Here is a 91,964-nt window from a genome sequence, read left to right as displayed (position 1 = left end):
GGTTCGCGTGATCGGGCTTGGCCTCATCCAGCATCCGCAACGCGCGCTCACGCATCTCCGCCGAGTACTTCTGATTCATCGTGTTCCATCCTTACTTCAAGAACGGAACGAAACCCAGGGCGATTCACCGGCCTGCTCGGCTCCGCTCCGGTCTGCTCGGCTCCAGCACGCCGATCCGAATATCGGACAATCGCACGTTCTCCGGATGCCTCGGGCCGAAGCATCCGGAAAACGTGCGATTATCCGAACTCCGGAGCCGCCGCGATGTGCTGCGGCGCAGACGGAGCCGTGTCAGACCGCGGCCTCGGGCTCGCGGACCTGGTGCGTCGTGGCCCAGTCGAGCGCGTCGTCGGCGATCTCTTCCCAGCCGTCCTGGCTGACCAGGCGGTGGGTGCGGCCGGCGTACTCCTTGTACTCCACGATCGCGGGGCTGCCGGTCGCGGTGTACTTCTTCACGATGGCCTTGCCGATCGCCGGCGGCACGACGTGGTCGATCTCGCCGGTGATGACGAGGAACGGCGCGCGGTCGGGGCGGGAGTAGTCGACGTGCGTGACGCCGTTCTTCTCGTTGAGCACCGAGGTGACGCCCTCGAAGAACACGCGGTTGTACGAGTTGACCGCGTACTCGTCCCACAGCTGGTCGGACTCCGCACGTGGCAGGTCGTTGCCGAAGGTGAAGTGGAAGTGGCGCTTGCTGAACGGCTTGGCGCCGTTGCGCCCGAACGGGTTGGAGAGGATCGGCGTGCCGGTCCACAGCGTCGACAGCGGCAGCGTCGTGACGCCTGCCGTCTGCCCCGGTGCGACGCCGACATACGCGACGCCGAGGCCCCGGTCGGCGAGCATCTGTGTGATCACGCCGCCGAACGAGTGGCCCATGATGATCGGCTTCTCGGGCAGGGCGCGGATGATGCGCTCGTAGTTGTCGGCGATCTGCTTCAGCCCCACTCCCTTGAGCGCCTCGGGGTTGCTGCGGATGTCTGCGACCGTGCGGTCGTCGATGCCAGGCCAGCCCGGGACGATGACCTCGTGGCCGGCGGCACGGAAGCGCTCCGCCCAGGTGTCCCAGCTCTTGGGGGTCATCCACAGTCCGTGGATCAGGACGATCGGGGTCTTGGTCGAGGTGGTCATGTCGTGCTCCTTGGGTGAGGTGGTGCTCGTGCGTGTGAGGGCTCCGGATCCGGTGCGGTTCGGCTGATGTATCCTGATGGTAGACCGAACGTTCTATCTACGCAAGAGTACTCCCACATGGCACGATGGAGAGGAAGAAAGGCTCATGACGATGACGACGGATGCCACGGCCACACGTCCCGGCTCGGCCCGGGAGCGCCTGCTCGGCGCGGCCACCGAGCTGTTCTACAACGAGGGCATCCACTCGGTGGGCGTCGACCGCATCATCGAAGAGGCCGGCGTCACGCGCGCCACGATGTACAAGCAGTTCGCCGGCAAGGAGGGGCTGGTCCTCGCCTACCTCGAGGGCGAGGACCAGGGGCTGCGCGGCCTGTTCGCGCAGGCGGCCCAGGTGTCGGACGACCCTGCCGTGCTGCTGGACCTCGTCGTCGACGGCATCGAGCGCGACATCCGCGACCGCCACACGCGCGGCTGCCCCTTCATCAACGCCGCCGCGGAGTACCCCGACGAGGGCCCCGTGCGCGAGCTCATCGCCGACCACCGCGAGTGGTTCCGCGAGACCCTGCGGCAGCTGGCCGAGCAGGCGGGGCTGCGCGATCCCGACGGGGTGGCGGCATCCCTCGTCCTGCTGCGCGACGCCGCACTCGTCGGCGGGTACCTCGACGGGCAGGACCGCGTCGGCCCCGCCTTCGCCCGCACCGCCCGCGATCTCATCGCCGCGCACCGGTCCTGACGCGCCGAGGGGCCGGAACCTCGTGGGTTCCGGCCCCTCGGGCGGGGAGTGGATGCCGCGTCTGCGGCATCCACTCCCCACAGGATCAGCGACGGGCGCCGGCCGTCCAGGGCTCGGCGCCGAACTGGAAGGCGCCGAGGCTCGGCACCGCGTCGGCCCCGCCGTCGGTGTACGGCGGCAGCGGCGTCGCGACGCCGCGCGCCGGCGAACCGGCCTGCAGACGGTAGTCGTGGTTCGCCGGGTCGACGAACAGCGGGTCGCCCTCGGTGAAGTTGTTCGACAGCACCAGCCCGCCGTCGGTCGCGCCGGCGAGACCCCGGATCGGGCCGATGTTGTTCGTCACGACGCTGCCCGTCGACTGCCCCGGCCCCTTGACGTAGAACAGCGTCATTCCTCCGGTGTTGTTGTAGACGAGGTTGTCGTGACTGCCCGAGCCGAGGCCGTTGAGCTCGACGGTGCCCTCGGGGTTGCCCCAGCCGACGTTGTTGTGGATGCGCAGGTCGCTCTGCCCGTTGTCGGCGTAGATGCCCGACATGCCGAACGGGTACACGCCGCCGGGGCGCGCGTTCGGGTCGTGCAGCACGTTGTGGTCGATCTGCGTCCCCTCCATGTGCGACGAGCAGCAGGTGTAGATCGCCGCCGTGTCGACACTGAGGCTCGCGTAGCCCGAGATGTCGTTGTAGGCGATGCGGTCGGGGCCCGGGACGGTGCCCTCGACGCCGTTCCACTGCAGGTTGACCCCGCTGCGGCCGACGCGGGCCATCGTGTTGTACATGACGGTCTGGCTGTGGCCCTGCACCGCGACGGGCGCGGCGTAGGTGCCGGCGTAGTCGACGTCGGTGATGACGTTGTCGATCGCGGTGTTGCCCCAGCCGCGCAGCGCGATGCCGTTGCCGGCGCTGTACTGGATGGTGCTGTTCTTCACCGTGTTGCCGGTGCCGTTCAGCACGATGCCGGTGTCGCCGACGCCGCGGGTGACGTTCTCGCCGCAGTTGGTGGCGCCGCGGGTGACATCCCAGTAGTGGCTGAGGTACTTCGCGTCGATGCCGTCGAGGACGACGCCCGTGCTCGAGGTGCCCGTCTGCACCGACGAGGCGAACAGCCCGAGACCTTCGAGATGGATGCCGGAGGCCGCGCTCAGATCGAATGCCAGCTGCCGCTTCTTCGCCTCGATGAAGTGGCTGTTGGGGTTGTCGTCGCTGTAGAGGTAGAGACGCTTCGTGGCGGGGTCGTAGAAGTGGGCGCCGTTGTAGCCGAGTTCGCCGATTTTGCCCGATAGGCGGTACCACGTGTCGGTCGGGACGACCTTGTGCACGCACAGCGGGGCGGTCTGCAGGGTGATCGAGCCGACGTCCGAGCTCGCGACGGCGCCTGTGGTCGTGATGTACCAGTACGCGGTGAGGGCGCGGGCGCCGTCCCAGTAGCCGGCGGGACGTGTCATCTGCGGGTCGACGATGGTCGCCTCCGCCGAGCCGGCTGCGGCGCGGCGGATCTCGGGGTCGAGCAGGTCGGCGCCCGGGTACGGGTACGACGCCTCGATCGACATGGAGCCGTCGATGAACACCTGCTCCTCGCCGCCCTTCGCGCCGAGGTCGACCGGGACGCTGTAGATCTTGCGCTGCGCGACGGCGGCGCTGAAGAGCGAGTCCGCCGCGAACGGGTCTGCAGCCGTGATGGCGGCGAGATCCTTCGGCAGTACCGGCGTGAAGCCGGTGAGCCGCTCGCTGCCGTTGACCACGACGTCCGCGCCGGGGGCTGCGCGATACGTGATCGGACGGTCCTCGGTGCCCGAGGCGGCGGGCGTGACGGTCTCGCGGTAGGTGCCCGAACCGATCTCGCAGGTGTCTCCGGCGTCGAGCACGTCGGCGCATTCCTGGATGCTGCGGAAGGCCGAGGCCGGCGAGGTGCCGTCCCCACCTCCGCTCGCGGCGGCCGACACGTAGAACGTGCGTGGCTCCGCGGTCGGGGCCGCCGCCGCAGCTCCGGCGACGGTGAGTGCGGCCGCGATTCCGAGGGCCGTTCCTGCCATGATCTTCCGCCGTGGGGACGGTTGAGGAGGAAGCATCTTTGCTCCAATCGATGGTGAGTAATCGATAATCTATCGCCAGGTCTCGAGCGATGTCCACGGTCTCTGGCGGGCTCAAGAGCCACTTTCGTCACTCTGAACACAGGACACGCGGCCTGAATCGGCAGAAATCCGCAGAAATACGCGGAACTGTCGGCCGTGTCGGGTACATTCGGTCCCGGTCGATCCGACCAGCCGGGGGGCGCCAGCCGTCCGGACCGAGCAATGACAGGACGGCAGTCGTCGTCTTTGGAGGACAACCACATGGCCGACAAGACCATCACCAAGACCGAGCTCGTCGCGAGCATCGCGAGCGCGACCGGCCAGAGCCAGTCCGCCGTCTCGGGCGTGCTCGACTCCCTCTTCTCGACCGTGTCCGACGCCGTCGCGGCCGGCAACAAGGTCTCGATCCCGGGCTGGCTCGCGTTCGAGCAGGTCGCCACCTCGGCTCGCACGGGCCGCAACCCGCAGACCGGCGAAGAGATCAAGATCCCCGCGGGCAAGCGCGTCAAGGTCACCGCGGGCTCGAAGCTCAAGGCTGCCGTCAAGTAATTCCGACGCAGTCCTCGAGAGAGGGGATGCCGCGATCCGCGGCATCCCCTCTCTCGCTGTCTGGGCGCGTTGGTCCGCGACGTAGGCTTGACCGTGTGAATCCCCGCGCGCTGCGGGCCGTCGGGCCCGCGCTCCTCGTCGTGACCGCGCTCGCGGCGATGGTGTGGGCGCTCGCCTTCGGCGGCGGGGCGGCGCCGCTCGCGATCGCCGATCCCGGACCGTTCGTCCGCTGGATGCTGCCGACCGTGACGCTGCTGGTCAATCTGTCGGCCGCGGGCATGGTCGGCGTCCTCGTGACGGCCCTCTTCGCGCTGCGCGCGGGCGAGCGCGAGTTCGACGTCGCGCTGGACGTGGCCTCGATCTCGGCGGCCGTGTTCACCCTCGCGGCCGCGGCTACCGGCATCCTGACCTTCGTCGACGCGTTCAATCCCGTCGTCAGCCTCGGCCCCGAGTTCGGCGCCCAACTCGGCCGGTACATCGTCGAGACCGAGCCCGGGCGCACCTGGCTCATCACGACGATCGCGGGCGCCGCGCTGACGGTGCTGACCTTCGCGGTCCGGTCGTGGACGGCCACGTTCTTCGTCGCGCTGCTGGCGGCGGCATCCCTCGTCCCGATGGGCACGCAGGGGCACTCGGGCGAAGAGGCCTTCCACCACGAGGCCATGACGGCCCTCATCCTGCACATGATCGGCGCCGCGGTGTGGGTGGGCGGGCTGCTGCTCATCGTGATCGTCCGGCCGCTGCAGTCGCGCGAGCGCAGCGCCGACACCGTCGGCAGGTACTCGAGCATCGCGATCGCCGCGTTCTGCGTCGTCGCGGTTTCGGGCGTCGCGCGCGCGGTCATCGGCCTGCAGACGTGGTCGGCGCTCATCTCGCCGTACGGCGCGATCCTCGCGGTCAAGGTGGTCGCCCTCATCGCGCTCGGCCTCTTCGGCGCCTGGTACCGCACGCGCCTCATCGGAAAGATGCGCGGTCAGGATGCTGCCACCCGCTCGTTCTGGACGCTCATCGGCTTCGAGATCGTGCTGATGGGCATCGCGAGCGGCGCGGCCACCGCCCTCGCCCGCACGCCCCCTCCGGTGGCGCCGCTGATCCCGGCGACCCCGACGCCCGCCGAGCGCCTCACGGATGCTCCGCTCCCGCCCGAACTGACGATCGACGCCTGGTTCACGGCGTGGAACATCGACCTGCTGTGGGCGGTCGTCGCGGGATTCGCGATCTTCTTCTACCTCGCCGGCGTGTGGCGGCTGCGCCGCCGCGGCGATGCCTGGCCGATCTACCGCACGATCATGTGGGTGCTCGGCTGGCTGCTGCTGGTGTGGGTCACCGGCGGCGTCATCAACGTCTACCAGGACTACCTGTTCAGCATGCACATGGTCGGCCACATGCTGCTCACCATGGCGATCCCGCTGCTGCTCGTCCCAGGGGCGCCGATCACGCTCGCCGCCCGCGCGATCCACAAGCGCGACGACGGCACGCGCGGCGGTCGTGAGTGGATCCTGTGGGCCGTGCATTCCCCGGTCGCCCGCATCCTCACGAATCCCTTCGTCGCGGCGGGGCTCTTCGTCGGATCGCTGTGGGTGTTCTACTTCACCGACCTGTTCCGCTGGTCGCTGTACGACCACCTCGGCCACGAGTGGATGATCGCGCACTTCCTCATCACGGGCTACCTGTTCGTGATGACGCTCATCGGCATCGACCCGGTGCCCTACCGGCTGCCGTACCCGGGCCGGCTGCTGCTGCTCATCGGCGTCATGGCGATGCACGCGTTCTTCGGCATCGCGATCATGATGCAGGAGGGGCTCATGGTGGCCGAGTGGTTCGGCTCGATGGGGCGCACGTGGGGCGCCACCCCCATGGAGGACCAGTACACCGGCGGCGGCATCGCCTGGTCGATCGGCGAGATCCCGACGCTCATCGTCGCCATCACCGTGGCGATCCAGTGGAGCCGCAGCGACGACCGCGAGACGAAGCGCCGCGACCGTCACGCGGATCGTACGGGGGACGCCGAGCTCGAGGAGTACAACGCCCGCCTGGCGGCTCTCGCCGAGCGCGACGCGCGGGCAGAGCGCAACGCGCGCACCGGCGTCTGACGCTACTGCGTGTCGGGCCCCGAGACGACGATCGAAGCCGACCCGTCGGGCTGCACGGTGATCGTGCCCTTCACGATGAACGGCACGTCCTCGCTGAGCGGGCGCACGCGGCCGTCGAAGATCGAGCGGATGTCGACGTCGATGTGCGCCATCGCCTCGGCGGGGAGGATGCGCCACCCGGCGCCGTCGGGCTCGACCGCGACCGTGGGCTGCGTCACGATCGACCACGTGGGCAGGTCGCTGATGCGGTCCTGAACGAAGTAGCCGAACGGGCACGACGTCGGCTGCAGCACCTGCTGCGTCGCGCACTCGGTGAGGAACTCCTCGACCTTGTGCTGCACGACGTTCACGAACTCGTCGGTGGCGCGCGCCTGGACCTCGACCGGGATCGCGTGGAAGGGGCTGTCCGACAGCACCGCGACGCCCGGCGTCGCCGAGATCGCCGTGTCGACCGACACCGAGTACAGGCCGGGCGAGAACACCAGCAGCGCCACAGGGGCGAGGGGGTCGGCATCCATCCCGTCGGGCGAGACCTGACGCTTGTCGACCTGGAAGCCGTTGACGTCGAAGCTCATCGACCCGGTGACCGCGAGGTTCATGACCGCGAGGGGGCTCTTGGCGAAGCGCCATGTCGGGGCGAGGCCCACCGAGCCGTCGCGCTCGACGGAGAACGTCGTGGTGCCCTCGTAGCCGCGGGCCGTGTAGGCGACGGTGACGCGGGTGATGTCGCCCTCGGTCACGGCCGACGTGACCTGCACATCGCCGAGCGGGGCCAGCGCGTCGTTGCGCAGCAGCGCGTCGGATGCCGTCGCGGGCAGGCCGGCGGCCTCGAGTTCGGACGAGTTCACCGCCACGCCCGGCATCGCGAGGGCCTCTGAGGCACGGCCGTCCGCGAGCAGCCCGACGTAGCGTTCGACGAACGCCGAGGGACTGTAGAACTCGCGCTCGATCACACCCCACGCCGCGAACACCGCGGCGACGAGCACCGCGCCCACGACGCCGAGCAGCGTGAGGTCGAGCGCGAGACTTCGGCGCCGCCGCCGTCTGGCGGGCGGCTGCACGAGCTGGGGCGCAGCCTGCGTCGGGGACGGGGCGTCCTGCGCCGTGGACGGCGCGGCGCCAGGGGTCGCCTCGGGGGCCGGGGCGCCCGCACCTCCGGATGCCGCGTCCACGTCCGCCCGATCCACCCGACCAGTCTAGAAACCCCAGGCCGGGAGGCCACTGTGTGTCGCGTTGCGAGTCAGCGGAGCCCATCGGGGCCGTACGAGCGGACCACCGTTGCGACACGCACCTGATAGTCGTCGTACCAGACGTCGCGCCCGCGCTTCTGCGCGATGACGTGCTGCGTGACCTGTTTCCATGCCGCGGCGGCCGACTCGTCCGCCCAGTACGACACAGTGATTCCGAGGCCGTCTCGCGCCGACTCCACACCTAGGAAGCCCGGCTGCTGTGCGGCCAGCTCGACCATTCGCGCCGACATCACTTCGTACCCGTTGTCGCCGGCCGAGCGCGTAGACGTGAAGATGACGGCGGTGTACGGGGGCGGCGGCGTCTGCGCGAAAGTCACGGCTCGAGCGTAAACGCCGCGGGGATGCCGTCACGCCCCTGAGACGCCATCCACAGCTCGACGGCTGCTGCGGTGTTGTGCACAGACCGCACCGGACCGGCCGGGTGACGGCATCCGGTCGTTAGCATGAATCGGTGACCACCACGCCTCCTTCGTCTGCCGGCCTCGCGCTGTCGGCCGAGCAGGAGGCGCTGTTCCGGCTCATCGAAGACACGCGCGAGCACGTGTTCGTGACGGGCCGCGCGGGCACCGGCAAGTCGACGCTGCTGCAGCATCTGGCCTGGAACACGAACAAGCAGATCGCGGTGTGCGCGCCGACGGGCGTGGCGGCGCTCAACGTCGAGGGGCAGACGATCCACTCGCTGTTCAAGCTGCCGCTGGGCATCATCGGCGGCCATGACGAGCCGCAGTCCGACGCGACGCGCAAGCTGCTGAACGCGATCGACACCCTCGTGATCGACGAGATCTCGATGGTCAACGCCGACCTCATGGACGCGATCGACCGCGCCCTGCGGCAGGCTCGCGGGCGGCGCTCCGAGCCGTTCGGCGGCACGCAGATCGTGATGTTCGGCGACCCGTACCAGCTCGCACCGGTGCCGCCCCGCGGCGACGAGCTGCGCTACGTGCAGGACCACTACCGCTCGTTCTGGTTCTTCGACGCCAAGGTGTGGGTCGGCGAGGCCGCGACAGACGGCATCCTCGACGTCGGCACGTACGGCACCGAGCTCAACATCCGCGAGCTCATCGACATCCACCGCCAGAACGATCCGGCGTTCAAGGCGATGCTCAACGCCGTCCGGTACGGACGCGTGACCGCCGACATCGCACAGGTGCTCAACGACACCGGTGCGCGGCGGCCGCCGGACCCGTCCGACGGCGAGCACCCGATCATCACGCTCGCCACGCGCAACGACATCGTCAACAACATCAACCGCCGTCACCTGAACGAGCTGATCGGCCGCGAGCAGACCGCGGTCGCCGAGGTGAACGGCGACTTCGGACGAGGGGATGCCGCCTACCCGGCCGACCTCGAGCTCAAGCTGAAGGTCGGCGCCCAGGTGATGTTCCTGCGCAACGACACGGCATCGTTCGGCGAGCCGCCGCGCTGGGTGAACGGGACGATCGGCACAGTGACCCGCATCGCCGGCGAATCGGTGCGCGTCGAGGTCGAGGGCGAGGAGTTCGACGTGGAGCCCTCGGTGTGGGAGAAGTACCGCTACTCGTACAACCCCGGTTCGAAGACCCTCACACGCGACATCGTGGCCGAGTTCACGCAGTTCCCGCTGCGCCTGGCGTGGGCGGTCACGATCCACAAGTCACAGGGCAAGACGTACGACCGGGCGATCATCGACCTCGGCTCGGGGGCGTTCGCGCCGGGCCAGACGTATGTGGCGCTGTCACGGCTGACGTCGCTGGACGGTCTGTACCTGTCGCGCCCGCTGCGCCCGCGCGACATCCAGGTCGACCCCGACGTCCAGCGGTTCATGCGCGACGCGGTGCGCGGCCCCGCGCCGTCCGGTCGTTGAGCGGAGCGAGGAACGAGCGAAGACGAAACGTCGCGAGCCGCTCTCGAGAACCCGACTCCCATCGCGTCGATCGCGGGCGTGGTCGGGTCCGACAGGCGGCGTGCGGCGTTTCGACTCGCTCCGCTCGCTCAACGACCAGAGATGGGTCTCAGGCGACCTGCGTCGCCTTGGCGGCGGCGAGATCCTCGAAGAGCTCGGTGTTGAAGCGGTAGGCGAGCAGCACCTCGTCGATCACGCGTTCCTGCTCGGCGGCATCCCACGGGGCGGCGTCGAGCTGCTCACGGTAGACGTCCTTGAACGCCTTGGGGTCGGCGATGTCGTCGAAGACGTAGAAGCCGATGCCGTTGGTCTCGAAGCCGAAGCGGCGGGCCATGAGCCGCCCGATGAACTGCCCGCCCGACAGGTCGCCGAGGTAGCGCGTGTAGTGGTGGGCGACGAAGCCGCCCGCCCACGTCGCACCGACCTCGTTGATACGGTCGACGTAGCGCCGCGTCGTCGGCAGCGGCTCGATGCGCTCGCGCCAGTCGGGTCCGACGAGGAATTCGAGGTCTGCCTCGAGCGCGGGCAGGCGCGTCAGCTTGTCGGAGATGAAGACGGCGGCGATCGGGTCGTTGCGCATCTGACCCGCGGTGCGCTCGAGCGCCTCGTAGATGAACCAGTGCTGCACGACGAGTGCGACGTAGTCCTCGCGCGTGCCCTCCCCCTTCATGAGGTCGGCCATGAATCCGGCGTGCTCGCTCGATGAGTGAGAACGGCTGGAGCGCTCACGCAGCGCGGTCGAGAACGGGATCGGGTCGCTCATACCTTCATACTAACTGAAGATAAGGCGAACCTAACAAGATCTCGACGGATGCCGCCGTCAGGCGTGGGGGCGGGGCTCGATCCCGAGGCGGGCGCAGGCCGCGTCGTAGAGCGCGACGATCTCGCGACGCACCTCGGGACGCTCGGAGATCGGCCCGGACGGCCACGGCACCACGACGTCCACCGTCGAGCCGTCGGCGAGCGTCGCCTGCCACACGCCCCCGGCGCCGTCGAAGCCTGTCATCGTCGAACCGGTGACGACAGCATCCACCGATCCGCTCTCGGGGAGGAAAGCGCGGGCGATCAGCAGGTTGTCGTCGCCGTGGTCGCCGTTCATGTGGTCGAGCACACCGGCGAGCGCCGCGTCGTCGAATCGGTGGATCATACTCACACCCTACGGACCGCCGTGCGACGCCGATGACTCTGGTGTGTTTGAATGCATTGCACGATCATCGGGGGGTGAGCATGCGGACCCGCTCCAACCGTCGCCGCGTCATCGCGGTGGTCGCGGGCGCCGTCATGTCGGCACTGATGCTGTCGGGCTGCTCGTTCGGCGAAGCCGCCACCGACCCCGACATCCCCGCTCAGGTCGACAACGCGTTCCCCGACGACACCGTCGCGGCGCTCAAGAGCGCGGTGACGGCGACGATGGGATCGTCGGGCTCGTCCGGCGCGATCGTCGGCGTGTGGGCGCCGTGGAGCGGCACCTGGGTCGCCGGCCTCGGCACCCAGACGCCCGACGGCGGCGGCGATGTCACGGCCGATCAGGTCTTCCGCGCCGGCAAGGTGACGCGTCCCATGACGTGCGACGCGCTGTTCCAGGCGGCTGACGCCGGCAAGGTGAAGCTCGACGACCCCGTCTCGGACTATGTGTCGGGCGTCCCCGATCTCGAATCGGTCACGCTGCTGGAGCTGTGCGACGGCACCTCGGGCATCGGCTCGTACGCCGACCAGCTGTACGGCTCGTGGCTGTCGAACCCGACGCGCACATGGGATCCGCGATACCTCGCGAGCTTCGGCCTGGGCGAGCCGCGCACCACGACCCCGGGCGACGCGTACAAGGACTCCGACGCCGGCTACGTGCTGCTCGGTCTGGCGCTCGAACGAGCCACCGGTCTGTCGGCGGCCGACCTGCTGCGCACCTACGTGACCGATCCGCTCGGACTCGCCGCCACGTCGCTGAGCGATCTGCCCTCGTCGGCCGTGCTGCACGGCGGGCAGTCGATGCCGAATGCCGAGGGCGCCCTCGACTGCGCCAAGCCGGTGGACCTCACCGGGGCCTCATCGAGCGGCGGGTTCACGGATTCGGGCGTGGTCACCGACATCCGCGACCTCGGGCGCTACGTCCAGGCGCTCGCGAGCGGGTCTCTCGTCGACGATGAGCAGCGGTTCGCCCACGGCCTGCCCGTCGCGGCCGACGCGCCGTCCTGGTACACCGCCGACGGCGGAGCGCTGCTCGCCGGGTCGCTGATCGGGCAGTACGGCAAGGTGCCGGGGTATCTGACGGCGGCCTTCGCCGACCCGAAGACCGGGCTGACCGTGGCTGTCGTGCTCAACAACTCCGCCGGGGACGGCGTGGTCGCCGAGTACCTGGCCTGGCAGCTGGCCGCGATCGCGTCGAAGGCGCCCGCGGCCAAGGGCGAGACGGCCCCCGAGGCGGGCCTGCCGTGGACGGCCGAGCAGTTCGGCGAGGCCATCGCGTCTCTCGCGGTGTGCACGCCGCCGGCCTCCGAGTGACGACCGGCGCGGGCAGCGCGCCGAAGAGCGCGCGAGGCGGCTCGGCGCCCGCCATCCTGCTCGTGATCGCGGGCCTCGCATGTCAGGAGGTCGGCGCCTCGCTCGCGGTGCTGCTGTTCCCCGCTGTCGGGCCGCTGGGCATGGTGATGCTGCGCCTGGTGTTCTCGGCCATCGTGCTGCTGCTCATCGCGCGACCGCGGGTGCGCGGGCACACCGGGCGCGACTGGACCGCGGTGGCGCTGTTCGGGCTGGTGCTCGTGCTGATGAACAGCCTGTTCTACCTCGCGCTGGAGCGCCTGCCGCTCGGCGTGACGGTGACGATCGAGGTGCTCGGACCGCTCGTGCTGTCGATCGTGGCGGCTCGTCGTGCGTCGGCGTGGCTGTGGGCGCTGCTGGCTCTGGCCGGCGTCGTTGCTCTGGGCGGCGGCGGATGGGACCGCCTCGACCCGCTCGGCGTGGTCTTCGCCCTCGGCGCCGCCGGCAGCTGGGCGTTCTACATCCTCGCCTCGGCGCGTGTCGGGCGGGCGTTCCCCAAGCTGGACGGACTGGCACTGGCGATGACGGTCGGTGCGCTGGTCTCGCTGCCGCTGGGGATCGTGGATGCCGGCACCGCCCTGCTGCGGGTCGAGATCGTCGCTCTCGGCGCGGCGGTCGCGGTGCTGTCGTCGACGATCCCGTACGCCTTCGAACTGATCGCGCTCCGACGGCTGCCGGCCGCCGCGTTCGCCATCCTGATGAGCCTCGCGCCCGCCACGGCGTCGCTGGCCGGCTTCATATTCCTCGGCCAACATATGACGTGGCTGGAGCTTGCCGGCATCGCGCTGGTGATCGCCGCGAGCATCGGCGCCGTGCGCTCGTCGGCCCGCGCCGCGCGTGAGGCGGCTGAGCCGCTCGCGTGACACGCGACCGGACGCCGTGCGGAGCGGCGGGCTCTTCCGGCTGGATAGCATCAGGCTCATGACACGGACGAGATGGGCCGTGCTCGGGCCCGGAGCGATCAGCCGGGACTTCGTCGTGGGACTGGCTGCGTCCGAGCGCGGAGTCCTCCACGCGGTCGGCAGCTCGTCGGCGGAGCGCGCGGACGCGTTCGCCCGCGAACACGGCGCCGAGGCGGCCGGGACGTACGACGAGATCCTCTCGCGCGACGACGTCGACGCGGTCTACGTGGCCACGGTGCACACCACGCATGCCGATCTCGCGATCCGGGCGCTCGAGGCGGGGAAGGCCGTGCTGTGCGAGAAGCCCGCGAGCCCGACCCTCGGCGAGGTGGAACGGATCCTCGCCGCCGCCGCGGCGACGCAGCGGCCGTTCCTCGAAGCGTTCAAGACGCGATTCGGGCCGTTCGCCCAGGCGCTGCGCGACCTCGCTGCCGGCGGTGAGCTCGGCACGCTCGAACGGATCGAGGCGGCGCGGGGCTCGGCCGCGGCCTCGCGCACGGGACGCGTGTTCGACCCTGCGCTCGCCGGCGGAGCGATCCTCGACGTCGGCTGCTACCCCGTCGCGCTCGCGATCGACCTCGCCGCCGCCGCGGGCCAGCCGATCGATGCGCCGGAATACCACCGGTTCGAGTCCGAGCTCGTCGCCGGGGTCGACGGCACCGCGTCGGTCGACCTCGGGTTCGGTGCGGTCGGTGCGACGATCGCGACCTCGGTCATCCAGAGGCTCTCCGACACTGTCGTACTGCGGTTCACGGACGCTGACGTGGTGCTTCCGAAGGCCTGGGGCAACCGGGTTCAGAGCCCGTCGACGCTGATCGTGCGGCGCGGGACCGGGGAGCGCACGATCGAGGTCGGCACGGTGCAGCCGATGGCGGCCGAGGCCGATGCGCTCTCGCTCGCCCTGGCCGAGGGGCGGCTCGAGGTGCCGCAGATGCCGTGGGCCCACACGCGCGCGACGGCACGCGTGCTCACGGACTGGCGCGCCGCCGCGCTCGCAGACTAGCCGGTCAGGCGCTGCGCGGCGGCGCGGTCGAGCCGCGCACGTTGAGCGTGGGGTTCAGCACGACCCGGTGTACGGGACGCGTCGGGTCTTCGAGTCGGCGGACGACGAGGTCGACCGCAGCCCTGCCGACCGCCACGCGAGGCGGGCAGACCGCCGTGAGCGGCGGCGTGAAGATCTCGGCCACCTCGTCGTCGTAGGCGACGACCGACAGATCGCGGGGAACCGAGAGACCGCGGTTGAGCGCGAGATCGACGAACGCCATCGCCTCGGGATCGGAGTGCACGAGAATCGCGGTCACGCCGTTGGCCAGCGCGGCATCGAGCGTGGAATCGACGACATCCGAGAAATCCGGGCTCGTGCGCGGCGGCAGGCTGGTCTCGAACTGGTCGGCCGGAGTCAGCCCCAGCTCGGCGCACGCGGCGTGCCACCCCGCGGCGATCTTGCGCGAGGTCGGAGAGTCGCGGGCGATGATGAGCCCGACCCGGCGGTGGCCGAGCGCGGCGAGGTGGCGTGCGGCGAGCATGGCGCCGAGGGCGTGGTCGGTGGTGACGTTCTCGACCGGGCTCCCCTCGGGCTGCACGACGGCGTCCCGCTCGACCAGCACGTTCGGCACGCCGCACTCGGCGAGCCACTGCACCACGTCCTGCGCGTGCGGAGTGTCCGTGTTGGGCGCCAGGACGAGACCGCGGACCCCCTCGGTGTCGACGAGGCGCTCCAGCACCGGGCGCTCGTCCTGCAGCTCGTACGAGGCGCCGCGCACGACCACGCGCATGCCGTGACGTGCTGCCTCGGTCTCTGCGCCGCGCACGACGGTCGGGTAGTAGAACGTCAGGGACGGCACGAGCATCGCGATCGAGCCGGCGCGGGTGCCGGGGGCGGAGACGGCGGCATCGAGTTCGTCCAGCGAGCCCGCCGTCGGCACGGCGCCGCCGTGCACGCGCACCAGCAGTCCCTCTCGCTCCATCTGGGCAAGGTCGCGCCGCAGCGTCACGGGGGCGACGCCGAGCTCGTCCATGAGCTGGGCGACCCGCACCGCGCCGTCGCGCTCGAGCGAGGCCAGCACATGCGCCCGCCGCTCGGCGGCCAGCAGTGCCGGTGTCTGATCGGTCATCAGGCGTCCTCCGCGTTCGTCTGGTCCAGTTCTACCGTGACCTCGATCCCGTCGCGCGCCGTCACGTCGAGATCGAGGCGGGTGAGCCGGTCGCCCCACACGCTCGACAGCACAGGGTCGTCGAGCTCGCGCACGACGAACGACGCCTCGACGCCCGCGGGCCACGAGATGCGCACCGGCGCCGCGTCCTCCAGCGGCGTCACGACGACGGCATCCCCGTCTCTGCGCACCTCGCCCGCGAGCAGCAGGCGCACCTCGGTGCGGCGCGGATGCACAACATCGGATCCGCTGGTACGGAGGTCCGACGCGACACGCCGGGTCGCGGCATCCCCTTCCCGGCGTGTCGCCTCGTCGGTCCGCACGTGCGGATCCGATTCTGCGAGGGAGGGCGTCCACGCGTCGGACACGACCACGCACCGCGCCGCCCGGTCGAGCCGCACCGTGCGGTGCCACGGGCCGACGCCGGGGTAGGCGCCCGACAGCTCGGCCGAGAACTCGGCGTCCTCGGCCAGCGAGACCGAGATTCCGGATGCCGCGAACTCGGCGCCCGGGGGCTGCTCCAGGCCGTCGATCACCGGCACGTTGTGCCAGCCGCTCTGCATGGTCCAGATGTCGTAGCGGTCGGGTCCGAAGGTCTGCAGGGTGTACGTCGGGCGCCCGGCATCCACCACCACGGGCACCCCGTCGGACGCGACGATGAACGACCCGACGTCGTTGTGGTTGTGGTGCTCGCCGTTGTGGCCGCCCTTGGCGGCGACAGTCAGGCCGCGGGCCGTGCCCGACTGGGTCCGCGCGAGCATCACCTCGGTCGACGGCAGCCACACGTCGCGCGGGAACGGTGAAGCGGTGGGCTCGGCGGCGATCCAGTCCCGATCGGTGATCCCACGCAGCAGACGCCCGAACCCGGGGTGCTCGATCGCGGCCGGCGTGCCGCCGAACTCGGGCGATTCGGCCCAGCGGTGCGAGGCGGCGTGGGCCGCGGCATCCCGATCTCCCGCGGCCAGCGCAGCGCGGTGCAGCGCGTGCCAGGGCTGGGCGGCCGAGACTCTCGCCTGGCCGTCGGCGAGGTTCAGGTACCAGTCGGCGCCGAGATGCATGCGGTGGGGGAACGCGACGGTCTCGCGCAGGGCGGTGATGCCCGAGGCGTCGAGCACTCCCCCGGTGGCGTGGCGCACGACGTCGAGGGCCTCCAGAGCGCGGCAGGCGCCGTTCCACCAGTAGGCGTAGCCCTCGTCGATCGCACCGTCCTCGGGCAGCACCGAGACGTAACGGTCGATGCCCTCCAGCGCGAGCGCCACGATCGCGGCCCGCTCGTCCGCCTCGGCCGGATCGTCCAGCAGCCGGAGCGCCGCCACGATCACGTTGCCGTGGATCCACGGGTTCCAGTTGTGCACGTCGCCGTCGAGCCCCAGCCAGTGCCAGTCGCGGCGCTGCGTGAACGGCTCGAAGATGCGCACGCGGGCTTCGTGACGGATGCGCGACCGGATGCCGGGGTACCGGGCCTCGAGCCGGTCGCCGATCAGCTGGTCGAGCCACGCCAGCAGGCTCACCACTTCGCCGGCGCCGAGGTCGAGGTACGGCGAGGTGACGACGGGGAGCACCGAGCCGTGGACGCGGAAGGCGTCGTCGTGCGCGGGCCAGCACCACGAGCTCTGCTCGCAGAACAGCCACACGCCGTCGAGCACCTCGGCGAGGAAGCGCTCGCCCAGCACCGGGGGTTCATCCGTCACAGATGTACGCGAAACCGCCGGATCCGCGTACATCTGTGACGAACGAACAAGGGGGTAGTCGGCATAGTGGGCGGCGGCGACGGCGGCGCGCGACAGGCGGCGCTGGCGCTCGTAGAGCACGGACTCCCAGCCGTCGCGGTTGCCGTCGTCGTGGAGACGCGCTGCAGCGGAGGCGAGCGGCACCGGCCACGGCTGGTCGAGATCGGCCCGGGCCCGATCGAGGATGCCGCGGACCGAGGCGGGATCGGCCGAGCCGCCCGGCCCCCAGACCCCACGGTCAGCGGACGACGGCACCGGCAGTGCCTGCGCGGGATCGGCGAGCAGACCGGCGAGGACCGAGGCGAATCCGTCCGCGTCCGTGCTCGCCTGCTGATGGTAGGTCTCGGCCAGGCGGCCGGCGAACGGCCGGGCTGCGGCATCCACGTCGGACAAAGGGTTCCTCCTCATCGATTCACCGTACTCGCAAAGCGATCATAAACGATCATAACGAATCCAAAACAGTCTTGCAATGAACGAAATGGGTTGATACAGTCCCAAACGTTCGCCATTACGGACGGCGGACGGCGACAAATCGATCAAGGGAGATCCCAGTGACGGTCCAGCACGACGGCACATCCGCACGCACTGCGCTGGATGCCGACGGGATCGCATCCGACTGGACCCGGGACGAATGGGTCGCCTTCGCGGACCGCCTGCTCGACACCGCCCGCTCGTACGCGTCGCCCGGGCACGGCCGCATCCACTTCCCCGGAGCCGAGGGCGGCTACGGCCACGATGTCGACGGCCTCGAAGGGTTCGCCCGCACCTTCCTGCTCGCCGGCTTCCGCATCGCGGGCGCACGCGGCGAGGGCACCGAGGAGCTCGCCGACTTCTACCGGCAGGGCATCGTCACGGGTGTCGACCCGGATGCCGCCGACCGCTGGGTGCGGCTCGACGAGCACGCGCAGGCCAAGGTCGAGGCCGCATCGCTCGCGCTCGTGCTCGACATGACGCGCCCCTGGATCTGGGACCGCCTGGACGCGCTCACGCAGCAGCGGGTCATCGACTACCTCGCTCCCGTCGTGGGCGACACCACCTACCCGAAGACCAACTGGCTGTGGTTCCGCGTCGTCGTCCAGACGTTCCTGCGCTCGGTCGGCGGGCCGTGGTCGGCGAGCGACATCGCCGACGACCTCGCCCTGCACGACTCTCTGGTGCGTGAGGACGGCTGGATCTCGGACGGCTTCGAGCGCTCGTACGACCACTACGTCGGCTGGGCGCTGCACACCTACCCCGTGCTGTGGTCGCGCATGCAGGGCGCCGACGAACTCGCCGGTGGCCGCACCGCCGGCGACATCGTTCGTCTGGACCGCTTCCTGCAGGACGCGGTGGCCCTCGTCGGCGCCGACGGCTCGCCCCTCATCCAGGGCCGCAGCCTCATCTACCGCTTCGCCGCGGCCGCCCCGTTCTGGGTCGGCGCGATCGCGCAGGTGCCCTCGGTGCCGCTCGGGCAGCTGCGCCGCGCGGCGAACGCCGTCGTGGCGCACTTCGTCGACCACGCCGCGCCGGGCGACGACGGCGTGCTCACGATGGGCTGGCACCACGAGTGGCGCGAGCTCGCCCAGTCGTACTCGGGACCCGGTTCGCCGTACTGGGCCGTCAAGGGCCTGCTCGGCATCTCTCTGCCCGCCGATCACCCGGTGTGGGCCGCCGCGTCCGAGCCGCTCCCTGTCGAGGCGGCAGACGACGTGCGTGTCGTCCGCTCCGCCGGCTGGGCCGTCTCGGGCACCGCGGCCGACGGCATCGTGCGCATCGCGAACCACGGCAGCGACCACGCCGCCGACGGCGCGCTCGTCGGCGACTCGCCGCTGTACGCCCGCATCGGCTACTCGACCGCGACGAGCCCGCTCGCGAACCAGGCGGCGTGGCACGAGCCGCTGGAGCAGTCCGTCGCGCTCGTGGACGAGGCCGGCCGCGCCACGCACCGCGCCGCCATGGAGCTCATCGACGTGCGCGTCGACGGCGAAGGGGACGCACGGGTCGCGATCGCGGCATCCCGCTCCCGCGCCCACTGGCTCACCCCGCGCCCGGCCGCGCACCGTCACGGCTCGGGCCTCGACGGCGACGTCGAGCTCGCCGGCGTCGTGACCGTCCATTCGCTGCTGCGCGGCCCGTGGGAGGTCCGCCTCACGCGTGTCGACTCCCTCGAGCCCTGCGTCGACGCCGGTGCGCTGCGCCTCCGCGTCGGCGGCTGGGCGCTCGCCGCGTCCGAGACCCCGCGGTCCTCAATTGAGGCGCTGCGCCCGTCTGAGGAGCGAAACGCCGACTCCTCCTCCTCATCTCGGCTCTCGTCCTCAGTTGAGGACGAGGTGGAGGGAAGGGATGCCGCGGCCTCGGTCGCCGCGGAGGGCCTCTGCAGCAGCATCCGTCCGCTCCTGGGCGCGGGCGCGCCCTCATTCGAGGAGCGCTTCGACGCCAGCCCGCTCGGGCCCGTCGCGATCGTGCCGGTCGTGACCTACCCGGTCGAGCCCGGAGCGTGGATCGCCACGCTCGTCGAGCTCACCGCCGCAGACCTCGCATCGTCCGGCGATGCGACCGTCGACGTCCGCACGGACGCCGGCGACACCACCGTCACGGTCTCCTGGCCGGACGGGACGGCGACCACCAGTCGCCTCGCGAACCCCGGAGAAGCGTCCGACGCGGACCGGTGAACCCGATGGGCCCGAGGAAGGGTCCGCAATCACAAAGGAGTACCCCCAGTATGAAGCGCTCATACGCTGCCGCGGCCGGCATCGCCGTGGTCGCCACGCTCGCCCTCGCCGGCTGCAGCAGCGGCGACGACGCCGCCGCGCCCGAGGAGTCGTCGGGTCCGGTCACGCTCACGATGTCGGGCTGGAGCCTCGACACGACGCCCGAGTTCCAGAAGCTCGCGGACGCGTACCACGAGAAGAACCCCGACGTCACGATCGAGCTCAAGGGCTACGACGCGGCCGAGTACAACACGCTCGTGACCGCCGACCTCGCCGCAGGCTCGGCCCCCGACATCATCACGCAGAAGGAGGTCAAGTACGTCCCGACCTTCGTGAACGGCGGCCAGCTGCTCGACGTGTCGGATGTCGAGCTGCCCGACGGCATCAGCGGCGCGAAGTCGTACGAGGTCGACGGCACCGCTTACGCGGTTCCCTACCGCAACGACTCGTGGGTGCTCTACTACAACAAGGCGCTGTTCGACCAGGCGGGCGTCGAGTACCCCGACGGCAGCTGGACGTGGGACGACTACGCCGACGCCGCCGACGCGCTGACCAAGGGCCTGACGGCCGCGGGCAGCGCCGCCAAGGGCGCGTACCTGCACAACTGGCAGTCGACCGTCCAGGGCTTCGCCAACGCGCAGACCGACAGCGACATCCTCAAGGGCGAGTACGACTACATGGAGCCCTTCTACGAGCGCCAGCTCGCCATGCAGGACGCCGGCGACCAGGTCGACTACAACACCGCCAAGGCCAACCAGCTCACCTACCAGGGCGAGTTCGGCAAGCAGAACGCGGCCATGCTGCCCATGGGCACGTGGTTCGTCGCGACGCTGATCGCCCAGCAGGCCTCGGGCGACGCCGACACGTTCGACTGGGGCATCGCGCCGATCCCGCAGGAGTCGTCCAAGACCACCGGTCTCGACAACACCCCGGTCACCTTCGGCGACCCGACCGGCCTCGGCATCAACGCCGCGATCGACAAGTCCAAGATCGCCGCCGCGAAGGACTTCCTCGCCTTCGCCGCCGGTGAAGAAGGCGCCCAGGTGCTCGCGGGCATCGGCATCACTCCGGCGCTGCTGACCGATGCGGTCGTCGACACGTACTTCTCGGTCGACGGCGCTCCGAGCGACGACCTGTCGAAGTTCGCGTACTCGACGCACGAGGTCCACCCTGAGAACCCGACCTCCGACAAGACGGCCGCGATCCAGGGCATCCTCGGCGACATGCACACCGCGATCATGTCGGGCTCGCAGTCGCCGGCCGACGCCATCAAGGAGGCGCAGGACCGCGTCGCCAACGAGGTCGGCACCGACTGATCCCCGCTTCGACGGGCCCGGAACCCCGAGCTCCGCTCCGGCCCCGAGCCCGTCGAAGACCTGAACCCGGTGCCCGGTCCGCTCCCCGCGGGCGGGCCGGGCACCGCACCAGCACCCACTCCCGACAGGCCCCTCTGGAGGTCCGCCATGGCGACCATCACCGCCACCGAGGCCGGCACCGCGCCGCCGCCCGCGCGCCGCCGGCGCTCGAAGCTGCGCCTGCGCAACACCCTCATCGGGTGGAGCTTCATCCTCCCCAACTTCATCGGCTTCGGCGTCCTCACACTCGTGCCGATCGTGATCCTCTTCTACATGGCGTTCACGAACTGGAACGTCTTCGGCAAGGCCGATTTCATCGGGCTCGCCAACTTCACGCGCCTCATGGGCGACGGCAGCTTCCGCATCTCGGTCGTCAACACCCTCTACTACTCGGTGATGCACATCCCGCTGACGATCGTCGTCTCGCTGGGCCTGGCGCTGCTGCTGAACAACAAGCTCCGCGGTGTCGCGTTCTTCCGCACCGCCGCCTTCTTCCCCTACATCACCTCGATCGTCGCGATCGCCGTCGTGTGGAACCTGCTCTTCAGCCCCGAGTACGGCCCGATCAACGAGTTCCTGAAGTTCATCGGCATCCAGAACCCTCCCGGCTGGCTCACCTCGCCCGAGTGGGCGATGCCCGCCGTCGTGATCGTGTCGACGTGGCGCGACATGGGCTACTACATGATCCTGTTCCTCGCGGGCCTGCAGACCGTGCCGCGCGAACTGCACGAGGCCGCCCGCATGGACGGTGCGAACACGTGGCAGCGGTTCACGAACGTGACACTGCCGAGCCTGCGCCCGACGATGTTCTTCGTCACCGTGATGCTGACGATCAACTCGTTCAAGATCTTCGATCTGATCCTCGTCATGACCGACGGCGGTCCCGGTCAGTCGACCCTCGTGATGTCGCAGTTCATCTACCGCAAGGGCTTCGAAGAGAGCCAGTTCGGCTACGCGTCGGCGGCCGCGGTGGCGCTGTTCTTCATGTGCATCATCGTGACGATCATCCAGTTCCTGTGGAACAAGAGGGGGAACAAGTGATGGCCGAGCAGCAGCTGGAGAAAGATGCCGCCGACCGTCTGGTCTCGGACTTCACGCCGCCCACGGCCGCCGTGCGCAGCCTGCGCAAGCTCGCCGACGGCAAGCCCGTCAAGCGCGACGCCGACGGCGAGAAGCTGACCCCGGGACGCCGGATCGCCCGCATCCTGATGTACATCGCCCTGATCATCTTCGCGATCGGCCTGCTGACCCCGTTCGTGTGGATGGTGCTCAGCTCGTTCAAGTCGTCGAACGAGGTGTTCTCGGTGCCGATCAAGTGGCTGCCCGAGACGTGGGTCTGGCAGAACTACGTCGACATCTGGACGCAGTCGAACATGCTGGTCTGGATCCGCAACACGCTGTTCCTGGCCGTGGTGGTCACCTTCCTGCAGGTGCTCACCGGCTCGTTCGCGGCGTACGGGTTCGCGCGCATGAAGTTCCGCGGCCGCGACGTGCTGTTCCTGCTCTACGTCGGCACGATCGCCGTGCCGTGGCAGTCCTACATGATCCCGCAGTTCATCATGCTCTCGAACTTCAAGGTGTCGAACACCCTGTGGTCGATCATCCTGCTGCAGGCGTTCGGCGCGTTCGGCGTCTTCCTGATGAAGCAGTTCTACGAGACGATCCCCGAAGAGCTGTCGGAGGCCGCGCGCCTGGACGGCCTCAGCGAGTACGCCATCTGGCGCAAGATCATGCTGCCGCTGTCGATCCCGGCGCTGGCGAGCCTCACCCTGCTGACCTTCGTCAACACCTGGAACGACTACCTCGGACCGCTCATCTATCTGCGCAACCCCGACCTGTGGACGATCCAGCTGGGTCTCAAGGGCTTCGTCTCGAACCTGTTCGACACGAACTACGCGCTGCTGTTCGCAGGCCTGACGATCTCGGTGATCCCGATCGCGGTCATCTTCCTGCTCGGTCAGAAGTACTTCGTCGAGGGCATCGCGACGAGCGGGCTGAAGGGCTGATGCCATGAGCAAGAACGGCTTCCTGTCCAAGCTCAACGGCCTGGTCTCGCACGACACGTGGGCGTCCCTCATCGGGATGATCTACCTCGGCCTGATCGTGAACCTGCTGCTCGTCGTCTCGTGCCTGCCGCTCGTGGCGCTGCTCGTGACGACCGACCCCGCCTACTCGTGGCCGCTGCTCGCGCTCGCCGCGCCGCTGGCCGCGCCGGGTGTGGCCGCCGCGTTCCGCGCGTTCCGCGAGCACGGCGAAGGCGGTCTCGGCCCGATCCGCGCTTTCGTCGCGGGCCTGCGCGACACGTGGTGGCGCGCGCTCGTCATCGGTGTGGCCGCCACTGCGGTGATCGTCGTGCTGCTGGCGGATGTGCGGATGCTGGCGGCCTCGCCCGCGGCCGTGTTCACGGTGCCGCTGCTCGGCGTCCTCGGCCTGCTCACGATCGGCGTCGGCCTGCTGTCGCTGGTCGCGTTCGCGGAGGTGCCGCAGGCCAGATTCCGCGACGTGCTGCGCGCGAGCCTGCACCTCGGCCTGCGCCGCTGGTACCTGACCGCGGTGTCGCTCGTCGCGTTCGGCGTGCAGGCCGCGGTGTTCGCCACCGCGCCGGCGCTCGGCCTCGGGCTGACGGCATCCGCGGCGCTCTACCTCGCGTGGACCAACTCCCGGTTCACCCTCCGACCTGTGCTCGACCTCGACGAGACGGCCGCCGCACGCGCCTGAGGCCGCGGCATCCACTCCTCCTCCAACTCCGAAGGATTCCCTCCATGACGTCCACCTCGCCTGCTCCGGGCACGAAAGCCCCCCAGGTCGACGACGCCATCGCCGACGCCCTGTCGACGATCCGCCGCAACATCGCGAAGTTCGGCCCCGCGTACCCCGACGACACCACGGTCGACGACCGGTACGAGCAGCGTCCCGCGGAAGGCGGCATCCCGCTCGGCGGCAACCGCGGCTGGACCACGAGCTTCCGCACCGGCATGCTGTGGCTCGCGTGGGAGCTCACCGGCGCCGAGGACTACCGCGAGGCGGCCCTTGTCGACGTCGCCGACTTCGAGCGCCGCGTGCGTGCCGAAGAGGATCTCGACACCCACGACCTCGGCTTCCTGTACACGCTGTCGACCGTCGCCTCCTGGCGGCTGGGCGCGGACGAGGCGGCCCGCCAGGCGTCGCTGCTCGCGGCCGACCACCTGATGCGCCGCTTCCTGGAGCCCGCCGGCATCATCCAGGCGTGGGGCGATCTGTCGGACCCCGCGCAGCGCGGCCGCACCATCATCGACAGCCTCATGAACATGCCGCTGCTCACCTGGGCGGGCGAGCAGACCGGCGAGCCTCGCTTCGACGATGTCGTCCGCCGCCACACCGCACAGCTGCGCGAGCACATCCTGCGCGCGGACGACTCGACGTTCCACACGTTCTACTGGGATGCCGAGACCGGCGAGCCGCTGCGCGGCGGCACCGAGCAGGGCGCGGCCGACGAGTCGTGCTGGGCACGCGGCCAGGCGTGGGGCATCTATGGCTTCGCCATGAACTACGCCGTGACCGGCGACGAGCGCCTGCTGGAGGCATCCCGTCGCTGCGCGGAGTACTTCCTGCGGCACCTGCCCGCCGACGACGTGCCCTTCTGGGACCTCGTCTACACCGACGGCAGCGACGCGCCGCGCGACAGCTCGGCTGCCGCGATCGCGGTGTGCGGCCTGCTCGAGCTCGCCTCGGTGGAGGTGGATGCCGCACGTGCCGCCGAATGGACCGCCCGGGCCCACGCGATCCTGGCCTCGCTCATCGCGAACTACACGCCCGCCGCCGCAGAGGACTCGGACGCCCTCATCCTGCACTCCGTCTACGACCTGCCGAAGGGGAACGGCGTGGACGAGGGGACCCTCTGGGGCGACTACTTCTACCTCGAGGCGCTCATGCGGGTCGCGAACCCCGACTGGAAGAAGTACTGGTGAGACTCGTCACGTACGCCGGCGCGTCCGGGCCACGGCCCGGCGCCGTCGTCGGCGACCGGCTGCTCGACCTCGGCGGGTTCGCCGGATCGGTCGCCGCACTGCTGGCGGATGCCGTCGCCCCGGGCGCCGCGTCGGCCGCGGTGGCGGCATCCGATCCCGCTGCGCTCCCGGCGCTCGACGCGGGTGCGCTGCTCGCGCCGGTGACGCCGGGAAAGATCCTGTGCCTCGGGTACAACTACCGCGGACACGTGCCGGACGGCGTGGACCCCACCGCGAACGACCCCGAGTACCCGGACGTGTTCGTCAAGACCCCGAACACCCTCGCCGGCCCTGCCGATCCGGTGGTCATCCCGCCGGGTGCGACCGACGTGGACTACGAGGGCGAGGTCGCGGTCGTGATCGGCCGCCGCGCGCAGCGCGTGTCGCTGGAAGACGCCCTCGGTCACGTCGGCGGATACACGATCCTCAACGACGTGTCGGACCGCGCCTGGCAGCGGCGGCAGAGCCAGTGGGCGCTCGGCAAGTGCTCCGACGGGTTCGCACCGCTCGGACCCTGGATCGTCACCCCCGACGAGCTCGGCGACCCGGAGGACCTGCTGGTCGAGGTCGTGCGCGACGGCGTCGTGACGGTGTCGCAGTCGACCTCGACCACGATCTTCAGCGTCGCGTACGTCATCCACCACCTGAGCCAGGTGCTCACCCTCGAGCCGGGCGACATCGTCTCGACCGGCACCCCGCAGAAGCTCCCCGACGCGCAGGACGCGCACCGGCCGCTCGCCCCCGGCGACGCCGTGACCATCCGCATCTCGCGCATCGGCGAGCTCACCACCACCTTCGTCGCCGCACCCGACGCCAGCCAGGAGGCCACCGCATGATCCTCGACTCGTTCCGACTCGACGGCAAGGTGGCCCTCGTCACCGGCTCCAGCCGTGGGCTCGGTCAGGGCGCGGCCCTGGCCCTCGCCGAAGCCGGCGCCGACGTCGCGCTGCTGGACCGCGGCGACGCGTCGGCGACCGCCGCGCTCATCGAGCAGACCGGGCGACGCGTGCACCGCGTGCAGCGCGACCTGGTGTCGGCGACGCCCGACGAGCTGACCTCGGCTGTCGACGAGGTCATCGCCGAGCTCGGCGGGCTCGACATCCTCGTCAACAACGCCGGCACCATCCGCCGCTCCCCCGCCGTCGACTATCCCGCCTCGGACTGGGACGACGTCCTGTCGATCAACCTCGACGCCGTGTTCCACCTCTCGCAGTCCGCGGGTCGCCACATGCTCGCCCAGGGCGGCGGACGCATCATCAACGTCGCCTCGATGCTGTCGTTCCAGGGCGGCATCCTCGTCCCGGCCTACACCGCCTCCAAGCACGCCGTCGCCGGGCTCACCAAGGCGCTCGCGAACGAATGGGCCGCCGCCGGAGTCACCGTCAACGCGGTCGCGCCGGGCTACATGGCCACAGACAACACCGCACCGCTGCGCGCCGACGAGGACCGCGCGGCCTCGATCCTCTCGCGCATCCCGGCCGGCCGCTGGGGCGACGCGTCCGACCTGCAGGGCGTCTTCGTCTTCCTCGCGTCCGACGCCGCCGCCTACGTCACCGGGGCCGTGATCCCCGTCGACGGCGGCTGGCTGGTCCGCTAGGCCGCCGGCATCCACTCACCCGAACCGAACACACGCAGAACCAGGAGAGAACTCGTGACCGAGCAGCACATCCCGCAGCGCTACGCGACCAACCCCGCCCAGATCCCGGGCATGACCACGCAGGACCTGCGCGACACCTACCTGATCCCCGACGTGTTCGTGCCGGGCGAGATCCGCCTGACCTACACCCACCACGACCGCATCGTGCTGGGTGGTGCCGTGCCCGCCGGTGGCGTGCTCGAGCTCGGCGGCTACCCCGAGATCCGCAGCGACTACTTCCTCGAGCACCGCGAGGTCGGCATCGTCAACGTCGGCGGCACCGGCACGGTCACCGCCGACGGCGAGGTCTACACGCTCGTCAAGGGCGCATGCCTGTACCTGGGTCGCGGCATCCGTTCCGTCGCATTCGCGGACGCCGCCGACGGTGAGACCGGTGCGCAGTTCTACCTGTTCTCGGCGCCGGCGCACACCGCGTACCCGGCCGCGCTCGTCTCTCCCGGCGAGGGCACCGTGCGCGAGCTCGGCGACCAGGTCACCTCGAACCGCCGCACGCTCAACCAGTACATCCACGAGAACGGCGTGCGCTCGTGCCAGATCGTGATGGGCGTGACCCAGCTGCACCCCGGCTCGATGTGGAACACCATGCCGGCGCACACGCACGATCGCCGCACCGAGTGCTACCTGTACTTCGACCTTCCCGAGGACGCCCGCGTCATCCACCTCATGGGCGAGCGCGAAGAGACCCGTCACCTCGTGATCGCCGACCGCCAGGCCGTCATCTCGCCCTCGTGGTCGCTGCACTCGGGCGTCGGCACCTCGGCGTACACGTTCATCTGGGCGATGGCCGGCGAGAACCAGGCCTTCGACGACATGGACGCCGCCCCCGTCACCGACCTCCGGTGACCGGGCCGGCTGGATACGCTGGGTCGATGCCCCGCACTCTGCTCGCCATCGGCGAGACGATGGCCATGGTCGCGCCCGTCATCGCGGCACCCGTCGCCGACGCCGAGGACTTCCTGCTGGATGCCGGCGGTGCCGAGTCGAACGTCGCCGCACATGCCGCCGCGCTCGGTCATCGGGCGGTGTGGTTCAGCCGTCTCGGTGACGACGCGCTCGGCCGCCGCATCGCGCGGCAGCTCGCCGCGCGCGGCGTGGACGTGTCGCGTGTCGTCTACGACGGCACCCGCCGCACGGGCCTGTACGTGAAGGACCCGGGCAACGGCGTGCTCTACTACCGTGACCGGTCCGCCGCGTCGGCATTGTGCGAGCTCGATGCGGACTCGGTGGCCTTCGACGGCGTCGACCTGCTGCACGTGTCGGGCATCACCGCCGCGATCTCTTCGACCGCGCGGGCGTTCCTCGTCAGGGTGATCGCCCGGGCGCGAGAGCAGGGCGTGCGAGTGTCGTTCGACGTCAACCACCGCGCTCCCCTGTGGGATGCCGCCACCGCCGCCCCTGTGCTGCTCGAGCTCGCCCGCAGCGCTGACATCGTGCTCGTCGGTCGCGACGAGGCCGAGACGCTGTGGGGCACCGTCGAAGCCGGGGACGTGCGGGCGCTGCTGCCGGACGTCGACGAGCTCGTCGTCAAGGACGGCTCGACCGGCGCCACCGTGTACACCGACGGAGAGGTCGTCTTCGAACCGGCGCTGGTCGTCGAGGTCGTCGAGGCCGTGGGCGCCGGCGACGCCTTCGCCGGCGGCTACCTCGCCGGTCGCCTCTCGGGCGACTCGCTCGCCGACAGCCTGCGCGCCGGCCACGCCCGCGCCGCACGCACCCTGCAGACCACGACGGACTCGATCGACGAGCCGTCCGCACACTGACCGGCATGCCGCCCGTGGTGGCGCATGCCGGATCTTCGCCGTCATGAGAGGAAGACCGATGACCGACACCACCGCCGACTGGTTCGAGAGCGCCTTCGCGGGCGCACCGCTGATGGCGATCCTGCGCGGAATGGGCGTGGAACGCTCCGTGCGGCTGTCGCAGACGGCGTGGGACCTCGGGATCGACTCTGTCGAGGTGCCGCTGCAGACCGACGAGGACGAGCAGGCGCTGCGCGCGGTCGTGGCCGCAGCCGATGAGCGCGGCAAGATCGTCGGCGCCGGCACGATCATCACGCCCGCGCAGGTCGCGCAGGCCGCCGACGCCGGCGCGAAGTATCTCGTCTCGCCGGGCCTGGACCCGGTGGTGGTCCGCGCGGCACAGGCCGCCGGCATCCCGATCCTTCCCGGCGTCGCGACGCCGAGCGAGGTGCAGCTGGCGGTGTCGCTCGGGCTGACCTGGCTCAAGGCGTTCCCCGCCACGTGGCTCGGCAGCGGCTGGTTCACGCACATCCGCGGCCCCTTCCCGCAGGTGCGGTTCGTCGCCACCGGCGGCCTCGACGCGTCGAACGTCGAGGAGTATCTCGCGGCCGGCGTGCGAGTCGCCGCCGTCGGTTCGGCGCTCGAAGACGCATCGCAGCTGGAGCGACTCGCCGCGGTGCTGCAGGCACGCCAGGGCGCAGCGCAGTGACCGACTCCCCCGCACCGCGCTCGTTCGCGATCGGTGAGACCGACTTCCTGCTCGACGGCGAGCCGTTCCGGGTCCTGTCAGGTGCACTGCACTACTTCCGCGTCCATCCCGGGCAGTGGGCGGATCGCATCCGCAAAGCACGGCTCATGGGCCTCAACACCATCGAGACATATGTCGCGTGGAACGCCCACGAGCCCGTCCGCGGCGAGTGGGACGCGACCGGCTGGAACGACCTCGGTGCCTTCCTCGACCTCGTCGCCGCTGAAGGGATGCATGCCATCGTGCGCCCGGGGCCCTACATATGCGCGGAATGGCATAACGGAGGTCTGCCGGTGTGGCTGACCGGGATGCCGGGCATCGGACTCCGTCGTTCCGAGCCGGCGTACCTCGCCGAGGTCACGACGTACCTGCAGCGCGTCTACGACATCGTCGCGCCGCGCCAGATCGACCGCGGCGGTCCGGTCGTGCTCGTGCAGATCGAGAACGAGTACGGCGCGTATGGCTCCGACACCGCCTACCTCGAGCACCTCGTGCGGGTGACGAGGGATGCCGGCATCACCGTGCCGCTGACCACGATCGATCAGCCCACCGACCAGATGCTCAGCGACGGACGCGTCGAGGGTGCGCACCTGACGGGCTCGTTCGGCTCCCGCGCGCCGGAACGGCTGGCGACGCTGCGCCGCCACCAGCCCACGGGGCCGCTCATGTGCGCCGAGTTCTGGGACGGCTGGTTCGACTGGTGGGGCGCCGCGCACCACACCACGTCGGCCGCTGACTCCGCGGCCGAACTCGACGCACTGCTGGCGGCCGGGGCATCGGTGAACTTCTACATGTTCCATGGCGGCACCAACTTCGGCCTGACCAACGGTGCGAACCACAAGGGTCGCTACCTGCCGATCGTCACGTCGTACGACTACGACGCGCCGCTCGACGAAGCCGGCCGGCCGACTGACAAGTTCTTCGCCTTCCGCGACGTGATCGCGAAGTACGCCCCGGTGCCCGACGAGGTTCCGGCCGCCGGCGATCCGGCTCCTGTGTTCCAGGTCGAGGTGCGGGCGGTCGAGGTCGCGGTCGCGGCATCCCCTGCACGTCATGACATGCCGCCGACCTTCGAACAGCTCGAGCACCTCAGCGCGCTCGTGGCATACGAGACCGATCTGCCGGCCGCGGGCGTGCTGCGCTTCGGCGAGGTGCGCGACCACGCCTGGGTGTCGGTCGACGGCGCCGCGGTCGGCACGCTGTCGCGCACGCGCGGCGAGGATGCGATCGTCGTCCCGGCCGGGCGGTTGCGCGTGCTGGTCGAAGAGCAGGGCCGCGTCAACTACGACGTGCGGCTCGGCGAGGTGAAAGGCCTGGTCGGAGGAGTATTTCTCGACGGTGCGCCGCTCGCGGGATGGACAGCGACGCCTCTCGATGTGGCCGCGCTGGGACGCGACGCGGCCATGGCGCCGACCGGGGGGTCCGCCGACATCGGGCCGTTCGTGCTGCGCGGCTCGTTCGACCTCGACGAGGTGACCGATCTGTTCCTCGACACCGGCGGATGGGGCAAGGGGTACGCGATCGTCAACGGCTTCGTGCTCGGACGCTACTGGTCGAACGGGCCACAGCGCACGCTGTACGTGCCCGCCGCGGCGCTGCGCGCCGGTGAGAACACGCTCGTGGTCATCGAACTCGACCGCGTCGTCGAGCCGGTCGTCCGTTTCGTCGCCGCGCCCGAGCTGGGCCCGCGCGAGGAGTAGACCGCCGCGAGGTCAGAGATCGGAGTAGTCGTTCGCGGGGGCGGTGATCGCCGTGACGACCCCGTCCACCGTGGTGATGTCGACGTACGCCTGCCCGAGCTCGCCCGGTCGACTCTCGCTTCACGAGGTCACACCTAAGCCCGTCACGACCACGGCAGACATCACGATCCTGCATCAGGCACGTCAGCTCCTGCAAGCGCTTACACAAGCGATGGAAAACCTGGTTAACTGAGCGGATGCCGTCCGCATCTGTCTCTGCCCAGCCGCACACGGCCCGGGTCGCCGTGTGCGGCCCGGCCTCGTGGAACCATCTGATCGTGCTCGACCGACTGCCCGAACCGGTGCCGCACATGCAGTTCGCGCTCGGCGACCAGCACACCCTCGGCGGCACGTCAGCGGGCAAGGTGCTGCACCTCGCAGACCTCGGTGTCGACGTGGCGCTGCACGCCTTGATCGGCGAGGACGAGGAGGGTGAGCAGGTCGCTCGCACGTTGGCCACCGGGAATGTTCCGCTACAGGCATACGACTCGCAGCGCACGGAGCGGCACGCAAACCTCATGACGCACGCGGGGGAGCGGGTGAGCCTCTATCTGTCGACGCCGTCGTCGCCGACGGCGTCGGACCTCGACCGCATCGAGACCGCGCTCGACCGGTCGGAGATCGCCGTGGTCGACCTGAGCGAGATGGGTGCGGCGCTCGTGGAGCGCCGGCAGGCAGGAGCAGTCGGGACGCCGATCTGGACCGACCTGCACGATTACGACGGAGCGTCGGCGTTCCACGAGCCGTTCCTGCGTGCGGCCGATGTCGTGTTCATGAACGACGACGGCACCGATGACCCGTGGGCGCTCATGCAGAGCTGTCTCGACCGAGGTCCGCGGCTCGCGGTGTGCACGCTGGGTGCGCAGGGAGCGATCGCGTTGTCGGCGGCGGGGGAGCGGTCCGAGGTGCCTGCCGTCCCGGTCGAGGTGGTCGACACGAACGGCGCGGGCGACGCCTTCTTCGCCGGCTTCCTCGCGGCGTCGCTCGCCGGCGTCGACCTGACCGGCTGCCTCGCCGCCGGCGCCCGCCAGGCGACGGTCGCCCTCGTGAGCGAGCACCTGCACCCCGTGATCGCATCCGCCGCTCCCGCTCGTTGAGCGAGCCCAACCCCCTGACAGCTCCGCGCAGCGTCGTCGGATGACTGCGCCCGCCACGCGGCTTACGACGTTTCGTCTCGCTCCGCTCGCTCAACGACCAGAACCTCCTCACCGGCGCTCCTCGCTCCATGACCGACTCCCTAGGTCGCCACCGCCCCTGTCAGGCCCCGGTGTTCAACCGGAAGATCGCATCCTTCTCGTCCTCGGTGAGGTCGGACTCGGCCAGCACGTCCTGCAGCACGGGCGACTTGCCGGCGAGATACGCGTCGATGTCAAGCTCGGGATCCTGCGCGAGCGCGGTCTTGACCGCTGCGTAGCGGTCCCGCAGGTCGGGTCGTCGGCGCAGGATGTCGCGCACCGCGAGATGATTGCGCACGTGCAGGGTGCCCGCGACGCACACGTACACGTTGCGGCGCGGGGTGTCCGGCTCAGCCATGGACTCGCGGTCGGTGACGCCCAGATCGCCCCGGTGCGTGTATCCCGCCCTGACGAGTGCCGCGATGGCCGCCCTGACGTCTTCACGCTCCACGATCACGTCGATGTCGATGACGGGCTTCGCCGCGAGGCCGGGCACCGACGTCGAGCCGACGTGCTCGACCGCCACGACCGGAACCCCGCGCAGCGCCCGCGTCAGGTCGTCGGCGACGCCGGCGAACAGCTTCGGCCACTCGGGGGAGTACGGGACGACGGTTATGGCCACGCCCGTAAGCATCTCATCGCCACATCCACGGAGAGCCTATCCACGGAGCACGCACGTCGCCCGTGCGCCCGCTCACGCCGCCTCGAATCGACGGGGTGATCTCGACACGAGTCGCCTCGGCTCATCGACCTCACCCGTGAGCGGACCCGGTGGAGGATAGAGCCAATAGCTGTCGGCACCCGTCGCGGGATCTCTCGACCGGCCGACGCGCCAGCGCTGATTGTGCAGGCGCAGATGGCAGTTGCGGCACAGTGGAATGCCGTCGTCGACGTCGGTCCGACCGTGGTCCTCCCACCAATGGTCGAGGTGGTGGTATTCGCACTGCGAGATCGGCGCGGTGCACGACGGCCACATGCAGCCCCCATCGCGCGCCGCGATGGCGATGCGCTGCTTTCGAGAGAACAACCGCAGCTTGCGTCCGACGTCGAGGGGCCGTTCATCGGTGCCCCACAGGACGGGGATGGCCCCGGAATCGCACAATCGCGCCTCGACGACTCCAGGGGCGACGGCGAGACCGCCGTCTTCGAGATGGCCGACGCCCGTCACCGTCATCCCGCCCCGTTCGGCCGCGCCCGCGATGGCGGAGGCTTCGACGATGATGCGAACACCCGGCTGACGATCACCGAACGCCTGGTGCGGATCGGCCGCTGCGCCGGTCCGCAGCACCGCGAGAACCGTGTCGTACTGGAGCTGCTCGTTCGTGCGTTCATCGGAATCGATCGGGCGTGTCTGATCGGCGGCATCCGCCCCGACGAAACGTGGCCCGCGGCGAGGCCGCAGCGCTGCTTGCAGCAGTGCGTCGACCCAGGCGCCTGCTTCGTCGTCGAACACGAAGTGCCCGTGACGCTGCCCCTGCGCATCGGTCCAGGTGCGGAAGGACCGCGCGGCGAACCGCTCCTCGAACCGCAGCGTCACACCCACGGGATCGAGGCGGTCGCGTGCGACACGGGCTTGATTGCGAAGCTCTTCGACAGGCTGCGTCGTGGCCTCTTCGAGCAGCAGCACCACTGCCCGTGCCCACGCCTGGGGCAGGAAATCCGGATCGAGCTGGGGATACCGCTCGACAGGTGGATCGCCCAGACCCGCGCGGATGGCCTGGAACTGCGCCTGCGACAGCTCCCCGTCCGCGAGCGCGCGCCGCAGCAGCTGCAGCCACTCGGCGACGGCCGGCGCCAGTCCGGGTGCGGCATGCCCTTCCGCCGCGGTCGGGAGGACAGGGAAGAGCTCGGCTCCCGTGTCGACGGCACGGGTCACGTCGGCGCGGCCGAGGCCCGTGATCTGCTGCACAAGTGCGGTTCCGGTGCGCAGTCCCTTGCGCTGCGCGAGCCCCCGATAACCGAGCTCGCGCGCCGACCGCCGCGACACCTCGGATGACGCCGCCGCCACGATCAGCTCGAGCGCCTTGCGGGTGTCCGCCGCGTCAGCGAGCAGTCTCAGCAGGTCGTCATCGTCGAGGTCTGCGACGCCGGCAGCAGGAATCAGGCGCGCCGCGACGCGCGCCGCGGCATCGGTCAGCCGCGCTGCGGGTGACTCCGGCGCCGAGAAGTTCATAGAACAAAGATGCGGAGGGCCTCCGACATTCCACGCGGCGCTAGCGTGGGCGGATGGATCTGGACGCCCTCACCCTGGTCGCAGAGAAGACGGCGGCTGAGGCATCCCATCCCATCGTCGTCGGGGTGTCGGGCTTCGCCGGCGCAGGAAAGTCGACGCTCGCCCGCGCACTGGTCGCGCGGCTCGACGGTGCCGTGCGGATGCGGGGCGACGACTTCCTCGATCCGACGCGGTCGCATCGGCGGTCCTCGGACTGGGACGGCGTCGAACGCGAGCGCCTGGTCGCCGAGGTGCTCGCGCCGTTCCGGTCCGGCCGGCCGGGGGAGTTCCGGCGGTACGACTGGGCGATGCGCGCCCTCGGCCCTCTCGAGCCGGTGCCCGCCGGTCGCATCCTCGTGGTCGATCAGATCGGGCTGTTCCATCCGGATGCACTGCACGCCCTCGATCTCGCGGTGTGGTGCGATGTCGACCCGGCGACCGCTCAGCGTCGGGGAATGGCTCGGGATGCCGCACTCGGCCGCCCTCATGTCTCACTGTGGAACGAAGTCTGGGTTCCCAACGACCGCGACTTCGCGGCACGCTTCTCGCCGCGCGAGCGCGCGGACGTGCTGTTCACGCCGTAGGGTCGCGGCCGGCGGTCGAGGTATCCGTCACTCCACCTCAGCGAACGCGGCTACGGCAGCGTGAGTGCGGGCTCGGGGCGGTGCACGCCGCGCGGGCGGTAGCCGAGTGCGTCCGAGACGCCGGCGAGGTCGGCGAGGTACCAGACGATGGCGAGCCACATCTCGGTGCCCTGCAGGCCGGGCTCGGTCTCGGCGAGGCCGCGGGCGGCGGGCGAGGGCTCGCGAAAAGAGAAGCCGGCACCCGGCGCCCAGGTCTGCAGCGCGTCCGACAGCAGCCGGGCGGCGAGGTCGCGCACCTCGTCGCCGCGGTACCCGGTGCCGCGCGTGAGCCAGAGCGGGTGGGCGACGTCCAGCACGTTGCACGCGCTGCGCGCGCCGGGCGCGAACCACCGCGGAGTTCGCGCGTGGCGCAGCACGGTGTCGATGATGCGCTCGGGGCGGGGCAGAGGCACGCCGAACTGCGCGAACGTGCCGCGCGAGGCGCGGTAGAAGCCGTTGACGACCGGCAGCAGGTCGCCGTCCGGCGCGGGTGCGCCCCACATGCCGGTGTGCGGGTCGGTGTGCAGCAGCAGCCACCCGAACAGCGCTTCCTCCACACCCGGCGCGATCGCGTGGCCGGCACGCCGTGTCCACAGGATCGCCGTGCCGAAGCCGTCCACGTGGTGTCCGGCGCCCCACGTGTCGGTAGCCCACGGCAGACTCTCGCAGAACGCGACCGCCCGCTCGGGAGTGGCCGCCGTCACCCATGTGAGAGGAGCCGGGAACGACGAGCCCAGCAGATCCAGCGCGTACCCGACGCTCAGCACGTGGTACGCCACATCGGGGTGCGAGTACCCGAGCCCCTCCTGGGCTCGACCGTCCGCGTCAAGCGGTGCGACGGCACCGGTCGTGGCGTCCTGCCACTCCTTCAGCCGACGGATCTGCGCGGCCGCCGACGCCTGCGTGGGCGCCGTGCCGAGCAGCAGGTCGGCGATCTCGATCGCGTCGCACTGCGCGCGCACCGTGGGCGCCGCGCCCGGCCGGTCGGCGAAGAGGTCGAGGTCTTCGCGCCACGCGCGTTCAAGGACGGTGGATGCTTCACCCCGCACCCGCGCGGCGAACGAGGCGACGCGCTCGCCGAGGCCGTCGTACGCGTCGGGCGTCGTCAGAGCCGCGCCGGTGGCCAGGGTGAAGGCAGTCGACGGAGCGGGGGTGCGGTCGAGGACCGGTTCGGGCGCGGCGGAGATCGTGCCGGCAACGACGTCCGCGGGCGCGGTCGGGCTTTCGTCCGCAGTCGGGGCGGTCTCGGGGTCGGAGTCCGCCTCGTCGACGACGGTGTCGCGCCCGCCATCGGGTGCGTAGGGCGAGGCCGTTCCGTGCCCTGTGTCGCCGGTGACGACGGGGGAGTCGGGGTCGACGTCGGAGTCCTCGTCGACGGCCGCCAGCGCGCGCCCCGGGTGCCTCCCGGCGAGGGCGGGCATGAGGCCGAGGGCCGGAGCATCCACCTCTTCAGGTTCAGGTGCGACGGCTTCTTGCTCTGCCCGGGCAGCGGCGTCTGCGGCAGCGGCGGGGTCGATGCCGGTGTCGTCGGGCTCGACGCGCCAGCGGATGAACCGGGCGGGGTTGCCCCCGACCACCGCGCCTTCGGGCACATCCTTCGTGACGACGGCGCTCGCCGCGAGCACCGAGTGCGATCCGACGCGCACGCCGTCGAGGATCACCACGTGCGAGCCGATCCACACGTCCTCGCCGATCACGATGCCCTTCGAGGTGAGCGGCTGGCGGAAGACGGGGGTGCCAGACTCCATCGAGTGGTTGAACCCGAGGATCGAGGTGTGCGCACCGATGCGCACGGCGTCGCCCATCGTGACCTTGCCGCGGATGACGGTGTACGGGTTGATGCTGCAGTCCGCGCCGGTGACGAGATCGCCGGTCAGATACGCGCCGGCCGCGACGTAGGTGCGGTCGCCGAGTCGGAGCGCGTCGTTGTCGATCGACGCGAGCCCCGAGATGAAGCACTCGTCGCCGAGCTCATGGTCGGAGCGCCCCTCGGTCAGCGTGCGCTGCAGCGCGAGCTGCGCCTCGCGGTCGTCGACGGAGGCTTCGCGCCAGAAGTCCCAGGGCGAGTATTCGTGGGCGGCGATGGCGGGCATATGTCCCAGTATGGTTCGGCCCGGCCGCCGTGCAGCGGGTGGATCCCCGGCGTGGGCGGGAATCGGCGCCGTGTCGCCCGCTGACGAACCGCGCCGGGTGGTAGGTTCGGCGCGTGGCATCCTCCCCGCGATTCGAGTCCCTGTTCGGCGAGTGGAACGGCGAGGAGGAACTCTTCGCGACCGCGTGGACGGCGGCCGGGGCTGCGCAGGGCTCGATCGTCGTGAGACCAGGGCCCGACGGCATCCATTTCGACTACGTCGAGGTCCGTGACGGCGGGCGGCTCGACGCGCACGGTGTCGTCGCGGGCGCGGGATTCTGGTGGTTCGACTCCTACGGCTTCGTGCCGCAGGCTCCCGGTTCAGCAGCGTGGGACGGCGACACTCTCGTCCTCGACCGCAGCTCAGACCGCGGCCGCACGGTGATGCGCCTCCGCCGCGACGGGGAGGGCCTCGCCGTCGAGCTCGACACCGCCGTGCCCGCTGACGCGGACCTTGCGCCGCTGGTGCGCGGCACGTACACCCGGGTCGGCTGACCGCCGACGCCTCAGGCCGGCGCGCGGTCAGGGTGCGGAGTTCATGCCTCATCGGCGCGCTGAGGAAGAGCCTGGTCGGCGTCCCGCTCCTTCTGAACGCTCTCGGCGATGGCCTTGATCCGGTGCAGTCGCCGGTCCCACGCCTGCCCGACGGCCGAGAGCTGGTCGACGGCCCGCGCGAACTGCTCAGGATCCACTCCGAACCTCACCTCCCTGCTCGACGCCGTGGCGACGACGAGCCCCGCCCGCTCCAGTACCGCCAGCTGCTTGGCGACGGCCTGGCGCGAGACGGGCAGCTCGCGGCTGAGCCCGCTCGCCGTGCCCGGCCCGTTCGAGAGGAGCAGGTCGAGCAGACGTCGGCGCGTGGGGTCGCCGATCGCGGTCCAGAGCTCGTCGTCGATCTCGGCGGGCATCAGCCGTCGACCCGTTCGACCACCGCCGGCGCGTAGCGCGCGAGATCCGCGAGGTGACGCATCCACCCGTCGACGTGCTCGAGGTAGTACGCCTCGAGCTTCGCGGCCTCCCACCCCTGCTCGCGCATGCCCTCTTCGGTGACCGTCAGTCGGGTGCCGCCGCTGTCCGGCACCAGCGAGAACGTCACGAGCATCGAGTTCTCCGGCGTGGGCGTCTCACCGCGCGGATAGATCCACCGGAACGAGAACCGCTCGCCCGGCACGGCTTCGACGACGGTCAGCGTGACCTCGGTCGGCCGCGTCGTCGCCCGATCGCCCCACGCGAGGTAGCCCGAACCGCCCGGCACCGGCTGGTAGACCGCCTCGTCGGTCCACCATCGGTTGAGGTGCTCGGGCCGGCTCACCACGTCGTACACGACCTCGGGCGAGGCGGCGATGAAGATCGACTGCTCGATGCTTCCGTACTCGTTCGGATTGCTCATCTCTCGACTCCCATCTGCAATGAGTGGTTGCAGGTTAGCGCGCCTTCACTCAATGCGCAACCATTGATTGCGGGTCGACGTTGGCGCGGCATCGGTTCGCGTGGCGTGGATGGTCGCTTCGGGGGGTGGGATGCCGCAACCTGCGCCACCCGAACCGAGGGGGCCGCGCTCAGCGACGATTCGGGTGGCGTGAATAGTCGTGTCGGGCGAGTGGATGCCGCCACCTGCGCCACCTGAAGCGCGAGCCCGGCCCGCACACGAAGAAACCCCCTCAGGGAGGGGGTTTCTGTGGAGGGGCTGACGGGAATCGAACCCGCGCTGTCTGCTTGGGAAGCAGAAGTTCTGCCATTGAACTACAGCCCCGATGCGCACTGAACGGCATGTGCGCACCCATACTACCCAGGACTCGGCCGAGATCCGCTCAACCCGGGTGCCGTCGTCGGGCGATCCCCGGCTCGGGCCGGGCGCGATCTCCTGCGTGATCGGTGTGTCGTGGCTAGCATCGACGGGTGGCCAAGAACGCGATCATCTTCCATGGCACCGGTGGGAATCCTGACGTGGCGTGGTATCCCTGGCTCGATCGCAGGCTGACCGCGCGCGGCTATCGGGTCGCGAGACCGTACTATCCGGGGATCAACGTCGAGCCGATCGCCGACTTCTTGCCGATGGTGCTCGCCGCGCACGCCTTCGATGCCGAGACCGTGCTGGTCGGCCACTCCGCCGGTGCGGCTCTGCTGCTGGCGTTGCTGGAGCACCTCGACGCGCCTGTCTCGCAGGCGATTCTGGTGGCCGGGTACGCCACCCGCCCCAACGAGTCCGACGAGCCCGTCCTGCAGGCGAGCTACGACTGGGATCGCATCCGGTCGCGTGTCGACGACATCTGCTTCATCAACTCGGTCCACGATCCGTACGGCTGCGATGCCGCCCAGGGCCGGATGATGTTCGACCACCTCGGCGGCACGCAGATCGTCCGCGACGAGGGGCACTTCGGGGACTACGACCAGGTCTACGACAGTTTCGAACTGGTGGACCGACTGATCGCGTGACGGTCGGGGCGCGCGTCTCGGACGCCGGCACTTCCGTCCGCCCCGATAGGCTGGCCCCGTGCTGCTCAGTGACCGCGACATCCGGCTCGAGATCGACGCGGGGCGCATCGGGCTCGACCCGTGGGATCCCGCGATGGTGCAGCCGTCGAGTGTCGACGTGCGACTCGACCGCTACTTCCGGCTGTTCGACAACCACAAGTACCCGTTCATCGACCCGGCCGAGGACCAGCCCGAGCTGACGCGCCTGATCGAGGTCGACCCGGACGAGCCGTTCATCCTGCATCCCGGCGAGTTCGCGCTCGGCTCGACGTTCGAGCAGATCACGCTGCCCGACGACGTCGCCGCCCGCCTCGAGGGCAAGTCCTCGCTCGGGCGCCTGGGCCTGCTGACACACTCCACCGCCGGCTTCATCGACCCCGGCTTCACCGGGCACGTCACGCTCGAGCTGTCGAACGTCGCGACGCTGCCGATCAAGCTGTGGCCGGGCATGAAGATCGGCCAGGTCTGCTACTTCCGCCTCTCTTCGCCGGCCGAGAACCCGTACGGCTCGGGCCCCTACGGCAACCGGTATCAGGGTCAGCGCGGGCCGACGGCATCCCGTTCGTTCCAGAATTTCCACCGCACCGACGTGGGGATCCTGGATGCCGGCAGCCGAGGCAACTGAAAGCCCCGACGACCACCGACATACGCAGCGTCGCCACCGCGCCGCGGTCCGCGAGCGTCTCCCGGCCGACCTCCGATGGTCGCCTCGTGCTCGCATAGCGTTCACATAGCGCCTCCACAGTCGACGGTGGGCGTGCCTCCCCACTCACCTGCGCGCCCTCCTATCGAAGACGAGGAAGGACGCCACCCATGTGGTCGATCTGTCGACCACTTCACCGACACGCAGTACCTGTCGGAGGGGGCGACCGAGCAGGAGACGGAGGCCGAGCGCGCCATCTGGGAGAAGGCGTACGGCGACATCACCCGGTGGATCGCGTCGAACGCCGACGACCGCAGGATCGAGTACGTCGCGCACACCGGCGACATCATCGAGAACAACATCCGCACACCCGCCGACGACGCGATGATGCGCGAGGTGACCGGCGAGTTCGAGGTGTCGTCGCGTCAGCAGCAGATCCTGGATGCCGCCGGCGTGCCCAACCAGGTGATCGCGGGCAACCACGACAACCGGTCGGGCACCGAGGACGGCCCGGGCGCGCTGTACAACCAGTACTTCGGCCCGGACCGCTACGAGGCGCTCGACGAGCAGTGGGTGAACGCCGAGTACGGCGGGCCGTGGCGCGAGGGGGACAACCAGAACAACTACACGCTGTTCTCGGCGGGCGGCCTCGACTTCGTGTCCGTCGGGCTCTCGTACGGTGTCACACGGGAAGAAGCCGCCTGGGCCGACTCGATCTTCAAGCGGTACCCGGAGCGCAACGGCATCCTGCTGTCGCACGACTACCTCGCCGCCAGCGCGCAGCGCGACGGTCGCAATGCGCAGTATGCCGCGATCGACGGATCGATGCTGTTCAAGACGGTCGTCGAGGGCAACCCGAACGTGTTCCTGGTGCTCGCCGGGCACGTCCACGGCGTGGGCACGAACGTGAAGCCGGAAGTGGGCCAGGTCGCGCACGGGGTGGTCGAGCTGCTCGCCGACTATCAGAACTACACGGTCTCGGCCGGCGACCTCGGCCTCACCGACGTCGGCGGATACGCTCCGACCGACCAGCTGCGGTTCGGCGCGAGCTACCTGCGCCTGCTGCAGTTCGACGTGGACCGCAGCGAGATGATCGTCGACACGTACTCCCCGTTCCTCGACGACTTCGGCGCGGACGAGCACGATCCGGCGATGCGCTACGACCCGTCGTCCGACAACATGGTGCTGCCGGTCGACCTCACCTCGCGCACCACGGGATTCCGTACCGACTCGCTCGCGCTGTACGACCCGGTCGCCGTCATCGGCACGTCGACGGTCGGGTCGGGCGAGGTGGCGTCCGCGGAGTGGTCGGGACTGAAGCGGGGCACCGCGTACGCGTGGATCGTCGTCGCGCAGTCGGCGGGCGGCGGGCGGACGGCATCCGTTCCGAACGTCTTCGTCACGAGCGGAGCGAAGAAGGATGCGGTCACGCCAGACCTTGCGCCGTACCTGACCCCGACGCCCACGGCGCCGGCTCCCACGCCCTCGGCGCCGGCGCCGGAACGCAGCGCGTCGCCCATTCCGACTCCCACCGGCGTGTCGCCGGAGCCTTCACCGTCGGTCTCGCCGACGCGCACGGCGCCCTGATCGGGGCGGCTGAGCAGCGGACGCCACTCCGACCTCACGAGGGCCGGAGCGGCGTCCGCCGTCTCGGTGCGAGGCCGAAGGGCTGTTACGGCGTGTCCGACGGGACCGGCACGACGGCCGCCTTCGCGAAGACCTGCACCTGCTCGCCTTCGAGCACGAATTTCAGCGAGGTGCCCAGGCCGTACTCGTCGCGCAGTTCTTTCGGGGAGTTGGCGGTCACGGCCAGCGCCGCCGTCGCCGGGAAGGGCCCGGAGCCGCAGCTGGCTGAGCCGATCATGCTGGCATCGGGGGAGCTCGCCACGATGTACAGGCAGATCGCAGTGGGTTCGAGAGCGAAGCCCTGCGAGAAGCTGACGACCGACATCCCGTAGAACTCGTCGAACAGCACGCCGCCGGCCGGCTTGTCGCCCATGTTCGCCGGCCACGTGCCCTTCTCGTCGACGGCGAGCGTCGCCACTTTGCCCGAGGTCAGGGACTGCACCGAGAGGGTCAGGCCGACCCCGAGCAGCACCGCGGCGACGAGCGACAGCGCCCACAGCACCGGCGTCCGCCGGTACCACGGCGTCGCGCGCGGGCCGGGCTCGCCCGGCGCCGCTGCGGGAGGGATGCCGTCCTGCCGTGCCGTGTCCGCATCGCCCGTCTCGTGCACGTCGACCGCCTCATGCGCGTGAGTGGGGTCGGTGGCGGCGAGGTACGCGTCCAGCGGGTGAGCCGGAGCCTGCGCGTCGGTCGGGGCGGCGGCATCCACCTCCTCGTCGTCGGCGGGCGCGGACGGTTCCGGCTGCTCGGCGACGGGCTGCGACGGCTGGCGCTCCCGCGCCTCCAGCTGCTGCAGACGCGCCATCGCCTCGGGGTCGTCGTGGATGTCGGCCCCGGGGCCGTAGGCGCGGGCCCGCAGCAGGCGCAGCTCGTCGTCGTGCGAGGGATCGGTCGGCGTTGACATCGAACCCATCCTGCCTCACCGCGACGGCCGGATCACGGCGTGCTCTGCAGAGCGCCCGGTCCCTTCGCGTACACGTGGACCCGGTCGCCGTCCAGCACGAACTGCAGCGCCGTGCCGATGCCGAACGCCTCGCGCAGCTCGGCAGGAGAATGCGTGTCGATGACGAACGCCGCCGTCGCGGGGAAGGGCCCCGCCCCGCACGAGCCGCCGCCATAGGTGATGGTGCCCTCGATCGCGCTGAAGACCGTCAGGCACGGCACCGTGTCGAGCCCGTCCCCGAACGCGGGCTGGGGCTGCGACAGCACCGTCAGCCCGTGGAAGGCTTCGAACGTGAGCGCGCCCTCTGTCGGCGCGCCCCACGTCTCCGGCCAGTCCTCATCCGGGTCGACGTGCAGCACAGCGATGTGGCCCGAGTCGATCCCCTGCATCCAGAGCATCAGCCCCGCGCCGGCCACCAGTGCCGCGACCACCGACGCCGCCCACAGGAGCGGAATGCGCCGTCGCCACCACGGCCGTCGCGTCGCCGGCTCGGGATCCGGGATGCCGTCGGGCGGCGCCGGCGCGGCGGTCGAGGTGTTCGCGTCCGGTGCGTCGCCCGATGCCGGTGTGTCCGCTGTGTCCGGCGCGTCCGGCGTGTCCGGGGTCGGGATCGGTGCGACGGGCAGGGAGCCGGACGGGACGGCCGGGGCGGCGGCATCCATCGACTCCTCGGCGACCGGCGACGCGATCCGCTCGACGGACGCTGCGCGCCGCACGTCTTCGAGCTCGCGCAGCCGGGCGAGGGCGACCGGGTCGTCCTGGATGTCGGCGTCGGGCCCGTATGCGCGCGCACGGAGGGCGCGGAGCTCGTCCTGCGGAGGGTCGGTCGGCGTTGACATCGGATCCATCCTGCCCCAGCGAAGATCCATGAGCGGCGGGCGGCCCCAGACACGCCCGCCGCTGCGGCGATCCCGGGCCCCCACAGCCGGGCTCGCCGTTTTTACTGCAGTTTGCAGTATAGAGTCGAAACGGCGTTTCCGCGCTACTGTTTCTTGTCCGCCCCACGGAATGAGGACACGCTTTGCCCGACCGCGAACTCTCGACGACGGGATATCTGACGCTCGGACTGCTGGCGGCGCACGACTGGTCGGCATATCAGCTCGCCGAGCAGCTCGGCCGAGGCGTCGCCGAGCTCTGGCCGTCGGCCGACCGCGGACGGTATGCGGTGCTGGGCAGGCTCGCCGAACTGGGCTACGTCGACACCCGGCAGGAGCACACGGGCAAGCGCGCGCGGACCATCTACTCGATCACCCGGCCCGGGCGTGACGCGCTCGCCGCGTGGCTCAGCACGCCGGTGCGTCCGCCCAGCGTCGAGTTCGAAGGCATGGTGCGCGTGCTGCTCGCCGACCAGGGCTCGCTCGACGACCTGCGCGGGACGCTCCAGCAGACCCGAGAGAAGGCGCTGGCCAACCGCGACATGTTCGCGCGCTACGCGGCCTACATCAGCGCCACGGGCGGCACGTTCCCCGAGCGCCGTCACCTGTTCGCGCTGGCGAACACGTTCATGATCGGCCACTACGACCACATCCTGGCCTGGACGGACTGGGCCGAGCAGCAGATCGCCGGCTGGCCCGACACCGTCACCCCCGCCACCACGAACGAGGCGCAGGTGCGCGACATGCTGACGCCCGGCCGTCGCGTCTGGGAGCACGACCACCCCGACGACGCCTGACCGGTCCCGGGCGTCGGCGGCGGTCATTCGAGACCCCACCACGCACACGTCGCGGGCGTGGCCCGGTCCGGCGGGCGGGTTGCGGCGTTTCGTCTCGCTCCGCTCGCTCAACGACCAGCCTCCTGGTCGCCCCGCGGAGCGAGGAACGAGCGAAGTCGAAACGCGGCGAGCCGCTCCCGAGAACCCGATACGCGATTGTCGCGGAGGTGGCCGGGTCCGGCGGGCGGGTTGCGGCGTTTCGTCTCGCTCCGCTCGCTCAACGACCAGCCTCCTGGTCGTTGAGCGGAGCGAGGAACGAGCGAAGTCGAAACGCGGCGAGCCGCTCCCGAGAACCCGATACGCGATTGTCGCGGAGGTGGCCGGGTCCGACGGGCGGGTTTGCGGCGTTTCGTCTCGCTCCGCTCGCTCAACGACCAGCCTCCTGGTCGTTGAGCGGAGCGAGGAACGAGCGAAGTCGAAACGCGGCGAGCCGCTCCCGAGAACCCGATACGCGATTGTCGCGGGCGTGGCCCGGTCCGGCGGGCGCCTTCAACGACCGGGGCCCCGTGGGCTCAGTGGGCCGTGCGGACGCCGATCAGATCGTGCACGAGCACGGCCGCGGCGCGGGCGCCCTGGCCCGCGGCGACGATGAGCTGCTGGGGACCGGGGGAGGCGGCATCCCCCGCGGAATACAGACCCGCGACCGACGTGCGGCCCGAGCGGTCGGTCACGAGGTTGCCGAACTCGTCGCGCTCGAGGTCGATGCCGCCGAGGAAGTCGAGCGCGGGGTGCCACTGCGGGCGCACGAAGCCGCCCTCGATCTCGATGCGCGTGCCGTCGACGAGGCGGACGGCCGACACATCGCCGCGGTCGCCCTCCAGGTCGTCGATGCGGCGCCGCTCGACGACGATCCCGGACGCCGCGAGCTCGGCCTCTTCGACGGTGTCGACCGCGTCCGACCCGTTCGTGAACACGGTCAGGCGGTCGGTCCACCGCGCGATCAGGCGCGCGCGGGCGGCGAGGTCGGGAGTCTCGCCGATGAGCGCGAGCGGTCGGTCCTGCAGCTCCCACGCGTCGCACGCCGCGCAGCTGAAGACCGTCATGCCGTAGAAGGCGCGCAGGCTCGGGATGTCGGGCAGCGTCTCGCGCAGTCCGGTCGCCACGAGCACCGAGCGCGCCGAGACGGCGGGAGGGATGCCGGCGGCCCGGCCGCTGAGCGCCGCGATGAACCGGCGGCCGTCGCCGCAATCCCGCTCCTGCAGCGCCGTCACGACGGCGCGGTCGAGGATGCGGACGTTCGGGTACGCGGACAGCTCGGCCCGCGCGAGCTTGCGCAGCTCGAGCGGGGGCACACCGTCGCGCGTGAGGAAGCCGTGCGAACGCAGCGTCGCGGCGTTGCGGGGGCGCCCGGCGTCGACGAGGACCACCGAGGCGCGGGCGCGGCCGAGGTTGAGGGCGGCCGACAGCCCTGCCGGGCCGCCGCCCACGATGACGACGTCGACCTCGGTCGTGGACGCGTCAGTCATGGCCGTCTCCTTGCGGGGGGAGCGCAGCGATCACGGGGTGGTCCTTGGGGATGACCCCGGTCTTGGCGGCGCCGCCGGGCGAGCCGATGTCGTCGAAGAACTCGACGTTGGCCTTGTAGTAGTCCTGCCACTCCTCGGGCAGGTCGTCCTCGTAGTAGATCGCCTCGACGGGGCACACCGGTTCGCAGGCGCCGCAGTCGACGCACTCGTCGGGGTGGATGTACAGCGACCGGTCGCCCTCGTAGATGCAGTCCACCGGACATTCGTCGATGCAGGCGCGGTCCTTCACATCGACGCACGGCAGCGCGATGACGTAGGTCACGGGACGAGAGCTCCGCGCGAGATCTGCACCTGCTCGTCTCGCGGCACGACCTTGACGCGCTCGCGGGTGTGCTCGTGGTTCGCGCCCAGCTCGCGCTCGTGCGCGTCGAGGGCGAGCCAGCCGTCCCACGTCGTGAAGGCGACCTCGCGCTCGTCGAGCAGCGCCAGCACGTCGCCGTCCACGGTCGGCGCCGACAGGCGTCCGGCCTCGACGTCGGCAACGAGGTGCGCGATCGTCTCCATCGCGTCCGACTTGGTGTGGCCGATCAGGCCCACGGGGCCGCGCTTGATCCAGCCGGTCGCGTAGAGCCCGGCGATCGTCGGGGCGTCGTCGTCGCCCGTGGCCGCGGCATCCTTCACCCGTCCTTCGACGTTCGAGACGACGCCCGCGCGCACGTCGAACGGCGCGTCGATGACCGGGGTGCCGTAGTAGCCGACGGCGCGGTAGACCTGCTGCACCGCGAACTCGCGGAACTCGCCGGTGCCCTGCACGCGGCCGTCGCCGATGGGCTCGTTCCGTTCGAAGCGGATGCCGCTCACCCCGGTCTCGGGCGAGCCGAGCACCTCGACGGGCGAGTGGTAGAAGTGCAGGTGCAGTCGACGTGAGGCTCCCGTCGACTCGCGGGTGCGCCAGCTGTTCAGGATGCGCAGCATGACCTTGAGCTGGTTGTTCGTCGCGCTCGCAGGATCGGCGTCGACGAAGTCCTCGTCGTGCACGACGATGTCGACGTCCGGCACCTCTCCGAGCTCGCGCAGCTCGATCGGCGTGAACTTGATGTCGCCGGGCCCGCGGCGGCCGAACACGTGCACGTCGGTGACGGCGGAGCCCTCGAGACCTGCGAGCACGTTGTCGGCGATCTCGGTGGGGCGCAGGTCCACGGCGTGCTTGGCGAGCACACGGGCTACGTCGAGCGCCACGTTGCCGTTGCCGATGACCGCGACCTCGCGCTGGTCGAGCGGCCACTCGGTGGGCACGTCGGGGTGGCCGTCGTACCAGGCCACGAAGTCCGCCGCGCCGAACGAGCGGGGAAGGTCGATGCCCGGGATGTCGAGCGCGGCATCGCGGATCGCGCCGGTCGCGAGGATCACGGCGTCGTAGCGCTCCTGCAGCTCGTCGATCGAGATGTCGCGGCCGACCTCGACGTTGCCGATGAAGCGGGTGGTGCCGGCATCCAGCATCTCGTGCAGCGAGTTCACGATGCCCTTGATGCGGGGGTGGTCGGGCGCGACGCCGTAGCGGATCAGCCCGTACGGTGCCGGAAGGGACTCGAACAAGTCGATGGCGACCGAACCGCCGGCCTCGGCGACGGCGTTCGTGAGGATGTTGCCCGCGTAGATGCCGGCGGGACCGGCGCCGACGATCGCGACGCGGAGGTTCTGGAGGGTCGACGAGGTCACGAGAGAGGGGCCTTCCGGATCAGGGGATCGAAGTCTTCGAGTTCGAGGGTCGCGAGTTCGGCCGGCGCGTAGGGGCTCAGCCGCACGACGTCGCCCACGACCACGACGGCGGGGGAGCGCACACCGCGTGCGGCGGCCTGGTGCGCGATGGTCGAGAGCGTGCCGATCGTGACGCGCTGGCGCTCGCCGTAGCCGTCTTCGACGATGGCGACCGGGCAGTCCGCGCCGCGCGCGCCGCGGGCGAGCGTGATGGCGGAGTTCGCCAGCGTGCCGACGCCCATCAGCAGGACGACGGTGTGGTCGCGGCCGCCGCCGAGCGCCTCGATCTGGTCGTGGGCGGTGGCGACGGTGAAGGCCGTCGCCACGCCGCGGTGGGTGAGCGGGATGCCGGCGACCGCGGGAACCGAGACGGCACTGGTGATTCCGGGCACGACCTCGACGGCGACGCCTGCGGCGTGGCAGGCGAAGAGCTCTTCGCCGCCCCTGCCGAACACGTACGGGTCGCCGCCCTTCAGGCGCACGACCGTCTTGCCGTCGTGGGCGAGCTGGATGAGGAGCGCGTTGATGGCGTCCTGCGGCACGGCGTGGTGGCCGGGACGCTTGCCGACGTCGACGACTTCGGCGCGCAGGTCCACGCCGTCGGCGGCGAGGCCGTCGAGCACGGCGCGGGCGCCGAGGCGGTCAGCGACGATCACGTCCGCGGACTCCAGGGCGCGCAGCCCCTTGAGCGTCAGCAGCCCGGCGTCGCCGGGGCCGGCGCCGACTAGCCAGACCTTGCCGGTCGCAGCGGACGAGGCATCCACCGATCCGGAATTCGGTGATTCGCTCTGTTTCCGGATGCCGGCGGCCGAAGACTCCGGAAAGCGCGCGGAACTCGGATATTCGGATCGGCGGGAGGGGGCGGTCGGGTCGGTCATCGCGCGCCTCCCGTGACGAGGAGTCCCCGGCGCTTCAGCATCCGGCGCTCGAGCGGGCCGAAGAAGACCAGCTCGATGAGGATGCCGATCGCGAGGATCAGGATGATGGTGGCCAGCACGCCGGCCAGGTCCGCGAGCTCGCGCGACTGGTCCAGCAGCGAGCCCAGGCCGAAGCCGATCCTGCCGCCGGTCGCGATGATCTCGGCGGCCATGAGCGACCGCCACGAGAACGCCCAGCCCTGCTTGAGCCCGGCGAGGTAGCCGGGGAGTGCGGCGGGAAGGATCACGGCGGTCGCGAGCTGCCAGCGCGAGGCCCCGAGCACCGTGCCGACGCGGCGCAGCTGGGGCGGCACCTGGTCGATGCCGGCGATGAGTCCGTTGACGATCGACGGGATCGCGCCCATGAGGATGACGAAGTACACGGTGGCGTCCGAAAGCCCGAACCACAGGATGGCAGCGGGCACCCACGCCACCGAGGGCAGCACCTGCAGGCCCGAGATGATCGGGCCGACGGCACGCCGGATCGGGCGGACCTCGGCGAGCAGCAGACCGATGGGCGTGCCCACGACGATCGCGATCAGGAACCCGATGATGCCGCGCTCGAGGCTCGTCGCGACGGCCAGCTGCAGGCGCCCGGACTCCCACGCATCCCCCAGTGCCGCCACGACGGCCGCGGGCGAGGGAGCGAGGTCGGGGCGCGGGTGCGCGATCACGATGTACAGCTGCCACGCGACGATGAGCAGGATCACGAAGACGATCGGCGGCAGCACGCTCGACGCGAAGCGGCGCCAGCGGCCGGGGCCGGCGTCGGCGTCGGTCTGCAGCTTGTCGAGGCCGGACGCGAGGCTGCGGAGGTCGGTCTCTTCGGTCGTCGAGCGGGCGACGCGCGACGAGACGTCGTCCGTCGGCTCAGGGCGTTTCGTCTCGTCGCTGCGCTCCTCGCTCAACGACCGGGTCAGTTCACGCGGCATTGCGGCGGATCTCCTTGCGCAGCTGGTCGGTGATCTCGACCGACAGGGCGGCGACCTCGGGCGACTCGATGCGCCGGCCGGTCGTCTTGGCGATCTGCCACTGCTGGACGATGCGTCCGGGGCGGCTGCCCATGAGCACGACGCGCTGCCCCAGGCGGGCGGCCTCGCGCACATTGTGGGTGACGAACACGATGGTGCGACCGGTCGCGCGCCACACGCGCTCCAGCTCCTCGTGCAGCAGATCACGGGTGATGGCATCGAGCGCGGCGAACGGCTCGTCCATCAGCAGCACCGGGCGGTCCTGCGCGAGCGCGCGCGCCAGCGCGACGCGTTGGCGCATGCCGCCCGAGAGCTCGTGCGGACGCTTGTCGGCGGCATCCGCCAGGTTCACGGCATCCAGCAGCGACAGCGCCTTCTCGCCGCGCTCGGAACGCGGGACGCCACGCAGCCGCAGCGCCAGCTCGACGTTGCGGCGCGCCGTGAGCCACGGCATGAGCGCCGACTCCTGGAACATGACGGCCGACCCGGCCGCGGGCGTCTCGATGCGCCCTGCCGTGGGCTTGTCGAGCCCGGCGATGAGGTTCAGCAGCGTCGACTTGCCGCATCCCGAGGCGCCCAGCAGGCACACGAATTCGCCGGGGGCGATGTCGAGCGACACGTCGTCGAGAACGACGGGGCCGTTGCCGAACCGCTTGGACACGCCCTCGATGCGGACGGCGGGAGCGGATGCCGGAGCCGCCGCCGCGACCGGCGCGACGCCGTCGAAGCTCGGGCCGAGCAGGTTCACGGGCGTGTCGCCCGGTGCAGGCGCGCCGGCCTCCGGGGCCGCAGAAGCGGACCCGGAGGCGGAAGCCGTGGCGGAAGCTGCCCGTGGGCTCGGCGCGGTGCTCATGCGTCAGTCCTCGCCCAGCCCGGCGGCCGAGACGGTGTCTTCGCCCTCCGCCTTGAGCTGCTCGTTGAGCAGGCGCAGGTCGAAGAGGCCGTCGATCGAGCCCTCCTTCTGCGTGCCCGCGTCCACGCCGTTCTGCACCAGCGTCTCGAAGGTGTCGGCGACCGGGTCCACCGAGAAGGTCACGTGCTCCAGGGCACGCTCGATCACGGCGTCGTCGAGCGGCTTGCCGGTCTCCTTCTCGATGGCGCCGTTGATCACGCCGGGGGCCTCGTCGGGGTTGTCGGCGATCCAGGTGACTGCCGCCTCGTGGCCCTTCAGCAGCTCGGCCACCACGTCGGGGTGCTCGTCGAGGAACTGCTTGCGCACGAGCAGCACGGTCGTCGGGAAGGCGCCGTCATCCCACAGATCGGCCTCGTCCTGCAGCACGTGCGCGCCGGCGTCGACGATCAGCCGCGAGACCCAGGGCTCGGGCAGCCAGGCGCCGTCGAGCTGGCCCTGCTGGAAGAGCGTCAGCGTCTGCGCGTTCTCGGTGGGGGTGACGTGCACGTCGCCGCCGCCCGAGGTGTCGGTCTTGTAGCCCTCGTCGCCGAGCCACTTGCGCAGCGCCACATCCTGCGTGTTGCCGAGCTGCGGCGAGGCGAGCGTGGTGCCCTTGAGGTCGTCGGAAGAGTCGATGCCGTCGCGCACGACGAGCGCCGCGCCGCCGATCGCCGCGCCCGCCACGATCCGCGCGGACTCGCCGCCGGACTGGATGAACGTGTTGATCGACGGGTTGGGTCCGATGTACGTCGCGTCGATCGCGCCGGCCGACAGCGCCTCGATCGCGGCGGGGCCGGCGTTGAAGACCTGCGTCGTGATGGTCACGTCGTCGCCGAGCGCGTCGGCGAACAGCCCCTCTTCGAGGCCCACGAGCGCCGGGGCATGCGTGACGTTGGCGAAGTAGCCGAGGCGGATCTCGCTGACCGACGGACCGTCGGACGTGGCCGCGGGCTTCTCGTCCGCGGTCGCGGAGGCGCAGCCGGCCATCATGGCCGCTACGAGTCCCAGGGTTGTGAGTGCTGTCGTGGTGCGGATGATCTTGTTCACGGTGTCGCCTCCTTAGGTCGGGTGGTGCTCAATGGGTGTGGGATGCGCGCGACCGGTCAGTCGCGCACGATGCCGGCGGCGAGCGTCGCGCCGTCGGACGGATGGATCACGAGGAAAGAGCCCCCGTGGCGGCTGGCGCGGTACGGCTCCAGCGGCAGGTCGGCCGCCAGGCGCAGCCGCACCCGGCCGATGTCGTTGGTCTGCAGGGTCTGCGCGGGCTCGTGCGTGAGCGCGTCGAGGTCGTAGCGCGACTCGATCTGCGCGACGATCGCCTGGACCGTCGCGGTGCCGTGCTTGACGAGGACGCGGATGCCGGGGGTGAGCGCCCGCGCGTCGAGCTGGAACAGCTCGGCGTCGACCTCGCGCTGCGCGGCGGGGAGCGTGCCCGCCGCGACGACGAGCGCGCCGCGCGCGGCGTCGATGTCGGCGTCGAACTCCAGCGACACGGACTGCGGCGCAGTGGCCGCGGCGACCTCGACGCCCGCCGAGCGGATGCCGCTCACCGTCGCCGCCGTGCCCGCCGGGAAGATCTCGACCCGGTCGCCGACGCGCACGACGCCGCTGGAGATGCGGCCGGCGACGGCACGGTAGTCGCGAAGACGCTCCGCCTCGTCCGGGGTCACGTCGGGTGCGAGGCCGCCCTGCGGACGCAGCACCAGCTGCACCGGCAGGCGCAGCGGCTCGAGCTCCTGCTCGATCTCGTCGGTCGCCGGCAGGGTCTCGAGCAGCTCGAGCAGCGCCGGACCGTCGTACCAGGGCGTGCGCTCGGAGCGCTCGACGATGTTGTCGCCCTCCAGCGCCGACACGGGCAGCACATGCAGTCCGTCGATGCCCAGCTCGGTCGCGACGGCTTCTGCCTGCGCCGCGACGTCGGCGAAGGCCTCGGCCGAGAACCCGATGAGGTCGATCTTGTTGACCGCGACGATGACGTGCGGCACGCGCAGCAGCGCCACGACCGCGAGGTGCCGCTTGGTCTGCTCGAGCACGCCCTTGCGGCCGTCGACGAGCACGACGACGGCGTCGGCCGTCGTCGCGCCGGTGACCATGTTGCGCGTGTACTGCACGTGTCCCGGGCAGTCGGCGAGGATGAACGACCGCGCCCCGGTCGAGAAGTAGCGGTACGCGACGTCGATCGTGATGCCCTGCTCGCGTTCGGCGCGCAGGCCGTCGGTCAGCAGCGCGAAGTCGAACGCGCCGTGGGCGAAGCCGCGGTCGGCCGAGGTGCGGGCGACCTGCTCGAGCTGATCGGCGAGGATCGCCTTCGAGTCGTGCAGCAGACGGCCGACGAGCGTCGACTTGCCGTCGTCGACCGATCCCGCCGTCGCGAAGCGGAAGAGCGTGGGGGTCGCGGTCAGCGTGTCGGCCGGAGCCAGGGTGGTCGCGGTCATCAGAAGTACCCGTCCTTCTTGCGGTCCTCCATGGCCGCCTCGCTGAGGCGGTCGTCGGCGCGGGTTGCGCCGCGCTCGGTGAGGGTGGAGACGGCGACCTCGGCGACGATCGCGGCCAGGTCGGCGGCATCCGATTCCACCGCTCCCGTGCAGCTCATGTCGCCGACCGTGCGGTAGCGCACGGTACGCAGCTGGACGGTCTCGTCCTCGCGCGGCGGCGAGAACGGGCCGACCGGGCGCCACATCCCGTCGCGCTCGTAGACCTCGCGCTCATGGGCGAAGTACAGGGGCGGCAGCGCGATGCCCTCGCGCTCGATGTAGCGCCACACGTCCAGCTCGGTCCAGTTCGAGATCGGGAACGCGCGCACGTGCTGACCCGGGGTGTGGCGGCCGTTGTACAGGCTCCACAGCTCGGGGCGCTGGTTGCGCGGATCCCACTGGCCGAACTCGTCGCGCAGCGAGATGATGCGCTCCTTGGCACGGGCCTTGTCCTCGTCGCGACGGGCGCCGCCGAACACGGCGTCGTGGCGACCTGCGGCGATGGCGTCGAGCAGCGGCACGGTCTGCAGCGGGTTGCGGGTGCCGTCGGCGCGCTCCTGCAGGCGGCCGTCGTCGATGTAGTCCTGCACGCGGGCGACCTCGAGGCGGATGCCGAGGCGCTCGACGGTCTCGTCGCGGAAGGCCAGCACCTCGGGGAAGTTGTGGCCGGTGTCGACGTGCAGCACCGGGAAGGGGACCCGGCCCGGAGCGAACGCCTTGGTCGCGAGGTGCAGCACCACGACGGAGTCCTTGCCGCCCGAGAACAGCAGCACGGGCCGCTCGAACTCGGCGACGACCTCGCGGATGACGTGGATCGCCTCGGCCTCGAGCAGGTCGAGCGTCGACAGCCCTTCGACAAGCTCAGGGACCGTCGCGGGGGCGGTGGTCGAGAGAGTCATACGTGCAGCCCGCATTCCGTCTTCGAGGATCCGGCCCAGCGACCGGATCGGGGGTCTTCACCGGGGGCGACCGGCTTGGTGCACGGCTCGCAGCCGATCGAGGGGTAGCCGAACCCGACGAGCAGGTTGACGGGCGCCTTGTGCGCGGCGGCGTACTCCAGCACGTCGTCGAAGCTCCACGCGGCGACCGGGTTGACCTTGACCAGTCCGTTGCGCTCGTCCCAGGTCACCAGCGGCGTGTTCGTGCGGGTGGGCGCCTCGTCGCGGCGCACGCCGGTGAACCACACCTCGTAACCGCCGAGCGCGTCCTGCAGCGGCGCCACCTTGCGGCGTGCGCAGCACAGGCCCGGATCGCGCTCGAACAGCTTCGCGCCGAACTCGGCGTCCTGCTCGGCGACGGTCTGATCGGGCGTGATGTCGACGATCCGGACGTCGAGAGCCCGCTGCACCTCGTCGCGCGTCGCGTACGTCTCGGTGAAGTGGTACCCGGTGTCGAGGAACAGCACGTCGACGCCCGGCAGCTGCTCGGCCACGACGTGCGGCAGCGCGGCGTCGGCCATCGAGCAGGCGACGGCCGCGGCATCCACCGAGAAGTTCCGTGCGACCCACGCGACGACCTCGGCGGCCGACGCCTCGTGGTCGGTCAGGCTGCCGAGCTCGAGGTTGCCCTGCTCGGCGAGGGCCTTGAGCTCTTCGGGCGTGCGCTTGGTCGTGATGCGGGGCGCGAGGCTGACGGTCACTGCAGCGCCTCCTCTTCGGCACGGTGGGCCCACTGGGCGAAGGTCTCATCCGCCGCCGTGTCCCGGTCCGCGAGGAAGCGGGTGACGACGCGCTCGACGTAGTCCGCGATGCCGTCGGCGGCCACCTTCAGGCCGCGGACGGTGCGGCCGAGGCCGGGCTCGTCGCGGTCCTGCGAGGCGAGACCGCCGCCCAGGTGCACCTGGTAGCCGGGGACCTGCTCGCCGTCGATCGTGACGAGCTGGCCCTTGAGGCCGATGTCGGCGGTCTGGATGCGCGCGCACGAGTTGGGGCAGCCGTTGACGTGGAGCGAGATCGGATGCGGCAGCTCGAAGCCCTTGAGGCGCTCTTCGAGATCGAGCACCGCGGCCGTCGCGTTGACCTTGGTCTCGACGATCGCGAGCTTGCAGAACTCGATGCCGGTGCACGCGATGGTGCCGCGGCGGATGAGGCTCGGGCGGGCCTGCAGGCCCAGCTCGTCGAGCTCGGCGATGAGGGGCTCCACGTGCTCTTCGGGCACGTCGAGGATGACGATCTTCTGGTGCGGCGTGGTGCGCAGGCGCGCGGAGCCGTGCGCCTCGGCGATGTCGGCGAGCTTCGTCAGCGTCTCGCCGCTCACCCGGCCGACGATCGGGGTGACGCCCACGTAGAAGCGGCCGTCCTTCTGCTTGTGCACGCCGACGTGGTCGCCGGGCGTCGCGGGCTTCCGCGCGGCGGGGCCGTCCGCGAGCTCGTACCCGAGGTACTCGTCCTGCAGCACCTGGCGGAACTTCTCGGTGCCCCACTCGGCCAGCAGGAACTTCAGGCGCGCCTTGTTGCGCAGCCGCCGGTAGCCGTAGTCCCGGAAGATCTGGGTCACGCCGTGCCAGGCATCCACCACCTGGTCCGGACGGACGAACGCTCCCAGGCGCTCGCCGAGGCGCGGGGTGGTCGACAGCGCGCCGCCGACCCACAGGTCGTATCCGACACCCAGCTCGGGGTGCTCGACGGCGACGAAGGCGACGTCGTTGATCTCGTGCACGACGTCCTGGCTGGGGTGACCGGTGATGGCGGTCTTGAACTTGCGCGGCAGGTTCGAGAGCGTCGGGTCGCCGATGAAGCGCCGCGAGATCGCCTCGATCTGCGGCGTCGGGTCGATGAGCTCGTCGGCCGAGATGCCGGCGACGGGGGAGCCCAGGATGACGCGCGGCACGTCGCCGCACGCCTCGGTGGTGCGCAGGCCCACGGCCTCGAGGCGGCGCCAGATCTCGGGCACGTCCTCGACGCGGATCCAGTGCAGCTGGATGTTCTGCCGGTCGGTGATGTCGGCGGTGCCGCGTGCGAAGTCGGTCGAGATGCCGCCGATGACGCGAAGCTGCTCGGTGGTCAGCTGTCCGCCGTCGATGCGGACGCGGAACATGAAGTACTCGTCCTCGAGCTCTTCGGGCGTGAGAGTGGCGGTGCGTCCGCCGTCGATGCCGGGCTTGCGCTGCGTGTACAGTCCCCACACGCGGAAGCGGCCGTGCAGGTCGGTCGGGTCGATGCTCTGGAAGCCGCCGACGGAGTAGATGTTCTCGATGCGCTCGCGCACGCTCAGGCCGTCGTCGACCTGCTTCCACTCCTCGTTGCCGTTGAGGGGGGTCTTGCCGTCGATCTTCCACTGCCCGTTGGGCTTGGACGACGGCCGCGGCGGCCGCACGGCGGCGCGCGGGCGCTCCGCGCTGTGCGGTTCGGTCTCGCTGATGGTCACGGTGCCTCCGGGCTGGAACCCGGGGCGCCCCGGGCGGACTCTACCGAGCCCATTCCGTGAGGCTAGAAGCGGTCCGCCCGTCGACCTACCTGGACGTCAAGCGGCGTTAACCGACGTAATCGGGCGTCACACAGTTGCAGTGCGCCGCCTTTGTGGACTCAGTCCGACAAACCGGCGGCACCCTTGTAGCGATCCACGACAAGGTCGACGAGGGATGCCGGCGGCTCATCGCTCCCGAGCAGCGGGGGTGCGACGGGGGCCGAGCCGGACAGCGTCACGGCGAGGTCGTGGAAGTACCCGGGCGCCAGCAGATAGTCCGCGACGACCACGCGGTCGCCGCCCGCGGTCACCGCGACATCGAGCCGCGGGTCGGCCGCGGCGAGGAATCCGACGGCGACCTCTCGGCCGAGCCGTTCGCCCAGCATCCGGGCGGTGACGCGGCAGTCCTCGTTCGCGCGGTCGTCGCTCGAACCGGCGACGGCCAGCACGAGCGCGTCCTCGGGGGCGGGGGCGAGGGGCGTCAGTCGCGCGATGAGGGCGTCGACGAGCCGGTCGTCGGGTCCCAACGCCGGGGCGATCGTGACGTCGCCGCGCCCCGCGGACTGGTTGATGAGGTCCACCCGCACGTGATAGCCGGCCGAGAGCAGCAAGGGAACGATCACGACGGGCGTGCCCTGCGGGATCGCGTCGAGGGATGCCGCCACATCCGGCTGCTGGACGTCCACGTGCCCGAGCCGCACGAGCGTATAAGGCAGGCGGGCGGCGACGGCGTCCACGAGAGAGGCCACGGCGGCCTGCCCGGCGGGCGAGGACGTGCCGTGCGAGATCGCGAGCAGCGCGGGTCGGGTCACGCCCCCATCATGCCCGGCGCATGTGTCGCGCGCGTGACGCCGGGTGCGGCATCCACTCATCCGTCCCACGATGCTCCGCAGTCACATTCCGTGGCTCGCGGGAGTCTCGGCCGGAAGAAGTGACTGCGGAGCAGTCGGCCGGAACGGCTCCGCAGTCACTTTTCGCGAATCCTGCCGGGCCCGCACCCGCGGAAGGTGACTGCAGAGCAGCGACGGCGGACGGATGCCGGGGCTCAGGCGTCGCGCGACTCGCGACCCCGGGCGAAGCCGGCGTCGAAGCCGCGCTCGTACGCCTCCTGCGCACGACGACCGCCGCCGTGGTGACCGTGGTCGCCGCGGTGATGCGGGTGGTCGTGGTGACCATGCCCCGCGTGCGGGTGGTCGTGGCCCTCGTCGTCGGCTCGGTCGTGGCTGTGGCTGTGGCCGTGGCCGTGGCCGCGGCCGCGGAGCGGCTCGTCGTCGCGATCGGCGGGCCGCCCGGGGCGACCCGGACCGAAGCCGCGGTGCCGGTTCGGGCCGAAGCCGTAGCGCAGCGCGGGGTCGAAGCCCGCGCCGAACTTCTGGCCGACGCCGGGGGCGAAGTCCGGGCCGAAGCCCGGCGCGCCGAACGGCGGGCGTCCGAAGCCGGGGCCGCCGAAGCCGGGTCGTCCGAAGCCGCGCTCGGCGGCCGTGGTCTCGTCCCAGCCCAGTTCGCGGGCGATCGCCTCGAGCGAGGCGGTGAGCTGCGTGTAGGAGTCGTCGCCGATCGCGTCGGCCACGCGAGAGCGGATGCTGTCGACGATCGTGCCGATGCGCTCCTTCTCGGCGCGGCCGAGGTCGGTGAGCGTCCAGGTGCCGTCGCCCTGCTGGGTGACCCAGCCGCGGTCTTCGACCGACCGCAGGCGCTTGCCCTTGCGGGCGAGGCGCTCGGCGAGGCCGGGGGCATCGACGTCGCCCGACAGCACGTTCAGCAGCATCCAGTCGCGGCGAGAGACGCCTTCGGCGTCCAGCGCCTCGGCGAACGCCCGCGTGATGAGCCCGTCGACGGTGCGCAGCCAGTAGCCGAGCGGACGCTCGGCGCGGGGGATGTCGGTGCTCTCTTCGTTCTGATTCATGTCGTCCATGAGAAGTCCTTTCGGTGGCGGCCGGCGGGTCCGGCCGCGAATTGCATGTCGTAGTGCATGTACATGCAGTGTGACATGCACTTTGGATCCATGTCAAGTCGCATGTAAATTGGACGCATGCCGTCCGCACCCGACGATCCCTCCGACGCCATCGCCGCAGCCCTCGCCCGGCTGCGCGGACGACGCATGCCTCGGCCACCGTGGGGCGAGGGGCCCGGGCCGCGCGGCGCCGGCCCGCACGCACACGGGCACGGCGGTCCGCACAGCACCCATGGCGGCGGCCCCCACGGCGACCACCGCGGGCGCGAGTTCGACGCCGAGGGTGCCGACGCCTTCCCCGGGCGTGGTCCCTGGGGCCGCGGAATCCCGGGCGGCCATGGCATGCCCGGCGGGCACGGCGGCCCGCCGTGGGCCGGCGGCGGACGCTTCGGCGGCCCTGCACGCATGCGGCTGCTCGAGGCGGTGGCCGCGGCATCCCATCCCCTCTCAGTGGGCGAGATCGCCGAGGCCGTCGGAGTGGATCAGCCCCGCGCGTCGCGGCTCGTGCAGCAGTCCGTCGAACTGGGGCTCGTGCGGCGTGAGGCCGACCCCGACGATGCCCGCCGCACGCGGGTCGCGCTGACGGATGCCGGCACGCGGCTGGTGCGAGGGTTCCGGGGTGAGCGGCGCGACGCGATCGACGCCGCGCTCGCCGCCTTCACCGATGCCGAGCGCACCGAGCTCGCCCGCCTGCTGACGAAGCTCGCCGACTCCTGGCCCGGCGTCTGACCGCTGCCCGCGTCAGAAGCTCGTGACGAGGTCGCCGAGCACGGCCTCCAGCTTCGACGGGTCGGTCGCGTCGTAGTAGTGCGCACCCGTCGCGCTCGAGATCGACTGCAGCGTCGGCACATCGGCGTCGGCGCCGTACGCCAGTGTGAAGACCAGCACCGGCGTCGAGTGGTGCATATCCTTCAGATCGGCGATCATCTGGTCGGCGCCGATGGTCGGAGCGTTCGGTGTGTCGTTCTTGCCGTCGCTGAGCAGCACGATGGCGTTGATGTGGTCGCTCGACCACGACGCCGCCTGCTGCTTCGCGAACTCGTCGACCGCCTGGTACAGCGGTGTGTCGCCCATCGAGGTGATGCCGCCCAGGGCGCCGAGGAACCCGTCGCGCGATGTGCCGATGTCGCTCACAGGTGCCACCAGCCCTGGGACCATCGCACCGTCCGGCGCCTGGGCGAACCCGGCGAGCCCGACGTCGTCGCCGGTCGTGAAGTGGCCGAGGGCCGCTTCGATCGCCTTGCGCGCCTGAGTCAGCTTGGTGTCGGCCGGCGAGATCGGCTCGTCCATCGATCCCGACACGTCGAGCAGGAAGAGCACGTTCGCGCGCTTGCGGACCTCGGGGAACGACGCCTGGACGGCGGTCACGACATCGGCGGCGGGGAACGCGAGCGCCGTGGTCAGGTCGTCGCTGAGCTGCCCGACCTTCTGCACACTCTCGTCGAGCGCGCGGTTGAGGTCGCGGTAGCCGCTGGAGCGCACCACGGACTGACCCTGCGCGGTGAGCGCGTAGCGGATGAAGTCGGCCGCAGCCTCGGATTCGACGGGGTCGATCCACGCACCCTTCAGGCGCATCGCCGGGTTGTCGGCGGCGTAGTAGCCGTCGGACGGGTAGATGGGGATCAGCTGCTCGGTGGGCGGGTCCGCCTGGGTGCGGGTGATGCCGTCGCGGCTGGTGATGCCGCGGTTGTAGTCCCACACCGACTTCTCGTCCACGATCACCGCCGAGAGGAAGTCGGCGGACGAACCGGACGCCTCGGCCTGCCGCGCGTGCCACAGGAAGTGCTCGGGCGTGGCCATGTAGTGGCTCGTCGAGGTCTCGTTCTCGTGCACGGTGGCCTGCACGGCGGGATCCTGGACCTCGGTCGCGGTCAGCTCGTCGAGGGATCCGGCGGCCGTGCCGTACGAGGCGAACATGGCGGCCTCACCCGAGGTCGCGACCAGCGGGCTCGTCTTGCCGAGCTTGAACGCGCCCCACTCGGGGTGGCCGAGGCCGCTCCACAGGTCGGCGTCGCCGGCGGATTCGAACACCTCGGACCAGCTGGGCGCCTCGGACGACCAGCCGATGGCCTGGGCGAGAGGCTTCGGCATCGCGAGCACGATGTTCGAGACGGCGACGCTGGTGCCGTCGTTGCCGAGCGACGTCGCCCCCTCGGACTGGGCGACGTCGACCCACGTCGACGAGTCCGGCAGCCACACGGTGGGCTTCTGGTCGTCGGGCGAATTGGGGAAGCCGGCTGCCACGACGGCGGCGGCGGCGCCGGACTTCTCTTTGCTCGAGGTGACCGTCACGCAGGAGCCGGCCACGTTGCGCGGCTGTGCGTTGTAGGCGTTGGCCAGGTTCTCGACCATCTCGGCGTTCTCGTACGAGGCGAGCACGCGGACGGTGACGCACGGTTCGGCGCCGGCGGTGGCGGCCGGCTCGTCCTGCGCGAAGGTGATGGGCTTGACGACCGCCGGCGCGGCCCGCGGCGGATCGGCCGATGCGGGAGTGGATCCGGCGAGGTTCGAGACGATCGCGTACGACACGGTGCCGATCGACCCGACGAGTACGACGATGCCGGCGACGGTGGTCCACAGCACGATCTGCTTGCGGCGCTTGCGGCGCCGTTCGCGCCGCTCGTCCATGGCGGTGGGCCGGGCGGGCTTCGACGCCGACGCGACCGAGGCCGCCGACGCGACCGCCGAGGCAGCCGGCGCCGCGGGCGCCGATCCACCGGTCGAAGGGGTCGGCAACGCTGCCGTCGGGGGCGGGGAGGACTGGCCGCGGCGAGGTCCGGGCGCGTCCTCGTCGCCGCGCGTGCGATCGCGCATGAAGGCTTCCTCGAGGTCGGTCAGGCCGTGAGGCCGATCGGGGGGTTACCGGCCGGGTTGTCCGGTAAAGCCACAGCCTAACGAGGAACGTGCCGGGAGGCGAGTGAGAGCAAGCTGGGAGATCACCCGGAGGCGGTGTTCAGCATCCCGATCAGCACCGCGGTCCACCAGCCGACCTGCGACACGACGGCACTCCACACGCACCACACGCGCAGTCGCGCGGGCAGCATCGAGAACCGCACCCGGGCGGGCAGCCGGGCCAGCTCGTCGGTCAGCCGCGTCATCGCGACGCCGTTCATGGCGGCCACGAGCACCGCGGCCATCTTGAGGTCGGTGAGCGGATTGGTGAGGTCGGGCTGCAGGAACGCGCCCGAGAACAGCAGCCCCGCGATGCCCAGCCACGCCAGCGTGCTGACGGTGCGCTCGACGCGGCGCAGGTCTTCGAGCTGCGTGCGTCGCAGCATCCACAGCAGTCCGCTCATCTCCAGCAGCACCGCCGAGCCGAGGCCGACGATCACCGATGCGAGGTGCACGAACAGCGCGGGCCGGTGCACCCAGTCGTGTGGGACGATCTGCGCGCCGACCCACAGCGACAGCGCGAGCGACAGCAGGACCGCCCAGTACCCGAGTGCGCGCCGATGACGCGCCGCGCGGCGGTTCTCGGTGAGCGTGACGGACACGGTGCCTTTCGGGGGTGGGCTCGGCGCAGGGAAACGCGCGACCGCCCCCAATCGCATCGGTGAAGAATCCCCGAGAAGGAGATTATCGGATGCCGCAGCCCCTGCGGCCTCGTCGGCCGCGGTTCTGCGGGCCTCAGACCTCGGCGACGGCGCGCGGCGGCGCCTTCACGAAGACCAGCAGCACGAAGCCGACGGCCAGGACGAGGGCGATCGCGAGGATGCCGTACAGCGTCTGGTTGCCCGCAGCGGCGATGAACACGCCCCACAGCAGCGCCGCCATCCAGCTCGCCGCCCGACCGGTCGTGGCGTACAGACCGAAGATCTCGCCTTCGCGCCCGGCCGGGGTCACGCGCGCGAGGAACGACCGTGACGCGGCCTGCGCCGGTCCGACGAGGGCTGCCAGCACGATTCCTGCGACCCAGAACAACGCGCGTCCGGCGCCCGCGCCGATGAAGACGGCCAGGCAGCACGCGACGATGCCGCCGATCGCCGAGAGGATGACGGGCTTGGGTCCGAAGCGGTCGTCGAGGCGTCCCGCGAAGATCGTCGAGACGCCGGCGACGAGGTTCAGCACGATGCCGAAGATCACGAGGTCGGTGAACCCGAAGCCGAACACGCGCGCGGCGATCACCGAGCCGAACGTGAACACGGCCGCGAGACCGTCGCGGTACACCGCCGAGGCGAGCAGGAACCAGAAGGTCGGCCGGCTCTCGCGCCACAGGCGGATGACCGAGCGCACCAGTTCGACGTAGCCCTCGAAGAAGTTGACCTTCTTGGTGTCGGCGCTCGGCGGCGGCTCGGGGACGCTGCGAAAGATCGGGATCGAGAACAGGATCGTCCACACCGTCGCGCCCGCGGCGATGAACTGGAAGGTCGAGCCCTGCGTGCCGTCGAGCACGCCGCCGAGGATGAGGCCGACGACGATCGCGAGCGCCACGATGCCGCCCAGGTACCCGAAGCCCCAGCCGAGCCCCGACACGCGTCCGACGGTCTTCTGCGTCGACACCGAGACGAGCAGCGCGTTGTAGTTCGCGCCGGCGATCTCGCCCACGACGCTGCCGAATGCGATCATCGCCACACCGAACCAGAACAGGTCGGCGCTGCCGCCGACGAACGCCATGCCGAGCTGGCACAGGATCAGCAGGCCGGTGAAGATGCCGAGCATCAGCTTGCGATGCCCGGTCGCGTCGGCGCGCTGGCCGAGCACGGGCGCGAGCAGGGCGATCAGGATGCCGGCGGCCATGATGCCCCAGCCGAGGTTCGCGTCCAGCGCGCCGAGCGCGTGGCAGTACGCGGTGACCGCGTTCGCACTGGTGTCGCAGTCGATCTTCTCGCCGTCGACGATGCCCGACGCGGCGACGGCCGGGTCGAGGAAGAACGGCGACACCAAGAAGCTCGGCACCCACACGAACGTCAGCAGCACCGTGTTGAACGGCTGCGTCGCCCAGTCCCACAGCGCCCACGCGAACACGCGGCGACGCGGCACGGGTGCGTCCGACAGTGCTCCGGTGTTCAGCGCCGCGGTCGACAGCACGGGTTCGGACGGCCGGGTGGCAGCCGGGTTCTCGGAGTCCGGCGCGGGAGAGCTCATGTCGCTCAAGGTAGGGCCCTTCGGTGAACGGCGGGTGCCGCCGCAGCGCGCCACCTCGGCGTGGCGCGTGGCCAGGCTAGCGGAGGGGGTGAGTCAGGGCGTCCGCAGCACGCGCACGGGATCACTGTAGGCTGCGGCCAGGGCAGGCGGAATGGATGCTGCCAGCGCAGCGATCACGGCGAGCACCCCTATGGCGGCGACGAACAGCGGTGGCACGGCGGTGCCGAGCAATGCCAGCGCCACGGTCCCGGCGAGCACGCCGATCAGCCCGCCGGCGAGCGCGGCGACGCCGGTGCGAACGACGATGAACGCGACCAGTGCGTGGCGAGACATGCCGAGGGCGCGGCGCCGGCCCAGGTCGTTGCGCCGCACCAGTGTGTCGGCGAACGTGACGAGCGCGACGAGCACAGCCCCCCGCCGAGGATCAGCAGCAGCAGCGAGTGCCCGAGTCCACCGAGATCTCGGGACAACGCGCCCTGAAGTGCGGCTAGCGCGTCCGGAGCTGCGACGGCGAGGTCGCCCGGCCCCGAGGGCGCGATGACCTCGCGCACCAGGTCGGCGGCGGCAGGCACGTCGGCGGCGGTGCGAGCGATCACGTACAGCTGCGGCGTGGTGGTTGTCGCTGCCGCGGGGGCGAGGACGCCGGCATCCAGTTCGTCGAACGCAGTCCGGGCGCGGAAGGTACCGACGATACCCCATTGCCGATCGCCCGCTTCGAGGGCGCCGACCGCGGCGTCGAGGCCGACGGCATGGGCCTGATGGGTGGAGATGATCGCCTCGCCCGGCCCCGGCATGCGCCCCGAGACCAGTTCGACGGCGGAGCCGAGGTCGCCCCGCGCTTCCCAGAGGGGGACACGGGTCCCTCCCCCGCCCTGTGCCGCCGGGCGCGCGTCGACCGGCAGCGACAGGGCGACCGTACGCTCGACGACTGACGAGGCGTCGATGATCGCGACGGTGGCGGGGTGGATCAGACCGGCACCGGAGGTGTCCTGTGCCGAGATCAGCCGGGCGCCCGAGGACTCGAGGCGGGCGAGCAACTGTGCTTCCGCCGCAGTGGTACGGCCCACGGTCAGCAGTGTGGCCAGGCACGCGACCGCCACGAGCAGGGCGATGGTCATCGTGGGCACGCGGCGACGCGAGGCGGCACTGCACGCCTCGCGGATCAGCTCTCCCGCTCTCATAGCTGCAGCACTTCGTCGGCCCAGTCGATGACGAAGGGGTCGTGGGTGGCGATCACCACGCCGGCGCGGTCGGCGCCGGCGCGCAGCATCCGCAGCACTTCGCGGGAGTTGTCCTGGTCGAGGTTTCCGGTCGGCTCATCGGCGAGGATCACCCGCGGGTCATTGATCAGCGCGCGACACACCGCGACCCGCTGAGCCTGCCCGCCCGAGATCTGCCCCGGGCGCCCGTCGATGCGGTGGGCGACACCGAGTTCGGCGAGCAGCTCTCGAGCGCGCGGCTCGGCGTCGGCGCGGCCGCGCCCCGCGTAGAGTGCCGGCTCGACCACCGCGTCCAGCAACGACCGGGTGGGGTCGAGTGCGGCGTCCTGGAACACGAACCCGATTGTGCGGGCGCGCAGTGCCGACAGCTCGGTGTCGGTGTGATCTGTCGTGTCGACCCCATCAACCAACACGCGACCCCGGGTCGGCCGCAGCATCAGGCCCATGATGTACAGCAGCGTGCTCTTGCCCCGCCCCGATGCGCCGGTGACGGCGGTGACCTTGCCGGGAGTGAACGCGTGGTCGAGGTCGCGGAACAGTTCATCCCCGTCAGAGCTGTACTGGAACGCTAGGGCTTCGACGGCGATCACGGCTCGCTGCTCGAGGTCGGTGCATGCTGCTCGGCCTGTTGGTCGGCGGTGGCGCCATCGGGGAGCACGACGACATCGCCGACGTTCAGACCGTCGACGATCGCGATGCCGCCTTGCGAGAGCAGCACGGTGACGGCGACGTCGCCGCCAGACTCGAGCACCACGTAGGCGTGCCCGTCGGCGGCGGTGCGAATCGCGGATGCCGCAACCCCGGGGCCTGTCTGCTCCGGCGTCACGACCGCCTCGGCGCGGAGGATGAGTCGCTCGCCCATGGGAAGGCTCGCGCAGGCGTCCGCGCACACTGCGCCGCCGTCGGGACCCCGCAGCACGAGGGTGAGGTTGTCGCCCTCGTCGACGGTGGTGTCGATCACCCGTGCCGGCCACGAGTTGGCGCCGGAGTGCACGACGAAGTCGCTCTCGGTGGGGATCAGTCGTGCACGGTCAGGTGACAGCGTAATGCTGAAGGTTCGTTCGCCGACGGGGCCGATGAGTGCATCTTCGCCGCCGGCGAGCAGCGCGCCGGGTCGGATGTCGTCGCCGAGGCGCAACGCGATGGGGAGCGCGGAGACGCCGACAGCTTCGCCAAGATGGACCTCTCCGGTGACCGGCGCCCCTGCTACACGCTGCCAGGCCTTGACGGCCGCCGCGGTGCTGGCTCCGAACACGCCGTCTGCGGCTGCCGTGAAATAACCGAGACGCGTGAGGGCGCGCTGCAACTCGGCGACGTCGCTGCCGCGTGTCGATGCGGCAAAGTCGCGGTAGAACGGCGTCGCCGCCTGCAGGGCAATGACGGGTATGCCGTTTACGGCATATAGTGAGGCGCCTTCTTCGATGGTCGCCGCGGTGGATGTCACCGTGACGACGCCGGCGAGCAGGTTCACCGCGATCGGTGCCGTGGGCTGGGCTACGGTCACCCCGGTGCTGACCGTCCTTCCCAAGGTCACCTGGGTGACGGTCGTCGTCTGCGGATCATCCACGGCTGCAACGGACTCGGGGCGAGCGAGCGCTGTGCTGGTCGCCCACCAGGTGACGACCGCCGTCACCGCGATCGCGGTGCACCACCGGACGATCGCGGGCCACCGACGCCTACGCCGGCCCGTGGGCGACCGCGCACCATTGTCTGTCGTCACGTCATCCGAACTCACGGGGACACTATGCACGACGTGGGCCCGTCCGGCGCAATAGATCACGAAACGACAACGCTTCTTCACGCGGTGTCTCAGATTCAGTGGTCCCGGACATACCAACGTGAGGGCGCAGAGTCGCGACCCTCGGAAAGGGCTCCATGAACAAGTCATCCAAGATCACCGCCGCTGCCGCTCTCGCTCTCGTGCCGGCGGTCGCGGGGGTTGCTGCGCCCGCGTCCGCAGCGTCAGGCAGCCTGACCTGTGCCACCGGGCAGCAGGTGGTGCTGACCTCGTCACTCAGCGGCACCAGCGGTGCCACCTCGTCCACGCAGACCACCCACGTGCATGCGACCGCTGGTGGCAACTTCACAACACCGTTCACCGGATTCGGAGACAAGGTCAGTCGTTCGGCAGGCTACCGATCATCCTCATGGAGCGCGACTGCCGCATACGCCTTCAAGCCCGCGCCGTATGCCGTCTGCGGCGCCGGCGGCGTGTGAAGCGAGAATGTCGCGTCGCATCGGATCACTGGTCGTCGTCGGCGGGATCCTGATTGCAGGGCTTTGCCTCTCGGGCTGCGCGGACGCCGCGGCACCTGGGGTCGCCGCGCCCACGCTTGCGGAGCCGACGATACCTTCGTACGCGTTGAACCCGAGTCAATCGCAGCTGATCAACGAGGCAAGAGCAGCCTGCATGACAGATCGGGGTTGGCAAGTGCGAATCGTGCCAGGTGCCGGATACACGAACGTCAATCCACTATCAGATGCCGAGACGAAGTCCTTTCAAGTCGACTCTGACGCGTGTGCGGCGGAGAACGGTGCCGCGTCGGAGAGTCTCGACGTCACCGACGAAGTTCTGGTCGAGGCTTGGGAACGCGAGAACGAGGCGTGGCAATGCCTATTCGATGCCGGGTTCGAGGTCGCTGAGGTCCCCTCGCAGAAGGTGTACGTCGAGAACTTCCGTGCTGGCGATCAGTATTCGACGTGGCACTCGCTGATCACCGAGGTGACCCAGTCGGCCGCCGACCTGGATCGGCTCGGGCGGCTGTGCCCGGATCCGATGCAGTGGTTCGGCGAAGGCTGAGATCCAGCGGCCCTGCACATCACCAGCCAGCGCACCGGTGTGCAGGGCCGCGTCGTGCAACGCGGGACGGCAGTTGTGCTGCTCGCTGTCATCGCCGCAGAGGCGGCAGGCTGTGCGGCTGGTCCGATGTCGACCGAACGACCGACCTTCCGCCGGTTCGCGCCACACGAGAAAGGAACGCCTCGTGACGTCCCGCAAGCAACGCCCGCTGGTCGCACTGATCGGAGGAGTGCTGTTCTGGCTGGCGGCCAGCGCCACGCTCCTGTTCGCCGCCGCCGCCGTCTGGCTGCTGATCAACGGGCAGCAGCCGGCCTGGATCATCTTCGCGGTGACCGTGCCCCTCTGCGCTCTCGCGGTCTGGCTCATCAGGATCAGCCGGGTTCCGTTCGGGGACGCTCTGAACGTCGGGTTCTGACCGGCGGGGCCGTCCCGAGCACGCCGACTCACCGCTGCGATGAGGGCATGATGAAGGCAGGACCGGTGAAGTGAGGCCCGTATGACGACGGCAGTGCCCGTGCGCTCAGAGATGGCGCGGTCGCTGCAGCGCGCCCTCTGGATGCTGGCGACGATGGGCGTGGCGCTGACGGTCCTGCTCGTCGCACTGCTTCCCATCGACGAACCGGGCAGCCTGCCGCTGATCGTGCTCCCCGTCATCTTCGTGATCTATCTGGTCGCCGGCGGCCTGGCGTGGCGCCGCCGGCCGCGCAGCGACATCGGGTTCCTGATCGTCATCGCAGGCATGGCCGTCTACGCGGGCAGCCTCTTCAGCACCGAGGTGCCCGCACTGGTGGCGATCGGCTCGGTGTGCGCGACGCTGATGGTCGCCGCGATCGTGCATCTGCTGCTGGCGTTCCCGACGGGACGGCTGCCGGATCGACTCTCGGTGTTCCTCGTCGTCGCGACCTATGCGGTGTGCCTCGTGATGCAGGCGCCGCTGTACCTGTTCGATGCGGACGGCCCGTTTCCGCCGTTCGCGCTGGCCGACCTGCCGCGCGCCGCCGAGTTCTTCAGCCTGCTGCAGACGATCGTCGCCTCGGCGCTGATGGTGTGGGTCGCGTGGGTGCTGTGGGGAAGGCTTCGCCGAGCGGATGCCGCCCACCGGCGCGTCCTCGTGCCCCTCTTCTCGTACGGCATCTTCACGGTGCTGTTCATGCCGCTCATCGCGATCGTGCTGGACCGGGTGCTCCACCTCGACCCCACCCTGCGCGGGTTCCTGCAGTTCGGCGTGATCGCCGGCATCCCGATCGCGTTCGCCCTCGGCACGATCCGCGGCGGCTTCGCCCGCACCGGCGAGCTGGAGGAGCTCGGCGCGTGGCTCGGGGGTCGCGGCGAGTCGGGCGAGCCGCTCGGGGCGGCGTTGCAGCGGGCGCTGGGCGATCCGTCGTTGCGGCTGTACTTCCGTGCGGCTGACCGTGCCGGGTTCGTCGATGTCGAGGGGCATCCGGCGGACGACGTGCGGCGCTCAGATCCGCGCCGAGGGTGGCAGCCGATCATGCTCGACGGTCGCGAGATCGGCGCGATCGAGTACGACGCGGAGCTCTTCTCGGGTCCGGGCCGCGTCCGCGCCGCGGGCAGTGTCGTGGCCATCGAGGTCGAGCGCGAGCGCCTCACCGCCGAGCTGCGCGCCAGTCAGCGCGAACTGAGGCAGTCCCGCGAGCGTCTGGTCGAGGCGAGCGACCGCGAGCGCCGACGGGTCGCGCGCGACCTGCACGACGGCCTGCAGGTGCAGCTCGTGCTGCTGGCGCTGGAGGCGCAGCAGATCGCCGCCGCCGCCCCCGAGACGGTGCCCGACCGCGCGACCCGTCTGCGTGTCGAGATCGATGCGGCCGCCGCCGACCTGCGCGCGCTGGTGAGCGCGCTGGTGCCGGCGGCCCTGATCGAAAGAGGTCTCGAGGCGGCGGCCGAGGACCTCGCCGACCGCATGCCCATTCCCACGCACTTCGAGGCGGACCTGCCCGGCGCGGAGCTGGGCGACCTGGTCGAGGCCACCACGTACTTCGTGCTCACCGAGGCGCTCGCCAACGTCGTCAAGCACGCGAAGGCGTCCGTCGCCCGCGTGCGACTCGCCCGCCGCGACGGACTGCTGCGGCTCGACGTCGAGGACGACGGCGTCGGCGGCGCGTCGATGGATGCCGGAACCGGCCTGCGCGGGCTCGCCGACCGTGTCGAGGCCATCGGCGGCACCATCAGCGTGACGAGCCGGCGGGGTCATGGCACGCACGTGCGGGCGGAGGTGCCGTGCGCGTAGTCATCGCCGAGGACGAGGCGCTCATCCGCCGCGGCATCGAACTGGTGCTGCGCGACGGCGGTCACGACGTGGTCGCGGCCGTCGGCGACGCCGAGGAGCTGATGGATGCCGTCGCCCGCACCCGTCCGGACCTCGTGGTCACCGACATCAGGATGCCGCCGACGCGCACCGTCGAGGGTCTGGAGGCCGCCCTGCGGATCCGTCGGGACCACGCGGGGACGGCGGTCGTCGTGCTGTCGCAGCACGTGCAGCGCCGCTACGCGCGGGAGCTGCTGGCCGGCGGGGCCGGCCGCGTCGGGTATCTGCTCAAGCAGCGGATCGCCGACATCGACACGTTCCTGGAGGACCTGGAGCGGGTCGAGGGCGGCGGCACCGCGCTCGACCCCGATGTCGTCGCCGTGATGGTCGGTCGGGCCCGTCATTCCGAGGCAGCGGTCAGCGAGCTGACCGCGCGACAGCAGGAGGTGCTCGCACTCGTCGCCGAGGGGCGCAGCAACGCCGCGATCGCCGCGAAGCTCTTCCTCACCGAGAAGGCCGTCGTGCAGCACGTCTCGCGCATCTACGACGCGCTCGGCATGCCGCCCGACGCCGACAGCCACCGGCGCGTGCAAGCCGTGGTGCGCTACCTCAACCGCGACTGACCTCTTGGGGACTTAAGTCGCCAATCCCGGCCGATCCCGTGCCCTCGCGGCGCCGCTTCACTAGCGTGCGAGTGGGGACAGCCCATCTGGGGCGGCTGTCGGCGAGGCCGTTCGCGACGAGGCCCGTCACGTGGACCTGGGGTACACGCCATCGACGGCGGCGGCTCGCTCGGAGCCGCCGCCGTCGTGTTCCCACACGACGTGGCCCGCCTCGACCGGCCGCGCGACGACCGGCGACTGGCCGATCGGGGTCACGAGTCGGCGGCGACAGCGGGATCGTCGACGGCGGGGTCGCGACGCAGCCGCCACCGCACGAACGCGGCGGCGGCCAGCGCCGTCGCACCGCCGACCGCGAGCGCGACGCGACCCGACGAGAGGTCGATGATCCAGCCGAGCAGAAGTGCGCCGAAGGGCACCATGCCGTAGCTGCCGATGTTGACCAGCGACATGAGCCGGCCGATGCGCTCAGGAGGCACCGATGCCTGCGCTGCCGCATTGAGCACTCCGTTGTAGCAGCCGATGCCGAACCCCAGCAGCGGGGCGGCGAGCAGGAACCAGGTGAGGGTCGGGGCCGCCGCGTTGAGCAGGACGGACCCGCCGAACACCGTCAGTGCCATCGCCGGCGATCGCACGGAGACGTGCGGCAGCGCCGCAGCGACCACGCCGCCGATGATGCCGCCGACCGCGTTCAGCGCGTGCGCGGCGCCGACCGCTGCCGCATCCGCGCCGAAGTCGATCGTGACCACGGTGGTGAGCGTCACCAGGAAGTTCATCGCCAGCAGGGCGATGACGACGTTCACGATCAGCAGAGTCACGATCGAGCGGTCTGCCCACAGGCGCGGCGGCGCGACGCCGGGCGTCTTCGTCGCCGGCGTGCGTGCGTAGAGCCGGCCCGGCCGGATCAGCACAAGTGAGAGGAACACCACGATGAACGAGGCGGAGTTGATCACCATGCCGGTGACGGGGCCGTAGACCTGGAACACCACCCCCGCCAGACCTGGCCCGATCGAGCGCGAGACGCCGATGGTGATCGTGCTGAGGGCGACCGCGGTCGTCAGCTCACGGGGTCCCGCGAGCTCGAAGATGATCGCCTGCGCGGTGACCCGCTCGAATGCCTGTGCGCAGCCGAGTACGGCCACGAGCGCATAGATCGCGCGAAGGTCCGGTTCGGTGGCGCTCACGACGAGGGCCAGGATGCCGACGACCGCGGCCGACACGAGCGACGTGCACATCAGGACGGTGCGCGGCGCGAACCGGTCGGCGAGCCTGCCTGCGGGGATGCTCAGCACGATCATCGGCAGGAACTGGGCGATGGTCACACCGCTCAGCGCCCGTGCGCTGCCCGTCGCCTCGAGCACCACCAGCGACAGGGCGAGGGTCTGGAACCACGTGCCCGTCAGCGAGACGGTCTGACCGACGAAGTAGAGGGTGAAGTTGCGCTCGCGGAACGGCCCGACGATGCCGCCGCCCGTGGCGGTGCGCGGCACCGGGTCAGGCTCCGGCGACGCGGGTGCGCAGGAACGTCGCGATGCGGTCGGGGATGCCCGCCTCGCGGCTGGAGCGGGCGTCGGCGTTGTTCGCGCGGATCTCGAGCACGGGGATGCCGGCGGCCTCGAGCGCCTCGCTGATGAAGCCCGCACCGGGGGTGTCGTCGGCAACGAGGTGGACGACGCCGTCGACGCCGTGAGCGAGCGCCTCTTTGACGTACCACTGCGACGACCACGGCGGCATGTAGAGCTGGTCTGTGAATCCGACGAAGCGCGCGGCCAGGGCGCGCACCGGGTCGTCGCCGTACCGCGCGTAGCCGTCCGCGGCGATCGCGAGGTACATCGACCAGACGAACACCGCGCCGAACTCGTCGTGGAACCGGCGATACAGGTCCAGGTCCGACCACAGACCGCGGCCGATCCACATGAGACGCACACGCTCCTGCGGGCAGATGGCGGCGCCGCCATCCACTCGTTCCGCGACCTCGTGATACAGCGCGCGTGCCGCCTCGACAGCCCACGCGGTGCCTCGGTGCCACTGGGGCACCATGACAGCCGGGATGGAATCGCTCACCATGAGCGGGGTGGGCCGCGCAGCGGCGATGAGGTCGCGGGTGCGGCGGTTCCACTCGGCCTGCTCGTTGCCCAGGCGCATGATCTCGGCGAGCCGATCGCGATCGAGCCGGCGCCCGGTGCGGCGTTCGAGCCAGCCGATGAGCTCTTCGATCTCGGCCTGCAGCAGATCGAGGCGAGGCGTGCCGAAGACGCCCTCCCAGTCGTGGGCGACCCGCTCCCACCACCGGTCGGGTGCGGGGTCGCCGCCGGTGCGCGACAGCAGGAAGGCCTCGGTGCCGGGGCGTCGGCCCCATTCCTCGAAGATCTTGGCGGTGACGTCGCCGCTGCGCTCGGCGACCGCGAACGCCGGTGCCGGCAGTCCGCCCCATGGGCGTTCGGAGCCGGGCAGCAGCTGTTCGGCGAGCGGCAGCGCGTCGTACTGCTGGCTGAAGTCGGGCAGGCCCTCACGGGCCAGCAGCGTCAGCGCGGCGGGACCGGCCTGCTTGGCCGAGATGATCGACGCCCACCACTGGCTGACGACATAGGGGATGCCGAGGGCCCGGAAGATCTCGTGCGGGGCGTCCGCGTTGAGGACCGCGATCTGTTCGCCCGCGCGGGCGCCCGCTGTCAGCTCCGCGAACCACTGCTTCTGGAACGCGGTCGCCGCGGTCGCCGAGCGCATGCGGCCGCTCATCGCCCGGCTCCCGCTGCGGCGGCCTCGGCCCTCACCGCGACCGCCGCCGCGCGAACCGCTTCGGTGAGACCCTGCGGCTGCAGGCGCCACGCGGTCACGACGGGGATCCCCCGCGGTTCCAGCGTCCGGCGCAGCGCGGCCGCGTCCCACGTCGGGGCGTCGTCGAGCTCGCGCGCGAGAGAGAGCACCGCGACCGCCCCCGCGGCCTCCGCGGCCGCAGCGCTCGCCTGGGCGCGCTCGGCGGCCAAGGCCCGCGGTGACAGCGGGGGACGCCGGCGCTGCTGCACCAGCATCCCTTCGATCAGGTCATCGACCGCGTCCGCCTCGACGGCGTCGCCCAGCCAGGCGGCGTCGCCCGTGTCGTGGTCGTCGGCCACCACCGTGAGGCCCGACTCCTCCAGAAGCGCGTAGAGCGTGGCGTCGGGGTGGAAGCTGCCGCTGACCAGCACCGGGAGACGGTCGTGCGCCTGCTCGACCGTCGCGGCATCCAGTTCGGCGGTCGCCTGCTCGGGTGCCTCCGTCAGGGAGGCACGGTAGGCGCTGAGCGCCTGGACCCCTGTGCACCGGCCGGCGCGGCGGCGCGCCCGCATGCGCTCCCTCGCCAGACCGACCAGCGATTCGGCTGCTGCGGCCTTCCGCAGCGAGGCCTCGTCGATCCCACGGCCGGTCGCCGCAGCGCAGTAGTCCGCCACGCGTCGGTACTGGTCGCGGGCGAATGCCGCCCGCGGACCGTCGGCGCCGGGCGGCACATCCAGCAGCTGCACCGGGAAGGGAAGCCTTCCTCGGTCGCCGAGCTCGCGCAGGAGGTAGAACAGGCGCAGGTGCGCGGCCGAGTCGTTGCACACGACGAGGCCGGCCAGATCGTCATGGCGACCGCCCAGCAGCTCGGTCAGCAGACCCGCCGCCACGATGTCGACGGCACCGAGCAGCTCCGCCGCCTCGGGTGTCACCGCCGGTCGCCACGACCCGAGCAGGCGGCGCGGGACCGCGCCGGCGGCCAGGACGAGCTGGCGCGGAAGGTCCGCACCGATGACGCCGATCGTCGCGCTGCCGTCGAGTCCGCTCAAAACGCGCCCGCCCCCCGCAACGACGCGATGCGCTGCTCGTCGTAGCCGAGCAGCTCGGACAGCACCGCGTCGGTGTGCTCGCCCAGCTGCGGTGCCGGAGCCGACATGTCCACGAGGCTGCGAGAGAAGACGACCGGCAGACCCGAGCCGTAGAGCCCGTCGAAATGCCCGAACTTCGGGTGCACGAGCGGCACGACCTCGCCGCGTGCGGTGACGTCCGGGTCGCGGACCGCCTCGGCGGTCGAGCGCACGGGCGCTGCCGGCGCACCGTTCGCGTGCAGCGCGGCCAGGGCCTCTGCCAGCATCCGCTCGGCGGCCCAGCCGGCGATCAGCCCGTGCAGCCGGTCGGCGTTGGCGACGCGTGCGTCACGCGTGCCGAAGTCGGCGGAGCCGATGAGGTCGGCGCGGCCGATCGCACGAAGGACCCCCTCGGCGAACTGATCGGTCGGACCGCACAGGGCGAACCACCCGTCCACCGCACGGAACGTGCCGAACGGCGCCAGGCGCGGCACATAGGTGCCGGTGCGCAGCGGGAATCCGACCGACTCGAGCGCGTCGAACGGCTCGCAGGCGACGAGCGAGGTGAGCGCACCGAGCATCGAGACGTCGACGTGCTGGCCTTCGCCGGTGCGCTCGGCGTGCATGACCGCCGAGAGCGTGCCGATCACCGCGAAGAGGGGGGCCACCAGGTCGCCGATCGGCAGGCCGAAGCGGACCGGCGGGTCGCCGGGCTCGCCGGCGGTCATCATGACGCCGCTGAGCGCCTGGATGATCGTGTCCATCGCCTTGCGGTCGCCGTGGTCGCCGGTCGCGCCGAATCCGCTGATGGACGTGTAGACCAGGCGCGGGTTGAGATCGCGCACCGACGCGTAGTCGATGCCGAGCCGCGCGGTCACGCCGGCGCTGTAGTTCTCCACGACGATGTCGGCTTCGCGGACCAGATCCCGCAGCACCTCCCGGCTCTCCGGTCGCTTGAGATCAAGGAGGATGCTCTCCTTGCCGCGACCGCGGAGCATCATCGACACCGACATGTCGTCATCCGAGGTGCGTCGCATGCTCAGCCCGTCCGCGGTGACATAGGGCGAGTTGTTGCGCGACGTGTCGCCGCCGCGCGCCGGGTTCTCCACCTTGATGACCCGCGCCCCGAGCCCCGCCAGCAGCAGGGTCGCGTAGGGACCGGCCAGCGCGGTGGTCAGGTCGATGACGGTCTTGCCCGTCAGGGGTCCGGTGCTCATGCCAGCTCCTCGTCGTGCGGGGTCTTCATTCGGTGTCCTTGCGCGCGCTCGCCGAGCGGGCCAGGAACGCGCGGAGGCGTTCGGAGCTCGGATCGGCGAAGAAGTCGTCGGCGGGCCGGTCTTCGATGACGCGACCCTCGGCCATGAACACGCAGCGGTCGGCGACCTCACGGGCGAAGGCCATCTCGTGGGTGACGACGACCATCGTGTGGCCGACGGCCGCGAGCGCCTTCATCGCCTGCAGCACCTCGCCCACCAGCTCAGGGTCGAGGGCGCTGGTCGGCTCGTCGAACAGCAGGATGCGCGGCTGGACCGCGACCGACCGGGCGATCGCGACGCGCTGCTGCTGCCCGCCGGACAGATGGCGGGGGTAGGCGTCCGCCTTGTCGGACAGCCCGACCTGCTCGAGCAGCTCGAGCGCGCGCGCCCGGGCCTCGGCCGGCGACAGCCCGTGGACCTTCACCGGCGCTTCGGTGATGTTGCGCAGCACGGTCCAGTGCGGAAAGAGGTTGAACTGCTGGAACACCATGCTCATCCGCCGCCGCTGGTGCTGCACGCCGGCATCCGTGCGCGGCCGCAGGTGCCCACGGAACTCCTCGTACCCGAGCAGCTCGCCGTCGAGGAACATCGCCCCGCCGTCGATCGTCTCGAGCTGGTCGATGCACCGCACCAGGGTGGACTTGCCCGACCCCGACGGTCCGAGGATCGCGACGACCTCGCCCTCGTACACGTCGAGGGATGCGCCGTCGAGGGCGAGCTGGTCGCCGAAGGCCTTGCGCACATCCGTGACCCGCAGCACCGGCGTCTCTTCGACGGTGTGCGGCTGGACGATCAGCCCCGAGGACACGCCGGTCATGACGCCACCGCCTTCGTGCGCCGCACGGCGCGCCTGGCGGCGACCCGGCTGCTTCCCCGCCCGAAGTAGGCTTCGACCCTGCGCTGGATCAGGGTGAGCACGGTGACCACGACGAGGTACCAGATGACGGCGACGATGAGCATCGGGACGACCTCGTAGGTGCGGTTGTAGATGACCTGGACGGCGTGGAGCAGGTCGCCCATGGCGATGACGCTCACCAGGGACGTGCCCTTCAGCAGCGCGATCACCTGCGAGCCGGTGGGCGGGATGATGACCCGCATCGCCTGCGGCAGCACGATGCGCGTGAAGGTGTGCCAGCGGCTGAAGCCCATGGCGGCCGCCGCGTCGCGCTGGCCCTGGTCGACTGAGAGGATGCCGGCGCGGATGATCTCGGCCATGTACGCGGCCTCGTGGAGCGACAGGCCGATGATCGCCGCAGTCAGCGGGGTGATCAGGTCGTTGGTCGACCAGCTGAACAGCTCCGGCCCGAACGGGACGCCGATCGTGATGCGCGGCAGCAGGTAGGCCAGGTTGTACCAGAAGATGAGCTGCACGAGCGGCGGGACGGCGCGGAAGACGCCGACGAACGTCATCGACGCCCAGCGCAGCGGTCCGAAGTCGCTGAGCTGCCCCGCGGCCAGGACGGTGCCGAGGAGCGACCCCAGCACCATCCCGACGACGGTGAGCATGATGCTCATGCCCAGCCCCAGCAGCACGCTGCCGTTGAAGAGGTAGGCGGCCACGACGTCCCATTCGAACCGCTCGTTGCCGATCAGGAACCACAGCATGCCGATCGTGATCGCGCCCAGCAGCACGGCGACGACGATGCGCACCGGGCGGACGCGCGTGCGCGCGTCGGCGACGTCCACGGGTGTCTGCTCCACGGTATGTGTCATGGCGGGCGCTTGCAGCAGCATCATCACTTGCTGGTGAGCGGGTTCAGCAGCGGCTCGTCGACGGCGACCTGGGTGAGGTCCCACTCCTTCATCAGGTCCTCGTACTCGCCGTTCTCGAAGATGGCCTCGAAGGCGGCGAACAGCGGTTCGGCCAGCCCGTTGCCCTTGGGGGTCACCAAGGCGAGCTGGTCGATGCCGGCGCCCTGCTCTTCGGACTGCACGAGGAACTCGTACCGGTCGGGCTCGGCCGCCTGCAGATCGAGCGCGGCCGTCTGCGTGGTGCCCGCGTAGTCGGCGCGGTCGGAGTTGACGGCGAGGAAGGTCGAGTTGGTGTCTTCGAGGCCGACGAACTCCGGTGTGCTGAGCCCCTCCGCCGTGCACCAGTCCGCGTAGCGGGCGAGCTGGCTCTCGGTGACGGAGCCCGAGACGCCGGCGACGCGCGAACCGCACAGCGCTTCAGGGTCGGACAGCTCGTCTGCGCGCTCGGCGAGATAGACGTACGAGGTGATCGTGGTCATCCACACGATGGCGTCGAAGTCCGCCTCGCGCTCCGGAGTCGTGCGCAGCGGGCCGTTGAACGCGTCGTAGCGGCCCGAGTTCATGCCGGTGAGGATCGCTTCCATGCCCGAGACCGTCTGGATCTCGAACGGCACGCCGAGCTGCTTCGACAGGAGCGCCTGCAGATCGGGGTCGATGCCCGTGATGCTGCCGTCCTCTTCGAGCGTGCGGTAGGGCGGGTGGGTGTCGCCGGCCATCACGATCTTGCCGGCTTCCTTCACAGAATCGGGCAGCTGATCGTAGAGGGGTGCGTCGGTGTCGACGGCGGTGCCGTCGTCGTCGGGGGCGTCGGTGGCGCCGTTGCCGCCGGCCGGGGCGGCACAGGCGGTCAGCGCGAGCAGTCCAGCACTCACGAGTGCGGTCAAAGCAAGACTGCGACGGATCATGAGAACTCCACATCGTTGTGAACAGGCGATCGGGTGATACAGCGGGACGAAAGTATCATGCCGAATGATATTATCCAACTGTCGTCGACATCCGACGGCGGACGTTTGCGACGAAGGAGACCGTTCAGATGCGGATCATGGCCGTGGGAGACATCGTTCTGCAGCACGACGCACCCGATCCGTACTTCGGGCCGACCACGGAGCTGATCCGCGCCGCCGATGTGGCGATCGGGCAGATCGAGGTGCCTCACACGACCGAGACCGGCGTCACCGCGATCACCGTCCCCTCGCCGCCGTCGAGGCCTGACGACCTCGGCGCGATGGCCCGGGCCGGATTCGACATCGGCACCGTCGCCGGCAACCATGCGTTCGACCTCGGCGAGCGGGGCGTGCTCGACACCCTGGCTCACGCCCACCGGTTCGGCCTGCTCACCTGCGGCACCGGAGCCGATCTCGAGGCGGCCGAGAGGCCGTCGGTCATCGAGCGCGGCGGCCGGCGGGTGGGCGTGCTGAGCTTCAACTGCGTGGGGCCCCGCGAATCGTGGGCGACGAGCCGCAAGGCCGGCTCGGCCTTCGTCAAGGTGCTGACGCACTTCGACCTCGACGACCTCAACCCCGGCAATCCGCCTCAGATCTACACCTTCTGCGATCGCGTCACGCTGACCCGGATGACGGATGCGATCGAGCGTCTGCGGGCAGAGGTCGACATCGTCGTGGTCGCGCTGCACAAGGGCTACGGGCACACGCCCGCCCGCATCGACGCGTACGAGTACGAACTCGCCCACGCCGCCGTCGACGCGGGCGCCGATCTCGTGATCGGACACCACGCGCACATCATGCGCGGCGTGGAGATGTACCGCGGCAGGGCGATCTTCCACGGCATGGGCAACTTCGTGACCATCACGACAGCGCTGACCCCCTCGGCGGACGACGACTCCGAAGAGCTCAAGGCGTGGATGCGCCGGCGCGTCGAGATGTACGGCTTCGCCCCCGACCCGAACATGCCTGCGTATCCGTTCCACCCCGAGAGCCGCAACACCGCGATCGCCGTGCTCGACGTCGACGACGACGGAACGCTGCACCCGGGGTTCGTGCCGTGCTGGATCGACGACGATGCACGACCGGTGCCCGTCGCCCGAGGCGAACGCGACAGCGTGGCGGCGTACATCGAGGACATCACCCGCCGGGCCGGCCTCGAGACGGAGTTCCGCTGGGACGGCGACGTCGTCCGCGTCGCCTGATGCCGGGTGTTGCAAGGTAGTCTCGGCCGCGTGGACGAGATCGAACGCGACCCCCGGGGCGAGCCGGCGACGGAGCGGCTGAACTACACCGCCTACCGGCTCGGGCGTGCCTTCAACCGGGTCGCCGAGAACATCGCGCTCGCCCACGGCGTGACGCTGTCCCAGTTCTTCGTGCTGCAGGTGCTCGGCGAGGGTGTGCCGCTGTCCAACGCGGGCCTTGCCCGGCGCACGTTCGTCAGCGCGCAGGCGGCGCACACGGTGTCGAACGAGCTCATCGAGGTCGGGCTCGTGGAGCGTCACGACCACCCGACGAACCGGCGGGTGCGGCTCGTGCGGCTCACCGAGCAGGGGTGGGACGTGCTCGCCCTCTGCCGCCACGAGCTGCGGGCGCATGAGGTCGCGCTGGTGGACGCGCTCGGTGACGAGCTGGGCGACAGTCTCGTCGGCATCCTCGACCGGACCGCCGGCATCCTCGCGGGCGGCTACTTCGGCGACGATGCCGCCGAGGCCGCCGCCATCCTCAAGCGGACGAACTCGATCCGCCCCCGGCACATCCCGTCGCGCCTGGCGGCGGCCCACCTGCGCGCGGCCCGCGCGGAAGACCCCGCGGACTGAGCACGCGGGTGCGGCGCCCGCACGCCCGCGGTCGGCCGCTGCGCCCGGCATCCATGCTCCGGCACGAGCCGGGGACGGAGCGGATGCCGCCGATCGGCCGCGCTGCGCACGAAGCGGCTGCGCACGACGAGGCTGTGCACGAAGAGGGTGGCGGCCCGACCGGCCCGCCACCCTCCTCCCGCGCGGCCGGCCTCAGCCGGCGGGCTGCCAGTTGTACTCGGGCTCGGGCCCGACCGGAAGCATCACCGGGTTGGCGGCCGAGGCGTTGACGTTCGTCACGTCGTCGCCGACGTAGTTCACATAGAACTCCGTGAGCACCGGGATCGTGAAGGCGACCTCCTGCCAGCGTGCGTTCATCTGCTGGTAGACGTCCCTCCGCCGCAAGAGGGAATCGTGTGTTCATGCGCGCACTGTGCCGCCGGCCGGCGAACCTGCGGTTACGGGCAGGTGGACGGGCCGCGGCGACCGTTCGGCCGCCGCGCTGCGGCGCTAGGCTCGCGGCAGACAGGAGGTGCGCCATGTCGGACGAGCCCGACCAGGTCGAGCCTGAAGGCGCGACGCGCCGTCCGCGCGGGCGGTCGGCGCGTGCGCGTGCGCATCTCGAAGAGCAGGGCGGCACCGCCGAGGCGTACGTCATGTACTTCAAGGAGCGCGTCTACGCGACGTTCACCGGCCTCGCCATCGTGCTCGTCGTCGCCGCGAACGGCCATGCCGACCCCGAGCACGCGCTGTTCGCGCTGGTGCTCGGCGTGCTGGGCATCACCGCGGCCGGCTTCGTGTCGGACGTCATCTCGCACCTCGCCGTGCATCAGACGTTCCCGGTCGGGTCCGATCTGCGCGTCCTCTTGAGCGTCGCGGGCGGTGCGCTCAGTACGGTGATCACCCCCGGCATCCTGATCCTGCTGGCGTGGCTGGACGTGATCCCGCTGGATGCCGCACTCCGCGCCTCGTGGATCATCTACGTCGTCACGCTCGGCGTGATCGGCTGGGCGGCCGTGCGCCGGTCGCGTCTCACGGGACCACAGCGGCTCCTCGTGCTCGGCCTGCTGATCGCCCTCGGATTCGCGGTCGTCGGGCTGCAGACCCTCGCGCACTCGATCTGACCGCCGTCCGCTTCGATCGGGCTCGGCGCAGAATCGGGCCGACCATACATGTCTGGGGTATGCGGACATTGAGGAGGCCGATGTGACCGATTCACGGCTCGAACAGCTGCTGCGCTCCAGCGCGCCCGATGACACTGTGCCGGTCGATCTTGCGTCGTTCGACGCCCGCATCCTCGGCGAAGCCGCCGCTCGTCGCCGTCGGACGCCGTGGTGGATCGCCGGAACGGCGGTCGTCATGGTCACGATCGGCGGCGGATCGATGGCGGTCGCCGGCGACGGCCTCATGACGCCGTGGGGATGGGTCGCCGACAATGCGTTCTCCCTCGCCCAGGGCGACGGGACCACCTGCTTCCAGGGCATGCGGATCGCCCACCCGGGGCTCGCCGACGATGCACCGATCGTGCTCGACGCGAAGGAGATCCTTCGCGGCATCGACGTCGCGGCACTCGACACGACGGAGAAAGAGAAGGAGCTGGCGTACGAGGGGGTGCGGTCAGCACACAATTCCGACCCGCTCACTCAGGAGGGGCTCCGCCAGAGCGCGATCGGCGCCATCGTCGCCGAGATGCTGTTCGAGGAACTCGCCGCGAGGGGCTATGAGGCGAACCCGAGCCCGATCGCCCTCTCGGCCGACACCACGGACTGTCTGCAATGAGCGGAACCGACTCCGGTGCACTCCTGGAGCAGTGCGTCCGCGACCACGGCGCCGACGTGTTCCGCTACTGGCGGCGTCGGACGGCGACGACCGCCGATGCCGCCGACGGGTATGGCGAGACCCTGCTCACCGCGTGGCGGGTGCGGCAGAAGATCCCGGGCGATCCGACCGCGGCCCGGATGTGGCTGTTCACGGTCGGCCGCAACGTGCTGCGGAATGACCGGCGCGTCTCGGCGCGCAGGTCGGCAGCTGTACGGCGACTCCGCGATCATATGTCGACGCTGCCGACCGCGGACGAGCCCGAAGAAGCCGTCGCGGTGCGCGCAGCCATCGACGCGCTGGCGCCCGACCTCGGCGAAGTCATCCGCCTCACGTACTGGGACGGCTTCCGGTCCGACGAAGTCGCTCAGCTCATCGGGACATCGCCCTCCACCGTGCGCAAGCGGCTGGTCGAAGCCCGCGCGCTTCTGCGGGAGTCGCTGGTCGACGAGTTCGATGGCGTGGATGCCGCCCCCTAGCACGCGAGCAGCGCATCGCATGTCCCTCCCACCCCGGGACGAGGCTGGTGGCTCCAGGGCAGAGAGAGGAAATGCTTGTCAGATTCAGAGTTATGTTCTAGAGTGGACCTAGATCGAACTCGTGCCCACGTTTCGTTTGGTCCTTCGTCGCGCTGATGCGCGTTTCGGCAAGGAGACACCGTGGGGCACCAGATCGGCAGCGGCGATGAGTCGTGGAGCGCACTCGCACGCGTGGTCTCCGACGTGCAGGCGACGCGGGTGCAGATCGCACGACTGCAGGCGATGGAGGCTCGTCTGCTCGCTGATGCCGCCGGCATCGTGAGCGACCGCGAAACCGAGCGCCGCGCGAAGGGGCGCAGCTCGGTGCACGACCTGGCGCTGCGTGAAGTGTCGAGCGAACTGGGGGCGGCGATGCGCCTGAGCGACCGCACGGTGCAGGCGCGCATGTCGGCGGCGAGCAGCCTGGTCGACGGGTTCGCCGAGACCCACCGCGCGCTCGCGGAGGGGACGGTCGACCAGGCACATGCGGCGGCGATCGTGGATTGCGGTGTGGGCATCGTGGATCCGGTGGTGCGGGGTGAGTACGAGCGGATCCTGCTGGAGGCCGCCGGATTCGAGACGCCGCCGCGGCTCCGGGCGATCGCCCGAGTGGTGGCCGCGCGCCTGGACCCCGAGATGGCGGCAGAACTGCGGCGCCGCGCCGCGGGCGAGCGGCGGATCCGGGTGATCGACCTCGACGACGGCATGGCGCGGCTGCTTGCCGATCTGCCCGCGGTGCTCGCCCACGCGATCCTCGACCGGCTGACCCAGATGGCCGAGGTCGAGCATGCGGCCGAGGCCGATGCCACACTCGATCGCTCCGCGGCGGACCCGTCCGACGTCGTCGGACCCGGCGACGAGCCCGAACTGTCGACGGGGCCGGCCGGAGAGTCACGGTCGCTCGATGAACTGCGCGCCGACATCTTCGCCGACCTGGTGCTCACCGGTGCGCCGGGCGCGCATGGCGAAGGCGACGCGCTCGCCGCGATCCGAGCCGAGGTGCAGATCACCGTGCCGGTGCTCACCGCGGCCGGGGTGGGTGACGATCCCGCACTGCTCGCCGGCTACGGTCCCGTCGACGCGTCCATGGCCCGCGAACTGGCGGCGGGCGCCACCGGATGGGACCGGGTGATGTATCACCCGCATAGCGGGCTTCCGCTCGCAGTCGACCGCTACCGCCCATCGGCTGAGCTTCGTAGATTTCTCCGAGCACGCGACGAGCGGTGCCGGTTCCCGGGCTGCACGCGCACGCCGACTCGCTGCGATGTCGACCACACCCGCGACCATGCCAAGGGCGGTCGCACATGTGAAGCGAATCTCGCTCATTTCTGCCCGCGGCATCACACCCTCAAACACGCGTCCGCATGGCGCGTCCGTCAATGCGGTGGCGGTGTGCTCGAGTGGATCAGCCCCACGGGCCGCCGCTATGTCGACAAGCCGCCGTCGACCGTGCAGTTCGTGCCCTCGTCCGTCTTCGCGCGTTTGCTCGCGGCCGAGCACACCGGCGACGCTCCGTTCTGACCGCGTCCGTGTGGAACGCACCTCACAACCGTCCGCGTCACGCTTGGCGCGGCAGCATCGCGGCCTGCCACTCCCGTTCCAGCAGCGCGTAGTGCCCGGTGTCGGTCCATTCGCCCTTGAGCCACATGTGCTCGACGAAGTGGCCCTCGTGCCGCATCCCGAGCCTCTCGCAGGTGCGCACCGACGCGGTGTTGCGGGGGTCGAGCTCGGCGTACACGCGATGCAGGCCCAGCTCGTCGAACGCCAGGGTCAGCAGCAGACGCGCGGCCTCGGTCGCGTAACCCTGACCCTGCGCGTGCGGGGCGAGGATCCATCCGATCTCGGCGGTGCGGTCCTCGACGCTCTGCAGCTCGAAGTACATCGTGCCGAGGAACCTGCCATCGGCTGAGCGGATCGCCGGCTGCAGATAGTCGCCCTTGACGGCCAGGTGTGTGGCCGCGGCATCCCGTTCCAGAATCTCGGCCACCTTCTCGCGCGACCTCGCCTCGTAGAGCAGGTACCGGCACACCGCCGGGTCGCCCTGCATCGCGGCCAGGTCGTCGAGGTCGTCGGGGCGCAGCAGATCCAGGGTCACACGCTCGCCGCGCAGCGGGTGGAAGTCCCAGTCGAGGGTCATGTCTCCATACTGGCCGCGACGGGCGCCTGCTCGCGCGGCGGATTGTGCATGAACTCGATGCGGACGCCGTCGACGTCCTCGACGAACGACGCGTAGTAGAGGTCGTTGAAGCGGGGATAGAGCTTCGGCTCGCGCACGACGGTCCAGCCGGCGGCCACCGCGATCGCGTGCAGCCGGTCGACGTCGGCGCGCGAGTCCACCGCGAACGCGAGGTGCTGCCAGCCCACCGTCCCGTGCCGATGCGGGCCGGTGCCGGGTTCGCGGGCGGGGAAGAGGATGAGCTCGACCTCGCCCTCGGCCCACCAGGAGACGCTCGCATCGGCGTCGGATCGGGTGAAGCCGAGCGCCTGCATGATCGGGTCGTATCGCGCGATGCCGTGCTCCAGGTCATCGACGGTGATGCCCAGGTGGTCGAAGACTGCCATCGCGTCAGCCTGCCACAGGCGAACTTGAGCCGGCGCGTATCAAGTTTGACTTGACGGATGCCGCACCCCGGGCTTATCGTTGAGTCATCGCGACTCAACCCTTGACGAGCTCAGGGGTCGGGTCGTGAGCAGACTTCCGATCAAACCCCGGGCGGCGGCATCCATCGTCGTCCAACAGAAGGAGAGAACAACATGGCACGTGCTGTGGGAATCGACCTGGGTACGACCAACTCGGTCGTGAGCGTCCTCGAGGGCGGCGAGCCCAAGGTCATCGCCAACGCCGAGGGCTTCCGCACGACCCCGTCGGTCGTCGCGTTCACCAAGGACGGCGAGGTGCTCGTCGGCGAGACTGCCAAGCGCCAGGCCGTCACGAACGTCGACCGCACCGTCTCGTCGGTCAAGCGCCACATGGGCACCGACTGGAGCTTCGACGTCGACGGCAAGAAGTGGACGCCGCAGGAGATCTCGGCCCGCATCCTGCAGAAGCTGAAGCGCGACGCGGAGGAGTACCTCGGCGACACCGTCACCGACGCCGTCATCACGGTCCCCGCGTACTTCAACGACGCCGAGCGTCAGGCCACCAAAGAGGCCGGCGAGATCGCGGGCCTGAACGTCCTGCGCATCATCAACGAGCCCACCGCCGCTGCGCTGGCCTATGGCCTGGACCGCGGCAAGGAGGACGAGCTGATCCTCGTCTTCGACCTCGGTGGCGGAACCTTCGACGTCTCGCTGCTCGAAGTGGGCAAGGACGACGACTTCTCGACCATCCAGGTGCGCGCCACCGCCGGCGACAACCGCCTCGGCGGCGACGACTGGGACCAGCGCCTGGTCGACTACCTGATCAAGCAGTTCAAGGACACCACGGGCGTCGACGTCTCGGGCGACAAGATCGCGCTGCAGCGCCTCAAGGAGGCCGCCGAGCAGGCGAAGAAGGAGCTGTCGTCGTCGACCTCGACGAGCGTGAACCTCCCGTACCTGTCGCTCACCGACTCGGGCCCCGTGTCGCTGTCCGAGACGATCACGCGCGCGAAGTTCGAGGACCTCACCAAGGACCTGCTCGACCGCACCAAGAAGCCCTTCGAGGACGTCATCCGCGAGGCCGGCATCAAGGTCGGCGACATCGACCACGTCGTCCTCGTCGGCGGCTCGACCCGCATGCCCGCCGTCGCCGAGCTCGTCAAGCGCGAGACCGGCAAGGACGCCAACAAGGGCGTCAACCCGGACGAGGTCGTCGCCGTCGGCGCCGCCCTGCAGGCCGGTGTGCTGAAGGGCGAGCGCAAGGACGTCCTCCTCATCGACGTGACCCCCCTGAGCCTCGGCATCGAGACCAAGGGCGGCATCATGACGAAGCTCATCGAGCGCAACACCGCCATCCCGACCAAGCGCAGCGAGACCTTCACGACCGCCGACGACAACCAGCCGTCGGTCGCGATCCAGGTCTTCCAGGGCGAGCGTGAGTTCACGCGCGACAACAAGCCGCTCGGCACCTTCGAGCTGACCGGCATCGCGCCGGCTCCGCGCGGCATCCCGCAGATCGAGGTCACCTTCGACATCGACGCGAACGGCATCGTGCACGTGTCCGCCAAGGACAAGGGCACGGGCAAGGAGCAGTCGATGACCATCACGGGCGGCTCGTCGCTCGCGAAGGACGACATCGAGCGCATGGTGCGCGAAGCCGAGGAGCACGCCGCCGACGACAAGAAGCGCCGCGAGGCCGCCGAGGTGCGCAACCAGGCCGAGACGCTCGCGTACTCGATCGAGAAGCTCATCAAAGAGAACGACGACAAGCTGCCCGAGGACGTCAAGTCCGAGGTGCAGGGCGATGTCGACGCGCTCAAGACGGCGCTCGCCGGCGACGACGACGAGGCCGTGAAGACCGCCTTCGACAAGCTCAGCCAGAGCCAGGGCAAGCTCGGCGAGGCCATCTACGCCTCGAACCAGGCTTCGCAGGCTGCTCCGGATGCCGGTGCCGAGGGGTCGTCCGACGGTCAGGGTTCGTCGAACCCCGACGAGGACGTCGTCGACGCCGAGGTCATCGACGAGGACGAGACGAAGTAACCATGGCCAAGGACTTCGAGAACGAGGTCCCCGGCGGCGAGGACCCGGAGGCGAACGCCTCCGGGTCCGACCCGCAGGAGGGGGCCGGAGCCGATGAGCTCACCGTCGACGACATCCTCGGCGCCGAGCAGAACGCCGACGCCGCAGCCGAGGACGCCGTGCTCGCCGACCTCGAGTCGGCGCTGCTGACCGACCTCAAGCGGCTGCAGGCCGAGTACGCCAACTACCGCCGCCGCACCGAGGAGCAGCGCGAGGTCGAGATCGAGCGCGCCCAGGGCGCGGTCGCCAAGGGCCTGCTGCCGGTCCTCGACGACCTCGACCGCGCCGAGAAGCACGGCGACCTCGAGGCGGGCTCCGCGTTCGCCGCCATCGCCGAGAAGCTGCGCGGCGTGGCCGAGCGCATCGGGCTGACCACGTACGGCGCGGCCGGCGAGGCGTTCGACCCGCAGCAGCACGAGGCGATCTTCCAGGTGCCGACCCCGGGTGCGACCGAGCAGACGATCATCGAGGTCGTCGAGATCGGCTACCGCCTGGGATCGGTGGAGCTGCGTCCGGCGAAGGTCGTCGTCGCCGTTCCCGCCGAGTAAGCCAGGAGGACCCATGGCCAGTCAGGACTGGTTCGACAAGGACTTCTACTCGGTGCTGGGCGTGTCGAAGGACGTCAGCGACGCGGACCTCAAGAAGACGTACCGCAAGCTCGCGCGCAAGTATCACCCGGACTCCAATCAGGGCGATGCCGCCGCCGAGGCCAAGTTCAAAGAGATCAGCGAGGCGTACTCGGTGCTCTCGGACGCCGAGCAGCGTCAGGAGTACGACCAGATCCGCGCCATGGGCTCGGGCGCGCGCTTCACGGCTGGCGGCCAGGGCGGTCAGGGCGGCTTCGAGGACGTCTTCTCGATGTTCAACCAGGGCCGCGGCGGCCGCCAGCAGGCACAGGACTTCGACGACATCTTCGCGATGTTCAACCAGCAGCAAGGCGGCAGCTTCGGCTCGGGACGGTTCGGTCAGTCGACCGGCGGGTTCCGCGGCTACGGCGGCCCCACCCGGGGTGCCGACGTCACGGCGCGCACGACGATCGACTTCGTCACCGCGACCAAGGGCGAGACGATCACGCTGCAGGGCGAGGACGGCAAGCCGTTCAAGGTGAAGATCCCCGCCGGCGTCGCCGACGGGCAGAAGATCCGGCTGCGCGGCCGCGGGCGTCCCTCGCCCGACGGCGGCGAGTCCGGCGACATCGTCGTGCAGATCACGGTGCGTCCGCACCCCGTCTTCACGCGCGACGGGCTGAACCTGCGCGTCACGGTGCCGGTCACCTTCACCGAGGCCGCGCTCGGCGCCACCATCGAGGTGCCGACGCTCGGCGGCGATCCCGTCAAGCTGCGGGTCGCGCCGGGTACCCCGTCGGGGCGCGTGCTGCGCGTCAAGGGCCGCGGTGTCGAGACGGCGAAGGGCACCGGCGACCTCCTCGCCGAGGTGCAGGTGGCCGTGCCGTCTCACCTCGACGAGGCGGCGCGCGAAGCGCTCGAGCGGTTCCAGAGCCTGGAGCCGAAAGAGAACCCGCGCGCCGAGATGATGGCGAAGGCCCGGGGCTGACATGCTTGCTCAGAACAGGAGATCTGGCGAGAACAGGATGATTCCGTGTGAAGCGTCCTGTCTGCGCCAGATCTCCTGTTCTCGCGCGTGACCCGAACGGGAGGAGGTGAGGCAGATGGCTGAAGAACGAGAGATCGACGCCGACGCGCCGATCTTCGCGATCGCCGTCGCCGCCGAGCTGTCGGGCATGCACCCCCAGACCCTTCGGCAGTACGACCGCCTGGGTCTCGTCGTGCCGGCCCGCACCCAGGGCGGATCGCGCCGCTACTCGCTGCGGCACGTCGAACAGCTGCGCGAGGTCGCCCGCATGTCATCGGACGGCATCGGTCTTCCGGCGATCACGCGCATCCTCGAGCTCGAGGCCCGCGTGCACGAGCTGCACGGCCGCGTCCGCGACCTCGAGGACCGCGTCCGTGCCGAGCTGGAGAAGAGGCCGGGAGCCCGCGTGTTCGCCGCCGGCTCGACGGGTTCCGTCGTCACGCTGCGGCACGGCACCCGCGTGCGCCGTGCCACCGAGGTCGTCGTGTGGCGTCCGCGTACCCCGATCGAGGCGCCGGCCGACGCGCCGCAAGACGGCGACTGACGACCGCTCGGCCGGAGGGATGCCGCGGCCCGAGCGGTGCCGTCGGCGCGGTCGATCGCCCTCCCGCGACATGAAATCGATTTCGTGATTCCCTCCTCTCGCCATAAGGTGGCAGCGACGATCGAGGAGGATCATGTCTCTGCCGCGTTCCCGAGCAGGAGCCCGAGCCCGGCGGATCGCCGCGGTCGCGGCATCCACTTCTCTCGCCGTCGCCCTCGTGGCCTGTGCCGCGGGCGGGGCGCCGACGGTCGACCCGGATCCTGACAAGCCGTTCGTCCTGTCGGGAGTGACGGGGCTCACCCAGATCGCTCAGCTGACCGGCCCGGATGCGATCAACGACACCGCCGCGGCGGCCGTCGCCGGCACCGACCTCGGTTCGATGACGAACATCGGCGACCGCACGTACTTCTTCTTCGGCGACACGTTCGGTGAGCGCGACCCCGACTCGTACGGAGGGCAGGGCGGCATCTGGCGCTCGAACGTCTCGGCGTGGACGACCGACGACGATCCGTCGGACGGCATCACGTTCGACGGCTGGGCGCCGGTCGACGACCTCGGGTGGGCCGAGGCGCTCGTCGAGGGGGAGCACGATGCCAACGACGGTCAGGGCGAGGTGACCAAGATCCCCACGCACGGGTTCGCGATTGGCGACACGCTGTACGTGTCGTACATGTCGGTCTCGTACTGGGGCGAGCCCGGCGCGTGGGATGCGAACTACGCGGGACTGGCGAAGTCGACCGACCGAGGCGAGACGTGGGAAGCACTGGATTCGCCCCGCTGGCCGGGCGATTCGAACTTCATCCAGGTGGCTCCCGTGCATGTCGAGGACGACGGCGACGAGTACGTCTACTTCTGGACGATCCCGTCCGGCCGGTTCGGGGGAGTCGCGCTCATGCGCGTACTCGCCACCGAGGCGGCCGTCGAGGACCAGGGCGCCTACACGTACTTCGCAGGCGTCGACGGCTGTGTGCCGGACTGGTCGGACGACCTCGACGACGCCGAACTCGTCGTCGACGGGACCATCGGCGAGCTGTCGGTGATGTGGTCGGACTACCTCGACCGCTGGATCATGACGTACTCGGATGCGGGCAGCGCGTACATCCGCGAGGGCGTCACGCCGTGGGGTCCGTGGAACGATCCCGTGCTCCTCGTCCCCGGGTCGGAATACCCTGGGCTGTACTCCCCGTACCTGAACCCGCGCTACGTCGCCGACGGGGGTCGGAAGGTCTACTTCACCCTGTCGCTGTGGGGGCCGTACAACGTGTTCTGGTTCTCCGCCGACCTCGAGAAGACGCCTTGATCCCGACGCTGCGGGGCGCGTTGTGAAATCGATACAGAGCGAATGGATGCCGCATCCCGGCCCTCGATGCCTGGTTTCGGTGCGATCGCCTCTGTTTCAGGGGCTCTGTACTCCTCTTGACGCCATCGATTGCAGCGAATCGGCCATTGTGAGCCATTGCGCATGAAATCGATTTCGTCTACTCTGACCGAGACGAGGTCAGAGGCGATCCGTGCAGGACGACGGGTGCCGCTCGATCAGGTCGACCGGGCTCCCCTGACCGGCCACAGCTCCGACTCACCGAAGAGTCGTGTTCCTGAGGAGGGACGAATGCACAAGAGAAACAGCAGGCTCTTGCTCGCCGTCGCGGCAGCGGCGGCCGCGGGCACCGTGCTCGCGGGTTGCAGCGCCGGCGGCGGCGACGACTCCAGCGCCGACGGCGTCACCACCGTCCAGTTCTGGCACCGCACGTTCACGCCCGTCGAGAACGAGTGGTACGCCGACATCGTGAAGAAGTTCAACGCGTCGCAGGACGAGATCAAGGTCGTCGACACCGAGGTGCCCGCCGACGCGTGGGACCAGAAGATGAAGTCGGCGCAGGCCGCCGGCAAGGCCCCCGACATCTACACCCACCCCGGCCAGATCCAGGACGCCGTCAACGCCGGTCAGCTGCACGAGCTCAACGGCATCGTGTCGGACGACGCGCTGGGCGAGATCATCGACGCCGCGAAGCCCGTCTCGGAGATCGACGGCAAGTACTACGCGTACCCCCTCCTGCTCGAGCCGCAGGCGGTGCTGTTCTGGAACAAGGACATGCTGCAGGCCGCGGGCCTCGACCCTGAGACCGGCCCCACCACATGGAGCGAACTGCTCGACATGTGCGCCAAGATCCAGCCGACGCTCTCGGACGGGCAATACTGCATCTCACCGGCCGGTGACGCCGTGACGTTCGCGTGGTCGTCGGTGGGCCAGCAGTTCAACTTCTCGGGCCACACCGCGCTGACCGACGACTGGAGCGCTCCCGACATCGACAACGACGGCTACCGGTCGCTCATGGAGAGCTACAAGCGGCTGTGGGACGAGGACTACATGCCCAAGCAGGCGCTCGCCGCCTACGTCGAGGGCAAGGACTTCGGCGAGCAGAAGGTGGCCTTCAAGGTCTCGGGCTCGTGGATGATGTCCGAGATCGGCTCCGACTACGCCGACCTGCTGAGCAAGACCGGCATCGGCGCGTTCCCGAACGCGGACGACGCCGCAGGCGACACCGCCACGACGCTCGGCAACTTCAAGTGGGTCGTCGACGCCAAGTCGAAGAACGCCGAGGCCGCCGGCGAGTTCCTGGAGTGGGCGATCGCGGGCGACCCCGCGAACCTCGTGCCCTTCTTCGTGAACACGCAGTTCACCAAGGTGCCGGTGCGCACCTCGGTGCAGGAGGCCGTTGCCGCCGACCCGAAGGCCGCGGACGCGCCGTGGTCGAGCGTCATCGTCGACGACATCGCCCCGACCGCCATCCCCGAGCCCACCTACCCGTGGGACGTGTCGCTCGCGGTGGGCACTGCGATGGAATCGGTCATGAAGGGCGCCGCCTCGACGGACGACGCCATCAAGACCGCGGAGGACGCCATCAACACGGTGATCCAGCGCGACGACCTGCCCAGCAAGGCACCCAAGTCCTGA

The 91,964-nt window shown here is 70.5% G+C and carries 89 protein-coding genes and 1 tRNA gene; 44 read left to right on the top strand and 46 right to left on the bottom strand.

The features are described 5' to 3' along the window. Positions 1 to 291 precede the first annotated feature (291 nt). Positions 292 to 1,128, bottom strand: coding sequence for an alpha/beta hydrolase (locus IF188_RS15525; protein WP_191172694.1), 837 nt, complete (start codon positions 1,126 to 1,128; stop codon positions 292 to 294). A gap of 145 nt (positions 1,129 to 1,273) precedes the next feature. Between IF188_RS15525 and IF188_RS15520 the strand changes: the two genes are divergently transcribed. Next, the gene (locus IF188_RS15520) at positions 1,274 to 1,861 is read left to right on the top strand and encodes a TetR/AcrR family transcriptional regulator (protein ID WP_191172693.1); all 588 of its coding nucleotides are present in this window, start codon (positions 1,274 to 1,276) and stop codon (positions 1,859 to 1,861) included. Between the two features lie 85 nt (positions 1,862 to 1,946). Here IF188_RS15520 and IF188_RS15515 read toward each other — a convergent pair whose 3' ends face one another. Beyond that, on the bottom strand, positions 1,947 to 3,890 hold the full coding sequence (locus IF188_RS15515) for a right-handed parallel beta-helix repeat-containing protein (RefSeq protein ID WP_191172692.1): 1,944 nt from the start codon (positions 3,888 to 3,890) through the stop codon (positions 1,947 to 1,949). Between the two features lie 300 nt (positions 3,891 to 4,190). On the opposite strand from IF188_RS15515, the gene IF188_RS15510 reads away from it, so the two are divergent. Both IF188_RS15510 and IF188_RS15505 read left to right on the top strand, forming a co-directional pair. Next, a complete protein-coding gene (locus tag IF188_RS15510) occupies positions 4,191 to 4,478 on the top strand; it encodes an HU family DNA-binding protein (protein ID WP_018173542.1) in 288 nt (95 codons plus the stop codon). A 95-nt stretch (positions 4,479 to 4,573) separates the two neighbouring features. Continuing rightward, positions 4,574 to 6,571 carry a cytochrome c oxidase assembly protein gene (locus tag IF188_RS15505; RefSeq protein WP_318152902.1) on the top strand — a complete coding sequence of 666 codons (1,998 nt, stop codon included), beginning with the start codon at positions 4,574 to 4,576 and terminating at the stop codon, positions 6,569 to 6,571. Between the two features lie 2 nt (positions 6,572 to 6,573). Here the strand turns inward: IF188_RS15505 and IF188_RS15500 are convergent, their stop codons facing one another. Together IF188_RS15500 and IF188_RS15495 are read right to left on the bottom strand one after the other, a co-directional pair. Next, the gene (locus IF188_RS15500; protein ID WP_191172718.1) at positions 6,574 to 7,632 is read right to left on the bottom strand and encodes a hypothetical protein; all 1,059 of its coding nucleotides are present in this window, start codon (positions 7,630 to 7,632) and stop codon (positions 6,574 to 6,576) included. Positions 7,633 to 7,811: 179 nt separating this feature from the next. Next, positions 7,812 to 8,138 carry an antibiotic biosynthesis monooxygenase family protein gene (locus tag IF188_RS15495; protein ID WP_191172691.1) on the bottom strand — a complete coding sequence of 109 codons (327 nt, stop codon included), beginning with the start codon at positions 8,136 to 8,138 and terminating at the stop codon, positions 7,812 to 7,814. 134 nt (positions 8,139 to 8,272) lie between these two features. Between IF188_RS15495 and IF188_RS15490 the strand changes: the two genes are divergently transcribed. Continuing rightward, positions 8,273 to 9,664, top strand: coding sequence for an ATP-dependent DNA helicase (locus IF188_RS15490; RefSeq protein ID WP_191172690.1), 1,392 nt, complete (start codon positions 8,273 to 8,275; stop codon positions 9,662 to 9,664). Positions 9,665 to 9,812: 148 nt separating this feature from the next. On the opposite strand, the gene IF188_RS15485 is transcribed toward IF188_RS15490, so the two are convergent. Together IF188_RS15485 and IF188_RS15480 are read right to left on the bottom strand one after the other, a co-directional pair. Next, positions 9,813 to 10,466, bottom strand: a complete 654-nt coding sequence (locus IF188_RS15485; RefSeq protein WP_191172689.1) for a biliverdin-producing heme oxygenase — start codon at positions 10,464 to 10,466, stop codon at positions 9,813 to 9,815. Positions 10,467 to 10,523: 57 nt separating this feature from the next. Beyond that, a complete protein-coding gene (locus IF188_RS15480; protein ID WP_191172688.1) occupies positions 10,524 to 10,850 on the bottom strand; it encodes a DUF2470 domain-containing protein in 327 nt (108 codons plus the stop codon). 80 nt (positions 10,851 to 10,930) lie between these two features. Between IF188_RS15480 and IF188_RS15475 the strand changes: the two genes are divergently transcribed. From IF188_RS15475 to IF188_RS15465, 3 genes are read left to right on the top strand one after another with little or no spacing between them, the layout of a single operon-like run. Then, positions 10,931 to 12,202 (top strand): serine hydrolase domain-containing protein, encoded by a 1,272-nt coding sequence (locus tag IF188_RS15475; RefSeq protein ID WP_191172717.1) that lies wholly within the window; start codon positions 10,931 to 10,933, stop codon positions 12,200 to 12,202. Next, positions 12,199 to 13,101: an EamA family transporter gene (locus IF188_RS15470; protein WP_318152901.1), complete on the top strand. Its 903-nt coding sequence runs from the start codon at positions 12,199 to 12,201 to the stop codon at positions 13,099 to 13,101. Before IF188_RS15475 ends, IF188_RS15470 begins: the two co-directional genes overlap by 4 nt. 58 nt (positions 13,102 to 13,159) lie before the next feature. Beyond that, complete coding sequence (locus IF188_RS15465; protein ID WP_191172687.1) at positions 13,160 to 14,143, top strand: Gfo/Idh/MocA family protein; 984 nt, start codon at positions 13,160 to 13,162, stop codon at positions 14,141 to 14,143. A 4-nt stretch (positions 14,144 to 14,147) separates the two neighbouring features. On the opposite strand, the gene IF188_RS15460 is transcribed toward IF188_RS15465, so the two are convergent. Then, positions 14,148 to 15,254, bottom strand: coding sequence for a substrate-binding domain-containing protein (locus IF188_RS15460; protein WP_191172686.1), 1,107 nt, complete (start codon positions 15,252 to 15,254; stop codon positions 14,148 to 14,150). Beyond that, the gene (locus tag IF188_RS15455) at positions 15,254 to 17,431 is read right to left on the bottom strand and encodes a heparinase II/III domain-containing protein (protein ID WP_224751938.1); all 2,178 of its coding nucleotides are present in this window, start codon (positions 17,429 to 17,431) and stop codon (positions 15,254 to 15,256) included. The genes IF188_RS15460 and IF188_RS15455 overlap by 1 nt, the downstream gene beginning before the upstream one ends. Before the next feature lie 143 nt (positions 17,432 to 17,574). On the opposite strand from IF188_RS15455, the gene IF188_RS15450 reads away from it, so the two are divergent. The 13 genes from IF188_RS15450 to IF188_RS15390 all read left to right on the top strand — a co-directional run bounded on the left by IF188_RS15450 (position 17,575) and on the right by IF188_RS15390 (position 32,034). Then, a complete protein-coding gene (locus tag IF188_RS15450; protein WP_191172685.1) occupies positions 17,575 to 19,674 on the top strand; it encodes a DUF2264 domain-containing protein in 2,100 nt (699 codons plus the stop codon). A 50-nt stretch (positions 19,675 to 19,724) separates the two neighbouring features. Continuing rightward, positions 19,725 to 21,029 carry an ABC transporter substrate-binding protein gene (locus tag IF188_RS15445; RefSeq protein ID WP_191172684.1) on the top strand — a complete coding sequence of 435 codons (1,305 nt, stop codon included), beginning with the start codon at positions 19,725 to 19,727 and terminating at the stop codon, positions 21,027 to 21,029. Between the two features lie 147 nt (positions 21,030 to 21,176). Beyond that, a complete protein-coding gene (locus IF188_RS15440) occupies positions 21,177 to 22,109 on the top strand; it encodes a carbohydrate ABC transporter permease (RefSeq protein WP_191172683.1) in 933 nt (310 codons plus the stop codon). After that, complete coding sequence (locus tag IF188_RS15435) at positions 22,109 to 23,074, top strand: carbohydrate ABC transporter permease (protein WP_191172682.1); 966 nt, start codon at positions 22,109 to 22,111, stop codon at positions 23,072 to 23,074. The genes IF188_RS15440 and IF188_RS15435 overlap by 1 nt, the downstream gene beginning before the upstream one ends. A 4-nt stretch (positions 23,075 to 23,078) precedes the next feature. Beyond that, positions 23,079 to 23,786 (top strand): ferredoxin-NADPH reductase, encoded by a 708-nt coding sequence (locus IF188_RS15430; RefSeq protein WP_191172681.1) that lies wholly within the window; start codon positions 23,079 to 23,081, stop codon positions 23,784 to 23,786. A gap of 44 nt (positions 23,787 to 23,830) precedes the next feature. Continuing rightward, positions 23,831 to 25,015 (top strand): glycoside hydrolase family 88 protein, encoded by a 1,185-nt coding sequence (locus tag IF188_RS15425; RefSeq protein ID WP_191172680.1) that lies wholly within the window; start codon positions 23,831 to 23,833, stop codon positions 25,013 to 25,015. Then, positions 25,012 to 25,890, top strand: a complete 879-nt coding sequence (locus IF188_RS15420) for a fumarylacetoacetate hydrolase family protein (protein WP_191172679.1) — start codon at positions 25,012 to 25,014, stop codon at positions 25,888 to 25,890. Before IF188_RS15425 ends, IF188_RS15420 begins: the two co-directional genes overlap by 4 nt. Next, on the top strand, positions 25,887 to 26,651 hold the full coding sequence (gene kduD, locus IF188_RS15415) for a 2-dehydro-3-deoxy-D-gluconate 5-dehydrogenase KduD (RefSeq protein WP_224751937.1): 765 nt from the start codon (positions 25,887 to 25,889) through the stop codon (positions 26,649 to 26,651). Before IF188_RS15420 ends, kduD begins: the two co-directional genes overlap by 4 nt. Positions 26,652 to 26,705: 54 nt before the next feature. Continuing rightward, complete coding sequence (gene kduI / locus IF188_RS15410; protein ID WP_318152900.1) at positions 26,706 to 27,554, top strand: 5-dehydro-4-deoxy-D-glucuronate isomerase; 849 nt, start codon at positions 26,706 to 26,708, stop codon at positions 27,552 to 27,554. A 26-nt stretch (positions 27,555 to 27,580) separates the two neighbouring features. Then, a complete protein-coding gene (locus tag IF188_RS15405) occupies positions 27,581 to 28,471 on the top strand; it encodes a sugar kinase (protein ID WP_191172678.1) in 891 nt (296 codons plus the stop codon). Between the two features lie 58 nt (positions 28,472 to 28,529). After that, entirely contained in the window at positions 28,530 to 29,159 is a 630-nt protein-coding gene (locus IF188_RS15400) for a bifunctional 4-hydroxy-2-oxoglutarate aldolase/2-dehydro-3-deoxy-phosphogluconate aldolase (RefSeq protein WP_191172677.1), read from the top strand. Continuing rightward, entirely contained in the window at positions 29,156 to 30,898 is a 1,743-nt protein-coding gene (locus tag IF188_RS15395) for a glycoside hydrolase family 35 protein (RefSeq protein WP_191172676.1), read from the top strand. Before IF188_RS15400 ends, IF188_RS15395 begins: the two co-directional genes overlap by 4 nt. A gap of 236 nt (positions 30,899 to 31,134) precedes the next feature. After that, a complete protein-coding gene (locus IF188_RS15390) occupies positions 31,135 to 32,034 on the top strand; it encodes a carbohydrate kinase family protein (RefSeq protein WP_191172675.1) in 900 nt (299 codons plus the stop codon). A 160-nt stretch (positions 32,035 to 32,194) separates the two neighbouring features. On the opposite strand, the gene IF188_RS15385 is transcribed toward IF188_RS15390, so the two are convergent. Beyond that, the gene (locus tag IF188_RS15385; protein ID WP_318152899.1) at positions 32,195 to 32,734 is read right to left on the bottom strand and encodes a GrpB family protein; all 540 of its coding nucleotides are present in this window, start codon (positions 32,732 to 32,734) and stop codon (positions 32,195 to 32,197) included. A 72-nt stretch (positions 32,735 to 32,806) separates the two neighbouring features. After that, positions 32,807 to 34,285 (bottom strand): HNH endonuclease signature motif containing protein, encoded by a 1,479-nt coding sequence (locus tag IF188_RS15380; RefSeq protein ID WP_191172673.1) that lies wholly within the window; start codon positions 34,283 to 34,285, stop codon positions 32,807 to 32,809. A gap of 53 nt (positions 34,286 to 34,338) precedes the next feature. On the opposite strand from IF188_RS15380, the gene IF188_RS15375 reads away from it, so the two are divergent. Then, positions 34,339 to 34,908, top strand: coding sequence for a uridine kinase family protein (locus IF188_RS15375; protein ID WP_191172672.1), 570 nt, complete (start codon positions 34,339 to 34,341; stop codon positions 34,906 to 34,908). Between the two features lie 50 nt (positions 34,909 to 34,958). Here IF188_RS15375 and IF188_RS20240 read toward each other — a convergent pair whose 3' ends face one another. Further along, entirely contained in the window at positions 34,959 to 37,040 is a 2,082-nt protein-coding gene (locus tag IF188_RS20240) for an acyltransferase (protein WP_224751936.1), read from the bottom strand. 113 nt (positions 37,041 to 37,153) lie between these two features. On the opposite strand from IF188_RS20240, the gene IF188_RS15365 reads away from it, so the two are divergent. Continuing rightward, positions 37,154 to 37,573 (top strand): hypothetical protein, encoded by a 420-nt coding sequence (locus IF188_RS15365; RefSeq protein ID WP_191172671.1) that lies wholly within the window; start codon positions 37,154 to 37,156, stop codon positions 37,571 to 37,573. A gap of 41 nt (positions 37,574 to 37,614) precedes the next feature. On the opposite strand, the gene IF188_RS15360 is transcribed toward IF188_RS15365, so the two are convergent. The 3 genes from IF188_RS15360 to IF188_RS15350 all read right to left on the bottom strand — a co-directional run bounded on the left by IF188_RS15360 (position 37,615) and on the right by IF188_RS15350 (position 38,831). Continuing rightward, positions 37,615 to 37,986 (bottom strand): ArsR/SmtB family transcription factor, encoded by a 372-nt coding sequence (locus IF188_RS15360; RefSeq protein ID WP_191172670.1) that lies wholly within the window; start codon positions 37,984 to 37,986, stop codon positions 37,615 to 37,617. Beyond that, on the bottom strand, positions 37,986 to 38,468 hold the full coding sequence (locus IF188_RS15355) for an SRPBCC domain-containing protein (protein WP_191172669.1): 483 nt from the start codon (positions 38,466 to 38,468) through the stop codon (positions 37,986 to 37,988). The genes IF188_RS15360 and IF188_RS15355 overlap by 1 nt, the downstream gene beginning before the upstream one ends. A 289-nt stretch (positions 38,469 to 38,757) precedes the next feature. Further along, positions 38,758 to 38,831: transfer RNA gene (locus IF188_RS15350), tRNA-Gly, on the bottom strand. 146 nt (positions 38,832 to 38,977) lie between these two features. Here IF188_RS15350 and IF188_RS15345 point away from each other — a divergent pair. From IF188_RS15345 to IF188_RS15335, 3 genes are all read left to right on the top strand, one after another. Next, positions 38,978 to 39,514 (top strand): alpha/beta hydrolase, encoded by a 537-nt coding sequence (locus IF188_RS15345; RefSeq protein ID WP_191172668.1) that lies wholly within the window; start codon positions 38,978 to 38,980, stop codon positions 39,512 to 39,514. A gap of 58 nt (positions 39,515 to 39,572) precedes the next feature. After that, positions 39,573 to 40,178, top strand: coding sequence for a dCTP deaminase (gene dcd, locus IF188_RS15340; RefSeq protein ID WP_191172667.1), 606 nt, complete (start codon positions 39,573 to 39,575; stop codon positions 40,176 to 40,178). Between the two features lie 132 nt (positions 40,179 to 40,310). After that, complete coding sequence (locus IF188_RS15335) at positions 40,311 to 41,783, top strand: metallophosphoesterase (RefSeq protein ID WP_191172666.1); 1,473 nt, start codon at positions 40,311 to 40,313, stop codon at positions 41,781 to 41,783. An 85-nt stretch (positions 41,784 to 41,868) separates the two neighbouring features. On the opposite strand, the gene IF188_RS15330 is transcribed toward IF188_RS15335, so the two are convergent. Together IF188_RS15330 and IF188_RS15325 are read right to left on the bottom strand one after the other, a co-directional pair. Further along, positions 41,869 to 42,726, bottom strand: a complete 858-nt coding sequence (locus IF188_RS15330; protein WP_191172665.1) for a hypothetical protein — start codon at positions 42,724 to 42,726, stop codon at positions 41,869 to 41,871. A 32-nt stretch (positions 42,727 to 42,758) separates the two neighbouring features. Continuing rightward, a complete protein-coding gene (locus tag IF188_RS15325) occupies positions 42,759 to 43,604 on the bottom strand; it encodes a hypothetical protein (protein WP_191172664.1) in 846 nt (281 codons plus the stop codon). 182 nt (positions 43,605 to 43,786) lie between these two features. Between IF188_RS15325 and IF188_RS15320 the strand changes: the two genes are divergently transcribed. Continuing rightward, the gene (locus IF188_RS15320; RefSeq protein WP_191172663.1) at positions 43,787 to 44,437 is read left to right on the top strand and encodes a PadR family transcriptional regulator; all 651 of its coding nucleotides are present in this window, start codon (positions 43,787 to 43,789) and stop codon (positions 44,435 to 44,437) included. Between the two features lie 551 nt (positions 44,438 to 44,988). Here IF188_RS15320 and IF188_RS15315 read toward each other — a convergent pair. The 13 genes from IF188_RS15315 to IF188_RS15255 all read right to left on the bottom strand — a co-directional run bounded on the left by IF188_RS15315 (position 44,989) and on the right by IF188_RS15255 (position 58,274). Further along, on the bottom strand, positions 44,989 to 45,942 hold the full coding sequence (locus tag IF188_RS15315) for an NAD(P)/FAD-dependent oxidoreductase (protein WP_191172662.1): 954 nt from the start codon (positions 45,940 to 45,942) through the stop codon (positions 44,989 to 44,991). After that, positions 45,935 to 46,264: a ferredoxin gene (gene fdxA / locus IF188_RS15310; protein ID WP_191172661.1), complete on the bottom strand. Its 330-nt coding sequence runs from the start codon at positions 46,262 to 46,264 to the stop codon at positions 45,935 to 45,937. The genes IF188_RS15315 and fdxA overlap by 8 nt, the downstream gene beginning before the upstream one ends. After that, positions 46,261 to 47,661 (bottom strand): FAD-dependent oxidoreductase, encoded by a 1,401-nt coding sequence (locus tag IF188_RS15305; RefSeq protein ID WP_191172660.1) that lies wholly within the window; start codon positions 47,659 to 47,661, stop codon positions 46,261 to 46,263. Before IF188_RS15305 ends, fdxA begins: the two co-directional genes overlap by 4 nt. Further along, positions 47,658 to 48,464, bottom strand: a complete 807-nt coding sequence (gene cobA, locus IF188_RS15300; protein ID WP_191172659.1) for a uroporphyrinogen-III C-methyltransferase — start codon at positions 48,462 to 48,464, stop codon at positions 47,658 to 47,660. The genes IF188_RS15305 and cobA overlap by 4 nt, the downstream gene beginning before the upstream one ends. A gap of 110 nt (positions 48,465 to 48,574) precedes the next feature. Beyond that, positions 48,575 to 49,549 (bottom strand): ABC transporter permease, encoded by a 975-nt coding sequence (locus IF188_RS15295; protein ID WP_224751933.1) that lies wholly within the window; start codon positions 49,547 to 49,549, stop codon positions 48,575 to 48,577. Beyond that, complete coding sequence (locus IF188_RS15290; RefSeq protein ID WP_224751932.1) at positions 49,539 to 50,441, bottom strand: ABC transporter ATP-binding protein; 903 nt, start codon at positions 50,439 to 50,441, stop codon at positions 49,539 to 49,541. Before IF188_RS15290 ends, IF188_RS15295 begins: the two co-directional genes overlap by 11 nt. Positions 50,442 to 50,444: 3 nt before the next feature. After that, the gene (locus IF188_RS15285; RefSeq protein ID WP_191172658.1) at positions 50,445 to 51,527 is read right to left on the bottom strand and encodes an aliphatic sulfonate ABC transporter substrate-binding protein; all 1,083 of its coding nucleotides are present in this window, start codon (positions 51,525 to 51,527) and stop codon (positions 50,445 to 50,447) included. Positions 51,528 to 51,583: 56 nt separating this feature from the next. Beyond that, complete coding sequence (locus IF188_RS15280; protein ID WP_191172657.1) at positions 51,584 to 52,915, bottom strand: sulfate adenylyltransferase subunit 1; 1,332 nt, start codon at positions 52,913 to 52,915, stop codon at positions 51,584 to 51,586. Continuing rightward, the gene (gene cysD / locus IF188_RS15275) at positions 52,915 to 53,853 is read right to left on the bottom strand and encodes a sulfate adenylyltransferase subunit CysD (protein WP_191172656.1); all 939 of its coding nucleotides are present in this window, start codon (positions 53,851 to 53,853) and stop codon (positions 52,915 to 52,917) included. The genes IF188_RS15280 and cysD overlap by 1 nt, the downstream gene beginning before the upstream one ends. Beyond that, on the bottom strand, positions 53,850 to 54,593 hold the full coding sequence (locus IF188_RS15270) for a phosphoadenylyl-sulfate reductase (RefSeq protein WP_191172655.1): 744 nt from the start codon (positions 54,591 to 54,593) through the stop codon (positions 53,850 to 53,852). The genes cysD and IF188_RS15270 overlap by 4 nt, the downstream gene beginning before the upstream one ends. Continuing rightward, positions 54,590 to 56,320 (bottom strand): nitrite/sulfite reductase, encoded by a 1,731-nt coding sequence (locus IF188_RS15265; RefSeq protein WP_396652812.1) that lies wholly within the window; start codon positions 56,318 to 56,320, stop codon positions 54,590 to 54,592. Before IF188_RS15265 ends, IF188_RS15270 begins: the two co-directional genes overlap by 4 nt. Before the next feature lie 158 nt (positions 56,321 to 56,478). Then, positions 56,479 to 57,171, bottom strand: a complete 693-nt coding sequence (locus tag IF188_RS15260; RefSeq protein ID WP_318152898.1) for a sirohydrochlorin chelatase — start codon at positions 57,169 to 57,171, stop codon at positions 56,479 to 56,481. A 233-nt stretch (positions 57,172 to 57,404) separates the two neighbouring features. Next, positions 57,405 to 58,274: a MarR family winged helix-turn-helix transcriptional regulator gene (locus IF188_RS15255; protein WP_224751931.1), complete on the bottom strand. Its 870-nt coding sequence runs from the start codon at positions 58,272 to 58,274 to the stop codon at positions 57,405 to 57,407. Positions 58,275 to 58,391: 117 nt separating this feature from the next. Between IF188_RS15255 and IF188_RS20235 the strand changes: the two genes are divergently transcribed. Further along, complete coding sequence (locus IF188_RS20235) at positions 58,392 to 59,042, top strand: MarR family winged helix-turn-helix transcriptional regulator (protein ID WP_224751930.1); 651 nt, start codon at positions 58,392 to 58,394, stop codon at positions 59,040 to 59,042. Positions 59,043 to 59,054: 12 nt separating this feature from the next. Here IF188_RS20235 and IF188_RS15245 read toward each other — a convergent pair whose 3' ends face one another. The 7 genes from IF188_RS15245 to IF188_RS15215 all read right to left on the bottom strand — a co-directional run bounded on the left by IF188_RS15245 (position 59,055) and on the right by IF188_RS15215 (position 66,338). After that, positions 59,055 to 61,127 carry a vWA domain-containing protein gene (locus IF188_RS15245; RefSeq protein WP_191172653.1) on the bottom strand — a complete coding sequence of 691 codons (2,073 nt, stop codon included), beginning with the start codon at positions 61,125 to 61,127 and terminating at the stop codon, positions 59,055 to 59,057. Between the two features lie 122 nt (positions 61,128 to 61,249). After that, the gene (locus tag IF188_RS15240) at positions 61,250 to 61,807 is read right to left on the bottom strand and encodes a hypothetical protein (RefSeq protein WP_191172652.1); all 558 of its coding nucleotides are present in this window, start codon (positions 61,805 to 61,807) and stop codon (positions 61,250 to 61,252) included. 133 nt (positions 61,808 to 61,940) lie between these two features. Then, positions 61,941 to 63,398 (bottom strand): MFS transporter, encoded by a 1,458-nt coding sequence (locus tag IF188_RS15235; protein WP_191172651.1) that lies wholly within the window; start codon positions 63,396 to 63,398, stop codon positions 61,941 to 61,943. Positions 63,399 to 63,491: 93 nt separating this feature from the next. Next, positions 63,492 to 63,770 (bottom strand): FtsX-like permease family protein, encoded by a 279-nt coding sequence (locus IF188_RS15230; RefSeq protein ID WP_318152897.1) that lies wholly within the window; start codon positions 63,768 to 63,770, stop codon positions 63,492 to 63,494. Continuing rightward, positions 63,662 to 64,525, bottom strand: coding sequence for a hypothetical protein (locus tag IF188_RS15225; RefSeq protein WP_191172649.1), 864 nt, complete (start codon positions 64,523 to 64,525; stop codon positions 63,662 to 63,664). Before IF188_RS15225 ends, IF188_RS15230 begins: the two co-directional genes overlap by 109 nt. Before the next feature lie 50 nt (positions 64,526 to 64,575). After that, positions 64,576 to 65,208, bottom strand: coding sequence for an ABC transporter ATP-binding protein (locus tag IF188_RS15220; protein WP_191172648.1), 633 nt, complete (start codon positions 65,206 to 65,208; stop codon positions 64,576 to 64,578). Beyond that, positions 65,205 to 66,338 (bottom strand): peptidoglycan-binding domain-containing protein, encoded by a 1,134-nt coding sequence (locus IF188_RS15215; RefSeq protein ID WP_318152896.1) that lies wholly within the window; start codon positions 66,336 to 66,338, stop codon positions 65,205 to 65,207. The genes IF188_RS15220 and IF188_RS15215 overlap by 4 nt, the downstream gene beginning before the upstream one ends. A gap of 155 nt (positions 66,339 to 66,493) precedes the next feature. On the opposite strand from IF188_RS15215, the gene IF188_RS15210 reads away from it, so the two are divergent. The 5 genes from IF188_RS15210 (at position 66,494) to IF188_RS15190 (ending at position 70,307) form a co-directional block, all read left to right on the top strand. Next, complete coding sequence (locus tag IF188_RS15210) at positions 66,494 to 66,835, top strand: hypothetical protein (protein ID WP_191172646.1); 342 nt, start codon at positions 66,494 to 66,496, stop codon at positions 66,833 to 66,835. A gap of 7 nt (positions 66,836 to 66,842) precedes the next feature. Then, positions 66,843 to 67,418, top strand: coding sequence for a hypothetical protein (locus IF188_RS15205; RefSeq protein WP_191172645.1), 576 nt, complete (start codon positions 66,843 to 66,845; stop codon positions 67,416 to 67,418). 184 nt (positions 67,419 to 67,602) lie between these two features. After that, positions 67,603 to 67,833, top strand: a complete 231-nt coding sequence (locus IF188_RS15200) for a hypothetical protein (RefSeq protein WP_191172644.1) — start codon at positions 67,603 to 67,605, stop codon at positions 67,831 to 67,833. An 81-nt stretch (positions 67,834 to 67,914) separates the two neighbouring features. Next, positions 67,915 to 69,666 carry a sensor histidine kinase gene (locus IF188_RS15195; RefSeq protein WP_191172643.1) on the top strand — a complete coding sequence of 584 codons (1,752 nt, stop codon included), beginning with the start codon at positions 67,915 to 67,917 and terminating at the stop codon, positions 69,664 to 69,666. Then, complete coding sequence (locus IF188_RS15190) at positions 69,657 to 70,307, top strand: response regulator (RefSeq protein ID WP_191172642.1); 651 nt, start codon at positions 69,657 to 69,659, stop codon at positions 70,305 to 70,307. Before IF188_RS15195 ends, IF188_RS15190 begins: the two co-directional genes overlap by 10 nt. Positions 70,308 to 70,558: 251 nt before the next feature. On the opposite strand, the gene IF188_RS15185 is transcribed toward IF188_RS15190, so the two are convergent. From IF188_RS15185 to IF188_RS15155, 7 genes are read right to left on the bottom strand one after another with little or no spacing between them, the layout of a single operon-like run. Continuing rightward, the gene (locus IF188_RS15185; RefSeq protein ID WP_318152895.1) at positions 70,559 to 71,794 is read right to left on the bottom strand and encodes an MFS transporter; all 1,236 of its coding nucleotides are present in this window, start codon (positions 71,792 to 71,794) and stop codon (positions 70,559 to 70,561) included. A 4-nt stretch (positions 71,795 to 71,798) separates the two neighbouring features. Then, positions 71,799 to 73,031 (bottom strand): 2-hydroxyacyl-CoA dehydratase family protein, encoded by a 1,233-nt coding sequence (locus IF188_RS15180; protein WP_224751928.1) that lies wholly within the window; start codon positions 73,029 to 73,031, stop codon positions 71,799 to 71,801. 8 nt (positions 73,032 to 73,039) lie between these two features. Next, entirely contained in the window at positions 73,040 to 74,110 is a 1,071-nt protein-coding gene (locus tag IF188_RS15175; RefSeq protein WP_191172640.1) for a 2-hydroxyacyl-CoA dehydratase family protein, read from the bottom strand. Continuing rightward, on the bottom strand, positions 74,107 to 75,345 hold the full coding sequence (locus IF188_RS15170; RefSeq protein ID WP_191172639.1) for a CaiB/BaiF CoA transferase family protein: 1,239 nt from the start codon (positions 75,343 to 75,345) through the stop codon (positions 74,107 to 74,109). Before IF188_RS15170 ends, IF188_RS15175 begins: the two co-directional genes overlap by 4 nt. Before the next feature lie 25 nt (positions 75,346 to 75,370). After that, entirely contained in the window at positions 75,371 to 76,201 is an 831-nt protein-coding gene (locus tag IF188_RS15165) for an amino acid ABC transporter ATP-binding protein (RefSeq protein WP_191172638.1), read from the bottom strand. Next, positions 76,198 to 77,097, bottom strand: coding sequence for an amino acid ABC transporter permease (locus IF188_RS15160; RefSeq protein ID WP_191172637.1), 900 nt, complete (start codon positions 77,095 to 77,097; stop codon positions 76,198 to 76,200). The genes IF188_RS15165 and IF188_RS15160 overlap by 4 nt, the downstream gene beginning before the upstream one ends. A 23-nt stretch (positions 77,098 to 77,120) precedes the next feature. Continuing rightward, positions 77,121 to 78,041, bottom strand: a complete 921-nt coding sequence (locus IF188_RS15155; RefSeq protein WP_224751927.1) for a transporter substrate-binding domain-containing protein — start codon at positions 78,039 to 78,041, stop codon at positions 77,121 to 77,123. 137 nt (positions 78,042 to 78,178) lie between these two features. Here IF188_RS15155 and IF188_RS15150 point away from each other — a divergent pair, with 137 nt between their 5' ends. Further along, on the top strand, positions 78,179 to 79,282 hold the full coding sequence (locus IF188_RS15150; protein ID WP_263575384.1) for a CapA family protein: 1,104 nt from the start codon (positions 78,179 to 78,181) through the stop codon (positions 79,280 to 79,282). A gap of 30 nt (positions 79,283 to 79,312) precedes the next feature. Continuing rightward, positions 79,313 to 79,897, top strand: a complete 585-nt coding sequence (locus IF188_RS15145) for a MarR family winged helix-turn-helix transcriptional regulator (RefSeq protein WP_191172635.1) — start codon at positions 79,313 to 79,315, stop codon at positions 79,895 to 79,897. Between the two features lie 192 nt (positions 79,898 to 80,089). On the opposite strand, the gene IF188_RS15140 is transcribed toward IF188_RS15145, so the two are convergent. Beyond that, positions 80,090 to 80,254 carry a hypothetical protein gene (locus IF188_RS15140; protein ID WP_191172634.1) on the bottom strand — a complete coding sequence of 55 codons (165 nt, stop codon included), beginning with the start codon at positions 80,252 to 80,254 and terminating at the stop codon, positions 80,090 to 80,092. Positions 80,255 to 80,415: 161 nt separating this feature from the next. Here IF188_RS15140 and IF188_RS15135 point away from each other — a divergent pair, with 161 nt between their 5' ends. The 4 genes from IF188_RS15135 to IF188_RS15120 all read left to right on the top strand — a co-directional run bounded on the left by IF188_RS15135 (position 80,416) and on the right by IF188_RS15120 (position 83,733). Further along, complete coding sequence (locus IF188_RS15135) at positions 80,416 to 81,000, top strand: hypothetical protein (protein ID WP_191172633.1); 585 nt, start codon at positions 80,416 to 80,418, stop codon at positions 80,998 to 81,000. A gap of 82 nt (positions 81,001 to 81,082) precedes the next feature. Then, on the top strand, positions 81,083 to 81,655 hold the full coding sequence (locus IF188_RS15130) for a hypothetical protein (RefSeq protein ID WP_191172632.1): 573 nt from the start codon (positions 81,083 to 81,085) through the stop codon (positions 81,653 to 81,655). Continuing rightward, positions 81,652 to 82,173, top strand: coding sequence for an RNA polymerase sigma factor (locus IF188_RS15125; RefSeq protein WP_191172631.1), 522 nt, complete (start codon positions 81,652 to 81,654; stop codon positions 82,171 to 82,173). Before IF188_RS15130 ends, IF188_RS15125 begins: the two co-directional genes overlap by 4 nt. A 180-nt stretch (positions 82,174 to 82,353) precedes the next feature. After that, a complete protein-coding gene (locus IF188_RS15120) occupies positions 82,354 to 83,733 on the top strand; it encodes an HNH endonuclease signature motif containing protein (RefSeq protein WP_318152894.1) in 1,380 nt (459 codons plus the stop codon). 37 nt (positions 83,734 to 83,770) lie between these two features. Here the strand turns inward: IF188_RS15120 and IF188_RS15115 are convergent, their stop codons facing one another. Together IF188_RS15115 and IF188_RS15110 are read right to left on the bottom strand one after the other, a co-directional pair. Then, positions 83,771 to 84,349: a GNAT family N-acetyltransferase gene (locus tag IF188_RS15115; RefSeq protein WP_191172630.1), complete on the bottom strand. Its 579-nt coding sequence runs from the start codon at positions 84,347 to 84,349 to the stop codon at positions 83,771 to 83,773. Further along, positions 84,346 to 84,774, bottom strand: a complete 429-nt coding sequence (locus IF188_RS15110; RefSeq protein ID WP_191172629.1) for a VOC family protein — start codon at positions 84,772 to 84,774, stop codon at positions 84,346 to 84,348. Before IF188_RS15110 ends, IF188_RS15115 begins: the two co-directional genes overlap by 4 nt. A 192-nt stretch (positions 84,775 to 84,966) precedes the next feature. Between IF188_RS15110 and dnaK the strand changes: the two genes are divergently transcribed. The 6 genes from dnaK (at position 84,967) to IF188_RS15080 (ending at position 91,964) form a co-directional block, all read left to right on the top strand. Then, positions 84,967 to 86,832: a molecular chaperone DnaK gene (gene dnaK, locus IF188_RS15105; RefSeq protein WP_191172628.1), complete on the top strand. Its 1,866-nt coding sequence runs from the start codon at positions 84,967 to 84,969 to the stop codon at positions 86,830 to 86,832. A 2-nt stretch (positions 86,833 to 86,834) separates the two neighbouring features. Further along, positions 86,835 to 87,419, top strand: a complete 585-nt coding sequence (locus IF188_RS15100; protein ID WP_191172627.1) for a nucleotide exchange factor GrpE — start codon at positions 86,835 to 86,837, stop codon at positions 87,417 to 87,419. A gap of 13 nt (positions 87,420 to 87,432) precedes the next feature. After that, a complete protein-coding gene (locus tag IF188_RS15095) occupies positions 87,433 to 88,425 on the top strand; it encodes a DnaJ C-terminal domain-containing protein (protein WP_191172626.1) in 993 nt (330 codons plus the stop codon). A gap of 115 nt (positions 88,426 to 88,540) precedes the next feature. Further along, a complete protein-coding gene (locus IF188_RS15090; RefSeq protein ID WP_141896110.1) occupies positions 88,541 to 89,008 on the top strand; it encodes a heat shock protein transcriptional repressor HspR in 468 nt (155 codons plus the stop codon). Positions 89,009 to 89,141: 133 nt separating this feature from the next. Next, positions 89,142 to 90,308, top strand: a complete 1,167-nt coding sequence (locus IF188_RS15085; RefSeq protein WP_191172625.1) for a DUF4185 domain-containing protein — start codon at positions 89,142 to 89,144, stop codon at positions 90,306 to 90,308. 309 nt (positions 90,309 to 90,617) lie between these two features. Continuing rightward, positions 90,618 to 91,964 carry an ABC transporter substrate-binding protein gene (locus IF188_RS15080; RefSeq protein WP_191172624.1) on the top strand — a complete coding sequence of 449 codons (1,347 nt, stop codon included), beginning with the start codon at positions 90,618 to 90,620 and terminating at the stop codon, positions 91,962 to 91,964.

This window comes from Microbacterium helvum, from assembly GCF_014779795.1.
Lineage (GTDB): Bacteria > Actinomycetota > Actinomycetes > Actinomycetales > Microbacteriaceae > Microbacterium > Microbacterium helvum.
Note: the sequence above shows the minus strand (reverse complement) of the source record. Positions and strands in the feature narration are given on the sequence as shown.

Coding starts and splice junctions, on each gene's coding strand:
- IF188_RS15525 (WP_191172694.1), bottom strand. CDS start 1,128: ATGACCACCTCGACCAAGACCCCGATCGTCCTGATCCACGGACTGTGG.
- IF188_RS15520 (WP_191172693.1), top strand. CDS start 1,274: ATGACGATGACGACGGATGCCACGGCCACACGTCCCGGCTCGGCCCGG.
- IF188_RS15515 (WP_191172692.1), bottom strand. CDS start 3,890: ATGGCAGGAACGGCCCTCGGAATCGCGGCCGCACTCACCGTCGCCGGA.
- IF188_RS15510 (WP_018173542.1), top strand. CDS start 4,191: ATGGCCGACAAGACCATCACCAAGACCGAGCTCGTCGCGAGCATCGCG.
- IF188_RS15485 (WP_191172689.1), bottom strand. CDS start 10,466: ATGAGCGACCCGATCCCGTTCTCGACCGCGCTGCGTGAGCGCTCCAGC.
- IF188_RS15480 (WP_191172688.1), bottom strand. CDS start 10,850: ATGATCCACCGATTCGACGACGCGGCGCTCGCCGGTGTGCTCGACCAC.
- IF188_RS15475 (WP_191172717.1), top strand. CDS start 10,931: ATGCGGACCCGCTCCAACCGTCGCCGCGTCATCGCGGTGGTCGCGGGC.
- IF188_RS15465 (WP_191172687.1), top strand. CDS start 13,160: ATGACACGGACGAGATGGGCCGTGCTCGGGCCCGGAGCGATCAGCCGG.
- IF188_RS15460 (WP_191172686.1), bottom strand. CDS start 15,254: ATGACCGATCAGACACCGGCACTGCTGGCCGCCGAGCGGCGGGCGCAT.
- IF188_RS15455 (WP_224751938.1), bottom strand. CDS start 17,431: ATGAGGAGGAACCCTTTGTCCGACGTGGATGCCGCAGCCCGGCCGTTC.
- IF188_RS15445 (WP_191172684.1), top strand. CDS start 19,725: ATGAAGCGCTCATACGCTGCCGCGGCCGGCATCGCCGTGGTCGCCACG.
- IF188_RS15440 (WP_191172683.1), top strand. CDS start 21,177: ATGGCGACCATCACCGCCACCGAGGCCGGCACCGCGCCGCCGCCCGCG.
- IF188_RS15435 (WP_191172682.1), top strand. CDS start 22,109: ATGGCCGAGCAGCAGCTGGAGAAAGATGCCGCCGACCGTCTGGTCTCG.
- IF188_RS15430 (WP_191172681.1), top strand. CDS start 23,079: ATGAGCAAGAACGGCTTCCTGTCCAAGCTCAACGGCCTGGTCTCGCAC.
- IF188_RS15425 (WP_191172680.1), top strand. CDS start 23,831: ATGACGTCCACCTCGCCTGCTCCGGGCACGAAAGCCCCCCAGGTCGAC.
- kduD (WP_224751937.1), top strand. CDS start 25,887: ATGATCCTCGACTCGTTCCGACTCGACGGCAAGGTGGCCCTCGTCACC.
- IF188_RS15405 (WP_191172678.1), top strand. CDS start 27,581: ATGCCCCGCACTCTGCTCGCCATCGGCGAGACGATGGCCATGGTCGCG.
- IF188_RS15400 (WP_191172677.1), top strand. CDS start 28,530: ATGACCGACACCACCGCCGACTGGTTCGAGAGCGCCTTCGCGGGCGCA.
- IF188_RS15390 (WP_191172675.1), top strand. CDS start 31,135: ATGCCGTCCGCATCTGTCTCTGCCCAGCCGCACACGGCCCGGGTCGCC.
- IF188_RS15380 (WP_191172673.1), bottom strand. CDS start 34,285: ATGAACTTCTCGGCGCCGGAGTCACCCGCAGCGCGGCTGACCGATGCC.
- IF188_RS15375 (WP_191172672.1), top strand. CDS start 34,339: ATGGATCTGGACGCCCTCACCCTGGTCGCAGAGAAGACGGCGGCTGAG.
- IF188_RS20240 (WP_224751936.1), bottom strand. CDS start 37,040: ATGCCCGCCATCGCCGCCCACGAATACTCGCCCTGGGACTTCTGGCGC.
- IF188_RS15360 (WP_191172670.1), bottom strand. CDS start 37,986: ATGCCCGCCGAGATCGACGACGAGCTCTGGACCGCGATCGGCGACCCC.
- IF188_RS15355 (WP_191172669.1), bottom strand. CDS start 38,468: ATGAGCAATCCGAACGAGTACGGAAGCATCGAGCAGTCGATCTTCATC.
- IF188_RS15330 (WP_191172665.1), bottom strand. CDS start 42,726: ATGTCAACGCCGACCGATCCCTCGCACGACGACGAGCTGCGCCTGCTG.
- IF188_RS15325 (WP_191172664.1), bottom strand. CDS start 43,604: ATGTCAACGCCGACCGACCCTCCGCAGGACGAGCTCCGCGCCCTCCGT.
- IF188_RS15315 (WP_191172662.1), bottom strand. CDS start 45,942: ATGACTGACGCGTCCACGACCGAGGTCGACGTCGTCATCGTGGGCGGC.
- IF188_RS15295 (WP_224751933.1), bottom strand. CDS start 49,549: ATGCCGCGTGAACTGACCCGGTCGTTGAGCGAGGAGCGCAGCGACGAG.
- IF188_RS15290 (WP_224751932.1), bottom strand. CDS start 50,441: ATGAGCACCGCGCCGAGCCCACGGGCAGCTTCCGCCACGGCTTCCGCC.
- IF188_RS15280 (WP_191172657.1), bottom strand. CDS start 52,915: ATGACCGCGACCACCCTGGCTCCGGCCGACACGCTGACCGCGACCCCC.
- cysD (WP_191172656.1), bottom strand. CDS start 53,853: ATGACTCTCTCGACCACCGCCCCCGCGACGGTCCCTGAGCTTGTCGAA.
- IF188_RS15255 (WP_224751931.1), bottom strand. CDS start 58,274: ATGGACGACATGAATCAGAACGAAGAGAGCACCGACATCCCCCGCGCC.
- IF188_RS20235 (WP_224751930.1), top strand. CDS start 58,392: ATGCCGTCCGCACCCGACGATCCCTCCGACGCCATCGCCGCAGCCCTC.
- IF188_RS15245 (WP_191172653.1), bottom strand. CDS start 61,127: ATGCGCGATCGCACGCGCGGCGACGAGGACGCGCCCGGACCTCGCCGC.
- IF188_RS15235 (WP_191172651.1), bottom strand. CDS start 63,398: ATGAGCTCTCCCGCGCCGGACTCCGAGAACCCGGCTGCCACCCGGCCG.
- IF188_RS15210 (WP_191172646.1), top strand. CDS start 66,494: ATGAACAAGTCATCCAAGATCACCGCCGCTGCCGCTCTCGCTCTCGTG.
- IF188_RS15205 (WP_191172645.1), top strand. CDS start 66,843: ATGTCGCGTCGCATCGGATCACTGGTCGTCGTCGGCGGGATCCTGATT.
- IF188_RS15195 (WP_191172643.1), top strand. CDS start 67,915: ATGACGACGGCAGTGCCCGTGCGCTCAGAGATGGCGCGGTCGCTGCAG.
- IF188_RS15180 (WP_224751928.1), bottom strand. CDS start 73,031: ATGCGCTCGGCGACCGCGGCGACCGCGTTCCAGAAGCAGTGGTTCGCG.
- IF188_RS15170 (WP_191172639.1), bottom strand. CDS start 75,345: ATGAGCACCGGACCCCTGACGGGCAAGACCGTCATCGACCTGACCACC.
- IF188_RS15165 (WP_191172638.1), bottom strand. CDS start 76,201: ATGACCGGCGTGTCCTCGGGGCTGATCGTCCAGCCGCACACCGTCGAA.
- IF188_RS15160 (WP_191172637.1), bottom strand. CDS start 77,097: ATGACACATACCGTGGAGCAGACACCCGTGGACGTCGCCGACGCGCGC.
- IF188_RS15155 (WP_224751927.1), bottom strand. CDS start 78,041: ATGATCCGTCGCAGTCTTGCTTTGACCGCACTCGTGAGTGCTGGACTG.
- IF188_RS15150 (WP_263575384.1), top strand. CDS start 78,179: ATGGCCGTGGGAGACATCGTTCTGCAGCACGACGCACCCGATCCGTAC.
- IF188_RS15140 (WP_191172634.1), bottom strand. CDS start 80,254: ATGAACGCACGCTGGCAGGAGGTCGCCTTCACGATCCCGGTGCTCACG.
- IF188_RS15135 (WP_191172633.1), top strand. CDS start 80,416: ATGTCGGACGAGCCCGACCAGGTCGAGCCTGAAGGCGCGACGCGCCGT.
- IF188_RS15125 (WP_191172631.1), top strand. CDS start 81,652: ATGAGCGGAACCGACTCCGGTGCACTCCTGGAGCAGTGCGTCCGCGAC.
- IF188_RS15115 (WP_191172630.1), bottom strand. CDS start 84,349: ATGACCCTCGACTGGGACTTCCACCCGCTGCGCGGCGAGCGTGTGACC.
- IF188_RS15110 (WP_191172629.1), bottom strand. CDS start 84,774: ATGGCAGTCTTCGACCACCTGGGCATCACCGTCGATGACCTGGAGCAC.
- dnaK (WP_191172628.1), top strand. CDS start 84,967: ATGGCACGTGCTGTGGGAATCGACCTGGGTACGACCAACTCGGTCGTG.
- IF188_RS15100 (WP_191172627.1), top strand. CDS start 86,835: ATGGCCAAGGACTTCGAGAACGAGGTCCCCGGCGGCGAGGACCCGGAG.
- IF188_RS15095 (WP_191172626.1), top strand. CDS start 87,433: ATGGCCAGTCAGGACTGGTTCGACAAGGACTTCTACTCGGTGCTGGGC.
- IF188_RS15090 (WP_141896110.1), top strand. CDS start 88,541: ATGGCTGAAGAACGAGAGATCGACGCCGACGCGCCGATCTTCGCGATC.
- IF188_RS15085 (WP_191172625.1), top strand. CDS start 89,142: ATGTCTCTGCCGCGTTCCCGAGCAGGAGCCCGAGCCCGGCGGATCGCC.
- IF188_RS15080 (WP_191172624.1), top strand. CDS start 90,618: ATGCACAAGAGAAACAGCAGGCTCTTGCTCGCCGTCGCGGCAGCGGCG.